Raw genomic sequence first — 112337 nt, forward strand, 5'->3', positions numbered from 1 at the left:
GCCGGGCATCGTGCTGCGTTCGTTACGCAACTTCGGCGATCAGCTCGATCTCGACGCACGCGCCGAGCGGGATCTGCGCGACGCCGAATGCCGAGCGCGCGTGCTTGCCGGCGTCGCCGAACACTTCAGCGATCAGTTCCGACGCGCCGTTCGTCACGACGTGCTGTTCGGTGAAGTCGAGCGTCGAGTTGACGAGGCTCATCAGCTTGACGATGCGCGTGACCTTGTTCAGGTCGCCGGTGTGCGCGTGCAGCGTCGCGAGCAGGTCGATCGCGATCGAGCGGGCGGCGGCCTTGCCGTCTTCCGTCTGCAGATCCGCGCCGAGCTTGCCGGCCCAGACCTTGCCGTCCTTCTTCGCGATGTGGCCCGACAGGAACACCGTGTTGCCGGTTTGCGCGCTCATCACGTAGGCGGCGGCCGGTGCGCCGGCGGTCGGGAGCTCGATGCCGAGCGACTTCAGCTTGTCGTAGACGTTAGCCATGGATGCGATTCCTCGTAGAGAGTCGTGACAGGAAAAAGGGGATCAGAGACGTTCGCGCAGCAGCTTGCCGAGGCGCGCGACGCCTTCCTCGATCTTCTCGGGCGGCACCGTCACGAACGACAGGCGCAGCGTGTTCTGCTGTGCGTTGTCCGCGAAGAACGGCGCGCCCGGCACGAACGCGACGTGGTTGTCGACGGCCGTGGCGAGCAGCTTCATGCTGTCGATCTGCGCGGGCAGGTTCACCCAGATGAACATCCCGCCTTCCGGGCGGTTCCACGTGACGCCTTCCGGCATGTGGCGCTCGAGCGCGCCGAGCATCGCGTCGCACTGCGCGCTGTACAGCTCGCGGATCGTCGGGATGTGCTCGTCGAGGAAACCGTCCTTGATCACTTCGTGCGCGATGCGCTGCGTGAGCGTCGGCGTGTGCAGGTCGGTGGCCTGCTTGGCCTGCACGAGCTTGAAGTGGAGTTCCTCGGGGGCAATGATGTAGCCGATCCGCAGGCCCGGTGCGAGCACCTTCGAGAACGTGCCGAGGTGCACGATGTGATCGGGCGCCATCGACAGCATCGTCGGCAGCGGCTCGCCGCGGTAGTTCAGCGCGCCGTACGGATCGTCTTCCAGCACCGGGAACGGGCTCGACTGCGCGAACGCGGCGAGCGCGCGGCGGCGCTCGACGGGCAGGCGGCGGCCGGTCGGGTTCTGGAAGTTCGGCTGCGCGTACAAGAGGCGCGCGCCTTGCGTGAGTTCGGACGTGAGGCCGTCCGGCAGCAGGCCCTGCTCGTCGGTCGGCACCTGCACGTAGCGCGGCTCGTACAGCGAGAACGACTGCAGCGCGCCGAGGTAGGTCGGGGTTTCGACGAGGATCGGGCTGCCCGGATCGACGAGCGCCTTGCCGAGCAGGTCGAGCGCCTGCTGCGAGCCGGTCGTGATCAGCACCTGCGACACGCGCACGCTGTAGCGCTCGGCGATCCATTCGCGCAGCGGCAGGTAGCCTTCGGTCGCGCTGTACTGGAGCGCGGCGGCCGGCGCGTCGCGCAGCACGCGGTCGGCGGCGGCGCGCATGCGCTCGGCCGGGAACGTGGCAGGGGCGGGCAGGCCGCCGGCGAACGAGATGACCTCGGGGCGTTCCGTGACCTTCAGGATTTCGCGGATGGCAGAGCTCGTCAGCTTGCGTGCGCGTTCGGAAAGCTGCCAGTGCGGCGGATGCAGGTCGCTCGGATTCATAGTCTCCTCGTTCGGATATCGTGGTCAGTCAAGAAAGGTCGTTCGGGCAAATCGCGTCGACGCCGCCGGGTGGGCGGGCACGAGCGCGATAGAGCCTTCGCGGCCGGGTGGGCAAACCGATCAGGCAAAACGTCCATTATGGCGCAGCTGTTCAGCCGGCGCGAGCCGGTTGCGCGGCGGTGGCGACCGCCGAGCGGCGCCCGAGCACCACGGTGGCGATTACCGCGGCCGCGAACAGCCACGTCGACGGCGTCACCGTTTCGCCGAACAGCAGCGCGGAAAAAGCGATCGTGAAGAAAATCTGCAGCAGTTGCACCTGGCCGACGCGTGCGATGCCGCCCATCGCGAGCCCCGCGTACCACGCGAAAAAGCCGATGAATTGCGAAAAGAGGGTCACGTAGCCGAACGCGAGCCAGGTGCGCAGCGCGAGCGGGCCCGGATGCACGGCATGCTGCGTCCATGCGAGCCAGCCGACCGGCAGCACGAGGAACGGCGCGGACACGACGAGCGCCCAGCAGATCACCTGCCAGCCGCCGATCTGGCGCGCGAGCCGCGCGCCTTCCGCATAACCGAGCGCGCCGATGCCGACCGCGACGAGCATCAGCGCGTCGCCGGCCTGCACGGTGCCCCCGCCGTCGCGCAGCGCGAACGCGATCACGAGCGCGCTGCCGGCCACCGCGCTGGCCCAGAACGCCTTCGACGGCCGCTCGTGCGACAGCCAGGCCGCATACAGCGCGACGAACAGCGGCTGCAGCCCGTTGACCACCGCGCCGTGCGACGCCGGTACCGTTTTCATCGCCCATGCGGAGAACACCGGGTACGCGATGATCACGCCGAGCGACGTGATCGCGAGGCTTTTCAGCTGCGCGCGGGTCGGCAGCGGCTCGCGGCGCCACCACAGTAGCAGGCCGGCCGGCACCGCGGCGGCGAGCGCGCGGCCGAGCCCGTTGAGCAGCGGATGGAGTTCGGAGACGACGATCCGCGTCATCGGCAGCGTCAGGCTGAAGATCATCACGCCGATGAGGCCGAGCAGCATGCCCCGGGTTTCGCGCGAATTCATGAAATGGGTGTCTCCGTGTTGCCGGTATTAGATGTAGTCGGGGGCGGCGTGGCGCTCAGCGCAGCGTGCGTGCGCCCTGTGGCGTGTCGAATTCGGCGACCAGCGCGGGCGGGCCGTCGGCGGCTTCGAGGTCGAGCAGGTGGCCGGCGCCGAGCCAGTCGAGCTGCTCGCGGAGCGCGTCCGCGCGCGGGTGGGTGCCCTTGAGCGCCTTCAGCGCGACGCCGTCGCCCGGCAGCGATTCGGCCGGGTGGTGCGCGCTGTCCCACTGGATCAGCGACGGCAGGAGGCCGTCGCCCGCGCCTTGCCACGCGGGGAACGCGCCGTCGTCGGGCACCGTGAGGCCCCAGCTCAGGTCACCGCGCCGCATCGCGACGACCGGCGGGATGCGTGCCGGGTACTGGCTCTGCCACAGCGCGAGCTGGCGCGGACGATCGACCCGCGCGACCCAGTGCGCGAGAAACGGGCCTTGCGCAAGCCGCGCGTGCATGGCCGGATCGTCGAGGCCGAACAGCCGCGCGCGGGGCGGCTCGGCGCCGGCGTTCGGAGGAGGCGCATCGGGATCGATCGCGATCACTTCGAGGTAGAGCCCGCCCCACGCGCCGAACAGCGCATTGTGGGTCCGCATCAGCGGGTGGCGGCCGCCGCCGGCAGGTTCGATGCCGAGCGCGTCGGCGACGTGGCGGATGCCTTCGTCGAGCGTGCGCGCGGCGATCACGAGGTGGTCGAGTGTCAGGGAGCGGGCTGGCATGAACGTCGGTCGGGAAGCGAAAGTGTCATGGTGGGCAGGCGATGCGCCGGGCGGTGGCCGGACCGGCCGGCGTACCGGCCGCGAGACGGGCCGGTGGGCGCGGTGCCAGGTGCGGCGGAGCCGGAACGGTGGCCGCACGGCTGCCATTCCGGTCAACTGTAATCGTCGCTACCGGCACAGTAACGGTACAATCGGCGCGATAGCCTTCGGTACAGTTGGAGCTGCCGCCCATGTCCACCGTCCCACTCGCCCAGATTCCCGTGCCGCACGACACGGCCACGCTCACGCTCGTCGACCAGCTTGTCCAGTGGGCGCGACGGCGCATCGACGAGCGCGTGTTCCGGCCCGGCATGCGGATGCCGTCGATCCGCAAGCTCGCGCTCGACAAGAGCGTGTCGCGTTTCACCGTCGTCGAGGCGTACGAGCGCCTCGTCGCCCAGGGTTACCTCGACTCGCGGCGCGGCTCGGGCTTCTACGTGCGCGAGCGCACGGGCGCCGGCCCGCAGCCGGCCGACGGCGTCGCACGCGTGGCCGAGGCCGCGCCGGTGCACAACACGATCGACGTCGTCTGGTTGCTGCGCAACATGCTGCATACCGTCAGCCCGGAAAAGGGGCCGGGTCTCGGCTACCTGCCGGGCCGCTGGCTCGACGGCGAACTGATCACCGGTGCGCTGCGGGCGCTCGGGCGCCAGTCCGGCGCGCAGATGCTCGGCTTCGGCACCGCGCAGGGCTTCCTGCCGCTGCGCCAGCAACTGCAGACACGCCTCGCCGAAGTGGAGATCGGCGCGAAGCCCGAACAGATCGTGCTGGTGTCGGGGATCACGCAGGCAATCGACCTGATCGCGCGGATCTACGTGAAGCCCGGCGATGCGGTGATCGTCGGCGATCCGGCCTGGTTCCAGATGTTCGGGCGCTTCGCGGCGCAGGGCGCGCAGCTCGTCGGGATGCCGTACACGCCGGACGGCCCCGATCTCGACGCGCTCGAAACGCTCGTCCAGATGTGGCGCCCGAAGATGCTCGTGATCAATTCGGTGCTGCAGAACCCGACCGGCACGTCGCTGTCGGCCGCGCAGGCGTTCCGGATCCTGAAGCTCGCGGAGGCGTACGACTTCCTCGTCGTCGAGGACGACGTGTACGGCGACCTGTGCCCGCCGAGCTACCCGGCCACGCGCCTCGCGAGCCTCGACCAGTTGAAGCGCGTGATCTACCTCGGCAGCTATTCGAAGACGCTCGCGGCGAACCTGCGGGTCGGCTACGTCGCGTGCGCGCCGGAGATCGCGAAGGCGGTCACCGACCAGAAGATGCTGGTCGGGATGACGACGCCCGAGCTCAACGAGCGCGTGCTGTACAAGATCCTGACCGAAGGGCATTACCGGCGCCACGTCGAGCGGCTGCGCGCGCGGCTCGACGGCGTGCGCGACAAGACCGCGCGGATGCTCGAGCGCACGGGGCTCGGCCTGTTCACGATGCCGGCGGCCGGGATGTTCCTGTGGGCCGACACGGGCGTCGATTCGGACGCGCTCGCGGCAGTCGCGCACGAGGCCGGCTTTTTGCTGACACCGGGCAGCCTGTTCTCGCCGCAGCAATCGCCGTCCACGTGGATGCGCTTCAACGTCGCGAACTGCGGCGATCCCGCGCTGCCGGCGCTGCTGTCGCGCTATATCGATTCCGCCGTGCGCCGCGCATCGTGAATAGGCGCGGCAGGCCGGCTCTTGAAATGCCGCGCGCCGTCCCCAGATACGCGCGCAAACCGCTGGCGCCAGGCGGTCGTCCTTGACGGGTCCGCCGGCATCGCGCGCCGGGCGCCGGCGTCACCCTTTTCCAGTTCAAGTAAGAGGAAACAGCATCCATGGCACACGAAACGATGAGCTTTCAGGCAGAGGTCAAGCAACTCCTCCACCTGATGATCCATTCGCTCTACAGCAACAAGGAAATCTTCCTGCGCGAACTGGTGTCGAATGCGTCCGACGCGGTCGACAAGCTGCGTTTCGAAGCGCTCGCGGACAACGCGCTGTACGAGAACGATCCGAACCTGCGCATCCGCATCGGCTACGACAAGGCCGCGCGCACGATCACGATCGACGACAACGGCATCGGCATGAGCCGCGACGAAGCGATCGCGAACCTCGGCACGATCGCGCGTTCGGGCACCAAGGAGTTCTTCACGAAGCTGTCCGGCGACCAGCAGAAGGATGCGGCGCTGATCGGCCAGTTCGGCGTCGGTTTCTACTCGGGCTTCATCGTCGCCGACAAGATCACCGTCGAGACGCGTCGCGCGGGCCTGCCGGCGAGCGAAGCCGTGCGCTGGGAAAGCGCGGGCGAGGGCGATTTCACGATCGACGCGATCGAGCGCGCGCAGCGCGGCACGACGATCACGCTGCACCTGCGCGAAGGCGAGGACGACCTGCTGTCGTCGCACCGCCTGAAGTCGATCATCCAGAAGTATTCCGACCACATCGCGCTGCCGATCCTGATGCAGAAGGAAGAATGGGATCAGGAAAAGGGCGAGATGGTCCTGAAGGACGAGGACGAGACCGTCAACCAGGCGAGCGCGCTGTGGACGCGGTCGAAGAGCGACGTCACCGACGAGCAGTACACGCAGTTCTACCAGCACATCGCGCACGACCACCAGGATCCGCTCACGTGGACGCATAACCGCGTCGAGGGCCGCAGCGAATACACGCAACTGCTGTTCGTGCCGTCGCACGCGCCGTTCGACCTGTGGAACCGCGACTATCGCGGCGGCCTGAAGCTGTACGTGAAGCGCGTGTTCATCATGGACGACGCCGAGCAGCTGCTGCCGCAATACCTGCGTTTCGTGAAGGGCGTCGTCGATTCGGCCGACCTGCCGCTGAACGTGTCGCGTGAAATCCTGCAGGAAAGCCGCGACGTGAAGGCGATCCGCGAAGGCGTGACGAAGCGTGCGCTGTCGATGCTCGAAGAGCTCGCGAATGCGGAAGAGGACGCCGGCAAGGAGAAGTACAAGACGTTCTGGGGCGCGTTCGGCCAGGTGCTGAAGGAAGGCCTCGGCGAGGATCACGCGAACCGCGAGCGCATCGCGAAGCTGCTGCGCTTCGCGTCGACGCACGGCGACACCGACGCGCAGGACGTGTCGCTCGCCGATTACGTGTCGCGCATGAAGCCCGAGCAGAGCAAGATCTACTACGTGACCGCCGATACGTGGCAGGCCGCGAAGAACAGCCCGCATCTGGAAGTGTTCCGCAAGAAGGGCGTCGAGGTGCTGCTGCTGACCGACCGCGTCGACGAATGGATGCTGTCGTTCCTGCACGAATTCGACGGCAAGCCGCTCGCGAGCGTGGCGCGTGGCGACCTCGATCTCGGCGAGCTGAACGACGAGGAGAAGAAGGCGCAGGAGCAGGCGAGTGAAGCGATCAAGCCGGTCGTCGAGAAGATGAAGGAAGCGCTCGGCGACAAGGTGAAGGAAGTGCGCGTCACGTTCCGCCTGACCGATTCGCCGTCGTGCCTCGTCGCGGACGACAACGACATGAGCGGCTACCTGCAGCGCATGCTGAAGGCGGCCGGCCAGAACGCGCCGGCGATGCAGCCGATCCTCGAGATCAACCCGGAGCATGCGCTCGTGAAGCAGTTGAACGCCGATAGCGCCGATTTCGGCGACTGGTGCCATCTGTTGTTCGACCAGGCGCTGCTGGCCGAAGGCGGCATGCTCGACGATCCGGCAAGCTTCGTGAAGCGGACCAACGCGCTGCTGCTGTCGCGCGCCGCGTGAACGCGCGGATGCGATTCGACGGCGGTCAGGCCGGCTGGCGCGAGACGCCGCGCCCTGGCTGCACGCTCGATCAGCGTGACTGGCTGACGCGCGGCGGATCGCTGACCGCGCACCTCGCGCGGCTCGGCCGCGTGGCCGTGCGCGTGACGCGCGAGGCCGTCGACTGCCCGTGGTTCGACGAGCCGGACGCGCTCGCCAGTGCGCCGCGCGCACCGATGTGGGTGCGCGAGGTGATCCTGTCGGTCGACGGCGAGCCGTTCGTCGCCGCGCACAGCATCGCGCCGCTCGCGGCCAGCAAGGGCGTGTGGCAGGCGATGCGACGGCTGCGCACGCGGCCGCTGGCGGAGCTGCTGTACAGCGATCCGCAGGTCGAGCGTTCGGCGCTCGTCAGCCGGCGCGTGATCGCCGGCCATCCGCTGTATGCGCTGGCGAGCCATGCGCTTGGCGGCGCGCGTGCGCCGCATTCGTTCGCCGCGCGGCGCTCGGTGTTCCAGCGTCACGGCAAGCCGTTGATGGTCACCGAGTGCATGCTGCCGGCGCTGTGGCGCCATCTCGGTGCGCACGGCGACGGGCCGCGCTCGGGCGGGCCGGGCGGAGGCGCGTGATGTTGCGGGGTTTTCCGCCGGTCGTCGCGGCGAATACGCACACGATGATCCTCGGCAGTTTTCCGGGCGAGGCGTCGCTCGATGCCGCGCAGTATTACGCGCATCCGCGCAACCACTTCTGGCGATTGTTGGGTGCGGTGCTCGGCGAGCCGGGGCTGCATGAACTCGCGTATGACGCACGGCTCGAGCGCGTGTTGAAGCACGGCATCGGCATCTGGGACGTGCTCGATGCGTGCCATCGGCAAGGCAGTCTCGATTCCGCGATCCGCAATGCGAAGCCGAACGACTTCGCGTCGTTGCGCGAGCATGCGCCGTTGCTGAAGAAAGTGTGTTTCAACGGGAAGACGGCGGGGCGGTTTGCCGAGGTGATCGGTCAGGCCGGATACGACACGCTCGTGCTGCCTTCGTCGAGCCCGGCGAATGCGATGCTGACGTTCGAGCAGAAGCTCGCGCAGTGGCGTGGAATCCTTTCCTGAAGGATCGGGCCCTTGCAGCATCTGCCATCGGCCTCCCGACGCGATCGGCCAGGCGCGGCCGTCACGCTGCGAAGACGACTTCGATGTGCCCTTCGACTTCCGATTGACGATCGGGCCCGACGACGATGTGCACGTCGCGTCCGAGCTTCGCCAGACATTCGAGCATCTTCGTTTCGCTGACGCCGCGAAACTGCCCTCGCAGCATGTTCGACAGCTTCGGCTGCGTGATGCCGAGCAACCGGGCCGCGTGCTGCTGTGTCCATTGGCGCGCCTTGATGATTTCCGCGATCTTCGCGGCGAGTTGGGCTTTCACCCGCATTTCGGCGGCATCGTGCATGCCGAGATCGGCGTAGACGTTGCCGCTGCCCTGTTCGATTTCGATCATCGCCTTACTCCTTGTGCGTGTGCTTCGGCCGCTTTCAGACGTTCGCGGACGAGATTGCTGTCCGGCCTCGGTGTTGCGATACCGATCGACGACTTCTTCTGGAAACAGTGCAGCACGTACACGCTGCTGCCGAGCTTCACCGTATAGACCGCGCGATACGTGCCGTTGTCTTCCGATTCAACGATCTCGAGCACGCCGGCCGAGCCGAATCCTTTCAACGGCTTGGCCTGATCGTGCTTGCGTCCCGTCTGCGCCAGATACAGCGCATAGCCGAACGTGTCCTGCACGGCTTGCGGCATCGCTTTCAAATCCTTGCGCGCTGAGCCGAGCCAGTACAGCGGTTTGATGTATGGATCCATCGACGAATTTATCCCTATTTGGGTATATTTTCAAGCGGTGCGCACGAACGCCGTGCGGCCGCTCAAATGCGGCATCGCGAGCGTGCAGGGCGGGGTGGTCGGGGCAGCAGTCGGCAGATCGAGCAGCACCGACGGGTGACGCCGGTTCAGTACCGGATGCGGGCGTGGCGAAGGCGAATGCGCATGTGACCTGCCGAGCAGGGCCGATTCGTCACATTCTTGCGTTGCGCGGGACCCGAGACAATTCAGCCGTTCGACAGAGCGCTGTCACGGCGTATCGATGATGGAAGGCGGACAGGTGTTTCTTCCCGGCCCGCCGTTGCAGCAGCGGGGCGAGCGAAGCTCAATCGTCCCTGCCCCATCGCCACCGCGGCTTCTCGCCCTTTACCCAGCACACCGCGGTGAGCAGCGTGACCAGCACGACGATGCAGGCGCCGTACGCGAACGGCGACTCGCGTGGTGGCACGAGCCATGCGCTCGCGACGATCCCGATCGCGAACAGCAGCAGCACGACCCACCCTTGCCAGGCCACCGGCAGGCCCCATCCCCAGCCGTAGCGTTTGGCCGGAAACCAGATCTTCCTTTCGTTCGACGTCATGTGTTCTCCAGTGATCCGCGAATGCAGCGTAGCGCCGACGCGATCCAACGTCACGCGAGGCCGCGCGTGGGTCTCCGTTCTCCTACCAATGCTATCCTCTCGTCCGCTAAAACCAGCTTCACCCAGCGAGATTCACACATGACCCGACTGATCAAGCGCGCATCCGCCGAGGCGCGCGCGTCCAAGCGCAGCAAGCCGTCCGCGTACAACGGCTCCGACAAACTCCAGCCGCCGCGCGTGAAGCGCCGCCCGGAGATCGACGAACACGACGACGTACCGGTACTCGAAGCCCCGCGCAAGCCGCGCTTCGCGCCCGTCACGTTCTCGGAAGAGGGCGGCGTGCGCTTCCTGCACTTCGGTACCGAATGGGTGCAGGGCGCGATGCGGATCTCGAAGCCGCTGCATATCGAGCTCGAATACGCACAGCAGATGATGGCGTGGCTACTGTTCCTCGAAACGCCCGAGCGGATCGTCCAGCTCGGGCTGGGCACCGGCGCGCTGACCAAGTTCTCGCACCGCTTCCTGCCGCACGCGAAGGTCGAGGCCGTCGAGCTGAACCCGGCCGTGATCGTCGCCGCGCGCACGATGTTCGCGCTGCCGCCCGACGATGCACGCCTCGCCGTGCATGAAGCCGACGCGTGGGATTTCGTCAACGACCCGGCCAACCGCGGCACGACGGGCGCGATCCAGATCGACCTGTACGACGCGACCGCGCGCGGCCCCGTGCTCGACAGCGTCGCGTTCTACCGCGCGGTGCGCGGCTGCCTCGCCGACGCGGGCATCGCGACGATCAACCTGTTCGGCGATCATCCGAGCTTCGTGCGCAACATGAAGCACCTGAACGCGGCGTTCGACCACCGCGTGATCGCGCTGCCGGAAGTGCATGACGGCAACCGGATCGCGATCGCGTTCTCGGGCCCCGCGCTCGACGTGTCGTTCGCGCAGCTCGACGAACGCGCGAAGCTGATCGAGGACACGCTGAAGCTGCCCGCGCGCAAGTGGGTGAAAGCCTTGAAAGAAACGACCGGCGCACGCGACAGCGCGTTCGCGATCTGACGCTTCATGCACCGGCGGCATGCCGGTGCAACCACGCGACAAGGGGCGGATCACCTCGGGTTCGCCCCTGCTTGACCGCGTGCGAGCGGCTCCTATACTGGCGCGAAGCCAGGGGAGCCGCAGCCTACCCGTTTTGCGCTCCTCTCGGCGCCGTACCCGCTCAACAAGATCGATAACCGGGAAAGATGAGGAGACGTCATGGCTCACGATGCCGACGCCAACCGGGCCGCCAAGCGCTGGCTCTGGCTGCTGGTACTGCCGCTGATTGCGATGGTCTGGGTACCGTCGTACAGCAAGATCGAACCGCAATGGTTGGGTTTTCCGTTTTTCTACTGGTACCAGCTGCTTTGGGTCTTCATTAGCGCGGTGATCACCGCGTTCGTGTACTTCAAGACCAAGAACGCGTGGAAGGCGAGCGGCCCGCAGGGAGGTGCGCGATGAATCTCGGCGCAACCTTCGTCTTCGTGCTGCTGTTCATCGGCGTCACGATCATCGGTTTCCTGGCCGCGAACTGGCGGCGCGGCGATCTCGCCCATCTCGACGAATGGGGCCTCGGCGGCCGCCGCTTCGGCACGATCGTCACGTGGTTCCTGCTCGGCGGCGACCTCTACACGGCCTACACGTTCGTCGCGGTGCCCGCACTCGTGTTCGGCGCCGGCGCGATGGGCTTCTTCGCGCTGCCGTACACGATCCTGATCTATCCGTTCGCGTTCGTGGTGTTTCCGAAGCTGTGGAGCATCGCGAAGCGGCACGGCTACGTGACGGCCGCCGACTTCGTCAACGCACGCTACGGCAGCCGGATGCTCGCGCTCGCGATCGCGGTGACGGGCATTGTCGCGACGATGCCGTACATCGCGCTGCAGCTCGTCGGCATCGAGGTGGTGATCGGCGCGCTCGGCTTCGACACGACCGGCTTCGTCGGCGACCTGCCGCTGATCATCGCGTTCGCGATCCTCGCCGCGTACACGTACACGTCGGGCCTGCGCGCGCCCGCAATGATCGCGATCGTCAAGGACATCCTGATCTACATCACGATCGCCGCGGCGGTCATCGTGATCCCGGCGAAGCTCGGCGGCTTCGGGCACATCTTCGCGAGCGTGCCGCCCGCGAAGCTGCTGCTGAAGGCGCCCGACGCGATGAGCCTGAACGGCTACAGCGCGTACGCGACGCTCGCGATCGGCTCGGCGCTCGCGCTGTTCCTGTATCCGCACTCGGTGACGGCGATCCTGTCGTCGTCGTCCGGCAACTCGATCCGCCGCAACATGGCGATGCTGCCGGCGTATTCGTTCGTGCTCGGCCTGCTCGCGCTGCTCGGCTACATGGCGCTTGCATCGGGCGTGAAGGACATGCCGCAGTACGCGCCGTACTTCAAGGCGTTCGGCCCGAACTTCGCGGTGCCCGCGCTGTTCCTCCAGTATTTCCCGTCGTGGTTCGTCGGCGTCGCGTTCGCGGCGATCGGCATCGGCGCGCTGGTGCCGGCGGCCATCATGTCGATCGCGGCCGCGAACCTGTACACGCGCAACATTCACCGCGAGTTCGTGAACCGCAACATGTCGCACGAGCAGGAAACGCACGTCGCGAAGCTGGTGTCGCTGATCGTGAAGGTCGGCGCCGTCGCGTTCATCCTCGGGCTGCCGCTGACCTACGCGATCCAGCTGCAGCTGCTCGGCGGGATCTGGATCATCCAGACGCTGCCGGCGATCGTGCTCGGCCTGTACACGCGCGTGCTCGACCATCGCGGCCTGCTGGCCGGCTGGGCGGCCGGCATCGTGTGCGGCACGTGGATGGCGATCTCGCTGAAGCTGGCCGGATCGATCTTCACGATCCACCTGTTCGGCCTCGCGATTCCCGGCTATGCGGCCGTGTGGTCGCTGATCGTGAACCTGGTGGTGGCGGTGGCGGTGAGCGTGCTGGTGCGCGTGATGGGCATGGCGCATGCGGAGGATCGCACGCGGCCGGAGGACTATCTCGACGTGGTGGAAGGCTGACGCCGCCTGCCCGGCCACGCAATGAAAAAGCCCGCCACCGGCAAGGTGGCGGGCTTTGTTTTTCGTGTTATCCCTGCGCGCGCTCCGCGAGGTTCTCGCGCTGCGAGAGATCCTCGACGTTGACCATCCAGTGCACGCCGAAACGATCCTTCGCCATCCCGAAGCCGAGCGCCCAGAAGGTCTTGCCGAACGGCATCGTCACTTCGCCGCCGTCGGCGAGCGCATTGAACAGCTTCTGGCCTTCCTCGACCGTCGCCGGGTTCAGCGACAGCGAATAGCCGGCGTGCATGCCGCCGCCGGGCTGGCTGCAGTCGCCGTCCGAGCACATGATCATCGACTCGCCGATCGTGAAGCTCGCGTGCATCACCTTGTCGGCCATCTCCGGCGTCATCGGGTAGTCGGGATTCGGCGGCGCGTCCTTGAAGTGCATCTTGAACATCGTCTTCGCCCCGAGTGCCTTTTCGTAGAACTGAAGGGCTTCGTCGGCGCGACCGTAGAACGTCAGGTACGGTTGGACTTGCATCGTTGTCTCCTGTATTGAGGGGGCCGGCCTGCGCATCCGCGCGGGTTCGGCGTCGAGCAAGACTGACTGGGAAAGGGCGCCTCGGGAAGCGGCCGGTGCACCCGTGACGTGGATTGTAGTGCGCGTGCTTGACGATGGAATGAAAATTAAAAACGGCCGCGAACATGACGTTCGCGGCCGTGTGCGGCGGGCGTGCTGACGGCTGTTGCCAGTGCTGCTGACAGCCGCTGACGCTTGTCGTGGCTCAGCGGCTCAGCAGCTCAGCGCAGCGAGTCGACCAGCTTCTCGAGCTTCACCGCATCGGCGGCGAATACGCGGATGCCTTCGGCGAGCTTCTCGGTTGCCATCGCGTCGTCGTTCAGCTGGAAGCGGAACGCGGCCTCGTCGATCGCGACACGCGCGGCGGGCTTGTCCTGCAGCGCTTCCGGCGACAGCTTGCGCGTGACCGTTTCGTTGCTGTCCTGCAGCTTCTGCAGCAAATCGGGACTGATCGTCAGCAGGTCGCAGCCGGCGAGCTCGGTGATCTGGCTGGTCGTGCGGAAGCTCGCGCCCATCACTTCGGTCGTGTAGCCGAACGTCTTGTAGTACGTGTAGATGCGGCGCACCGACTGCACGCCCGGATCGTTCGCACCACCGTCCTTCTCTTCATTCCACTCGGCGCCGGCCTGCTTCTTGTACCAGTCGTAGATGCGGCCGACGAACGGCGAGATCAGTTGCGCGCCGGCTTCCGCGCATGCAGCGGCCTGCACGAGCGAGAAAAGCAGGGTCATGTTGCACTTGATCCCTTCCTTCTGCAGCACTTCGGCCGCGCGGATGCCTTCCCACGTCGACGCGAGCTTGATCAGGATGCGCTCGCGACCGATGCCGGCTGCTTCGTACAGCTTGATGAGTTCGCGGCCCTTGTCGATCGAGCGCTGCGTATCGAACGACAGGCGTGCGTCGACCTCGGTCGACACGCGGCCCGGGATCAGCTTCAGGATCTCGGTGCCGAATGCGATCAGCAGGCGGTCGATGATGAAATCGGTGCTTTCGTTGCGATGATCGCGGACGGTTTTCTCGAGGATCGGCTTGTACGCATCCTTCTGGACGGCCTTCAGGATCAGCGACGGGTTCGTGGTCGCGTCCTGCGGCTGGTATTGCGCAAGCTGCTGGAAATCGCCCGTGTCGGCGACGACGGTCGTGTACTGCTTCAGCTGGTCGAGTGCGGTAGTCATGGCGATTCGGAAGAAGGGCGCAAGGCGCCGGGTTCTCACGGGCCGCGCGAACGCGGCGGCGAAGCGAGGCGGCGCCGGGCACCGCCTCCGATCCGCTATTCTAGGCCCGATTCGTGTCGGGCACGTTCTGGCGTGTCCGAAGGCCGCAGCGGCGGGCGCGGTGCCGCGTCACGCGGGGCGGCGCGCGTTCAGGATCACCTGCGTGACGATCCCCGCGACGAGCCCCCAGAATGCCGAGCCGATCGACAGCAGCGTGAGGCCCGACGCGGTCACCATGAACGTGACGAGCGCGGCTTCGCGCTGCTTCACGTCCTGCATCGCGTTCGCGAGGCCGCTCATGATCGAGCCGAACAGCGCGAGCGCGGCGACCGACACGACGAGCGCCTTCGGCAGCGCTGCGAACAGCGCGGCGATCGTCGCGCCGAAGATCCCTGCGACCAGGTAGAACGTGCCGCACCACACGGCGGCCGTGTAGCGTTTCGCGTGATCCTCGTGCGCTTCCGGGCCGGTGCAGATCGCGGCCGTGATCGCCGCGAGGTTGACGCCGTGCGAGCCGAACGGCGCGAGCAGCAGCGACGCGAGGCCGGTGGTCGCGATCAGCGGCGACGACGGGGTCCGATAGCCGTCCGCGCGCAGCACCGCGATGCCCGGCACGTTCTGCGACGCCATCGCGACGACGAACAGCGGAATGCCGATGCTGACGATCGACGCGATCGAGAACGCGGGCATCGTGAACACGGGCTTCGCGAACGCGATGTGAAAGCCGCTGAAGTCGAGCAGGCCGAGACCGCCGGCGACTGCCGTGCCGACGATCAGCGTCGTCACGATCGCGTAGCGCGGCGCGAGCCGCTTGATGATCAGGTAGGTGAAGAACATCGCGAGCACGAGCGCCGTCTGGAACTGCGCGGCGCGGAAGATCTCGATGCCGATCTCGAACAGGATGCCCGCGAGCAGCGCGGCTGCGATGCCGGCCGGAATCTTGCGCATCAGCGTGTCGAACAGCCCGCTCACGCCGACGGCCGTCAGCAGCACCGCGCAGACGACGAATGCGCCGATTGCCTCGGGGTAGGGCACGCCGGGCAGCGAGGCGATCAGCAGCGCGGCGCCGGGCGTCGACCACGCGACGACGACGGGCGCGCGAAAGCGCAGCGACAGGCCGATGGTCGTCAGCGCCATGCCGATCGACAGCGCCCAGATCCACGACGAGATCTGCGCATCGGTGAGGTGGGCGGCGCGGCCGGCCTGGAACATCAGCACGAGCGAACTCGTATAGCCCGTCATCATCGCGACGAAGCCGGCGACGAGGGCCGAGACGGAGGTATCGGCGAAAAAGCGGCGGCCGCCGGCGCGGCTGGCGCTCGCGGTGGGCGAGGGGTTCATGCTATCTCCGGGGGGAGGCCGCTCGGACGCGGCCTTCGTGTCTGGGTGGGGGCGTTACTTGCTGAGTGCGCGCATCGCGGTTTCGAGGCCCGCGAGCGTGAGCGGATACATGCGATGGCCGAGCAGGTCGCGGATCACCGCGACCGACTGCCGGTATTCCCATAGCCGCTCGGGCTCGGGATTCAGCCATGCATGATGGGGGAACTGGTCGGCGAGGCGGCGCAGCCATACGGCGCCGGCTTCCGGGTTGTTGTACTCGACCGAGCCGCCGGGCTGCAGCACTTCGTACGGGCTCATCGTTGCATCGCCGACGAAGATCAGCTTGTAGTCGGGCGTGAACTTGTGCAGCACGTCCCACGTCGCGGTGCGTTCCGAGTGGCGGCGGCGATTGTTCTTCCACAGGTGGTCGTACACGCAGTTGTGGAAGTAGAAGAATTCCAGGTGCTTGAATTCGGCCTTCGCGGCGGAGAACAGCTCCTCGGTGCGCTTGATGTGATCGTCCATCGAGCCGCCGACGTCGAGCAGCATCAGCACCTTCACGTTGTTGTGGCGCTCGGGCACCATCCGCAGGTCGAGCCAGCCCGCGTTCGCGGCGGTGCTGCGGATCGTGCCGGGCAGGTCGAGCTCCTCGGCGGCGCCTTCGCGCGCGAAGCGGCGCAGCCGCCGCAGCGCGACCTTGATGTTGCGCGTGCCGATCTCGACGGAATCGTCGTAGTCGCGATACGCGCGTGCTTCCCACACCTTCACCGCGGTGCGGTTGCCGTTCGACGGGCCGCCGATGCGCACGCCTTCCGGGTTGTAGCCGCCGTGCCCGAACGGCGACGTGCCGCCGGTGCCGATCCACTTGTTGCCGCCTTCGTGGCGCTCCTTCTGCTCGTCGAGCAGTGCCTTCAGGCGCTCCATCAGCTTGTCGAGCCCGCCCATCGCCTCGATCTGCGCCTTCTCTTCAGGCGACAGCTCGCGCTCGAGGCGCTTCTCGAGCCAGTCGAGCGGAATGTCGAACGCTTCGGACGGCAGCGCGGACACGCCGTGGAAATACGCGCCGAACGCCTGGTCGAACTTGTCGAAGTACTGCTCGTCCTTGACGAGCGTCATCCGCGCGAGGAAGTAGAACGCGTCGATCGACGGCGAGATCAGCCCGGCCTTCAGCGATTCGAGCAGCGTCAGGTATTCCTTCACCGAGACGGGCAGCTTGGCTGCGCGCAGCGCGTAGAAGAAATTGAGCAGCATGGCCGGGCCTTCGCGGGTGAGAGAGGATTACCGGTTGTGCCGGTTCATGTAGACGAGCCGTTCGAGCAGGCTCAGGTCCTGCTCGTTCTTCAGCAGCGCGCCCGCGAGCGGCGGCACGATCTGCTTCGCATCCACGCCGCGCAACTGGTCGGCCGGGATGTTCTCGGCGAGCAGCAGCTTCAGCCAGTCGAGCAACTCGGACGTCGACGGCTTCTTCTTCAGGCCCGACACGCCGCGCAATTCGAAGAAACTCTCGAGCGCCGCGCGCAGCAGCTCCTCGCGGATGTCCGGGAAATGGACCGCGACGATCTTCTGCATCGTCGCCGGGTCGGGAAACTGGATGTAGTGGAAGAAGCAGCGGCGCAGGAACGCGTCGGGCAGCTCCTTCTCGTTGTTCGACGTGATGATGACGAGCGGGCGGTGCTTCGCGCGGACCGTTTCCCGTGTTTCGTACACGTGGAACTCCATCCGGTCGAGCTCGCGCAGCAGGTCGTTCGGGAATTCGATGTCGGCCTTGTCGATCTCGTCGATCAGCAGCACGCTCGGGTGCTCGGCATCGAACGCCTGCCACAGCACGCCCTTGACGATGTAGTTCGAGATGTCCTTCACGCGCGCGTCGCCGAGCTGCGAATCGCGCAGCCGCGAGACGGCGTCGTATTCGTACAGGCCCTGCTGCGCCTTCGTGGTCGACTTGATGTGCCACTGCAGCAGCGGCATGTCGAGCGCGGCGGCCACTTCCTCGGCGAGCATGGTCTTGCCGGTGCCGGGCTCGCCCTTGATCAGCAGCGGGCGTTGCAGCGTCAGCGCGGCATTGACCGCGAGCTTCAGATCGTCGGTGGCGACGTAGTGCGAGGACCCTTCGAAACGCATGGCGGCGCTCTTCTCAATCGGGGAAAAAACCCAGTATAAGTCAGAAGGGCTGTCCGGTTGGGCCACGCCCGCGTATCGTTGCGGGGCTGTGGCGGGGCGAACCGGGGTGCCTTGTGGACGCGTTCCCCGCCGACGCGGTACAATCTGGCCGTTTTTTTTGGCCTGCGTGGCGACCTGATAAGCATAACGGCGCGGGCCGTTGCCGCTTCGGCGCCAGTTTCCCCTCAAGCTAGGTTACAAGAGCTATGAACAAATTCGTCGGCAAACACGTCGTTGTCGCAGCGCTCGTGGCGCTCGCGGGCAGCGCGCAGGCGGCCGGTGTGGTCGGCAACCCGAAGGACGGGGCGAGCAAGGCCGCCATGTGCATCGGTTGCCACGGCATCCAGGACTACCGCGCGGCGTACCCGGAGGTCTACCGGGTGCCTGTCCTCGGCGGCCAGAACCAGCAATACCTCGAGAACGCGCTGAAGGCCTATCGCAAGAAGGATCGTCACTTCCCGTCGATGAATGCGATCGCCGGTTCGCTGACGGACCAGGACATCGCGGATCTGGCGGCGTACTACGCCGTCCAGAAGGCCGACACGAAGGACAATCCCTACAAGTAAAGCGCGCGCCGCCGATCTGACCGGCGGGACAGGAGCATTCATGAACAACGCATTCAAGACGGCGGCGGTTGCACTGGCGGCCGGCCTCGCGATCGGTACCGCGCACGCAGCGGACACCACGAAGGGCAAGGAACTGGTCGAATCGCACAACTGCGCCGCCTGCCACGGCGCGCAGATGAACAAGCCGATCAACGCCGAATATCCGCGCCTCGCGGGGCAGCACGCCGACTACCTCGTGTGGGCGATGCGCCAGTACCAGATGGGCCTGACGAATCCGCTGCTCGGTCGCAACAACGCGATCATGCAGGCGCAGGTGCAGAGCCTGTCGGTCAGCGACATGAAGGACATCGCGGCCTACATCGAGTCGCTGAAAGAAACCGATCTCGTGTTCAAGAAGTAAGCGCGACGGGCCCGACGGGCTCGCGCAGCAAAAATACCCCGCCATGGCGGGGTATTTTTTTGTCCGCGCGCCGGCGCCGCGGCGCTCAGTCGCGCGACGCGCGACGCAGGATGCGCTGCAGGTACGCGTCGGTATCGGGCGGCGTGCTCGTGCGCTGGGCTTCCCAGATCGTCTCGCCGAGGCATTCCATGATCACGTGCTGCGCGTCGTGGGTCGAGTCGAGCTTGGCCGCGAGCTTGTCGTGCGCGGCGCGGATGCCGGGCGGCTGGTCGATCGACAGCTGCTCGCTGATCGCGAGATGCATCGACAGGTGCAGGAACGGGTTCGTGCGGCCTTCCTCCGGCGTGTACTCGCGTGCGGTCGCGCCGTCGGCGTCGGCGAGTTCGTCGTGGTATTCGGGATGCTCGACGATCCAGTCGGCTGCCATTGCTTCCAGCGGCGTCAGGATCTCGCCGGCGCGCTGCTTGCGCCAGGTCTCGGTGAAAAAGCGACGCACTTCGTCGCGGCTTGGATTGAACATGGTGGGGAAACGTCGTGATTCGGACGGCGTGATGCCGCGTCGCGCATTGTACGCCGGGTCGGCGCACGGCGCTGGCGGCGGGCGCGGAGCGGGGTTTGCAGTGGCAATGGCGGCAGTGGTGTCAGTGGCGGTCGCCCATGGGTCGCGCCGGCGCGCGGCGCGGGCCGGTCGTCGGCGCCCGCCACCGGCGCCGGGGAACGGGTAAGCGCGGGCTAGGCTCGCCGCCGCCGCGCCGTTACACTCCGACGATTTCCGTCGCCACGCCGCTCGCGCCCGTTTCGTCATGACCGCCACCGCCCGCCCGTCGTCCGCCGCCCTGCAGGGCACGCTCTATGTTGCGCTGTCCGCCGCCGCATTCGGCGCGATGGCGATCTTCGGCCGCTACGCGTATGCGGCCGGTGTCGACGTGCTCGGGCTGCTGATTGTGCGCTTTGCGATCGGCGGCGCGGTGCTCGCCGCGATCGCCCGGCATCGCCGTGTCGCGTGGCCGCGCGGGCGTGCGCTCGCGCCGCTCGTGGCGATGGGCGCGCTCGGCTACGTCGGGCAGTCGTTCTGCTATTTCAGTGCGCTGCAGCACGCGCAGGCGAGCCTCGTCGCGCTGCTGCTGTACCTGTATCCGGCGTTCGTCACGCTGCTGGCAGCGTGGTGGCTCGGCGAGCGCCTCACGCGCGCGAAGGCCGTCGCGCTCGTGCTGTGCGTCGCGGGTTCGGCGCTGATGGTCGGCGGCGGGCATGGCGAGCCGCTCGGGATCGCGCTCGCGCTGGCCGCCGCGGTGATCTATTCGCTGTACATCGTCGGCGGCACGAAGGCGACGCGCGGCGTCGATCCGCTCGCGACCACCGCGATCATCTGCCTGTCGGCAACCGCGACGCTCGTGGCGATCGCCGTCGTGCGGACGGCCGCGTTCGGCGCGCCGCCGCGCTGGCCCGCGACGGCCGGCGGCTGGGCGTCGATGCTCGCGATCGCGCTCGTGTCGACGGTGGCGGCGATGCTCGCGTTCTTTGCCGGGCTCGAACGGCTCGGGGCCGCGCGCACGTCGATGCTGTCGACGCTCGAACCGGTCGTCACGGTCGCGCTTGCGGCGCTGCTGTTCGGCGAAGCGCTGTCGCCGCTGCAGTGGGCGGGCGGCGTCGCGATTCTGGCTGCCGTGCTGGCGCTGGTGCGCGCGGGCGGCGCGGCGGCAGACGACGCGACGGCGACGTCCAACGCATAGCCTGGACGGGGAAAGCGGGGGCGATGGTGCGAGTGGCGACGCGCTATCGTGGTTGCGGTTGCGGCTGCAGTATGCCGGCCGGTCAACGGCCGACGCGGCGCGCATCGTGCGCCCGGCCGCCGGGCGGCCTGCGACCTGTCAGCCGCGGTGGCGCATCACTCGTTCGGCGGCGGCGTCTTCGGCCGGAATTCGCACAGTGGTTCGATCGCGCAGTGCCAGCACTCGGGCTTGCGGGCCTTGCACACGTAGCGCCCGTGCAGGATCAGCCAGTGATGCGCGTCCTGCAGGAATTCCTTCGGCGTGAACTTCTCGAGCGCGGCCTCGACGGCGCGCACGTCCTTGCCCGGCGCGAGACCGGTGCGGTTCGCGACGCGGAAGATATGCGTGTCGACCGCGATCGTCGGCTGGCCGAACGCGGTGTTCAGCACGACGTTCGCGGTCTTGCGGCCGACGCCCGGCAGCCCTTCGAGCGCTTCGCGATCGGCCGGCACCTCGCCTTCGTAGCGGTCCAGCAGGATCCGGCACGTCGCGACCACGTTCTTCGCCTTGGTCCGGTACAGGCCGATCGTCTTGATGTATTCGGTGACGCCTTCTTCTCCGAGTGCGACGATTTGTCGCGGGGTATTCGCGACGGGAAACATCTTCCGCATCGCCTTGTTGACCGATACGTCGGTCGCCTGCGCGGACAGCATCACGGCGATCAGCAACTCGAACGGCGTCGAGTATTCGAGCTCGGTGGTCGGATGCGGATTGAGGCTCTGCAGCGTTTCGTAGATCGCGCGTCGTTTGCTGGCGTTCATGGAGCGTTCGGGTCGGGCGGGGCGGACGGGCCATCCGGGCCGTCGTTGCCTGCGTCGTTCTTTTCGTCGTTGCCGCTTGCGGCGGCCGCTTCGGCGTCGCGCCGGGCCTGCTGTTCGGCGAGCCGCTTGCGGCGCGCCTCGGCCGCGTCGATCTGCGCCTGGACGGCCGCGCTCACGCCTTCGGTGTTTTTCGGCACGGCGCCTTGCCCGGACAGCTCTTCCTTCTTCTTGCGCGCCCGTTCGAGCGCGGCGGCGATGATCGCGCGCTTCTTCGCTTCGGCGTCGTCCGCGGGGGCGGCGGCCGGCGCGGCGGATGGCGTTTCCGCTTGTGCCGCAGCCGGTTTCGCGGCACTCGCCGCGCGGCGTGCGGCCGCGCGCGCTTCGGCGGCCTCGCGTTCGCGGCGCTGGCGCGCGAGCCGCAGGTCGTGGTGTTTGCGTGCGGCATCGGCCTGCTCCTGGGACCACGCGTCCCAGCCGGTGCGTTCGCCGGTCACCGGCAGCATCGCGATACAGTCGACCGGGCAGGGCGGCACGCACAGGTCGCAACCGGTGCACTGCGACGCGATGATCGTGTGCATCTGCTTCGGCGCGCCGACGATCGCGTCGACCGGGCACGCCTGCATGCACAGCGTGCAGCCGATGCACAGGCTCTCGTCGATGAAGGCGACCGCGCGCGGATGCTCGCTGCCGTTGACGGGGTTCAGCGGAATCACCGGTTTGCCGAGCAGGCTCGCCAGGCGCGCGATGCCTTCGGCGCCGCCGGGCGGGCACTGGTTGTAGTTCGCATCGCCGGCGGCGATCGCCTCGGCGTACGGGCGGCAGCCGTTATAGCCGCACTTCGTGCATTGCGTCTGGGGAAGCAGATCTTCGATGCGATCTGCGAGTGTTTTGGAATCGGTCACGGTGACAACGGGCGCAGCGGCGCCGAATGGCTCTCGGCCGCGTCGGGCGCGGCCGGAAAGGTTTGCCAAAGCTCGATTATCGCCGATTTCCCGCATTGCGCTGGACGCCGTCTGTGCGCATAATCGAACCGCTTTTTTGCAGGGGCTCAGCAGGAGGGCGGCCGCCCGCGGCGCGCCCGTTCCAGGGCGGCCGGCGCCAAGGCGGTGGGGGTGCCGGTTCGGATCAAGCGGCTCACATAGCAAAACGCCACCATGAATCAGCCAAAAATCAAAAGAGATCCTGAAGGTACGCGCCGCCGCATCCTGATGGCGGCAGCCGAAGAGTTCGCGAGTGGAGGGCTGTTCGGCGCGCGCGTCGATCAGATCGCGCGCCGGGCCGAAACCAACGAGCGCATGCTCTATTACTACTTCGGCAGCAAGGAACAGCTGTTCACGGCGGTGCTCGAACACGCGTTCTCCGCGCTCACCGAGGCCGAGCGCGAGCTCGATCTCGATGGTGTCGCGCCGGTCGAAGCCGTCACGCGGCTCGCGCATTTCGTTTGGGACTACTACCGCGACCACCCGGAACTGCTCAGGCTCATCAACAACGAGAACCTGCACGAAGCGCGCTACCTGCACAAGTCGACGCGGATCCGCGAGATGATGTCGCCGATCGTCGCGAAGCTCGGCAACGTGCTGACGCGCGGCCAGAAAGCCGGGCTGTTCCGCACCGACGTCGATCCGCTGCGCTTCTACGTGACGCTGTCGGGGCTCGGCTACTACATCGTGTCGAACCGCTTCACGCTCGCCGCGACGCTCGGCCGCGACTTCACCGACGCCGACGAGCGCGCCGAGATGGTACGGATGAACACCGAAGTGCTGCTCGCGTATCTGCTGCGGCGCTGATGCGCTGACCGCGCTGAAGCGGCCGCACGATGTAAAAACGCCGCCGTGCGCAGGCAACGGCGGCGTTTTTTCGTCGGAACGCGGTGCGTCAGGCGGCCTTGCGCGTGCGCACGGCTTTTGCGCGCGGGCTGCCGGCGGCCGCGCGTTTCGCGGCCGGTGCGGCCTTGGCGGGGGCGGCGGCCTTCGCCGGTGCCTTCGCGCGCTTCGCTGCCGTGGCGCGCGTCGTTTCGGCCGGTGCGTCGCCGGCCGGCACGGCGGAGAGCGTCTTGGCGGCCGGCGTTTTCGGCACATCCTTCGTCGCACCGTGCTTCGGCTCCGGTGCATGCTCGCGGATGAAATCGCGCAGTTGTGGATAGATGATCGTGCGCCAGCGGCGGCCCGAGAAAATCCCGTAGTGCCCGCACTTCTCGGCGGTCAGGCTGCGGCGCTGGTCCTGCGGGATGCCCGTGCACAGCTCGTGCGCGACGTGCGTCTGGCCGCTGCCCGAGATGTCGTCGAGTTCGCCCTCGATCGTCATCAGCGCGGTGTGCCGGATGTCCTGCGGACGCACGCGCTCGCCTTCGACGTCCCACGTGCCTTCGGCCAGGCGGAATTCCTGGAACACGACGCGGATCGTCTCGAGGTAATACTCGGCGGCCATGTCGAGCACCGCGTTGTATTCGTCATAGAAGCGGCGGTGCGCTTCGGCGTCGTCCTCGTCGCCGCGCAGCAGGCTCTGGTAGAAATCCCAATGCGATTGCGCATGCCGCTCCGGGTTCATCGCGACGAAGCCCGTGTGCTGCAGGAAGCCCGGATACACCTGGCGGCCTTCGCCCGGATAGTTCGCCGGCACCGTGTGGATCACGTTGTTCTCGAACCATGCGGTGGAGTGCTGCGTGGCGAGCGAGTTCACCGACGTCGGGCTGCGGCGCGCATCGATCGGGCCGCCCATCATCGTCATCGTGAGCGGCGTGTCCTCGCCGCGGCTCGCCATCAGCGAGATCGCCGCGAGCACCGGTACCGTCGGCTGGCACACCGAGATCACGTGCAGGTTGCGCGCGCCGATGTGACGGATGAACTCCTGGATGTACGCGATGTAGTCGTGCAGGTGGAACGGGCCGGTCTCGACCGGCACCATCCGCGCGTCGATCCAGTCGGTGACGTAGACCTTGTGATCCTGCAGCAGCGTGCGCACGGTGTCGCGCAGCAGCGTCGAGTGGTGGCCCGACAGCGGTGCGCAGACCAGCACGACCGGTTCGTCCTTCAGTTGCGTGACGGCGTCGGCGTCGTCCGAATAGCGCTTGAAGCGCAGCAGCCGGCAGAACGGCTTCTCGACGATCGTCTGCTCGACGATCGGGATGTTGTGGCCGTCCTTGACGATCTGATGAATGTTGAATTCGGGCTTCTCGTAATCCTTGCCGAGCCGGTACATCAGCTCGTACGCGGCGGCCATCCGCGGCGCGCCGGGCATCAGCGAGAACGGGCTGGACGGATTGGCGAACGATTTGGACGCGGCCTGGGCCCAGGCCGTCAGCGGGCTCAGCATGGCGCGCTGGAATTCGTGCAGTTGGTAAAGCATGCAGACTACTCCCGCGTGGGGGACGGTGCGCAAGGGCGGCGTGGGGCGTCGCGGCGTGCCGTGTGGGTCAGCGACCGGCCATGTTGCATTGCAGCCGGACAATCGCGTCGATCATATCGGACAACGATGGGTGGTGCAATGCAACATTTCCCCGATTTTTCATCAAAGTTTTGCGATTTGACGTTATCTGACCAAGCCGCTCGCGCCCCCGTTCAGCGCCCCGTCGCCACGGCCGGCGCAGGCTGGCCGGCCGCGCGCGCCATTGCGTCCTCGTGGTGCATCAGGTTCATCGCGGTATGCACGAGCGCTACGTGCGAGAACGCCTGCGGGAAGTTGCCGACGAGCCGCCCGGCCACCGGGTCGTACTCCTCGGCGAGCAGCCCGAGATCGTTCGACAGCGCGAGCAGCCGGCTGAACAGGCGGTGCGCGTCGTCGATCCGGCCCAGCAGCGCGTAGTTGTCGACCAGCCAGAAGCTGCACGCGAGAAACGTGCCTTCGCCGGGCGGCAGGCCGTCGTCGTATTCGGTCGTGCGGTAGCGCATCACGAGCCCGTCGTGCAGCAATTCCCGCTCGATCGCCTCGACCGTCCCGACGATGCGCGGATCTTCCGGCGGCAGGAAGCCGAGCAGCGGCATCAGCAGCACGCTGGCGTCGAGCTCGTCGCTGCCGTAGCTCTGTGCAAACGCCTGTTTGCTTTCATGCCACGCGTTGGCGCACACGTCGGCATGGATCTGGTCGCGCAGCGCGCGCCAGCGGTCGAGCGAGCCGGGCAGCCGGAACATCTCCGCCGACTTGATCGCGCGGTCGAACGCGACCCACGCCATTACCTTCGAGAACGTGAAATGGCGGCGCCCGCCGCGCGTTTCCCAGATGCCTTCGTCGGGCTCCTGCCAGATCTTCTCGAGATGGTCGAGCAGCGCGCACTGCACGGACCAGACCGTGTCGTCGGCCTGCAGGCCGCCCACCCGCGCGAGGTGCAGCGCGGCCATCACCTCGCCGAACACGTCGAGCTGGAGCTGGTTCGCGGCGCCGTTGCCGATGCGCACCGGCTTCGAGTCCTGGTAGCCGGGCAGCCAGTCGAGCTCCATTTCCGGCAACCGGCGTTCGCCGGCGATCCCGTACATGATCTGGATCTGCTCGGGCGAGCCGGCCATCACGCGGCCGAGCCACGTGCGCCATGCGCGAGCCTCGTCGTAGTAGCCGCCGCGCATCAGCGCGAGCAGCGTGATCGTCGCGTCGCGCAGCCAGCAGTAGCGGTAGTCCCAGTTGCGGTTGCCGCCGATCTTCTCGGGCAGCGACGTGGTCGGCGCCGCGACGATGCCGCCGGTCGGCTCGTACGCGAGCGCCTTCAGCGTGATCAGCGAGCGGCGCACGGCGGCCGCGTAGCGGCCCTGCACCTGGCAGCGGCCCGACCATTCGAGCCAGTAGTTCTCGGTACGCGCGAGCATCGACAGCGGGTCGCGGGCGGGCGGCAGCCGCAGGTGGGATGCCGCGTAGCTGAGCGAGAACGGCACGCGCTCGTCGGCGCTCACCGTGAATTCCGCGAGCGTGTGGAGATTCTTGCCGGTGAGCGGCACCGGCGTGCGCAGCACGACGGTGTCGGGGCCCGCGATCGCCTTCATGCCGTCCTCGCGGGTCAGCTGCGTGACCCACGGGATCGAGAAGCCGTAGTCGAAGCGCAACACCAGCTCCATGCGCATCTTCATCGTGCCGTGGCGGCCGACGACGATCCGCACCAGTTCGGACCAGCCGTTGCCGGGCGGCATGAAGTCGACCACGGTGACCGCGCCGTCGGCGCTTTCGTAGTCGGTTTCGAGAATCAGCGTGTCGCCGCGATAGCGGCGCGTCGTGTGCGTGATCGCGGCGTCGGCGGCCGGCGCGAGCAGCCAGCGGCCGTGCTCGGGGGTGCCGAGAAGCGCCGCGAAGCAGGCGCCCGAATCGAAGCGGGGCCAGCACAGCCAGTCGACGGAGCCGTCTTTTGCGATCAGCGCGGCGGTGTGGCCGTCGCCGACGAGGGCGTAGTCTTCGATCAGGGCAGGCATGGGCAGGCGATCCTTGGGTATTCGAGTTCACAATGCGGACGACGGCGGCCGAGGCTTCACGCGCTGGCACCGCGCCCCGTATACTCGGCCGGGCGGCGGAGCGCATGAACGGCCGGCGTTTCGTCCTATCTCAACACTTGAAGCGACTCGATGCAAGGAGGATTCAATGCCCAACCGTTTACGCGAGCGTGACGCACGCGCTTCGACACGAGGGTTCCCGCTTAGGCTCGCTCACTGGATGAAAGGTTTCGCGATCGTGCTTTCCCTTTCCGCGACCCACGCATTTGCGCAGCAAGCGCCCGCCCCGGCCGACGGCGTCTACAACCTGCTCGTCGGCACCTATACGGGCGGCGGCAGCGACGGCATCTATGTTTACCGCTTCGATACGAAAACCGGCAGCGTTGCGCCCGTGTCGTCGGCGAAGACCGTGAATCCGTCGTATCTGTTGCCGAGCCGCGACGGTCGCACCGTCTACGCGGTCAACGAATTGCCCGGCGACGACGGGCCGGCGACGACGCGCGGCGGCGTCAGCGCGTTCCGCTTCGACGCGAAGACGGGCGCGTTGAGCTTCATCGATCGCGTGTCGTCGGAAGGGAACGATCCTTGCTATCTCGCGCTGTCGCCCGACGGCAAGTACCTCGTGACCGCCAACTACTCGGTCGCGAAGGATCCGGGCGGCAGCTTCGCGGTGTTTCCGCTGCGCGACGACGGCGCGGTCGGGCAGGCCGCGCTGACCGTGCACCATGAAGGCACGGGGCCCGTGAAGGGCCGCCAGGACGGCGCGCACGTGCATTCGACGGTGTTTTCGCCGGACGGCCGTTACCTGTTCGTGCAGGATCTCGGCGCGGACAAGATCTACGGCTACCGCTATACGGTGGACGGCAGCCGCGGGCTGATCAGCCCGACGGACACGCGCTACACGCCGGTGAAGGCGGGCTCGGGCCCGCGTCACATGGTGTTCGGCGCCGACGGCCGGTATGCGTACGTGACGAGCGAGCTCAACGCGTCGGTCGAGGTGTTCGGCTACCACGACGGCAAGCTGACGCCGGTCGAGACCGTGTCGATGACCGCGCCGGGCTTCAAGGGCAAGGTCGGCGGCGGTGCGATCCACCTGTCGCCGGACGGCCGCTTCCTGTACGTGAGCAACCGCGGCGACGCGAACGACCTGGTGATCTACGCGGTGAACCAGGCCGACGGCCGGTTGAAGCCGGTCGGCCGCCAGTCGAGCCTCGGCAAGACGCCGCGCGAGTTCCTGATCGATCCGACCGGCAAGTGGCTGATCGTCGGCAACCAGGACAGCGATACGTTCTACGTGTTCAGCCGCAATGTCGAAACGGGGCAGCTCGGCCCGAATCCGCAGAAGGTGGCGGTCGGCAAGCCGGTCGACTTCAAGCTGGTGCCGGTCGCGCAGTAAATCGCGGCCGATTCCCGGTCGATGCAAGAAGGGCGCTGCCGATGCAGCGCCCTTCGTTTTTCGGGGCAGCCGGTTTCCCGGCGTGCCCGTATCGGTTGACGGCGGCCGCCCGGCTGCGGCGCTCAGTCGGCCGCGGCCGGCACGAGCACCTCGCGGCTGCCGTTGATGCCCATCGGCGACACGAGCCCGGCCGCCTCCATCTGCTCGACGAGGCGCGCGGCGCGGTTGTAGCCGATGCGCAACTGCCGCTGCACCGACGAGATCGACGCGCGCCGCGTGCGCACGACGAACGCGACGGCTTCGTCGTACAGCGGATCGGCTTCCGCGTCCGGCGCATCGCCGAACAGGTCCTGCGTCGCGCTGTCGGCGGCCGGGCCGTCGAGGATCCCTTCCTCGTACTGCGGCTCGCCGAACTGCTTCAGGTACTCGACGACCCGGTGCACTTCCTCGTCCGCGACGAACGCGCCGTGCACGCGCTGCGGATAACCGGTGCCCGGCGGCAGGAACAGCATGTCGCCCATCCCGAGCAGCGATTCGGCGCCCATCTGGTCGAGAATCGTGCGCGAGTCGATCTTCGACGACACCTGGAACGCGACGCGCGTCGGGATGTTCGCCTTGATCAGCCCCGTGATCACGTCGACGGACGGACGCTGCGTCGCGAGGATCAGGTGGATGCCGGCCGCACGCGCCTTCTGCGCGAGGCGGGCGATCAGTTCCTCGATCTTCTTCCCGGCGACCATCATCAGGTCGGCCAGCTCGTCGATCACGACGACGATCAGCGGCAGCGTCGACAGCGGCTCCGGATCCTCGGGCGTCAGCGAGAACGGGTTGCCGATCTTTTTTTCCTTCGCCTCGGCATCGCGGATCTTCTGGTTGAAGCCCGCGAGGTTGCGCACGCCGACGGCCGACATCAGCCGGTAGCGCTTTTCCATCTCGCCGACGCACCAGTTCAGTGCGTTCGCCGCGAGCTTCATGTCGGTGACGACCGGCGCAAGCAGGTGCGGGATCCCTTCGTAGACAGACAGCTCGAGCATCTTCGGATCGATCATGATCAGTCGCACGTCCTCGGGTGTCGCCTTGTACAGCAGCGACAGGATCATCGCGTTGATCGCGACCGACTTGCCCGAGCCCGTCGTGCCCGCGACGAGCATGTGCGGCGCCTTCGCGAGATCGGTGACGACCGGGTGGCCGGTGATGTCCTTGCCCATCGCGATCGTCAGCTGCGAGGCCGAGTGCTGGTACGGGCGCGACTCGAGAATTTCCGACAGGCGGATCATCTGGCGCTTCGCGTTCGGCAGCTCGAGGCCCATGCAGGTCTTGCCGGGAATCGTCTCGACGACGCGGATCGACGTGAGGCCGAGGCCGCGCGACAGGTCCTTCATCAGCCCGACGATCTGGCTGCCGCGCACGCCGAGCGCGGGTTCGATCTCGAAGCGCGTGATCACGGGGCCGGCCGACGCGCCGACCACCGTCACCGGCACCTTGAATTCCTGCAGCCGCTGTTCGATCACCTGTGCGGTTTGCGCGAGGTGTTCGTCGGTGATCGTTTCGATGTCGCCGGACGCGGACGCGGGCTCGAGCAGGTCGAGCGTCGGCAGTTCGACGCTGAACGACGCGGGTGCGTGGAATTCGAAGGCGTTCGGGCGCGGCTGGCGCGCGGGGGTGTCGGGGGCGGGCGAGCCGGCTGCGGCAGGTGCGGCCGATTCGGTTGCCGGGGTGGTTGCTTCGGCCGGCGGGGCAGTGAAGGTCGCCGGTGCGGACAGGCTCGCGCCGGGGATCGTTGCTGCGGGTTGCGGCGGCGCCACGGGCGAGGTGGCTGACGGTGCTGCGGAGACATTCGACACGGACCAGCTTGCCGGCGACGAGGTCGCGGCGGCCGGGGGGGCGAACGTCGTGGCTTCGACGGCTGCAGGTGCGGAAGCGAGCGACGGAGCCAGCGCCGCAGTGGTTGCGCCGAAGGACGTCAGCGAGCCGGCCGGAGCGACGGGCGAGTTGGCGATCGGTTGCGCGGGAGTCGCCGCGTCGGTGATGATCGGTGCGACCGCGCCGGAGGACGTTGCCGTCGTGGCGACAGGGGCGGGCGACACGGGCAGGCCTGCGACCGGCTGCGATGCGGCGCCGGTGGGGGCGAATGTGCCGAATGTCGTACCGGTCGACGAGGTCGACGGGGTCGACGGGATGGCCGGATGCGTCGGGGCAAGCGCGGCGGAGGGAGCCGCGACCGAGCCGGACACGACATTCACGGGCGTCGAGGGAGCGGCCGCCGGCGCGCTCGAACCGGATGCCGAGGCCGTCGGGCTGGCTGTCGACGGCGTCACGGCGGGCGATGCGGATGTTGATGCGCGGGGGAACGAACCGTAAGTCGTGTCCGCAACCGTTGATGCCGACGCGGCTGGCTGCGAGAGCGAGGTGGACGCAGTGCCGGTTACGTTGATCGGAGATGCCGACGTGACGGGGGCTGTGTTCGATGCAGAAGCGGCCGGCTGCGAAAGCGAAGCCGACGCAGCGCCGGTCATGCTGATCGGGGATGTCGGCGCGACGGGTGCCGTGTTCGATGCCGACGCGGCCGGTTTCGGAAGCGAGGCCGACGTGGCGCCGGTCACGCTGATCGGGGATGCCGGCGCGACGGATGCAGCGTTCGATGTCGAAGCGGCAGGCTGCGAAAGCGGAGCCGACGCGGCGCCGGTCACGCCGACGGGGGATGCTGGCGCGACGGGGGCAGCATTCGATGTCGAAGCGGCCGGTTGCGAAAGCGAGGTCGACGCAGCGCCGGTTACGCCGATCGCAGATGCCGACGGAACGGCTGCAACGGTCGACGCAGCCGGTTGTGCCGGCGAACCGGATGCCGTGTTGATCACACCATCCGACAAAGCGGTAAAGGCGACAGGCGCGATGCCCGAGGCGGATGCAGGCGCTTGCGCGGTCGAACCGTGCGCGGTGCCGACGAGCGGCGACGCAGCTGCCGAAACGGTTTGCGTGGCGGCAAACGGATGAGCGGCAACCGGCGACTTCGGCACTTCCTCGGTGACAGGCGTATTCGTCGTAGCCGGTTGCGCCGTCGAAGGCGTCCACGTCCGTGCTGTCGCCGGTGCGGTGCCTTGAGCGATTGCCGCCGGCGGCGCCGCAGGTTCCACCGTGTTCGACTTGGCAGCTTCCAGTGCGGCACTCGATGCGGCCGGTACCGCCGCCGCAAATGGCCTGGTTTCGGCACTTGCGCGCGGCGTCGTTTCGGCGATCGGCGAAGCGGGGAGGGCCGCGAACGGCGAGATTTTCCCAGCGGGCGGCACGTCGGCGTGCGCATCAGCGATGCCCTGCGGCACGCTGGTCGATGCGGTGCGATCGATTGCAGGAGCGGATTGCGCGGTGGACTTGTCGTCGGTATCGAACGATGCCGGCGGGTTGCTCGTGGTGAGGACTTGGGCCGCCTCGGGCGTTGCTTGCGCGAAGGCGGCATGGGCCGGTTCCGATCCCGTCACATCGGTCGATGATTCGGCGACCGGGTTCCAGGCGGACGCATCGAACGCGGAAACCGGTTGGCTGGCGAGGTCCTCCCACGGCGCGAGGTCGATGGGCGCGTCGAACGTCGGCGCGGGCGAGATTCCCCCCGATGCCGGTGCGGCAGCGGCATCGTCGGCGTGCCGGATCTCGTCATTGGCGTGATGCGGGCGCGCGGCATCGTCGCTACCCGTATTCGACAAGGCGTGCGGTGCGGCGGTGTCGAACGTCACGGCGCCTGCATCGGCGACTGGTGCACGGACAGCGGGGGCTGCCGGATTGAATGCGTCGAGCACGATCGGTGCGTTGTCGTCGTACGCCGGCGCCGGATCGTGGGCGAGCGGAGTACTGGCGTCACGGGCTGCGAGGCCGTGGGCCGCAGAGGCGGTCCCGCCCGGCACGGCCGCGGCTGCCATGCCGGCAGCAGCCGCGGCCACACCGGCCACGGTTGCCGCGGCCGCCGCCGCGTGCCCGGCATCGTCCTGCGCACCGCCCAGCGTCGCCCACTGCGCGGTGCTGGCCTCGATCGAGCGCAGCGTGTCGTGCACGCTCGGCGCCGGCGTGATCGGCGCGGCGGGTTTTTCCGTCCAGGCATAGAGCGGTGCACGCGCCGGCGTGGGCTGCGCCGGGCGACGTCGTGCCGCATCCGGCGTCAGGCCGGCCGAACCGGCTCCCGCGGCGGGGCGTACCGGCGGGCGCTGCGGCTGCGCGATGGCCGGCCGCGGCGTGACCGTGGTACGCGGCGGGGTCGGCTTCAACGCGACGGTGGCCGGCCGCGCGGCGGTCGGCCGCGGGCGGACCGGTTCGAATCCGGCAGGAAGCGGGGCCGGATCGGGGCGCGGGACTTGCGCGTTCGCGGCTGCGCGCGCGAGGCTGGCGGTGCTGCCGGTCGTCGGCGGCGGCATCGCGCTGGCCGGCGTGATCGGCGCGGGCGGTGTCGGCATGCTGCGCTGGGGCGCCGCGGGCTTCAACCAGCCCGACGGCGCAACAGGTTCCACGTGCGGACGCGCAGGCGTGCTGCTGCGCGGCTTCGGCCGCGCCTGCGGGTCGGGTTTCCACAGCGTCGGGCGCGAATACCGGCCGTTCTGGCGGGGCGCCATCGAATTGACGGTATGCGCGGTGGTCGGCTGGACGATGTCGTCGTCGCGATGCAACGCGCTGCGCGGCAGGTCGGCGATGCCGCGCGCTTCGTCGTCACCGCCGTCGCGCGCCAGCTTGACGCCGAACGACGTATCGACCCACGCGGCGAACTGCCGCCAGCCGATGCCGGTCAGCCAGGGCAGCCCGGCGAAGAACAGCACGACCATCGCGACCGGCGTGCCGATCGGGCCGAGCACGTGGGCGAAGCCTGCCGAGAACGCATGGCCGAGCGCGTTCGTGTCGGGGCCCGACAGCGGGCTCGTCAGCGTGCAGCTCGCCACGAACACCGCGGCGAAGCCGAGCCACAGACGGATCGAGCCGCGGCCGGCAAGCCCGACACCGCCAGGCAGCATCGCCTGCACGAGACGCCAGAAGAGAAGGAGGAACCAGACGGCGGAGATGCCGAACCAGCCGAAGACAACCGTGTGCATGCTTTGAAACAGGAGTGGGGCGGGGCGCGCGGGGCGCGACCCGCCGAGTTTAACCGGCCGGCGAACAAGACTCTAACGCGGCGTGCATCCGATACACGCCGTGCGACGCGTGTGCGCGGCACACGCGCGTGGCGCGCCACGCGAAGGCGGTCGGTCGGCCTTCGCGCGCGCCGTGCATCAGGGGCTCCGGTGCGTGAAGGTGAGCGTTGCGCCGGACGTGGTCACGATCTGCAATTGCTGCGGCTCGCGCATCTGCACGCCGGTCTTGTCGACGTGGGCGAGCGCGTCGAGGTACGCGGTTTCGAGCTGGCCGCCGAGCGTATTCGGGCACGCCATCCGCGTGCCGGCGAGCGGCCCGAAGCTCAGCAGGCCGTTCTTGATCGCATAGGTGCCCATGTAGCGGTTGCAGCCCGAGAACCCGCTGGCGCGCCGGATGCCCGAGTCGGTCGACAGCGCGAGCTTGATCGGCTCGCCGTTGTCGCCGTGCGGGATCGCGCGCTGCGTGCCGTCGGCATTCAGCCAGCTGGTGAGTTCCCAGCTCGTGTCGTCGAGCAGCTGGACGGCGGCCGGGTTGTACGGGTCGGGGGCGGGGGCGGCGGAATCGGGGTGGGTCGGCATCGCGCAGGCGGCGAGAAGCGTGGCAAGCGTCAACGCACAGAGCGGCGCGCGCAGCGGGCGAAGCAGGCCGGTGCGTGCGCGTGCGGCGGCGGACAGGTGGGACATGAGCCTCGTTCCTCATCGGATTCTGATCAAGGCGTAAGAGTAACGCACCCGTGCCGCGGCAGGCGAGCCGACACTTCCCGCATGAAAACGTTCGCAGCCTGCTCGCGAGCGGCCCGCGGCCGGTTGCCGGCGCGGCGAAACGCGCAAAACCGGCGCCGTGGCGCGTGTTAACATCGGAGCCGTTTTCGTCCTCCACCAGAAGCGGGTAATCACATGCAGATCGGTCAGCGGCTCGGTACGCCGCTCTCACCCTCGGCCACGCGCGTCATGCTGCTCGGCGCCGGCGAGCTCGGCAAGGAAGTCATCATCGCGTTGCAGCGGCTCGGCGTCGAAGTCGTCGCGGTCGACCGCTATCCGGACGCACCGGGCCACCAGGTCGCGCATCGCGCGCACGTGATCGACATGACGGACGCCGCCGCGCTGCGCGCGCTCGTCGAAGCCGAACGCCCGCACCTGATCGTGCCGGAGATCGAGGCGATCGCGACCGACGCGCTCGCGGCGATCGAGGCGGCCGGCCTCGCCGAAGTGATCCCGACCGCGCGCGCGACGCAGCTCACGATGAATCGCGAAGGGATCCGCCGGCTCGCGGCCGAGGAGCTCGGCCTGCCGACCTCGCCGTATGCGTTCGCGGATTCGTTCGAGGCGTTCAGCGCGGCGGTCGCGAAGATCGGCATGCCGTGCGTCGTGAAGCCCGTGATGTCGTCGTCGGGCAAGGGGCAGTCGGTCGTGAAGACCGAGGCCGACGTGAAGCCGGCGTGGGACTACGCGATGGCGGGCGGGCGTGTGAACCACGGCCGTGTGATCGTCGAGGGCTTCGTCGATTTCGACTACGAGATCACGCAGCTCACCGTGCGCGCGATCGATCCGGCGACGAACGCCACGCGCACCTACTTCTGCGAGCCGGTCGGCCACGTGCAGGTCGCGGGCGACTACGTCGAATCGTGGCAGCCGCAGCCGATGAGCGCGGTGGCGCTCGAGAGGTCGCGCGAGATCGCGCACAAGGTCACCGAGGCACTCGGCGGGCGCGGGATGTTCGGCGTCGAGCTGTTCGTGCGCGGCGACGACGTGTGGTTCTCCGAGGTGAGCCCGCGGCCGCACGATACGGGCCTCGTCACGCTCGCGTCGCAGCGCCAGTCGGAATTCGAGCTGCACGCGCGTGCGATTCTCGGGCTGCCGGTCGATCCGGCGCTCGGTACGCCGGCCGCGTCGGCCGTGATCTACGGCGGGCTCGACGAGCGCGGGATCGCGTTCGAGGGCGTGCGCGACGCGCTTGCCGTGCCGGGCGCCGACCTGCGCCTGTTCGGCAAGCCGGAAAGTTTCGCGAAGCGGCGCATGGGCGTCGCGCTGGCGACCGGCGCAACCGTCGACGAAGCCCGCGAACGCGCGAAGCGTGCCGCCGCGGCCGTGCGGCCGGTGTCGGCCCGCTGACGTAATCGGGAGAGGACGATGACACCGAAGTGGCTGCGTATCGGAAAGCTGGCCGTCGCGCTGGCGCTTGCAGTGAACCTCGCGGGTTGCGGGCTCGCGGCCGCACCGTGCCGGGTGGCCTCGGCCGGGCTCAAGATCGTGCCGCTCGTCGGCCATGTCGCGGCCGCACCGACCGACGCGTGTGCCGACGTCATCGATCCCTGATCCCGCTACCCGACCCGCTCGCCAACAATAATCACGCGCCCCGCGAGGGCGCGTTTCCACCCGTCTCGTGAGAGGACCCGCATGATTCGCCAAACCCTCGCCGCGCTCGCGCTCGCCGGCACGGCCGTTTCCGTCGCGCATGCCGCGCAGTTGACCGTCGAAGAGATCGACGCCGATTCGCGCCAGTTCACCGTCTACCAGTGCGCGAACCAGAAGCAGCCGGTGCGCGTGTCGTACTGGCTCGCGGGCAACGGGCAGAGCTTCGCGCTCGTGCCGGTCAACGGGAAGCAGATGCTGTTCGTCGACACCGTGTCGGCGTCGGGCGCGCGCTATCAGGCCGGCCGCTATACGTGGTGGACGAAGGGCAAGGAAGCGACGCTGCGCGACGAGATCGCCGACCAGAGCGCGCCGCCGCTGCTGGGCGACTGCGTACAGGTCGAGAAGAAAAAGAAGAAGGGCTGAGCGCCGGCAGGAACGCGGATCGTGCTGCCGGTGCCGGCCGGCTCCCGGTGCCTGACGGCAGGGGGAAGCGGCCTGGCCGCCGGCGATCGGGCTTGGTGGTCACGGATCCGACCCCTGAAATCATCCGCTGGCCCATCGGGCTAGTCCGATCGGGTCATCCGCCTAGCGTGCGGGCCAGCCCTGGCCCGCCGCGCGAACCGCCATTGTGGCCGTTCGCCGCGTTGTCACGGACAGATGGCCGCGCAGTGCTACAATACGGCCCTTTCCGCCGGCATTCGCGCCGAACGGAGTCCGCACGGCCTGGCGTCCAGCGTTCACATTGAACCGGTCCCAAGCGCCAGAGCGGCGCCGCGCGGCGCGCCGCGGCTCCGTCTATTTCCGAATTGTGATGAGCGCAGGCCCGGCTGGCCTGACGCACGATGTCCCCGCCGCGCCTTTTGAGCGAAACGCCACCATGTCCGATTCTGTCGCCAAGCCCGTCGACGCAACCTTCGATCAATTCGGCCTTGCCGCCGATATCCTGAAAGCCATTGCGGAGCAGGGCTATACGACGCCGACGCCGATCCAGGCGCAGGCCATTCCGGTCGTGCTCGCCGGCCGCGACGTCATGGGCGCCGCGCAAACGGGCACCGGCAAGACCGCGAGTTTCTCGCTGCCGATCATCCAGCGCCTGCTGCCGCAGGCCAACACCAGCGCGTCTCCGGCGCGCCACCCGGTGCGTGCGCTGATCCTCACGCCGACCCGCGAACTCGCCGATCAGGTCGCCGCGAACGTGCACGCGTATGCGAAGCACACGCCGTTGCGCAGTGCGGTCGTGTTCGGCGGCGTCGACATGAACCCGCAGTCGGCAGAGTTGCGCCGCGGTGTCGAGATCCTGATCGCGACGCCGGGCCGCCTGCTCGACCACGTGCAGCAGAAGACGGCGAATCTCGGCCAGGTGCAGATCCTCGTGCTCGACGAAGCCGACCGGATGCTCGACATGGGCTTCCTGCCGGATCTGCAGCGCATCCTGAACCTGCTGCCGAAGGAGCGCCAGACGCTGCTGTTCTCGGCCACCTTCTCGGGCGAAATCAAGAAGCTCGCGTCGACTTACCTGCGCAACCCGCAGACGATCGAGGTCGCGCGCAGCAACTCGACGAACGCGAACGTCACGCAGATCGTCTACGACGTCGCCGAGGGCGACAAGCAGGCGGCCGTCGTGCAGTTGCTGCGCGATCGCGGCCTCAAGCAGGTGATCGTGTTCTGCAACAGCAAGATCGGCGCAAGCCGGCTTGCGCGCAATCTCGAGCGCGACGGCGTGGTCGCGTCGGCGATCCATGGCGACAAGACGCAGATCGAGCGGATGCAGGCGCTCGACGCGTTCAAGCGCGGCGAGATCGAGGCGCTGGTCGCGACCGACGTGGCCGCGCGCGGCCTCGACATCGCCGAACTGCCGGCCGTGATCAACTTCGACCTGCCGTTCAGCGCGGAAGACTACGTGCACCGGATCGGCCGTACCGGCCGGGCGGGTGCGACGGGCGACGCGCTGTCGCTGTGCAGCCCGAACGAGCGCAAGCAGCTCGCCGATATCGAGAAGCTGATCAAGCGTCCGCTCGAAGTGCAGACGCTCGCGCTCGACAAGCCGGCGCGCCATCGTCACGACGAGCGCGGCAACGACCGCGGCGGCGATCGCAACAGCGAGCGCGGTGGTGAACGAGGCGGTGAACGAGGCGGCCGTCGCGACCGCGACGAGCACCGCGGTGCATCGGGTCGCCGGACGGGCGGCTCGGAGCGCGGCCATCACCGTCGCCACGAAGCGCCGGTCGACGATTTCTTCCTGAAGCCGTACGAGCCGTCGACGCCGGCGAAGCAGCAAGACGACGCGCAGCCGGCGCAGCAGCCCGAGAAGAAGGGGCCGAAGCGTCAGGTCGCCGCACTGCTGGGCGGGTTCGGGATGCCGCGCAAGCCGTCGGCGTAAGCCGGGCGGACGTGACGGCGCAGCGCGTGAGCGCTGCTGGAGAAGCGGGTGCATGCGATGAGCATGTGCCCGTTTTTCATTGGGGCTGCGATTTGGCGGGGGAAGCGGGTGTGCGACGCTGGCGGGGGGATGCCGACTTCCAGCTTGGGCCCGGTCGTTGCGAAATCGGCGCGCCGCGTGCGTCAGCCGGCCTGCGGCCCGAAGCGCCTCGCCCATGCGGCCGTGGCGGCGGCATAGAACGTATCGAGGGTCGTGCCTGCGAGCGTGCCGTCGGGCGCGAGGCCCAGGTGTGCGGCCGCGGCCTGCAGCGCCGGCAGCGGATCGTTGCGTTCGAGCGCGGTCGCGCCCGTCTGCTTGCTGAGCTTTTCGCCGTTCGCATCGACGACGACGGGCACATGCAGGTATTGCGGCGTCGGCATGCCGAGGCAGTGCTGCAGGTAAATCTGGCGTGCGGTCGAGTCGAGCAGGTCGGCGCCGCGCACGACGTGCGTGATGTGCGCGTCGGCATCATCGACGACGACCGCGAGCTGGTAGGCCCATTGGCCGTCCGCGCGCTTCAGCACGAAATCGCCGACTTCGGTCGCGAGGTCCTGCGATTGCGTGTGCTGCCAGCGATCGTCGAACGTGACGAGCGCGTCGCCGCCGTCCGGCACGCGCAGCCGCCACGCGCGCGCGGGCTTGCCGTGCAGGCCGGTGCGGCAGGTGCCCGGATAGGCGAGCGTCGTGTGGCGCTCGTGCGCGGCGCGCAGCGAATCGGCGATTTCCTTGCGCGTGCAGCCGCACGGATACACGAGCCCGGCCGCGACGAGCCGTTCGAGCGCGGCCGTATACGCGGCGTCGCGCGTGCTTTGCCAGACGGGCGGCTCGTCGGGCGTCATGCCGAAATGCGCGAGCGTCGCGAGGATGTCGTCGGCGGCACCGGGCACCGTGCGCGGGCCGTCGAGATCCTCGATGCGCACGAGCCATGCGCCGCCGTGCGCGCGCGCGTCGAGCCAGCTCGCGAGTGCGCCGACCAGCGAGCCGAAATGCAGCGGGCCGGTGGGCGACGGCGCGAAGCGGCCGCGATAGCCGGTCATCGGGGCGCGGGGCAGTGCGCGCTTACGCGGCGCTGGCCGCCGGTGCGCAGGCCGGGCACGACTTGCCGGGCACGTAGCTCGGCGACTGTTGCGCTTCCGGCGTGACGACCGCGCGGCACGCGAAGCACGTGACGTTCTCGGTAGGCTGGAGCCGCGGATTCAGCGCGGTGCGGTAGTCGAACACGAAGCAGTCGCCGTGATAGTGCGCGCCGCCGACTTCCTCGAAGTACTTCAGGATCCCGCCTTCGAGCTGGTACACGTTCTCGATGCCGATTTCCTTCATGTGGATCGCGGCTTTCTCGCAGCGGATGCCGCCCGTGCAGAACGACACGACCGTCTTGCCTTCGAGGTCGGCGCGGTTCTGGTCGATCACTTCGGGGAATTCGCTGAACTTGTCGATCCGGTAGTCGAGCGCATCGTCGAACGTGCCGACGTCGACTTCGAAGGCGTTGCGCGTGTCGAGCATCACGACCGGGCGGCCCGTGTCGTCGTGGCCGCGATCGAGCCACGTCTTCAGCGTGCGCGCGTCGACGAACGGCGCGCGGCCGAGCTCCGGCTTGATCGCCGGCTTCTTCATCGTGATGATTTCGCGCTTCAGGCGCACGAGCATGCGGCGGAACGGCTGCGAGTCGGACAGGCTCTCCTTGAACTGCAGCGTCGCGAACTTGCCTTCGAACAGCGGATCGTGGCGGATGTAAGCGATGAACGCGTCGGCGGCTTCGCGCGTGCCGGCGATGAACAGGTTGATGCCTTCCGGCGCGAGCAGGATCGTGCCGCGCAGGCCGAGTTCGTTGCAGCGGGCGGTGACGAGCGGGCGCCATTGCTCGTTCGCGTCGAGCGACACGAAGTGGTAGGCGGCGAGGTTGACGATGGTCATGATGGTCCGACGGGAAAACGGCCGCACGGCGGCCCGCAAAAAAGGGTGCGAAGCCGGGGCGTGGATTCGAAAAACCGTATTATCCCGCAAACCGCGTCCGGGCCGGCACCCTGCCGTTTGGCCAGCCATGCGACGGGCGGTCGCGCGCATCGGCCGAACGGCCAGCGCGGGGATTTTTTGGGCAGCCTGCGCGGCGGGGCGGCTACAATAGCGCCCATGTCAGATCCTCGCTTCGTCCATCTTCGCGTTCACTCCGAGTTCTCGATCGCCGACGGCATCGTGCGCATTGACGACATCGTCAAGGCGGCGGCCGCGGACGGTCAGGGCGCGCTCGCGCTCACCGATCTCGGCAACGCATTCGGTCTCGTCCGTTTCTACCAGGAAGCCCGCGGCAAGGGCATTAAGCCGATCGCCGGCTGCGACGTCTGGATTGCCAATCCGGACGACCGCGACAAGCCTTCGCGGTTGCTGCTGCTCGTCAAGGACAAGGTCGGCTACCTGAATCTGTGCGAGCTGCTGTCGAAGGCGTGGCTCACGAACCAGTACCGCGGCCGTGCGGAACTCGACGCGAGCTGGCTCGACGGCGAGCGCTCTCAAGGGCTGCTCGCGCTGTCGGGCGCGCAACAGGGCGATATCGGGCTCGCGCTTGCCGCGGGCAACGAAGAAGCCGCGCGCCGGCACGCCGAGCGCTGGGCGAAAGTGTTCCCGGGCGGCTTCTACATCGAGCTGCAGCGTTACGGCCAGCCGGGCGCGGAGGCGTACATCCAGCAGGCCGCGACGCTCGCCGCGGCGCTGAAGCTGCCGGTCGTCGCGACGCACCCGACGCAGTTCATGACCGACGACGATTTCACCGCGCACGAGGCGCGCGTGTGTATCTCGGAAGGCGACATCCTCGCGAACCCGCGGCGCCAGAAGCGTTTCACGACCGACCAGTATTTCCGCACGCAGGACGACATGGTCGCGCTGTTCGCCGACCTGCCGTCGGCGATCGCGAACACCGTCGAAATCGCGAAGCGCTGCAACCTGAAGCTCGAGCTCGGCAAGCCGAAGCTGCCGCTGTTCCCGACGCCGGACGGCATGTCGCTCGACGACTACCTGGTCCAGCTGTCGAAGGAAGGGCTCGAGACCCGTCTCGCGCAGTTGTATCCGGTCGAAGCCGAGCGCGACGCGCAGCGCGACACGTACTACAAGCGCCTCGAATTCGAGTGCGGGACCATCACGAAGATGGGCTTCCCGGGCTACTTCCTGATCGTTGCGGACTTCATCAACTGGGCGAAGAACAACGGCGTGCCGGTCGGTCCGGGCCGCGGCTCGGGTGCCGGTTCGCTGGTCGCGTACGCGCTCGGCATTACCGACCTCGACCCGCTGCGCTACAACCTGCTGTTCGAGCGCTTCCTGAACCCGGAACGCGTGTCGATGCCCGACTTCGACATCGACTTCTGCCAGCACGGCCGCGACCGCGTGATCCAGTACGTGAAGGAGAAGTACGGTGCGGATGCCGTGTCGCAGATCGCCACGTTCGGCACGATGGCCGCGAAGGCGGCCGTGCGCGACATCGGCCGCGTGCTCGACCTCGGCTACATGTTCACCGACGGCATTGCGAAGCTGATCCCGTTCAAGCCGGGCAAGCACGTGACGATCGCCGACGCGATGAAGGAAGAGCCGCAGCTGCAGGAGCGCTACGACCACGAGGACGAAGTGCACCAGCTGCTCGATCTCGCGCAGCGCGTCGAGGGCCTCACGCGTAACGTCGGGATGCACGCGGGCGGCGTGCTGATCGCGCCCGGCAAGCTGACCGATTTCTGCCCGCTGTACACGCAGGGCGACGACGGCGGCGTGGTCAGCCAGTACGACAAGGACGACGTCGAAGCCGTCGGCCTCGTGAAGTTCGACTTTCTGGGCCTTACGACGCTGACGATCCTCGACTGGGCCGAGCGCTACATCCGCCGCCTCGATCCGTCGAAGGCCGACTGGTCGCTCGCGCAGGTGCCGCTCGACGATCCCGCGTCGTTCCAGATCCTCAAGAAGGCCAACACGGTCGCGGTGTTCCAGCTGGAAAGCCGCGGGATGCAGGGCATGCTGAAGGATGCGCAGCCCGACCGCTTCGAGGACATCATCGCGCTCGTGTCGTTGTATCGTCCGGGCCCGATGGACCTGATCCCGAGCTTCTGCGCACGGAAGCACGGCCGCGAGAAGGTCGAGTATCCGGATCCGCGCGTCGAACCCGTCCTGAAAGAGACCTACGGCATCATGGTCTATCAGGAGCAGGTGATGCAGATGGCGCAGATCATCGGCGGCTACTCGCTCGGCGGCGCGGACTTGCTGCGTCGCGCGATGGGCAAGAAGAAGCCCGAGGAGATGGCCAAGCACCGCGAGATCTTCGCCGAGGGTGCGGCGAAGAACGGCCTCACGCGCGAGAAGTCCGACGAGATCTTCGACTTGATGGAGAAGTTCGCGGGCTACGGCTTCAACAAGTCGCACGCGGCCGCCTATGCGCTGCTCGCGTACTACACCGCGTGGCTGAAGGCGCACCATCCGGCCGAATTCATGGCGGCCAACATGACGCTCGCGATGGACGACACCGACAAGGTGAAGATCCTGTTCGACGATTGCGTCGTGAACAACCTCGTCGTGCTGCCGCCGGACATCAACGCTTCGCATTACCGCTTCGAGCCGGTCGCCGAAGCCGACGGCAAGCGCTCGCGCACGATCCGCTACGGCCTCGGCGCGGTGAAGGGCAGCGGCCAGAACGCGATCGAGGAAATCCTGCGCGCCCGCGAGGATAAGGCGTTCACCGACCTGTTCGACTTCTGCGAGCGGATCGACCGGCGCATCGTCAACCGCCGCACGGTCGAGGCGCTGATCCGTGCCGGCGCGTTCGATTCGCTGAACACGAACCGTGCGCAGCTGATCGCGTCGGTGCCGCTGGCGATGGAAGCGGCCGATCAGGCCGAGGCGAACGCGATGCAGGCCGGCCTGTTCGACATGGGCGCCGAGTCGCCGCACGCGCATGCGCTCGTCGACGAGCCCGCGTGGGACGACAAGCGCCGCTTGCAGGAAGAAAAGGGCGCGCTCGGCTTCTACCTGTCCGGCCACCTGTTCGACGCGTATCGCGACGAAGTGCGCCGCTTCGTGCGGCAGAAGGTCGGCGACCTGAAGGAAGGGCGCGACAAGCTCGTGGCCGGCATCATCGCGTCGCTGCGCACGCAGATGACCCAGCGCGGCAAGATGCTGATCGCGCTGCTCGACGATGGCTCGGGCCAGTGCGAGATCACGATCTTCAACGAGCAGTTCGAGGCGAACAAGGCGCTGTTCAAGGAAGACGAGCTGCTGATCGTGCAGGGGCAGGCGCGCAACGATGCGTTCACGGGCGGCATCCGCTTCACGGCCGATACCGTGATGGATCTCGAGCGTGCGCGCAGCCGCTATGCGCAGGCCGTCCGGCTGACGATGAACGGCAACGCCGACGCGGCCGCATTGCGCCGCGTGCTCGAGCCGCACGTGTCGAAGGACGATCCGGCGGCGAACGTGGTCGAAGCACCGGCGCCGCGCGGCGGCGGGCGCGATGGCGGTCGTCGCCCGCAGGCGCCGCTGCCGAACGGGCTTGCGGTGCAGGTCCACTACAGCAACGCGCGGGCACAGGGTGAAATGCGCCTCGGCGACGCATGGCGCGTGAAGCCGAGCGACGTGCTGCTCGCGGAGCTGCGCGCGACGTTCGACGGCAGCGTCGTCGAAATCACGTACTGATCGCGCCTTCACCGAACGGCTGTCGCGCCATGCGGCCCGTCGCATCGCCATCGTGCGGTGCGGCGGGCCGTTTTTGCAGGTTCACGCAAGCGGGTCTTGGGCTGGCCATCCGGACGCTATACAATCCGGCGCTAGCCGCACGAACGCGGCGCTGACCGCCGCTTGTCCGGCGGATTGCGCCGGTATCGCGCACAAAAGCGGGGGCGGATCCGTGCGGCGAGCCGCGATAGGCGCCCAGGCCGTCCGGGAACCGGATGCCGTGAAACGGCTCGTCGCGACGACCAAAACTGACAGTCCCCACATGACCATGGCCAAGGCGAACCCGACGCAGCGGATCCTCGTGATCCGGATCGATTTTCTGGGCGACATGCTGTGCACAACGGCGTTTCTCCGCGCGCTGAAGGAGCGCTGGCCCGGCGCGGAACTCCATGTGGTCGCGAACCGCTACAACGCGGCCGCGCTGGACGGAAACCCGGACGTCGACGCGATCCACACCTACGTCTATAGCCGTCAATGCGAGCGCAACGACCGTCCCGGGCGGATGCGCGCGTTCTTCGACCGGCTGCGCCTGGTGCGTCGCCTGCGTCGCTTGCGGTTCGACCTCGTGGTCGTGCCGAACGGCGGCATGCATCGCAGCAGCATGCAGTTCGCGCGCGAGATCGGTGCGAAGGATTGCCGCTGGCACGATGCCGAGACGGAATTCGACGATCGCAAGCCCGAGCATGTCGCCGAGCGGCCGATGTGCCACGAGGCGTTGTCGGGTTTCCGGCTCGTACCCGAACTCGGCCGCGTCGACGTCGACCGCCTCGCGTTGTCGGTTCATCCCGACGGCGCGCTGCAGGACGCGTGGTACCGGCTGCTCGGCGCACGCACGAAGCCGCGCGTCGGGTTGTTCGTCACGAACAAGGCGGTCGAGCGCCGCTGGCCGGCCGATCGTTGGCGCGACCTCGCCGCGCGTCTCGCGCCGCATGCCGACGTGATCGTGTTCCGCGACCCGGCCGTCGGCCATGCACCCGAGGACGACTCGTGGCGCGACGTGTGCGCGCGCCATGTTGCGCCGTCGTCGGTCGCCGAGCTGGTAGCCGCGGCGAGCCTGCTCGATGTGATCGTCTCGGCCGACAGCGCCCCCGTGCATCTCGCGTCGGCGCTTGGCGTGCCCGTCGCCGCGCTGTTCGAGGACCGTCCCGAGAAATACCTGCGCTGGCATCCGCTCGGTGTGCCGCACGTGATCCTGCGCGCCGGTGCGACCGTCGACGCGATCGGCGTCGACGCGGTCGAGCGGGCAGTGAATCACCTGCTGCCGCAGGCCGCCCATCGCGACGAACCGTTGGCAGACGCCGTACCCGCGCAGCCGGTGGCTGCCGCTGCGACGCCGGTGGTCATGACCGTCGCTTCGTAGCGCCACGGGTATCGCAGGCACCGCGTACGCCACCGGCGCGCGGTGCGCCTGCCGCGCCGCACCGCGTGAGCGGGGCCGCATCAGGCTGACCGGACGGCCGATTCGCCATGTTGCGCCGGCTGCTGCAAAATCCTGTACATTGCCAGCCTTGTTCAGCCAGCCAGACACACTCGCCGTGGCCCTGTTTTCTTCTGCCCGCCCGCCCAGAACCATCCTCGTTGCCGCGCCGCGCCGTATCGGCGATGTGCTGCTGACGACGCCGCTCGTCCGTTCGCTGAAGGCCCGCTGGCCTGAAGCGCAGATCGACATGCTGGTGTTTCGCGGCACCGAAGGCGTGCTCGAGCACAATCCGGACGTGCGGCGCGTGATCGTCGTCGCGCAACGCGCGGGCTTCCGCGAGCGGCTGCGCGACGCGCTGTCGATGTGGCGCCGCTACGATCTCGCGTGCGCGGCGCTGAGTTCCGACCGGCCGCGCTTCTACAGCTGGTTCGCGGGCCGCAAGCGGGTGGGCCTCGTCGATCCGAACCGCGTGACGTGGCTCACGCGGATGATGCTGAACGGGATCGCGATCAATCACCACGAATCCGCGCATACGGTCGTCAGCACGCTGGCGCTTGCTCCCGTGATCGGCATCGAGCCGGTGTCCGAGGTCGTCGCGCCCGGCATCGGCGACGATCCGGCGCGGCGCGCGCGCTTCGACGCGTGGCTGGCCGAATCGCCGGCGATCCGCGCCGACAAGCCGCTCGTCGTGCTGCATCCGTATCCGATGTTCCGTTACAAGCAATGGCGGCTCGACGGCTGGGTCGAGATGATCGGCTGGCTGCGCGAGCAAGGCTTCGCGGTTGCGCTGTCGGGCGGCCCGGCCGACAGCGAACGCGAGTATGCGGCGCAGGTCGCGGCTGACGCGGGCGGCGACGTGCTGAACCTGGTCGGCCGCCTGACGTTCGGCGAAAGCGCCGAACTCGTGCGGCGCGCACGGCTTTTCATCGGGCCCGACACCGGCGCGACGCACGTCGCGGCCGCGACCGGCACCGACACGATCGCGCTGTTCGGCCCGTCCGACCCCGTGCGCTGGGGGCCGTGGCCGCAGCACTGGCCGGCGACCGAGAATCCGTGGCCGCTGCGTGGCTCGGGGCGGCACGGGAACGTGTGGCTGCTGCAGGGGGAGGGTGATTGCGTGCCGTGCCGGCACGAGGGCTGCGAGCGCAAGGTCGACAGCCATAGCGACTGCCTCGTCAATCTCGGTGCGCAGCGCGTGAAAGCCGCGGCGGCCGAGATGCTCGGGTTGAATCCGCCGGGCCCGGCCGAGACGGTCGTCGATACGTCGCGACTGCACCGCACCGGATCCGACTGACGCGCGGGCGACGCGCGTTTTCACGCGGTTGTCCGGTACCGGGCGGCTTGTTTGGCGACGAGCCAGCCGCCCGGCCCGTTTCCGTCGACGATCGATCGTGAAGAGCGCTGCGGTGGCCGAAGCGGGCCGCCAGCGCAGCGCAGGCCGCTGCGCGTTACGCGCTGCGCCGGATCGCCGACGTTTCGCGCGGCAGCGCCTCGGCGCGCTCGCCGCAGCCGAGCAGGATGCCGGCCAGCAGCACGATCAGGTGCCCTTCGGCGAAATCGAGCAGCAGCGAATTCGCGAGACTGCCGATCGCGAAGATCGCGAGCCAGCCGAGCAGCAGGTGCCGCGAGCGCGGATCGAGCGTGCGGCTGCCGCGCGCGATCTGCACGATCAGGTTGACGAACAGCACCAGTCCGAGCGTGCCGAGCTGCACGGCCATCAGCAGGTATTCGTTGTGCGGGTTCGACGTGAGCTGGCCTTCGGCCGCCGTCTTGCCGGCCGTGAGTCGCTCGAATTCGGATTCGAGGCCGCCCGCGCCGTAGCCGATCACCGGGCGCTGGCGATACAGTTCGAGCCCCTTCTTGTACCACTCGAGGCGCAGCCCGGTCGACGTGGCCGCGTCGCTCTGCCGGTATTGCTGCACTTCCGTCACGACCTTCGTCAGCCGGCCGTTGTGAACCGTGCACGCGGCGATCACGAGCGCGATGCCGGCCAGCACGAACACGCCGGCGGCGAGCCCCGCGCGCAGCGCCGATTGCCGGCGCAGCAACAGCACGAAACGCACGGCGACGACGAGGATCAGCAGCAGCGCGATGACCTGTCCGGTGCGACCCTGCAACATCACGAACACGTTGACGAGCGACCACGCGGCGACGCCCGCATACGCGGCGCGCGACAGCGCCGTGCGGGCTGCCAGCGCGAGATCGGCCGCCTGGTAGAACAGCAGCGCGCCGAACATGCCGGCGGCGATGTGATTCTTGAACACCCAGGCGCGTGACAGCGGCAGCTCGGTCGCGTGCGCGGGCCCGATCGCGGTCAGGCCGAGATAGTTGGTGGTCGACAGCAGCAGGACCACGCACAGCGTGCCGAACCAGCAGCGCCGCACGATCGGCGCCCAGTTCGAGTGGCGAAAGGCGAGCACGGCGAACGGCAGCAGCAGCAGCTTGTCGTACTTGGCGACCCAGTTCCACGCCTTGTTGTGCGGCGCGACCGTATAGGTGACGCTGGCGGCCAGCGCGGCCAGGATCAGCAGCGCGGCGAGCGAGGCCGGGTCGGTGACGAACGAGCGCAGGTCGCGCCAGAATTCGGGGGAAATCACGAGCGCGGCGGCGAACAGCCCGCAGAACACGTTGGTCAGCGCGGTCGAGACGGGCACCATGCAGAGCGCGGCGACGGCGAATGCGCGGGCGGCGGTCAGGCGCCGCGAGGCGGGAGCGGAAAACGAAAGCATCGGAACCTGTCGAATGGACGAATGCGGCTTGCGTACGTCGTGCTGCGCGCCGCGCGCCCCGGTGGGAGATCCGGGACGAACGGCGCAGAGTATACGCGAAGCAGCGCGCGTTTCCGTGTCGTTTTCGGGGCGCGATCAGCTGAACGCGCGCTTGATCCGCGAGCGCAGCAGCGCGCGCTTCAGACTGCCTTCCACGGCTGGCGTGTCGAGCGCGACGCGCGTGCCGGCCGGCTCGCCGCGATGCAGGTAGTGGCGGTCGAACGTCGCCTGGGTCATGCCCCATTTGTTCAGAAACTGGCGCCGACCATCGTTCTTGACGATCTTGCCCGTGCTCTTTTGCTGGAAGTGGTAGACGAGGCTGTCGCCGACCCCGATGAAGATCCGGCAGCCGGCATCCCAGAATTTCATCGAGAAGTCGTTGTCGCTGCTCATGCCGGGCGACAGCTCGCTGCTGTAGCCGCCGATCCGGTTCCACCAGTCGCGGTGCACGAGCGTCGGCGGCCAGGTCGAGCCCAGCCAGTCGGCGCGCACGAGCTTCGGCGCCGTCGCGACGAGGCCCGCCGCGTCGAAATGTTCGGCGTCGCGGCCGAAGTTGCTGACCACGACGCACGGGTTGCGCGTGTCGACCGGCTCGACCATCGTGCCCGACAGCATGAAGAGGTCGGTCGGCATCTGTTCGATGCGGCGCACGAGCGCCGTGTCCCAGCCGGGGCAGCAGAACATGTCGTCGTTCATGTAGACGACGTAGTCGCGCGTGGCGCGCGCGGCAGCCCAGTTCACCGCGTGGCAGATGCCGATGTTGGTCGGCGATGCGGTGTGCTCGATCCCTTCGCTGCGCACCCAGTCGAGCGTGCCGTCCGAGCCGTCGTTCACGTGCACGATGATCTGGTGGTCGTACGCCGAGTGGCGGCGCAGGCTGTCGACGACGAGCTTGAGGTACGGCAGGTTGTTCCAGGTCGGAATGATGATGGAGAACATGGCGGTCGGATTCGATAGTCGTCGTGGCGGGCGGCGCGTGGCGCCGCCGGTCGGGCGGGCACGCGCGGCGCGGGCAGCCCGGCATTGTAACGCCGGGCCAGCTCCCTGCCGGGCCGGCGCTCAGCGGGCCCGTTCGTGGCCGAGCTTCAGGAAGCGGTAGTACACGGTTTCCGCGTTGAACACGGCGATCATGAAGCCGGCGCGGCCGTCGAGGAAGCCGCGGCGCAGCACGTAGGTGCGCACGAACGCCCAGGCGCCGCGCGCGAGCGCCTTGCCGAAGCCGCCGCGCTGGCCGGCCGCGCGGCGCTGGCGCGCGCCGGCCGTCGAATAGGCGTCGAGCTTGCGCACGACGGTTTCGAAATCCTCGTACGAGTAGTGCATCAGCTTGCCGGACAGCCGCAGCGCGGCGCCGTCGAACACGAGGCGCTCGTGCACGAGATCGTCCGAGAAGCGCGCGGCGCCGCGCCGGAACAGCCGCGGGATCCAGTCCGGATACCAGCCGCTGTGATGGATCCACTGGCCGCAGAAGCTCGACAGGCGGTCGACCGCATAGACCTGCGCGGCCGGCGCGCGGATCGTGTCGCGGATCGACTGCGCGAGTTCCGGCGTGACGACTTCATCGGTATCGAGGGACAGGATCCAGTCGGTGTCGAGCGCGTCGAGCGCGCGGTTCTTCTGCGGGCCGAAGCCCGGCCAGTCGCGCTCGACGATCACGCGCGCGCCGTGCGCCTGCGCGATCGCGACGGTATCGTCGGTGCTGCCGCCGTCGATGACGACGACGTCGTCGGCGAACGACAGCGCGGCCAGGCACTGCGCAAGCCGCGCGGATGCGTTGAGGGCGATGAGGGCGACGCCGAGGGAGGGTTCAGCCATGAAAACGTCGGAAAAGGCGGAGAAAACGGTGAGCGGCAGTATACCCGCGGCCCGGCCGCCGGCCGCAGCGGCCATGACCGTGCCGGCCGGGGCGGTGCGGCTATAATGTTGAGCCCTTTTCGGCACCCGCCCGACAGGGCGACATCCCGGGCGGCCACGTCCGGGCGCCGCATCGCGGCTCAAGAAGGATTGCCTTGGAAACCCAGAACACTCTTCGCAAACCGATGGACGGCACGGGCACCTCGCCCGTGACGGTCCTCAAGCGCCTGTGGCCGTACATCCGGCCGCTGATCGGCATCGTGGTGCTCGCCGTGATGACGATGGGCGTCGTCGCGGCCACCGAGGCCGGGATCCCGGCGCTGCTCAAGCCGCTGCTCGACCACGGCTTCGGCTCGCACGGCAGCGACCGCGCGAAATGGTACGTGCCGATGGCCGTGATCGGGCTCGCGCTCGTGCGCGGCGTGTCGCAGTACACGTCGAATTACCTGCTCAACTACGTATCGAACCGCATCCTGCTGCAACTGCGGCTCGAGATGTTCCAGCGGATGCTGCACACGGGCGCGTCGTTCTTCCAGCGCGAGACGGCGAGCACGGTGATCAACGCGATCGTGTTCGAGGTCAACCAGATCCTGTCGGTGCTGACCGGCGTGATGGTCACGCTCGTGCGCGATTCGCTGACGGTGATCTTCCTGCTCGGCTACCTGTTCTGCCTGAACTGGCGGCTCACGCTGATCGTTGCGGTGATCCTGCCGGGCATCGGCTGGCTCGTCAGCAAGATCAACCGCCGCCTGCGCCGCCTGAACCGCGAGCACCAGACGCTGACCAACGAGCTGTCGTACATCGTCGAGGAGACGGTCGGCGGCTACAAGGTCGTCAAGGTCCACAACGGCGAAGCGTACGAGATGGACCGCTTCACGCAGATGAGCAAGCGCCTGCGCGGCTACGCGATGCGCATGACGATCTCCGGCGGCCTCGCGCAGCCGCTCACGCAGTTCCTCGCGTCGATCGCGCTCGCGGTCGTGATCACGATCGCGGTCGTGCAGTCGTCGAACGACCAGACGACGGTCGGCGGCTTCGTCGCGTTCGTCACGTCGATGCTGCTGGTGATCTCGCCGCTCAAGCATCTGATCGACGTCAACCAGCCGCTGCAGCGCGGGATGACGGCCGCCGAACTGATCTTCGGGCTGATCGACGAGCCGGCCGAGCCGCAGGGCGGCGGCCGGCCGCTCGCCCAGGCGCGCGGCGACATCGAGTTCCGCAACGTGACGTTCGACTACGGCGCGGCCGAGCGGCCGACGCTCGACCGCATCTCGTTCAAGGTCGCGCCCGGTGAAATGATCGCGCTCGCGGGCCCGTCGGGCAGCGGCAAGACGACGCTCGTGAACCTGCTGCCGCGCTTCTTCGACCCGACCGACGGGGCGATCCTGGTCGACGGCGTGCCGGTGGCCGACTACGACCTCCACGCGCTGCGCGGCCAGATGGCGATGGTCAGCCAGGACGTCGTGCTGTTCAACGACACGATCGCCGCGAACGTCGCGTACGGGCAGACGCCCGACCGCGCCCGCGTGCAGGCCGCGCTCGAGGCCGCGAACCTCGCCGATGCGGTCGCCGCGATGCCCGACGGGCTCGACACGCTCGTCGGCGGCAACGGGATGCGGCTGTCCGGCGGCCAGCGCCAGCGGCTCGCGATCGCGCGTGCGATCTACAAGGACGCGCCGATCCTGATCCTCGACGAAGCGACGTCGGCGCTCGACTCGGAATCGGAACGCCACGTGCAGGCCGCGCTCGAGCGGCTGATGGAAGGCCGCACGACGCTCGTGATCGCGCACCGGCTGTCGACGATCGAGCGGGCGGACCGCATCCTCGTGCTCGAGGCCGGCAAGATCGTCGAAGAGGGCAGCCACGACGAATTGCTGCGTCACGGCGGCCTCTACGCGCACCTGCACCGGATCCAGTACCAGCAGCAGGCGGCGTAACGCGCGGTCATATGCGCGGTCATGTGGCCCCACGATAGCGTGTGCTAGTCTTCATCGGGCAGTTCGAGTCGTTTCGTTCGACGTGACAACACGGAGGGAAGGCACGATGAAGAAGATGCACGGGATGATGCTGGCCGCGCTGATCGCGGCGGGTTTCGTCGCGCCGGCCGCGATGGCGCAGGACCACGACCACCACGACGACCAGGGCGGCCATGGCATGCAGCGCGGCCACGGCCCGAAACACATGCCGCCCGGCCAGATGCGCCATGAGGACGACGTGCCGCCGCGCTGGGCCGACCAGCCGCGCCGCGAATGGCACAAGGGCGACCGGCTTCCGCCCGAGTTCCGCGATCGCCAGTACGTGATCGACGACTGGCGCGGCTATCACCTGAGCCCGCCGCCGCGCGGCTATCAATGGGTCGGCGTCGGCGGGGATCACCTGCTGGTGCAGATCGGGTCCGGCATCGTGCTGCGGATCGGCGACTGACCTGGCCGATCGCCCGGCACGGATCGCGATGCCGCGATGCCGCGATACGCGCCGGGCAGCCGGATCAACGCGTCACTTAGCTGCCGCGTGGCGGAACCAGCGGCGCTCGATTTTCGACATCACCCAGCACACGCCCAGCGCACACACGGTGCCGAGCGTCACCTCGCCGAGCCGCATCAGCGGAATGTCCCACAGCGGGCCGTTGCCCGGAAACAGCAGCACGATCGTCGCGGTCACGCCGCCGAGCCGTGCGGCGCTGCCGACGTTCAGGCACCAGCAACAGACGATCACGACCGCGACGGTCATCGCGTACGCGACGAGGCGGTCGCCGCCGAGCGCCGCGCCGGCGAAGCCGAGCACGCCGCCGACCATCGCGCCGACGAACTGGTCGCGCGACAGCGACATCGTGTCCGAATAGTTGTGCTGCGTCACGGCGATCGCGGTGATCGCCGCCCACACGGCCTGCTCGGTGTGCAGCGCGCGGCCGATCACGTACGCGAGGCATGCGCCGCACACGGCCTGCAACGCCATCAGCCCGCCCTGGGCGAGCCGCTCGCTGAATGACAGCCCCTTGAACAGATCGAAGATCGACTGCTGGATCTGCTGGCGGGCTTCGTTGAGTGTCCTGATCGTATCCATCATGCGTTGGCCAAGAAGCGGGTAACGGCGGCGCGCCGGTGTCAGCGCGCCTGTTCGGGCGAGGCGGCGGCCGGTTCGTCGGCGGCCGCGTCACCGTTCGCGACGCGCGTTTCGGGCATCACGAGCCAGACCAGCAGTACCGCGAGCGCACCGGCGCCCGCGAGCCCGAAGAAGCTCACGGCGTTGCCGAAGTGATCGGCGACGTAGCCGGCCGCGGCCGTGCTCAGCGTCGCGCCGATCCCGGCCGCGAGCCCGAAGAGCCCGATGCACAGGTTGTAGCGGCCCTTGCCGCCCGCGACGTCGGCGGCGATCAGCGGCAGCATCACGCCGAACACGGCCGCGCTGATGCCGTCGAGCATCTGCACCGGCACCAGCAGGTACGGGCTGCTCACGCCGGCGAACAGCAGCGCGCGCACCGGCAGCGCCGAGAAGCCGAGCAGCAGGATCGGCCGGCGCCCCCAGCGTTGCGCGGAGCGGCCGACCCACGGCGACAGCATCGCGACGATGGCCTGCGGCACGATGATGCACGCGGCGATCACGAGCTGCACGTTCTCGCCCATCCCGGCCGTGACTTCGCCGGCCGCGAGGTTCAGCATCGCCGCGTTCGACAGGTGGAACAGCACGACGCACGCCGCGAAGATCAGCATCCGGCGGTCGCGCAGCAGTTCGAGCAGCGTTTCGCGTTCGCCGGCTTCGTCGCGATCGTCGGGCTTCGACGACTGCGGGATCACCTGGTGCGTCGGCTGGATCATCGCGAGCGCGAACAGCGCGGGCAGCGCGAGCACGGCGGTCAGCCAGAACACCGCGCGGGCGGAGAAATATTCGCCGGTGAGCCCCATCAGGCCCGCCGCGACCGCGCTGCCGATCGACGCCCAGCGCGCGTTGCGGCCGAGCCGGTCGCCGAGGTCGGCGCGGCCGACGAGCGAGAACGAGATCGCGGCCATGGCCGGCACGAGCATGCAGCTCGCGAAGCCGTGGAACACCTCGGCGGCGATCACCGGCACGATCGTCGGGCTCGACGCGAGCAGCACCGCGGACAGGATGATGGCCGCGATCGCCCACGCGGCCGCGCCTTTCTTGTTCTTCAGCGCATCGACGGCCGCGCCGCCCGGCACCTGGCTCACCATTGCGCTGATCGTGCCGATCGACAGCACCATGCCGATCTCGCCCTGCGTCCACTTGTGCGACGCGAGGTAGGACGCGATGAACGGACCGAACCCTGTTTGAACGTTTGCAACGAAGAAGTTGAGCCAGTCGAGGGACCGGAGACTGCGTGCGCTGACGGAATGCTTGATCGTCATCGGGTCGCGCTCGCAGACGAAGCCGGTGCCGGGGCAACGGGCGGGAAAACCGCGACGATCGGCTTGTCGGCCGCGTAGGGCGGCGACGCCTTGATCTGTGCGTCGTTCAGGTCGAGCTGCGGGCGCAGCGCCTTGTCGCGCATGACGAAGCGCAGCGCGCCCCAGCTCGCGGCGATCGAACGGCGGTCGGTATTGACGAGGCCGCCGAGGTCGAGCACGACCGCCTGCGGCTGCGATGCGCGGTCGATCAGCACGTCGACGATCCGGCCGATCTTCGTGCCGTTCGGGCGCTCGACGTCGCTGTCGAGCATCGGCAGCCGCGTCGCGGGCGAGGCGGCTGCCGAACCGGACAGCGGCACGGCCTTGGGCCGCGCGGCCGGCGGCAGGTCGCCCGACGGCACGTCGAGCACGATTGGCTCCTGTTTGCCGCCCGGCGTGAAGCGGAACACGTTCCACGGGAAGATGACCTTGCGGTCGCCCACGCCCATGAAGCCCTGCAGGTTCACGATCATCTCGCGCGGCTTGCCGCTCGCGTCGGTCACCATGTCGACTGCGCGGCCGATCACCTTGCCGTTGCGGCGCGCGACTTCGCTGTCGAGCAGCGCATGGATCTGGGTGCGGTCGAGCGGGCGCGTCGCGACGATCGGCGGCGGAGGCGGCGGGGGCGGTGTCGGCGATTCGGGGCGTTGCACGGGCTTCGGCCGCGTGACTTCGCGGTGCGGCTTCTTCGGCGCTTCCGGTTCCTCCGGGTGCGTCGGCGCGGGCACGGGCGGCATCGTCAGCGGTTCGCCGGCGGTTTCCTCGACGGGCTCGACGAGCGCCTCGCTGATCGGCGCGGGCGGATTCTGCACCGGCAGCAGCCCGCAGCCGGACAGCAGCGTGGCGGCGGCGAGGATCAGGAAAACCGTCGAGGACGGCAACGACTTGCTGCGGGATGCGGGAAACGGAAGTCCGCCGCTCATTGACACTCACTCCATGGGTCGGGGGCGGCCCGGAGGCACGCGGCTGGCGATGGAAGGCGGGTGCGGGCGGCGCACCACGCGAGGTGAGATTTTAACGTGTCTTGCTTTCAGGTCCGATTTCGATGGCTGGCTGGAGGCGGACTGTCGGGAAAAGGAAGGGATCGCGGGGTGGGGAAGGGGGGATGCCGCTAAGGCCAAGGCTAAGGCTAAGGCTAAGGCTAAGGCTAAGGCTAAGGCTAAGGCTAAGGCTAAGGCTAAGGCTAAGGCTAAGGCTAAGGCTAAGGCGCCCGATCGTCTGCGACGATGCGGGCGCCGTGCCGGCCTGCCGCTTACTTGACCAGCGCGCCGAGCGTCGTCGTCACGGGGGCGAGCACGCCGCCGCCCGTTTTCGAGAGCGCACCGGTGCCGCTGCCGCCCGTCAGCCCCGCGACGGGCGAGCCGCCGGCTGCGCCCGACACCGCTCCCGTCACGGTGCCGACCGCCGACGTGAGCGCACCTGCCGGGTTGCTGCCGCCCGTCGCGCCGCCGAGGGCGCCGGTCGACAAGAGCCCCGTGACCGGCGCGAGTGGGCTCGTCGTGGCGCCGCCACCGCCCAGCAGCGCCGTGCCGGCGGTGGCCACCGTGTTGCCGGTCGCGGTCACGACGTTGCCGACGCCGGTCGTCACCGGATTCCCGCCGGTTTTCGCGATCGTCGTGCCGGCGTTCGCGACGCCGTTGCCGACCGTCGTCACGAGGTTCGTGAGCGGTGCGCCGAGCGGCGTGCTCGACGCGACGGTCTGCGTGACCGACCCGGCCTGCGTCGTAATCGGCGTGATCGCCGAGCTGGCGGCGCCCGTGACCTGCGCGACGGGGCCGGTCGACAACTGCGTGCCGAGCGTCGCACCGCCGCCCGCGATCGTGTTGCCGAGCATCGTGACCGCGCCGCCGACCGGCGACGTGACGGGCGCGAGCGGCGCCAGCGCCGAACCGCTGGCACCGAGGCTCGACACGACGCCGCCGGCCGCCGCGACCGCGTTGCCGAGGTTCGTGACCACGCCGCCGGTGCTCGCGACCGTCGTGCCGACCGGGTTCGACGATGCGCCGAGCTGGCCGAGCCCCGAGCCGAGGCCGGTGCCGAGCGTCGTGACGGCCGCGCCGGCATCCTGCACGACCGTGCCGAGACCTTGCGTGGTCGACGCATTGGCGCCGGGCACCGACTGGCCCGCGATCGTCGTGCCGACGCTCGATACCGCTCCGCCCGCGGCCGTCACGATGTTGCTGGACGAGTCGATCGTCTGGCCGAGCGCATTGGCGGATGCGCCGCTGCCCGCCGAGCCGGTGCCCGAGCCGCTGCCGCTGCCCGTGCTGCCGACGGTCGAGCCGCTGCCGGAACCGCTGCCCGAGCCGTTGCTCGTGCCGCCGGTCGTGGCGGTCGTGTCGCCCGAACCCGATCCTGCGCCGCCGGTGCCCTGGCTCAGCGAGCCGGAGCCGCCGCACGCGGACAGCGACACCAGCGCTGCGACGCCCGCCGCGATCATGATCATTCGGAGTCCTGCCTGATAGGTGGTCGGCGTATCCATGTCGTCCTCGTATTCGTTGGAGAGTAGGGTCAGGCGGCCTTCGCGTGCGTCAATGTGTCGCTGCGATGGGGAAGCGGCGGGCGCATCGTCGGTCGTCTCCCTGATTGACCTGTCGCCGTGTCGCGTTTTCGCCCGTACCGGAATCCGGAGCATCTGTCGGGCGAGCGATTTGCATTCTTTCGTCTTGCTTGCCGATCGCACCGCAAAACATCGGATTCCTGGCGATCAGAGTAGGTCTGCCGGCGCGAGCCGTCCTTTAAGCAACGTTAAATTGAAGTAAGCGTCCGATTCACTGCCGAAATCGGGGTAATCACCGTCGACGCGGCGGAAATCGTGTGCGTCGGTGCCGGTGGCGCGGATGTCGCGCGCTGGCGGGAGAGGATGGGAGGCGAGGCGGGGGGAGCGGGGCGGCGCCGGCCTCACCCGCCGTGGCGGCGGGCAGGCGCGGGCGCTGCGCGAGGGGCGTGAAGCCGGAAACTCAGGCTTCCGGGTACCACGCGTCGCTGAATTCGCTGACCTTGACGTCGGTCAGTTCCGGCCGTGCGGCCAGCCAGCCGCGCACGAGTTCGCGGTCGGCGTCGGTCGTCGTGCCGCGCGGCGCGCCGGAAATCACGTAAGCGCCGATGCCTTCGTCCGCCGACGCGACGGTCAGCAGCCCGTTCGCTTCGACGAAGTCGATGAACGCGTCGATCAGTTCGCCGCGCTCGAGGTCGGTCATTTCGTTGCGGTAATGCGCGGTGGCGTTGAACGCGAGTTCCTGGAATTCGCCGATATGGAGTTTCTTGCGCTGGCGGCGGTTGTGGCCTTGGCTCATGGTGTGTGGTGAATGCGAAAAGGGTGGGGTGAAAGGGCGGCGGCGGGTGCCGGCGCGACATGCGCGGGCGGCCCGGGCGCCGCATCGAAGCGCCGCGCGGCGATGCCGGCGGCGGATGGACGGAACGTTACATCAGCACGATATCGTACTGCTCCTGGCTCAGGTTCGATTCGACCTGCAGCGACACCGGCTTGCCGATGAAGTCGATCAGCATCGCGAGATGCTGCGACTCCTCGTCGAGGAACAGGTCGATCACCTGCTGCGCGGCGATCACGCGGAATTCGCGCGGGTTGAACTGCCGCGACTCGCGCAGGATCTCGCGCAGGATGTCGTAGCACACGGTGCGCGACGTCTTCACCTGGCCCTTGCCCTGGCAGGTCGGGCACGGTTCGCACAGCACGTGCGCGAGCGATTCGCGCGTGCGCTTGCGCGTCATCTCGACGAGCCCGAGCTGCGAGAACCCGTTGACGGTCACGCGCGTGCGGTCGCGCGACAGCGCCTTCTTCAACTCGGACAGCACCGCGTCGCGATGCTCGGCGTTCTCCATGTCGATGAAGTCGATGATGATGATCCCGCCGAGGTTGCGCAGCCGCAGCTGCCGCGCGATCGTATGCGCGGCCTCGAGGTTGGTCTTGAAGATCGTGTCGTCGAAGTTGCGCGCGCCGACGTAGCCGCCCGTGTTCACGTCGATCGTCGTCATCGCCTCGGTCTGGTCGATCATCAGGTAACCGCCCGACTTCAGGTCGACGCGGCGCGACAGCGCGCGCTGGATCTCCGTCTCGATGTTGTACAGGTCGAACAGCGGACGCTCGCCGGTGTAGTGGTGCAGCTTCGGGCTCACGGCCGGCGTGAATTCGCCCGCGAATTCCGACAGGCGCTGGTACGTCTCGCGCGAATCGACCTGGATGCGCGTCGTGTCGTCGTTCGCGAAATCGCGCAGCACGCGCTGCGCGAGATCGAGATCCTGGTACAGCAGGCTCGTCGCCGGCAGCCGCTGTGCCTGGGCGACGATCGTCGCCCACGTCTTGCGCAGGTACGTGACGTCGCCGGCGAGTTCGTCGGAGGTGGCATCCTCGGCGATCGTGCGCACGATGTAGCCGCCTTTCTCGTCCGGCGGGATCACGGCAGTCAGGCGCGCGCGCACGGCCTCGCGTTCGGCCTCGCTCTCGATCTTCTGCGAGATGCCGATATGCGGCTCCTGCGGCAGGTAGACGAGCGTGCGGCCCGCAATGCTGACCTGCGTCGACAGCCGCGCGCCCTTCGTGCCGATCGGATCCTTGATCACCTGGACCATCAGCGTCTGGCCTTCGAACACGATCTTCTCGATCGGCTGGTGCGGCGTGCCCGACTGCGGCTCGCCCGCGAGGCGCGGATGCCAGATGTCGGCGACGTGCAGGAACGCCGCGCGTTCGAGGCCGATGTCGATGAACGCCGACTGCATGCCGGGCAGCACGCGCACGACCTTGCCGAGATAGATGTTGCCGACCCGCCCGCGCGACAGCGTGCGCTCGACGTGAAGCTCCTGCACCGCGCCTTGCTGGACGAGTGCGACCCGCGTTTCCTGCGGCGTGAGGTTGATCAGGATTTCTTCGTTCATGGTGGGTTCAGAAGGCGACGCGCGCGGCACGCAGCAGCGCGGCAGTCTCAAAAAGGGGCAGACCCATGATACCTGAATGGGACCCGTCGATTCGCTCGATGAACTCGGCGGCGCGCCCCTGGATCGCGTATGCGCCGGCCTTGCCGAACGGCTCGCCCGATGCGACGTAGCGCGCGTACGCGTCGCGCGACGCGGCCGCGAAGCGCACCGACGAGCGCGACAGCGCGGGCGGCAGCAGTTCGCCGTCGGCATCGATCACGGCGACGGCGGTCAGCACCAAGTGTTCGCGGCCGGCGAGGCGCGTCAGCATCGCGAGCGCGTCGTCGGCGTCGGCCGGCTTGCCGAGGATCGCGCCGTCGATCGTGACGGTCGTATCGGCGACCAGCACCGGCGAGGCCGGCTTGCCGCTCGCGACGAGGCGTGCACGCGCAGCCTCGGCTTTGGCGATGGTCACGCGCCGCACGTACGCATCGGCGGCTTCGCCGGGCAGTTCGGCCTCGAGCGCTTCGGCATCCTCGTCGGGGCGCGGCAGCAGCAGCTCGAAGCGTACGCCGATCTGTTGCAGGAGCTCCTGGCGGCGCGGGCTTTGCGAAGCGAGGTAAAGGGTCGGGAAATGCGCGGGGGGCGTGCTGGACGGCATGGTGTCGTTATCTCGGTGTGCGCGCGTGGCGCGCGTCTCGAGGACGACACGTCATGCGCGGTGGTAGGGGTGATTCTGCGTGATGCTCCACGCCCGGTAAAGCTGTTCGGCGAGCAGCACGCGCACCATCCCGTGCGGCAGCGTCATGCTCGAGATGCGCAGCAGCGTGTCGGCGCGTGCTTTCAGTTCGGGATCGAGCCCGTCGGCGCCGCCGATCACGAACGCGACGTCGCGGCCGTCCTGCTGCCAGCCGGGCAGCGCCTGCGCGAGCTGCATCGTGGTCCAGTCGCGGCCGCGCTCGTCGAGCGCGACGAGGCGAGCGCCCTTCGGCAGCGCGGCCTCGATCTTCTGCCGCTCGGCCGCCATCACGCTCTCGGCGCTGCGACCGCCCGAACGCAGTTCAGGCTTGATCTCGCGCAACTCGATGCGCAGCTCGGGCGGCATCCGCTTCGTGTATTCGTCGAAGCCGGATGCGATCCAGCCCGGCATCTTGTGGCCGACCGCAAGGATGAAAAGCTTCATCGGAAGACGCTTGACGACTCGGGGCTCAACGGCGGCGGGCGGCCGTCTTGCGCGCCGGGCGGGCGGGCGCGGCTTCCTCTTCTTCTTCGTCGTCGCCTTCGCTGGCCTGGGCGAAGCCGTTGCCCTTGCCGCCGCCGAGCTTCATCCGTACGGGCTTGTCGCCCCAGATTTCCTCGAGGTTGTAGTACTGGCGCAGGGCCGGTTGCAGGATGTGCACGATTGCGTCGCCGCAGTCGACGAGCACCCATTCGCCGGTGTCTTCGCCTTCCGAGCTGACGATGTCGCCGCCGGCTTCCTTGACCTTGTCACGCACGCTCGACGCGAGCGCCTTGGTCTGGCGGTTGGAGGTGCCCGAAGCGACGACCACGCGGTCGAACAGTTCGGTCAGGTGGCTGGTGTTGAACACCTTGATGTCTTGCGCCTTGACGTCTTCGAGGGCGTCGACGATCACGCGCTGCAGTTTGCGAATATCCATGGATTCAGGAATGGTAGAGGCGATGTTGAAGAATATAGGCCCATACGGCGGCCGGCACATGCTCGGCCGATGCGTCGGGCATTTGCGCATGGCGCGCGATGCATTCGCGCAGGTGGGCGCGGATGTCGGTCGCGGCAATGTCGAACGAAAGGGTCGTATCGATCAGCAGGTGGCCTGCCGGCGTGGCCTTGAGCACGTCGGCGCCGGCCTGCCGCGCGGCGATTTCCTGCGCGACGTCCGGCGGCGCCGCGCCGAGGTCGAAACCCGGGCGCGTCGCCACGCAGATGTGCGCGTAGTCGAACAGCGTGCGCCAGTCGCGCCACGTGTCGAGGCGCACGAGCTGGTCGGCGCCGATCAGCAGCGACAGCGATGCGCCCGGGCCGATCCGCTCGCGCCAGCGCGCGAGCGTCTCGACCGTGTAGGTCGGGCCGGCGTGCTCGATCTCGTCGGTGGCGACGGTCACGGTCACGCCCGGCACGGACAGCGATCCGGCGGCCGCGCGCGTCATCGCGAGCCGATGCTCGGCGGCCGACACGTCGCGCTTCTGGTACGGCTGCCCGGCGGGCAGCAGCACGAGTTCGGTCAGGCCGAGCAGCTCGGCGAACCGGCGCGCGAGCGCGAGATGGCCGTCGTGGATCGGGTCGAAAGTGCCGCCCAGCAAGCCGATACGACGCGGCAGCGGGGCGGGGCGGGCAGTGGTGTCCAGAAACGCGTCCTTTGCTTGAAACAGGGTCAGACCCAGTCGCGCGGCACGATGAAGTCGCTGTACAGGCGCGCTTCCGGCGAGCCCGGCTCGGGCTGCCAGTTGTAGCGCCAGTTCGCGACCGGCGGCATCGACATCAGGATCGACTCGGTCCGGCCGCCGCTTTGCAGGCCGAACAGCGTGCCGCGATCGAACACGAGGTTGAATTCGACGTAGCGGCCGCGGCGGTACGCCTGGAAGTCGCGCTCGCGCTCGCCGTACGGCAGCTCGGCGCGCCGCTCGACGATCGGCAGGTAGGCTTGCAGGAACGCGTCGCCGACGCTTTGCATCATGTCAAACGAGCGTTCGAAACCGGGCTCCGAGAAATCGTCGAAGAAGATCCCGCCGATGCCGCGCATCTCGTTGCGGTGCTTCAGGAAGAAATACTCGTCGCACCACTTCTTGAAGCGCGGGTAGAGCTCGACGCCGAACGGGTCGAGCGCATCCTTGCAGGTCTGGTGGAAATGCCGGGCGTCGTCCTCGAAACCGTAAACCGGTGTCAGATCCATGCCGCCGCCGAACCAGAACACGGGCTCCTCGCCCGGTTTCGTCGCGATCAGCATCCGCACGTTCATGTGTACGGTCGGGCAGTACGGATTGCGCGGGTGCAGCACCAGCGACACACCGAGCGCCTCGAAGCCGCGGCCCGCGAGCTGCGGGCGCGCCGCGCTCGCCGACGGCGGCAGCGCATCGCCCGCGACGTCGGAAAAGCCGATCCCCGCGCGTTCGAACACGCGGCCGCCTTCGAGAATCCGCGTGCAGCCGCCGCCGCGCAGGCGTTCGGCCGGCCCGCGTTGCCATGCGTCGGTCGCGAGCGGCGTACCGTCGAGCGCGCCGAGCGCGTCGGCGATGCGTGTCTGCAGGCCCTGGAGGTACGTGCGCACGCGCGCCACGTCGTAGGTCGAATCGGTCATGTCTGGACTGGGTGCCCCCGCCCGAAGCGGGGGCCGTAAAAAAGGCTTCTGCCGGGCATTCTAACGAACCCCGGCAGAGGGGCCGCCGCCGCGCGCGGGCGGGGCGGCAATTGCAACGTCACGCGCTCTTGCGGTTGAGTGCGCGGAAGCCGATGTCGCGGCGGTACTGCATGCCTTCGAAATTGATCTGGTTGATCGTCTCGTACGCATGCTGTTGCGCTTCGCGCACCGAATCGGCGAGGCCGACCACGCACAGCACGCGGCCGCCGGACGTCGTCAGCTTGTCGCCGTCGAGCGTCGTGCCTGCATGGAACGTGACGGCCTGTTCGGTCTCGGCCGGGATCCCGTTGATGCGGTCGCCCTTGCGCGGCGCGTCCGGATAACCGTGCGCGGCCAGCACGACGCCCAGCGCGGTGCGGCGGTCCCAGTCGAGCTCGACCGTGTCGAGCGTGCCCGCGATCGCCTGCTCGACGACCTTCGAGAAATCGCTCTTCAGGCGCGCCATGATCGGCTGCGTTTCCGGGTCGCCCATCCGGCAGTTGAACTCGAGCGTGCGCGGATTGCCTTCCTTGTCGATCATCAGGCCCGCATACAGGAAGCCCGTGAAGCGGATGCCGTCCTTCTCCATCCCGCGCACGGTCGGCATGATGATCTCGCGCATCACGCGTGCGTGCATCTGCGGCGTGACGATCGGCGCGGGCGAATACGCACCCATGCCGCCGGTGTTCGGGCCGCGGTCTTCATCCAGCAGGCGCTTGTGGTCCTGGCTGGACGCCAGCGCCAGCGCGTGCTTGCCGTCGACCATCACGATGAAGCTCGCTTCCTCGCCGTCGAGGAATTCCTCGATCACGACACGCGCGCCGGCGTCGCCGAGCTTGTTACCCGACAGCATCATGTCGACGGCTTCGTGCGCTTCTTCCAGCGTCATCGCGACGACGACGCCCTTGCCCGCCGCGAGGCCGTCGGCCTTCACGACGATCGGCGCACCTTTCGCGTCGATGTACGCGTGCGCGGCGGCGACGTCGGAGAACGTTTCGTACTCGGCGGTCGGGATGCCGTGGCGCTTCATGAACGCCTTCGCGAAATCCTTCGAGCTCTCGAGCTGCGCGGCTTCGCGGGTCGGGCCGAAGACCTTCAGCCCACGCGCGCGGAACAGGTTGACGATGCCGGCCGCGAGCGGCGCTTCCGGCCCGACGAGCGTGAACGCGACGCCTTCGCGCTCCGCGAAATCGGCGAGTTCGTCGAGCGCCGTGATGTCGACGTTCTTCAGGCGCTCGTCCTGCGCCGTGCCGCCATTGCCGGGCGCGACGTAGACCATCTGGACGCGCGGCGACTGCGCGAGCTTCCACGCCAGCGCATGTTCGCGGCCGCCGGAACCGACGACGAGTAGTTTCATGGGATTCCCCGCAGACTAGAAAACAGGGCGGCCGGCACGCTCAGGCGCGCCGGCCGCGGATTCGGTCGGGCCGCCGCCGCGACAGGAACACGGCGGCCGGCACCTCATTCCTCGACGATGACGGCGTTCGTATACACGTCCTGCACGTCGTCGAGGTTCTCGAGCGCGTCGAGGAGCTTCTGCATCTTCACCGCGTCGTCGCCGGTGAATTCGACTTCGTTCTGCGGCTTCATCGTCACTTCGGCGAGCTCGGCCTTGAAGCCGCCGGCTTCGAGCGCGTCCTTCACCGCCGAGAATGCCTGCCAGTCGCACAGCACTTCGATCGAACCGTCGTCGTTCGTGTTCACGTCGTTCGCGCCGGCTTCGAGCGCGGCTTCCATCAGCGCGTCTTCCGACGTGCCCGGTGCGAACAGGAACTGGCCGACGTGATCGAACATGAACGCGACCGAGCCGTCGGTGCCCATGTTGCCGCCGAACTTCGAGAACGCATGGCGGACTTCCGCGACCGTGCGGGTGCGGTTGTCGGTCAGCGTGTCGACGATGATCGCCGCGCCGCTGATGCCGTAGCCTTCGTAGCGGATTTCCTCGTAGTTCGCGCCATCCGCGCCGCCGACGCCGCGATCGATCGCGCGCTTGACGTTGTCCTTCGGCATGTTCGCGTCGGCCGCCTTGTCGACCGCCAGACGCAGGCGCGGGTTCGAGTTGACGTCACCGCCGCCGAGGCGCGCCGCGACCTGGATTTCCTTGATCAGGCGGGTCCAGATCTTGCCGCGCTTCGCGTCGGCCGCTGCCTTCTTATGCTTGATGTTGGCCCATTTCGAATGACCAGCCATACCTTTCTCCGTGCCCGGGCGCACAGCGCGGGCGATTGTTTCAGTGTGTCGTTGAATCGGCGGCCGTGTCGGCGGGCATGAAGCCGCGGGGCCGCGCGTGTCGAGTGGATCGAGATTTTATCACGCGGCGACCGCCGGATCGGGGCCGCCGCGCATGGCCGGACGGCCAGGAGGGCCGCCGCGGGCCGGGCCGCGCGCCGCGCGGCCGTACCGGGGCTCAGTTCTTGGTGCCGAACAGGCGGTCGCCCGCGTCGCCGAGGCCCGGCACGATGTACGCATGCTCGTTCAGGTGCGAATCGAGCGACGCGACGAACAGCTTCACGTCCGGGTGCGCGTCCTGGAACACCTGCACGCCTTCGGGCGCGGCGACCAGCGCGACGAACATGATGTTCGCGGCCGGCACGTTGCGGCGCTTCAGCACGTCGACCGCGTGCACGGCCGAGTAGCCGGTCGCGACCATCGGGTCGCACAGGATGAAGATGCGGTCTTCCAGATCCGGCAGGCGCACCAGGTATTCGACCGGGCGATGGTCGTCGGCGCGGTACACGCCGATGTGGCCGACGCGGGCGGACGGGACCAGGTCGAGCAGGCCGTCCGACATCCCGATGCCCGCGCGCAGCACCGGCACGATCGCCAGCTTCTTGCCCGCGATCACCGGCGCGTCCACCTCGACGAGCGGGGTTTCGACCCGCTTGGTCGTGATCGGCAGGTTGCGGGTGATCTCATAGCCCATCAGCAGCGTGATTTCGCGCAGCAGCTCGCGGAACGTGCGCGTGGACGTGTCCTTGTCGCGCATGTGCGTGAGCTTGTGCTGGATCAGCGGGTGATCGGTGATGAAGAGATTCGGGAAACGGCTGTCCTGTTTCATGACGGGGGCGCCTTGGCGGCAAAAGAGGATCGGGGGCGGTGGCGGACGCAAGCCGGCCGCGCGCTTATGCCCGCAATTTTACCAAGGCGCGCCGCATGATCCGGATAATATCGACGTCTCACGACAATCCGCGCGCCCGTGCCCGCCCGATTGCCCGCCTGACCCGTCCGGGGTCCGTGCGCCGGCGTGATCGGGCCGAGCCGGCGCGTGTCGCCACCAAGGAATCGACGATGGATCTCGGCATCGAAGGAAAGACCGCGCTGGTGTGCGCGGCAAGCAAGGGGCTCGGTCGCGGCTGCGCGGAAGCGCTGGCCGCCGAGGGCGTGAACCTCGTGATCGTCGCGCGCACGCGCGCCACGCTGGAGGAAACCGCGGAGGAGATCCGCGCCGGCGCGAACGTGTCGGTGACCGCGGTCGCCTGCGACATCACGACGCCGGACGGGCGCGCGGCCGCGCTCGCCGCGTGCCCGCAGCCGGACATTCTCGTGACGAATGCCGGCGGCCCGCCGCCCGGCGACTTCCGCGACTTCTCGCACGACGACTGGATCCGCGCGCTCGAAGCGAACATGCTGACGCCGATCGAGTTGATCCGCGCGACCGTCGACGGGATGATCGCGCGCGGCTTCGGCCGGATCGTCAACATCACGAGCTCGGCCGTGAAGGCGCCGATCGACGTGCTCGCGCTGTCGAACGGCGCGCGCTCGGGGCTGACCGGCTTCGTCGCGGGGCTGTCGCGCAAGGTCGCGGGGCAGGGCGTGACGATCAACAACCTGCTGCCGGGCCTGTTCGACACCGACCGGATCGCGACCACGCTCGCCGCGTCGGCGAAGGCGCAGGGTGTGAGCGTCGACGAGATGCGCGCGCGGCGCACGAAGGACATCCCGGCCGGCCGCCTCGGCACCCGTGCGGAATTCGGCGCGGCGTGTGCGTTCCTGTGCAGCGTGCACGCCGGCTACATCACCGGGCAGAACTGGCTGCTCGACGGCGGCTCGTATCCGGGCACGTTCTGACGCGCGCACCGCCTTTCACGACAACCACCTGACACGAAGGATCTGGAGATGAGCAAACCCCGCATCGCATTGATTGCGCACGACGCGAAGAAGGACGAGATCGTCGCGCTCGCGGGCGAATTCCGCACGACGCTCGCGCAATGCCGGCTGGTGGCGACCGGCACGACGGGCGGCCGCATCGCGGACGCGCACGGGCTCGAGGTCGAGCGCAAGCTGTCGGGGCCGCTCGGCGGCGACCTGCAGATCGGTGCGGAACTGGCCGACGGCCGCATCGACATCGTCGTGTTCCTGCGCGACCCGATGACCGCGCAGCCGCACGACCCCGACATCACCGCGCTCGTGCGTGCCTGCGACGTGCACGACGTACCGGTCGCGACCAACGTCGCCACCGCGCGGATGCTGCTCGACGATCTGGCGCGCAACATGCAGGACGTCTGCTGAGGGCGGCCCGCGCCCGATTGCCCCTGCTGACGGCAGGGCCATGCACGGATGGCCGCGGCGCGCGAGAATCGTGCGTCGCGACGCGCGCCTGCCGCCCGGTACCCGCATGAGGCCGGGCTCCGCGGATCGGCGACCCGGATTTTTCCCTGACCGAATCAGAAACGAGGAGCGAAACGATGCCGAAAGCAATCCGATACGACCAGCCGGGCGGCCCGGACGTGATGAAGTGGGTCGATGTCGAGGTCGGCGAACCGAAGGCAGGTGAAGTCCGCATCCGGCAGCACGCGGTCGGTCTCAACTACATCGACGTCTATTTCCGCACCGGCCTTTATCCGCAAGCGCTGCCCGGCGGTCTCGGGATGGAGGCGGCGGGCGAGGTGACGGCCGTCGGCGAAGGCGTGACGACGTTCAAGGCGGGCGACCGCGTCGCGTACGTCGGGCAGCCGCCGGGCGCCTACGCGCAGGAACGCGTGATGCCGGCCGAGCGGCTCGTGAAGCTGCCGGACGGCATCAGCTACGACGACGCGGCGTCGGTGATGCTGCAGGGCCTGACCGCGCACTACCTGCTGCGCCGCACGTATCCGGTGAAGGCCGGCGACACGATCCTGATCCACGCGGCGGCCGGCGGTGTCGGCCTCCTGGTGTGCCAGTGGGCGAAGGCGCTCGGCGCGACCGTGATCGGGACGGTCGGCTCCGACGAGAAGGCCGCACTCGCGAAGGCGCACGGCTGCGACCATCCGGTCGTCTACACGCGCGAGAACTTCACGCAGCGCGTGAAGGAGATCACGAACGGCGCAGGCGTGCCGGTCGTCTACGACTCGATCGGCAAGGACACTTACATCGGCTCGCTCGATAGCCTTGCGCCGCTCGGCTATTTCGTCAGCTTCGGCAACGCGTCGGGCCCGCTGCCGCCGATCGACTCGAAGGAATTCTCGTCGCGCGGCTCGCTGTTCTTTACGCGCCCCACGCTGTTCTCGTACATCGCGAAGCGCGCCGATCTCGAAGCCGCGGCCGCCGAGCTGTTCGACGTGATCCTGTCGGGCAAGGTGAAGACGAGCATCAACCAGCGCTACCCGCTCGCGGAAGTCGGCCGCGCGCATGAAGATCTCGAAGCGCGCAAGACCACCGGCTCGACGATCCTCGTTCCCTGACCTGTCTCCCCGTGCCGGCGCGATGCCGGCACGCGCTTGTCCGGGCGGCGCCACGGCGCCGTCCGCCCCGCCTCCCGCCATCCTCCACCCAAATTCCACGTTTACGCGTTTTTTATACGCGCCCCGATACCTTTGACCCGTCCTTTACGTGCGTTCCCATAAGGTTCTAGTCGTCTGATTTCGACGATGGAGAACAGAAAAATGGATGGGGTATTTATCGGCGCACTGGTGCTCTTCACCGCGCTGATCCTCGGTTTGATTGCCGGTTGCGACAAGCTCGTGCAATACGGTCGCGGGGGGCGAGCATGACCTGGATGCTTTGGCTGGCGGGCGCCTCGACGGCCCTGCTGTTCGCGTATCTCGTCTTTGCGCTGCTGCGCGCGGAGGACATCGAATGAACGCGAACAATCTCTTTCAGACGCTGCTCTTCATCGTCGTGCTGCTGGCGGCGGCCGTTCCGGTCGCGCGCTATCTGTCCGCGGTGATGGACGGCAGTTCGCGCGTTGTGCGCGTGTTCGGGCCGCTCGAGCGCGCGCTGTACCGCATCGCGGGCGTCGACGCCGGCAGCGAGATGAACTGGAAGCAGTACGCGGTCGCGACGATCGCGTTCAACGCGCTCGGCGCGCTGTTCCTCTACGGCCTGCTGCGCCTGCAGGGCTTCCTGCCCGGCAACCCGCAGCAGTTCGGTGCGATGACGGTCGACGGCGCGTTCAACACGGCCGTCAGCTTCGTCACCAACACGAACTGGCAGGACTACACGCCCGAGCAGACCGTCAGCTACCTGACGCAGATGCTCGGCCTGACCGTGCAGAACTTCCTGTCGGCGGCAACCGGCATCGTCGTCGTGATCGCGCTGATCCGCGGTTTCGCACGTCATACCGCGCAGACCATCGGGAACTTCTGGGTCGACCTCACGCGCGTGACGATGTACGTGCTCGTGCCGATGTCGATGATCCTCGCCGCGCTGCTGATGAGCCAGGGCGTGATCCAGAACATGAAGTCGTACCAGGACGTGCCGGTGCTGCAGGCGAGCACCTACGCCGCGCCGAAGCTCGACGCGCAGGGCAATCCGGTGAAGGACGACAAGGGCAACCCGGTGACGGTGCCGACCCCGCTCACGAAACAGACGCTCGCGATGGGCCCGGTGGCGTCGCAGGAAGCGATCAAGATGCTCGGCACCAACGGTGGCGGCTTCTTCAACGCGAACTCCGCGCACCCGTACGAAAACCCGACGCCGTTCGCGAACTTCCTGCAGATCTTCGCGATCCTGATCATCCCGGCCGCGCTGTGCCTCGTGTTCGGCCGCATGATCGGCGACCGCCGGCAGGGCATCGCCGTGCTCGCGGCGATGACGGTCGCGTTCGTGATCGCGATCGGCTTCGAGGTGAGCGCCGAGCAGGCCGGCAACCCGACGCTCGCCGCGCTGCACGTCGACCAGTCGACGAGCGCGCTGCAGCCGGGCGGCAACATGGAAGGCAAGGAAACGCGCTTCGGTATCGCGCAGACCGGCATCTTCACGGTCGCGACCACGGCCGCGTCGTGCGGCGCCGTCGACACGATGCACGATTCGCTGACGCCGCTCGGCGGCCTCGTGCCGATGCTGTTGATGCAGCTCGGTGAAGTGATCTACGGCGGGGTCGGCTCGGGTCTCTACGGGATGCTCGTGTTCGCGCTGCTCGCGGTGTTCGTCGCCGGCCTGATGATTGGCCGCACGCCGGAATACGTCGGCAAGAAGATCGAGTCGTACGAGATGAAGATGGTGTCGATCGTCGTGCTGCTCACGCCGCTGCTGGTGCTGGTCGGCACGTCGATCGCCGTGCTCGCCGACGCGGGCAAGGCCGGCATCGCGAATCCGGGGCCGCACGGCTTCTCGGAAATCCTGTACGCGTTCAGCTCGGCCGCCAACAACAACGGCAGCGCGTTCGCGGGCCTGACGGTCGGCACGCCGTTCTACAACTGGACGACCGCGATCGCGATGTGGTTCGGCCGCTTCGGCACGATCGTGCCGGTGCTGGCGATCGCCGGCTCGCTCGCCGCGAAGAAGCGCATCGCGGCGACGAGCGGCACGCTGCCGACGCACGGTCCGCTGTTCGTCGTGCTGCTGCTCGGCACCGTGCTGCTGGTGGGCGCGCTGACCTACGTGCCGGCGCTCGCGCTCGGCCCGGGCGTCGAGCACCTGATGATGTGGCTGGGCGCGTGATGCGCGCCCATATGGCGACACATTGAAAAGACTGAAGAGATTGAAGAGATCGCAATGACTCAACATTCCGCAACACGGTCCATGTTCGATCCGGCGCTGCTGCGCCCGGCGATCGTGGACTCGTTCAAGAAACTCACGCCGCGCACGCAGTTCCGCAACCCGGTGATGTTCTGCGTGTACGTCGGCAGCATCCTGACCACGATCCTGTGGATCGCGGCGCTCGCCGGCCAGGCCGAGGCGCCCGCGGGCTTCATCCTCGCGATCGCGCTGTGGCTGTGGTTCACCGTGCTGTTCGCGAACTTCGCCGAAGCGCTCGCCGAAGGGCGCTCGAAGGCGCAGGCCGCGTCGCTGCGCAGCGCGAAGAAAGACGTGATGGCGAAGAAGCTCAACGAGCCGCATCCGAAGTCGCCGATCCGCATCACGACCGCGACCGAGCTGCGTAAAGGCGACGTCGTGCTGGTCGAGGCCGGCGACGTGATCCCGGCCGACGGCGAGGTGGTCGATGGCGTCGCGTCGGTCGACGAGTCGGCGATCACCGGCGAATCCGCGCCGGTGATCCGCGAATCGGGCGGCGACTTCTCGTCGGTCACGGGCGGCACGCGCGTGCTGTCGGACTGGATCGTCGTCAAGGTCACCGCGAACCCGGGCGAGGCGTTCCTCGACCGGATGATCGCGATGGTCGAAGGCGCGAAGCGCAAGAAGACGCCGAACGAGATCGCGCTGACGATCCTGCTCGTCGCGCTGACGATCGTGATGCTGCTCGCCACCGCCACGCTGCTGCCGTTCTCGATGTTCTCGGTCGAAGCGATGAAGGCCGGCCACGTGGTGACGATCACCGCGCTCGTCGCGCTGCTCGTCTGCCTGATCCCGACGACGATCGGCGGCCTGCTGTCCGCGATCGGCGTGGCCGGGATGAGCCGGATGATGCAGGCCAACGTGATCGCGACGTCGGGCCGCGCGGTGGAAGCCGCCGGTGACGTGGACGTGCTGCTGCTCGACAAGACCGGCACGATCACGCTCGGCAACCGCCAGGCGTCGACGTTCGTGCCGGCGCCGGGCGTGACCGAGGAAGCGCTGGCCGATGCCGCGCAACTGTCGTCGCTCGCCGACGAAACGCCGGAAGGCCGCAGCATCGTCGTGCTCGCGAAGGAGCGCTTCAACATTCGCCAGCGCGACATGGGGCAACTGCACGCGACGTTCATCGGCTTCTCCGCGCAGACGCGGATGAGCGGCGTCGACCTGCCGTGCCGTGAAATCCGCAAGGGTGCGGCCGACGCGATCCGCAACTACGTCGAGACGCATGGCAGCCGCTTCCCGGAAGAAGTGCGCCGTGCGGTCGACGAAGTCGCGCGCCGCGGCAGCACGCCGCTCGTCGTGGCCGACCTGCATGAAGGGGCGGCCCGCGTGCTCGGCGTGATCGAGCTGAAGGACATCGTGAAGGGCGGCATCAAGGAGCGCTTCGCGGAACTGCGCAAGATGGGCATCAAGACCGTGATGGTGACGGGCGACAACCGGCTGACGGCCGCGGCGATCGCGGCGGAAGCTGGCGTCGACGACTTCCTCGCGGAAGCGACGCCGGAAACCAAGCTCGCGACGATCCGCGAGCACCAGGCGGCAGGGCGCCTCGTCGCGATGACGGGCGACGGCACCAACGACGCGCCGGCGCTCGCGCAGGCCGACGTCGCCGTGGCGATGAACACCGGCACGCAGGCGGCGAAGGAAGCCGGCAACATGGTCGACCTCGACTCGAACCCGACGAAGCTGATCGAGATCGTCGAGATCGGCAAGCAGATGCTGATGACGCGCGGTTCGTTGACGACGTTCTCGATCGCGAACGACATCGCGAAGTACTTCGCGATCATCCCGGCCGCGTTCGTGACGACCTACCCGCAGCTGCGCGTGCTCGACATCATGCACCTGACGTCGCCGGCGTCGGCGATCCTGTCGGCGGTGATCTTCAACGCGCTGATCATCGTCGCGCTGATTCCGCTGGCGCTGAAGGGCGTCACGTACCGGCCGCTCGGCGCGGCGTCGCTCCTGCGCCGCAACCTGCTGGTGTACGGCCTCGGCGGCGTGCTGCTGCCGTTCCCGTTCATCAAGCTGATCGACATGACGCTCGCTGCACTCGGCTGGGCCTGAGCCGGCCGTATTTGAAGGAAACATCATGAAAACGTTGATTCGTCCGCTCGTCGTGCTCTTTGTCGTCCTGACTGCCGTGACGGGGCTCGCCTACCCGGCCGTGATGACCGTGTTCGGCCAGGCCGTGTTCCCGTCGCAGGCGAACGGCAGCCTGATCGAGAAGGACGGCAAGGCGGTCGGCTCCTCGCTGATCGGCCAGCCGTTCGATGCGCCGAAGTACTTCTGGGGCCGCCTGTCGGCCACGACGCCGATGCCGTACAACGCGACCGGCTCCGGCGGCTCGAACCTCGGCCCGCTGAACCCGTCGCTTGCCGACCAGGTGAAGGGGCGCATCGCCGCGCTGCGCGACGCGGGCACCGACATGTCGAAGCCCGTGCCGGTCGACCTCGTGACGGCGTCGGCCAGCGGCCTCGATCCGGAAATCACGCCGGCCGCCGCCGCGTACCAGGTCGAGCGCGTCGCGAAGGCACGCAACCTGGCGCCCGACGCGGTCGCGCAGCTCGTCGCCGCGAACACGAAGGGCCGCCAGTTCGGCGTGTTCGGCGAACCGCGCGTGAACGTGTTGCAGCTGAACCTCGCGCTCGACGCGGCGCAGGCTGCGCACTGATCGCGCGTCCGGGTTTCCGGCGGCAACCGGCGTCCGGCGCGGTCCGATCCGCGCCGGACGCGTCTTTTCCCGACGGCGCATGCGCCGTCTTTGCCTTTTGCGGCGATTTGGAACAACAATGCTCGTACTCGCGCGCATCCGGGCGCTCCGCCTTTCTGACGCATGAATCGTCCCGATCCAGACCAACTCCTCGACAAGCTGCAGCGTGACGAAGAAAAACAGCGGCGCGGCCAGCTCAAGATCTTCTTCGGCGCATCGGCCGGTGTCGGCAAGACCTACGCGATGCTGCAGGCCGCGCGCCAGCGCCTGCAGGAAGGCGTCGACGTCGTCGTCGGCATCGTCGAGACCCACGGGCGCAGCGAGACCGCCGCGCTGCTCGACGGCCTCGACGTGCTGCCGCTCGCGCGCATCGAGTATCGCGGCCGCACGCTCGCCGAATTCGATCTCGACGGCGCGCTCGCGCGTGAGCCGCAACTGATCCTCGTCGACGAACTCGCCCACTCGAACGTGCAGGGCGCGCGGCACCTGAAGCGCTGGCAGGATGTGTACGAGCTGCTCGACGCGGGCATCGACGTCTACACGACCGTCAACGTCCAGCACCTCGAAAGCCTGAACGACGTGGTCGGCGCGATCACCGGCATCCGCGTGTGGGAGACGGTGCCCGACCGCGTGTTCGACGCGGCCGACGAAGTCACGCTCGTCGACCTGCCGGCCGAGGAGCTGCTCGAGCGGATGCGCGACGGCAAGGTCTATCTCGCGCAGCAGGCCGAGCGTGCGGTGCGCAATTTCTTCCGCAAGGGCAACCTGATCGCGCTGCGCGAACTGGCGCTGCGGCGTACGGCCGATCGCGTCGACGCGCAGATGCGCGAGTATCGCGCCGACCGCTCGATCCAGCGCATCTGGCAGGCCCGCGAGCGGCTGCTCGTGTGCGTTGGGCCGGGCCCCGAGGCGCCGACGCTCGTGCGGGCGGCCGCACGGCTCGCCGCGAGCCTGAAGGCCGACTGGATCGCCGTCTATGTCGAGACGCCGCGCCTGCAGCGGCTGCCCGATGCGCGACGGCAGCGCACGCTCGATGCGCTGAAGCTCGCGGCCGAGCTCGGCGCGGAGACGGCGACGCTCGCCGGCGCCGACGCGGTTGCCGCGCTGATCGGCTATGCGAAGGTGCGCAACGTGTCGAAGATCGTCGCGGGCGGCTCGCCGAAGGTCGGGCTCGTGCGCCGCTTCGTGCGGCCGTTCGGCGAGAAGCTTGCCGAGCGCGCGGGCGACGTCGACCTGATGCTGATCCGGGCGTCCGCGAGCGACGAGGCGCGCGCGGCACCGCTGGACGCAGGTGCGCGCGACTGGCGTGACGCGTTCGCGCAGTTCGGCACGCACCGTTCGCCGCCGCGGCACTACGTGTATGCGGCCGCGATCTGCGCGGCGATCACGGTCGTCGCGAGCCTCGTGTCCGAGCGGCTCGACCTCACGAACCTCGTGATGCTGTACCTGCTCGGCGTCGTGTTTTCGGCCGTGCGGCTCGGGCGCGGACCGGGCGTGCTGCAGTCGTTCCTGTCGGTGGCCGCGTTCGATTACTTCTTCGTGCCGCCGCGCATGTCGTTCTCGGTCAGCGACACGCAATACCTGCTGACCTTCTTCGGGATGCTGCTGACGTCGCTCGTGATCAGCCACCTGACGTCGACGCTGACGCGCCAGGCGAGCGTCGCGCAGCGCCGCGAGCGCCGCACCGGCGCGATCTACGCGATGGCGCGCGAGCTGGGCGCGGCGCTGACGACCGAGCAGATCGTCGAGATCGGCAGCCGTCACGTGGGCGAGGTGTTCCGCGCGCGCGTCGCGTTCCTGCTGCCCGACAGTGCGGACAAGGTGCGGCAGAAGATCGAGGAGCCCGATGCGGCCGTCACGCTGACGGGCGCCGATCTCGACAGCGACGTCGGCCAGTGGGTGTACGACCAGCAGAAGCCGGCCGGCCGCGGCACCGATACGTTGCCCGCGACGGCCGCGCTGTACCTGCCGCTGAAGGCGCCGATGCGTACGCGCGGCGTGCTCGCGGTCGCGTCGCGCGAGCCGCGCGAACTCGAGGTGCCGGAGCAGCAGCGGATGCTCGACGCGTTCGCCGCGCAGATCGCGCTCGCGCTCGAACGCGTGCACTACGTCGAGATCGCGCGCGACGCGCTCGTCAACATGGAGTCCGAGCGGCTGCGCAACTCGCTGTTGTCGGCGATCTCGCACGACCTGCGCACGCCGCTCACGACGATCGTCGGCTTCTCGTCGATGCTCGCGAACGGGCGCGCGGCCGCGCAGGGCGGCGACGCCGCGGCGGCCGAACGCTTTGCGCAGCGCGAGGGCGAACTCGTCGATGCGATCCACGACGAGGCGCTGCGGATGACGGGCATCGTCACGAACCTGCTCGACATGGCGCGGCTGCAGGCCGGCAGCCTGCAGTTGAAGCGCCAGTGGTCGCTGCTCGAGGAAACCGTCGGCGCCGCGCTCGCCGCCTGCAAGCGCGTGCTTGCGCGCCATCCGGCGCGCGTCGTGCTGCCGGCCGACCTGCCGCTCCTGCAGATGGACGCGGTGCTGATGGAGCGCCTGTTCACCAACCTGTTCGAGAACGCGGCGAAGTACACGCCGGCCGATACGCCGCTCGACATCGGCGCCGAGCGCGTGACCGACGACGGGCTGCCGTTCGTGCGCGTGCTCGTCGACGATTACGGTCCCGGCCTGCCGGCCGGGATGGAAACGCGGATTTTCGACAAGTTCACGCGCGGCGAGAAGGAATCGGCGACGCCGGGCATCGGCCTCGGCCTCGCGATCTGCCGCGCGATCGTCGAGGCGCACGGCGGTAAAATCGGCGCGTTCAACCGTACGGCACCCGACGGCCACGTGACGGGCGCGCGTTTCTGGTTCACGCTGCCGGTCGAGACACCGCCGGCCGCGCCTGCCGTACCCGACGACGAACCCGAAGTGCCGGGCGCGTCGTCCCCATCCGAATCATTGCCAGATCATGAGTGAACCCAGCCTGACCGTCGTCCTGATCGAGGACGAAAAGCAGATCCGCCGTTTCGTGCGCGCCGCGCTCGAGGAGGAGGACATCGCGGTGTTCGAGGCCGAGACGGGCAAGCAGGGGCTGATCGACGCGGCGACGCGCAAGCCCGATCTCGTGATCGTCGACCTCGGCCTGCCCGATACCGACGGCCTCGACGTGATCCGGGAGTTGCGCGGCTGGTCCGAGGTGCCGGTGATCGTGCTGTCCGCGCGCACGCAGGAAGAAGAGAAGGTCGCTGCGCTCGATGCGGGCGCCGACGATTACCTGACCAAGCCGTTCGGCGTGTCCGAACTGCGCGCGCGGATCCGTGCGCAACTGCGCCGGCGCAACCAGGGCGGCGCGAACGAGTCGCCGAAGGTGACCTTCGGCACCGTGACCGTCGATCTCGCGCTGCGCCAGGTGTGGCGCGACAACGAGATCGTGCATCTGACGCCGCTCGAATACCGGCTGCTCGCGACGCTCGTGCGGCACGCGGGACGCGTGCTCACGCACCGCCAGCTGCTGCGCGACGTGTGGGGGCCGTCGCACGTCGAAAGCCACCACTATCTGCGCATCTACATGGCGCACCTGCGCCAGAAGCTCGAGCGCGACCCGGCGCAGCCCGAGTACATCGTGACCGAGACGGGCGTCGGCTACCGGCTGGTCGGCGCCGCATGACGCACGGAGCCGGGGCGCAGCGGCGCCCGTGCGCGTGACGTCGCGTGCCGGCAGGGTTGCGCCGGCGCGACAGTCTCGCGGCCGGCGCGCGCGTTGCACACCCGGCGCTCATTCCCCGTTATCCTGACCGTTCCGCGAACGAAAACGAGGAGCGTGCAATGTCCGTCCGTCTGGTCGTCATCTGTGCGCTGGCGCTTGCCGCGTCTGGCGCGTTCGCCCAACCGCTGCCGCCCGGGCAGCAACCGTCGTCGCAGCAGCAGGCGATGGCCAATCCCGCGTCGGTCAATTGCGCCAAGCTCGGCGGCCGTCACACGACCCGCAACCTGTCGAGCGGGCAGGTCGGCATGTGCGTGTTCAAGGATGGCCGCGTGTGCGAGGAGTGGGCGCTGTACCGCGACGACCGCTGCGTCGCCGCCGTCACGCCGAAGCGCGTGTCGAACTGACCGGGCGCGGCGCGATCGCGCCCCTGATCGGCCGCGGCCGCGCGCCGTGTCCGTAAGCATCTTGTTATACTCGGCGCCGCCCGGGGACGACCCCGGGTCATTCGCTTCAACGGGGACGGCCCCATCCGATACGGAGTACGTCGAGATGGCGTGGGTATTGTTGTTCATTGCCGGTTTGCTGGAAGTGGCCTGGGCGGCCGGCATGAAATCGTCGGACGGCTTCACGAAGCTCGGCCCGTCGGTGTTTACGATCGTGACGGCGCTGGCCAGCTTCGGGCTGCTCGCGGTCGCGATGCGCCAGTTGCCGCTCGGCACCGCGTACGCGGTGTGGACGGGCATCGGTGCGGTTGGTGCGTTCGTGTTCGGCATCGTGATGATGGGCGAGGCGCTGAGCGTCGCGCGCGTCGCGAGCGCCGTGCTGATCGTCGCGGGGCTGATCGGCCTGAAGCTGTCGTCGGCTGCGTAACAATGGCACCCGGGCGCACATACCCGGTTGCCGCACCGCGGAATTGCGCCGGCCGTGCGCCTGGCCTGTCTATAATGGAACGCATTCGGGCCTGAATACCGTCGTGCTTCTCGCGGCACGCGGTGCCGGTCGCCACGCGCCGCGCGGCCGGTCTGTCCGACCCGATCCGATCAATCGGCAAAGCGCACGGAAAGTGCAAGGAGAGGGCCATGATCGAAGCCATTTCGCTCGGCGCGGGGCTCGCGTGGGCGAGCGGCCTGCGCCTGTACCTGACCGTGCTGATCGCCGGCGTGCTGGCGCGGTTCGGCTGGCTCCACCTGCCCGACACGCTGGCTGTCCTGATGTCGCCGTGGGTCATCGGCGCGGCGGCCGTGCTCACCGTCACCGAATTCCTTGCCGACAAGATCCCCGCGTTCGACTCGCTGTGGGATGCCGTGCACACCTTCATCCGCATTCCGGCCGGCGCCGTGCTCGCAGCCGGCGCGCTCGGCCATGCCGATCCGACCGTGCTCGCGGTCGCGGGGCTCGCCGGCGGCTCGCTCGCCGGTGCCGCGCACGTGGCGAAGGCCGGCACGCGCGCGATGATCAATCTGTCGCCGGAACCGATTTCGAACTGGATCGCGTCGTCGACCGAGGACGGCCTCGTGGTCGGTGGGCTCGCGCTCGCGTTCTTCGTTCCGCTCGCGTTCCTCGTGCTGCTTGCCGCCTTCATCGCGGCGTCCGCGTGGGCGCTCCCGCGCCTGTGGCGCGGTGTCTCGGGCGGCTTTCGCGGCATGGCGAACCACATGGTGTCGCGGCTCAACTCGATCGGGGGGAAGCGCGATTGAAGGGGCGGCAACACGCGGCGCAGCCGCCGGCCGGGCAACCCGGCCATGAGGTGAACGCGCATGCCGGCCGTTTCGGCCTGCGCGACCTGATCCACCAGGCCGCCCGCATGACCGCCCGCGACTGGCGCGCGGGCGAGCTGACGCTGCTCGTCCTTGCATTGGTGCTCGCGGTCGCGGCGCTGACGAGCGTCGGCTTCCTCGCCGACCGGTTGCGCCAGGGGCTCGAGCGCGACGCGCGCCAGATGCTCGGCGCCGATTTCGTCGTGCGGGCCGATCGTCCCGTCGATCCGTCGTTCGACCAGCAGGCCCGCGCGCTCGGCCTGCGTACCGCGACGACCGCCATCTTCCCGAGCATGATCGCGTCCGCCGTGGGCGGGCAGGCAACCGACGCGGCGCCGTCGCGCCTCGCGGCCGTGAAGGCCGTGTCGCCCGGGTATCCGTTGCGCGGCGCGGTCGAGATCCTGCCGGCCGGCGCGGCCACCGCGCAGAAGGCGGCTGCGATTCCCGCGCCCGGCACCGTATGGGCCGATCCGGCGCTGCTCGATGCGCTGCACCTGAAGGCGGGCGATACGGTGCGCGTCGGGCTGCGTACGTTCAAGGTCGCCGCGTCGATCTCCCGCGAGCTGGATCGCGGGTTTTCCTTCGTCAATTTCTCGCCGCGGCTGATGATGCGCGCGGACGAACTGGCCGCGACGGGTCTCACCGGCTATGGCAGCCGTGTCACGTACCGGCTGCTGGTTGCCGGCGACCAACAGGCCGTCGCGCGTTTCGAGGCGTATGCGCACGCACGTGTCGACGGCGGGAAGCTGCGCGGCGTCGGTCTCGAGTCGTTGCAGGAAGGCCAGCCGCAGGTGCGGCAGACGCTGGATCGCGCACGCCACTTCCTGACGCTCGTCGCGTTGCTCACCGCGCTGCTCGCGGCGGTCGCGATCGCGATGGCCGCGCAACGCTACATGCGGCGCCACCTCGACGGCTGCGCGACGATGCGCTGCCTCGGCGTGAGCCGCCGTACGCTCGGCGCGCTGTTCGCACTCGAATTCGTGGGCATCGGGATCGTGTCCGGCGCCGCAGGCGCGGTGCTCGGCTATGGTGGCCACTGGGCGTTGCTGGCCGCGCTCGGCGGCCTGATCGACGTGGTGCTGCCGCCCCCCACGCTGTGGCCGGCGCTGATCGGCATGGGCGCCGCGCTCGTGTTGCTGCTCGGTTTCGCGCTGCCGCCGCTCGTGCCGCTCACACGCGTGCCGCCGGTGCGCGTGCTGCGGCGCGAGTGGGGCGACGCGTCGCGCACGGCGTGGGCCGCGTATGCGGTCGGCGTCGTGCTGTTCGCGGGGCTGCTGATCGTGGCCGCCGGCAACCTGAAACTCGGGCTGATCGTCGCGGGCGGTTTCGCCGGCGCGCTGGTCGGTTTCGCGCTGATCGCGCGGCTCGTGCTGTTCGCCGCCGCGCGCGCGGTGCGCAACGCCCGCGTGGCCGCGGGCGTCGGCTGGCGTTACGCGCTCGCGTCGCTGCACCGGCGCGGCACGGCGAGCGCGCTGCAGATCACCGCGCTCGCGCTCGGCCTGATGTGCCTGCTGCTGATCGCGATCACGCGCAACGACCTCGTCGCGGGCTGGCAGCAGTCGACGCCACCCGATGCGCCGAACCAGTTCCTGATCGACATCCAGCCCGACCAGCGCGCCGACGTCGCGGCTTATCTGGCCGCGCACGGCGTGCGCGACGCGGTGCCCGAGCCGATGGTGCGCGGCCGCCTCGTCGCGATCAACGGCAAGCCGGTGAATCCGGACGCCTACCCGTCCGAGGAGGCGCGCCGGCTCGTCGACCGTGAGTTCAACCTGTCCTATACGACCCGGTTGCCGTCCGACAACCGGATCGTCGAAGGCGACTGGTTCGGCACCGCGGCGACGCCGCAGATCTCGATCGAGGCCGGCCTCGCGAAGACGCTGAACGTGAAGCCGGGCGACGTGCTGCGCTTCGACGTGACGGGGCTGACGGTCGATGCGCCGATCACGAGCGTGCGCAAGCTCGACTGGGGTTCGTTCCGCGTCAATTTCTTCGTGCTGATGCCGCCGCCGGTGTTGAAGGATTTCCCGGCCGTATACCTGACGAGCTTCCATTTGCCGGCGTCGAATGCCGCGCTGCTCGATCCGCTGATCGCGCGCTATCCGAACCTGACCGCCATCGACGTCGCGCCGATTCTCGCGCAGTTGCAGCGGATGATGCTGCAGGTGGTCGGCGCGGTGCAGTTCCTGTTCATGTTCACGCTCGCGGCCGGCGTGCTCGTGCTGTACACGGCGCTCGCCGGCACGCGCGACGAGCGGGTGCGCGAGGCGGCGCTGCTGCGCGCGCTCGGCGCGTCGCGCGCGCAGGTCAACGCGGTGCAGCGCGCGGAATTCGTCGTGGTCGGCGCACTGGCCGGTGCGCTGGCGTCGGCGGGCGCGATCGCGGTCGGCTGGGTGCTCGCGTCACGTGTGTTCGACTTCCAGCTCGCCGTCGATCCGTGGCTCGTGCCGGCCGGCATCGCGGCCGGCGTCGCGTGCGCCGGTGCGGCCGGCTGGCTGAGCCTGCATAATGTGCTGCGGCGCCCCGCGCTGCAGTCGCTGCGCGACGCATGAGCGTCGCCGGCGGCCCCGAAGATCCTGTTTTCCGACTATCCGTATGACCGATGTGAATGACGATGCGCCGTCGCAGCCGACGGCGTTCGAGCTCGTGGGCGGTGAAGCCCGCGTGCGCGAAATGGTGGACCGCTTTTACGACCTGATGGATCTCGAGCCCGAGTTCGCGCAGATTCGCGCGCTGCACCCGGATTCGCTCGACGGTTCGCGCGACAAGTTTTTCTGGTTCCTGTGCGGGTGGCTCGGCGGCCCCGACCACTACATCAGCCGGTTCGGCCATCCGCGGCTGCGCGCGCGGCACCTGCCGTTCCCGATCGCGTCGGTCGAGCGCGACCAGTGGCTGCGTTGCATGGCGTGGGCGATGGAGGACATCGGGCTGCCCGAGCCGCTGCGCGAGCGGCTCATGCATTCGTTCTACGACACGGCCGACTGGATGCGCAACCGGCCCGGTTGATCGACCGGTACGCCGCCGCCCGCGCGCGGGGCGATCTGCGTCTGGGCGCGTGCGCCGCGCGGCGCGACACTGGCCGCTTCCCCCCATCGATACGAGGCTCGCCCGATGACGACACAAGCGCTGTTTCGCGAAGACGCGTACCTCACGCAATGCGACGCGGTCGTCCTGGCCGTCGGCGACGACGGCATCCGGCTCGACCGCACCGTGTTCTATCCGCTCGGCGGCGGCCAGGCCGGCGACACCGGCACGCTGACGCTGCCCGACGGCAGCACGATCGCGATCGCCGATACGCGCAAGGCCCGGTTCAACGGCGCGACGCCCGACGACGCCGTGCATGTGCCCGCACCGGGGCAGGAGGCGAGCGTCGCGGCGCTCGAGCCCGGTATGCGCGTGGTCGCGGAGATCGACTGGCTGCGCCGCTATCGCCACATGCGGCTGCATACCGCGGCGCACCTGATGTGCGCGGTGCTGCCGTACGCGGTCGACGGTTGCAGCGTGACGGCCGACTACGTGCGGCTGGATTTCGCGACGTCCGACGCGATCGACCGCGACGACGTCGAGCGGCGCCTCGCCGGCCTGGTGGGCGGCGCGCACCCGGTTACGACCGAATGGATCACCGACGACGAGATGGCCGCACGGCCGGACCTCGTGCGCACGATGAGCGTGAAGCCGCCGACGGGCCTCGGCCGTGTGCGGCTGCTGCGCATCGAGCAGGTCGACCTGCAGCCGTGCGGCGGCACGCACGTGCGCAATACGTCCGAAATCGGCGAGCTGCGGGTCGCGAAACTGGAAAAGAAGAGCGCGCGCACCCGGCGCCTCGTACTGGAGTTTGCATGACGATGGACACCCCCCACGCGGGCGCGGCGGCGCTCGATCCGCAAGCGCGGGAGATTCTCGATTTCTGGTTCGGCGAGCCGGGCTCGGCCGAATTCGGGCAGAACCGCAAGGTCTGGTTCAACGGCGGCGCGGCGTTCGACGACGTGCTGCGCACGCGCTACGATGCGTTGCTCGACGCCGCGTGCGACGGCGCATGCGATCACTGGGCAAGCTCGCCGTCGGGGGCGCTGGCGTTGATCGTCGTGCTCGACCAGTTCTCCCGCAATATCCATCGCGGCACGCCACGCGCGTTTGCCGCCGATCCGAAGGCGCTCGCGCTCGCGCGCCGCGTCGTCGCGGCCGGCTGGGACGCCCAGTTGCCGAGCGGGCATCACCGCGCGTTTGCGTATCTGCCGTTCGAGCACGACGAGTCGGTCGAGAGCCAGCGTGAGGCCGTGCGCCTGTGCGCGGGCATTCGCGACGAAGCAGGGTGCGAGAGCTATCACCGCTTCGCGTTGCTGCACGCGGCCGTCGTCGAGCGCTTCGGCCGCTTTCCACACCGGAACGCGATTCTCGGTCGGGTATCGAGCGATGAAGAGACGGCGTTTCTTCGCGAGCCTGGTTCGTCGTTCTGACGATTCGGGAGCGGCGTGACGCGGGAAGAGGGGCGGCCCGTGGAGTCACGCGGGCACGGTGGCGGCAGGGCACGCCGGTCGGCGGCGCGCATTTCCCGATGGCCGATCGCTGCTCGGGCGGTGGCGCTCACCACTCCACGCCAGGTACGAGGGCAAGCATGGCGGCGCGGCCGCCGTGCCGCCCCGCATTACTCAACGTGCTGTTCAGGCGTGCGCACGTACACGCGCAGCAGTTCCTCGTTGTCGCCCGGGCGGGCGCCCGTCCAGAACAGTTTCCATTCGTCGCCGGGCGCCGGATCGACGGCCCGCACGCCCTGGACGATCATCCAGGTGCAGCGCGTCGTCTTCGCGTCGGCGATCGGCGTGTGCTGGATGCCGGAGAAGTAGTACAGCATCGGCGCTTCCGATTCGCCGAGCCCGTGCAGGCTCGCCATGCAGTCGCCGTCGTTCCATTCGAGCGCGAGATGCGCGTTCAGGTCGTCGAACACCGAGCGGTAGCTCTTCGCGACGTCGAGCCACGGCAGCAGCAGCGTGTAGATGAGCCCCCATGCAACGAGTGCGCCGGCGCCCCACGACAGCACGCCGCGCCAGACGCCCGTCGTACGCAGCTTCGGCAGCAGCGTCAGCCAGCCGACCGTCAGCGCGAGCGCACCGATCACGAGCGCGGGTTCGATCGGCATCGTCCAGTCGAGCGGCAGCCAGCGGCCGAGCAGCGTCAGATCCTTGCGCGACGCGGCCGGATCGGCCATCACCGCCCAGATGGCCCAGGCGAGCGCGGCGGCCGTGCCGAACAGGATGCGGCTGAGGTAGTCCCACGCGAGATGCAGCTGGCGCGGCAGGCGGTCGATCGCCTGTGCGGCGACCAGCGCGAGCGGCGCGAAGAACGGCAGGATGTAGAGCTGGCGCGACGTCGCGGACACTTGCAGCACGACGAGCCCGATGACCGTGAACATTACCGGCAGCGCGATGCGCGGCGTGCGCCAGTCGCGCCATGCACCCCGCGCGAGCGCGACGATCGCGAGCGGCGCGACCGGGAAGCCGACGAGCAGGAACGCACGCAGGATGAAGAACGGCTTGTCGTTTTCCGCGCCCAGTTCGGGGACGGAGAAACCGAAGAAGCGGCCGACGTTGTTATCCCAGAACCACGTCATGAACAGCGTCTCGGAGCGCAGGAACAGCGCGGTCGGCCAGACGAGCGCGAACGGCGCGAACACCAGTGCGGCGACGCCGAGCGAGCGCGCGAACGCGCGGGTGCGGCAGGCCGGATAGAGCACCATCGCGCCGACGAGCGTCGCGGCAAACACGAGCGGCACGAACAGCCCCTTCGTCATCAGCGCGATGCCGACGCCCGCGCCGAAGATCGGCGCGGCCCAGCGGCCCGACGGCCGGACCGGCAGCCCGTGCCGCATCTGCTGCGCGCGCGCGACGTGCTGCATCACGAGTTCGAGCAGCCCGCAGAACGCGATTGCCGTGCCGGCGAACAGCGCGACGTCGGTCATCATGTCGTGCACGTGCTTGATGACCACGAGTGTGCCGGCGCTCAGCACGACGGGACCGATCACGCGCAGGTCGAACCAGGAATCCGCGCGGCTGGCGACGCGCGCCGCGCGCGCGATGAAGCCGAATGCCAGTGCGGCGAACAGCGCGCTCGCGAGCCGGGCCGCGTCGTGCAGCGGCATCACGCGTTGCAGCAGCCAGGCGAGGCTGGTCGCGACCCACGCGTAGAGCGGCGGCTTTTCCATGAACGGCAGGCCGGCATTGGTCGGCACGACGAAGTCGCCGGTCTCGAGCATGTGCTGGATGATGCCGAACGTGTAGGTTTCGTCCTGCTTCCACGGATCGTGGCCGAGTACGCCCGGCAGCGTATATGCGCAGATCAGCGCGGCGACGAACAGCCACGCGCGCCAGCCGAGCAGGCGCGAGCGTTCGCGCGTCGTGCTGGTGGCGGCGCTCGAGGCGACGACGGGCGTGCCGGCGGCGTCGAGCGTTGCGGTGAGATCGGCGTCGGCGGTCGAATGGGTGTACTGGGCCGGAGCGGGCACAGACGTGCGTCGCCGGCTGGGCGCTGCGGTTCCAGGCATGGAAGGAATCTCGGGTCGAGTCGAGCGGATCCGGCGACGTGGGCAGGACCGATTGGGGCCATATCAAAGGCCAACGGACGGGTGTTTATGACACCTGTCTGAATGTCCGCTAGTAGACCACGGAATTGTTACGGTGGATTACCGTTCGTGTCACGAAATTGTGGAGATTTGTGGTGTCGTGACGACGGGTGGCTTCGGACGGCGGTTTTTGATGCGCCGCAGTGCGGAATTACCGGCCGCCGCCGACGTCGAGCAGGGCGCCCGTCGTGTAGGACGCCGCGTCGCCGAGCAGCCAGACGATCGCTTCGGCGATCTCCCGCGCTTCGCCCGCGCGGCCGAGCGGCGTCGTGGCGCCGAGGCGGGCCGCACGGCCGGGCTGGCCGCCGCTCGCGTGAATGTCGGTCTCGATCAGGCCGGGACGGACCGCGTTGACGCGCACGCCGTACGGGCCGAGTTCCTTCGCGAGACCGATCGTCAGCGAGTCGACCGCGCCTTTCGACCCCGCATAGTCGACGTACTCGTTCGGCGAGCCGAGCCGGGAGGCGATCGACGAGACGTTGACGATCGCGCCACCGCGGCCGCCGCGGTCGGTGGCGAGCCGGCGCGCGGCCTCGCGCGCACACAGATACGCGCCGAGCACGTTGGTGTCGAACATCCGCCGCAGCCGGTCGGCCGGCATGTCGGCGAGCGGCATCGACGGCGCGACGATGCCCGCGTTGTTGACGAGCGCGTCGAGGCGGCCGAATGCGGCCGTGACGGTGTCGAACATCGTGATGACGTCGGCTTCGTTCGCGACGTCGCCCGCGACCACGCACGCGCGGCCGCCCGCGTCGCGGACGGCCTGCGCGGTGAGTTCGGCCGCCGCCGCGTCGCGCGCGTAGTTGATGCCGACGTCCCAGCCGCGCTCGGCCGCGAGCACGGCGGTCGCGCGGCCGATGCCGCGGCTCGCGCCGGTGATGAGAACGGCCTTGCGATCGGACGATGCGGTCATCGCGTGCGGGTCCCGATGACGGTTACTTGGCCGCGTCGGGCGCCCACTTGTCGCGAGCGGGCGGCTGGTAGCGGCGCAGCCGCTCGATCAGCGCGACGGGTTCCGACTCGACGCACAGTGCGTCGAAATAGGCCGGCCGCATGAAGCCCTCGTCGACCGTATGACGCAGCAGCGCAATCAGCGGATCGTAGAACGAATCGATGTTGTAGACCGCGACGGGCTTGCGGTGATAGCCGAGCTGCGCCCACGTGTAGACCTCGAAGAGCTCCTCGAGCGTGCCGGCGCCGCCGGGCATCGCGACGAACGCGTCGGAGAGATCGGCCATCATTTTCTTGCGGTGGTGCATGTCGGGCACGACGTGCAGTTCCGACAGCCCCGTATGGCCGACTTCCTTGTCGACGAGCAGTTCAGGGATCACGCCGACCGCACGGCCGCCGGCCGCCATCACTTCGTCGGCGATCACGCCCATCAGGCCGACCCGGCCGCCGCCGTAGACGAGCGTGAGGCCCGCATCGACGAGCGCGCGGCCGAATGCGCGCGCGGCGTCGGCATAGACGGGCCGCACGCCGGACGACGAGCCGCAGTAAACACAAACAGCCTTCATTGCTTGGAGTCCTTGGCGGGTGCCTGCCCGGTGACGACGGGGCTGTCGGCGGGCCGCGGCGAACCGTCGCGCGGCGGCAGGTAGTCGGTGAACTGGCGCTTCGGCAGCTTGCCGGAGACCAGGTCGTCGAACAGCTGGCGCGAACGGCCGCGCAGGTACGGTGCCATCACGGAGATCACGTGCATGCTGACCTGGTGCAGTTCCTCGCGGATCGCGTCCTGGTCGTTGTATTTGCGCGGATGCATCACGTACTGATACGACAGCCAGTACGTCGAAATGACGGCCATGTTGGTGGCGATGACCTCGATCTCGGCGGGCGTCGCGACCATCTCGGCGTCGGACACGAGCAGCTCGCACATGTCGCGCGCGAAGCGCACCTTGTGGCTGATGATCTGCTTGAAGTGCGTCTCGAGCGTGCGGTTGCGGGCGAGCAGGTCGTTGAGGTCGCGATACAGGAACCGGTAGGTCCACATGAAATCGGCCATGTACTGCAGGTACGACCAGGTTTCGTCGATCGTCGGACGGTGATCTTCGGGAAAGCGCAGCCGCCGTTCGATCTGCTGCTCGAACTGCGCGAAGATGCTGTTGATGATGTCGTCCTTGTTGCGGAAATGGTAGTACAGGTTGCCTGGACTGATTTCCATTTCCTCGGCGATCGTCGTGGTCGTGACGTTCGGCTCGCCGATCTCGTTGAAGAGTTTCAACGACAACTCGAGAATCCGTTCGCGGGTGCGGCGGGGAGGTTTCGCTTCCATGTCGTCCGGCCCTGTGTGTGCCGGACTGGCGGGCGCTGCAATCGATGCTGCGTGATTCGTCCGGCGCGGGTTGCTGTTCTATGTCTAGCGGACGATTATAAACCGCGGTTTCGCCACATCGGGGCATTTCGTGATCGCCGCCCCGCGCGGCGCATGGTGCAGCGCCGCACGCGGGCGGTGTGCCAGGTATCCGCGGGGCAGCCGTCTAGAAGCCGAGCCAGCGTGCGACGACGGGGCCGAGCACGAAGCCCCACGTCGTCACGCACGCGAACAACGCGACGGTCACGGCTGCGCTGCCGAGATCCTTCGCGCGCTTCGAGAGTTCGTGACGCTCGAGCGAGATGCGGTCGATCGCGGCCTCGACGCTCGAGTTCAGCAGCTCGACGATCAGCACGAGCAGCACCGACGCGATCAGCAGCGCACGCGATGCCGCCGGCACCGGTGCGAACGCGCCGATCGGGAGCATCAGCGCAGCGAGCGTGAGCTCCTGGCGAAACGCGCTCTCCTCGCGGATCGCCACGCGAAAGCCGTTCAGCGAATGCTTGAGGGCGTACCAGGCGCGCGTGATGCCGCGATGGCGCTTGTACGGGTTCGGCGGCAGCGGCGCGAGCCGATCGTCGGGGCCGAGCGGCTCGTGCGCGTGCACGTCCGCGTCGGCAGGCGGCTCTTCCTCGTCGAACGGGCGATGCCGTTGCGGCGTTGCGTCGGGGGGCGGGATTTTGTCGTTCAGGTCTCGTTTCAAACGGCGGCACCTTCTGCTGGCGAGTACGCGGTCTTCGGCAGCGGCTTCAGATGGGACGCGAACTGCTCGGATGCCGCGCGCCACGAGAAGCGTTCGGCCCACGCGCGCGCAGTGGTGCGTTCGATCTTCAGCGCCTCGAGGCAGGCTTCCTGCAGGTCTTCGTGCATTGCGCCGGCGTCGCCTTCGCCGAGCACGTCGATCGGGCCCGTCACGGGATACGCGGCTACCGGCGTGCCGCAGGCGAGCGCCTCGAGCAGCACGAGGCCGAACGTGTCGGTGCGACTCGGGAACACGAACACGTCGGCCGCAGCATACACCTTGGCGAGCTCGGCCTGTGACAGCACGCCGAGATAGTTGGCTTCCGGATAGCGCGACTTCAGCTCCGCGAGCGCGGGGCCTTCGCCCGCGACCCACTTCGAGCCGGGCAGGTCGAGGCGCAGGAATGCCTCGACGTTCTTCTCGATCGCGACGCGGCCCACGTACAGGAAGATCGGCCGCGCGGTATTGAGCACCTTCGATTCCATCGGTCGGAACACGTCGAGATCGACGCCGCGCGTCCACAGCACGACGTTCGTGAAGCCGAATTTCTCCAGGTCCTGCTTGACGACCGGCGTCGGCGCCATCACCGCGAGCGACGGGCCGTGGAACCAGTGCAGGAAGCGGTAGGTCGCGGCGAGCGGGATGCCGAAGCGCGCCTGCACGTATTCCGGAAAGCGCGTGTGATATGCGGTTGTGTACGGCAGCTTGCGCGAACGCGCGTAGCGTCGCGCGGCGAGGCCGAGCGGGCCTTCGGTCGCGATGTGCAGCGCGTCGGGGGCGAACGCGTCGATTCGCGCGCGCAGCTTGCGGTACGGCAGGATCGACAGGCGGATCTCCGGGTAGGTCGGGCAGGGCACCGTACGGAATTCCAGCGGCGTCAGCAGTTCGACGCGGTGGCCGAGCGCGGTGAGTTCGCGCGACGTGCTCTTCAGCGTGCGCACGACGCCGTTGACCTGCGGTTCCCACGCGTCGGTGACGATCATGATCTTCATCGCGGCTTTGTCCTGTAAGTAGGGGTGTGTCAGGCAGTGGCCTTGGCCTTGCGCGACGTGGTCTCCGTCGGTGCGGTGCGCATCACCGTCCAGTAGACGATCTTCAGTTCGCCTTCCATCGTTTCGACGAGCGCGGACAGGCTTTCGACCCAGTCGCCGTCGTTGCAGTACAGCACGCCGTCGATGTCGCGGATCTCTGCCTTGTGGATGTGGCCGCACACGACGCCGTCGCAGCCGCGGCGGCGCGCCTCGTCGGTCATCACGGTCTCGAACTGGGAGATGAAGTTGACGGCGTTCTTGACCTGGTGCTTCAGGTACTGCGACAGCGACCAGTACTGGAAGCCGAGCCGGCTGCGGATCCGGTTGAACCAGCGGTTCAGCACGAGGATCAGCGTGTAGAGCGTGTCGCCGAGGTACGCGAGCCATTTCGCGTGCTGGATCACGCCGTCGAACAGGTCGCCGTGCACGATCCACAAACGTTTGCCCGCGAGCGTCGTGTGGAACGCCTCGCCGCGCACCTGGATGTCGCCGAACGCGAGATCGCAGAACTGCCGCGCGCCTTCGTCGTGGTTGCCGGGGATGTAGACGACCTGCGTCCCCTTGCGTGCCTTGCGCAGGATCTTCTGCACGACGTCGTTGTGCGCCTGCGGCCAGTACCAGCCCTTCTTCAACTGCCAGCCGTCGATGATGTCGCCGACGAGGTACAGGTACTCCGAATCGTTGTGGCGCAGGAAGTCGAGCAGGTACGGCGCCTGGCACCCGCTCGAGCCGAGGTGGATGTCGGACAGCCAGATGGTGCGGTAGCGGTGGGCCGACGAGTCGGGGTCGTCATGCTGCGTGGCGTGCCCGGCAGGCGGGTCTTGCGACACCAGCCCGTCGGTTGCGGCAGAACCGGACAGGAAAGCTGTGGCGGCGCGGGCGCCGATGGGGTGACGGAACAGGGAGGTCGCGGACGATTTCTGGCCCATGCATGACTCGCGCCGGTTGACATTACCGGCATTCCGCCATGCGGGCGTGACTGTGCCATGACAGTCACGAGACGTTCTTATTACGCCCCCTGTAGGGTGTTTAGCAGTGAATGGCGGGGCGTTGCGTAATGTGCCGTACGGAACGGCTGGCCATTGTCGGGCAAGGCTGCCGGGCCGGGCGGAAGTCGCGTCGGGGAGGTGTTTTCGTCAGGCGAATGCGGTGCGTCAGCGTGGTAGCGCGACGACGCGCGTGCGGGCGATCCGGTCGTGCGGAAACTGGCGCCCGGCATGCAGCCGCGCGGCGCCGGCCCAGACGGCGATCCATGCGGCGGTGAGCGCGAGCGTGACGGGGACCGACAGGCCGAGGAGCGGATGCAGCGCGAGCGGCGGCAGGAACCACAGCCAGCCGAGCGCATAGCGGACGAGCGCGTGGCCCGCGCTCAGCGGCCGGCCGCTCGACGATTCGAGCCGCAGCCGCCAGGTCTTCATCGGCAGCGTCTGGCCGCCATGGGTCCAGAACCAGACGAAGTACGCGCCGACCACGAGCGCGATCCACGCGGCGAGCAGGTTGTGATGGACGAGGCCGTTGCGTTGCTGCGTTGCGAGGCTGAACGCGAGCCCGGCGAAGAACACCACGCCGAACAGCAGCACGCCTTCGTAGAGCAGTGCGGCGAGACGCCGCCGCACGGACGGCGCGGCGGCCGGGGTTTCAGGTGCGGGGGCGTTCGTCACGGGCGCTCAGGAGCCCTTGAACAGCGAGGGCGCGTCGGCGGGCGACACCGGCGCGACGGCGGCCGGCGCGGATGCGGTGCCGGCCGTCGACGATGCGGGTACCGGCGGCGCGACGGCGGCCGAGACGGGCGCCGGTGCGGTGGCCGGGCCGCTTGCCGGGTGTTCGTGCGAATTGACGAGACGGCGCACGTCCCGGTCGGCGACGGTCGGCGGCGCACTGACGACGCTCGGCCGGCGGCGGCGCTCGGCGGCCGCAAGACGTTCCTTCTGCTCTTCCGGGAGTTGCTGGTATGCCTTCCACGCCCGCTCGCGCGCCTGCGCGGAAAGCTCCTTCGCACTCTGGTAGTTCTCGCGCGCGACGCGGCGCTGCTCGGGCGTCATCTTGGCCCATTCGGTCATCCGGTCCTGCAGGCGCTTTTGGTCATCGGGCGTCAACTTCGCGAAACGCGATGCGATCTTCAGCCATTTGCGCTTGCGGGCATCGCTGAAACCGTCCCACTGGTCGGCGAACGGCGCGAGCGCCGCGTGCTGCGCCGGCGTGAGGCGCGCCCACGACAACGGGCCGGTAGCGGCCGGCAGGGGCAGGGGCAGGGGCAGCGGTAGCGGGGGGAGTTCGGTGCTCAGCCCGGTCGCGGCCGATGCGGGCGCGGCAGGGCTGCTGACCGCGGCGGCGGTCGTCGCGGGGGCCGGGTGGAATCGTGGGTAAGTGGCGACGTAGGAAACGGCGATCGCGATTACGCATCCGAAAAATACGGCCAGGCCGCGCTTCTGACTCACCCGTGCGATCCCCTCGTTATTGTCTGTTAGTGAGCGCGCGACAGATACGCGTTGAACCCGTGGTCGAGATACGCGTTGAGCGGCAGGTCGTCGCTGAGCATCGCCGCGTCGATGTCGGCGAGCTCGGCGGTGCGCTGCATGTCTTCCCAGTAGGCGATGCCGACGAGCCCGGCGAGCAGCAGGGCCAGCGGCCACGCGCGCAGCAGGCGGCGCGCGAACGACGCCTGCGGGCGGCTCGCGGGCGCCGTGCCGTACGCACCGGCCGCGCCGGCGAAGGCCGGCACGAACACCGGCACGGTCGCGGCTTCGGGCTTCTTGCGCGCGAGCGCAGCCCGGCGGGCGACGGCCAGACGGTCGGTGGTCGCGGCAGGCAGGTCGGCCGCGCACTCGTCCAGCGCGCGGCGCACCTTCAACGCGAATTCGGGTTCTCGATTTGCGGGAGCGGAGCTCATAGCGTGATTCCTTTGGCCTTGAGCGCGTGCGCCAGCGTGTGGGTGGCCCGTGAGCAGTGCGTCTTCACGCTGCCCTCGGAGCACCCCATTGCGGCGGCAGTCTCGGCGACATCCATATCTTCCCAATAACGCATCAGGAACGCTTCCCGTTGACGCGCCGGAAGCTTCTGGATTTCTTCGTCGATCAGGGCCAGAACCTGCTCTCGTTCGAGGCGGTGCTCGCTGCTTTCGACGCCCGCGTTGTCGTCCGCGGATTCGAGTGTTTCGAGCGGGTCGAAATCGTCGTCGTCGCTGCTGTTCAGCGACGAGAAGAGCGTGACCCACGTGTTGCGGACTTTCTGTCGGCGGAACCAGTCGTGGATCGCGTTCTGCAGGATCCGCTGAAAAAGCAGCGGCAACTCGGCCGCCGGCCGGTCGCCGTACTTCTCCGCAAGCTTGATCATCGCGTCCTGCACGATGTCGAGCGACGCATCGTCGTCACGCACGGCGTACGCAGCCTGCTTGAACGCGCGCCTTTCGACGCCCGCCAGAAAGTCGGCGAGTTCCTTGTCTGATGCCATTCCGTGAAGGTATGCGCTGCGGGCCGCTGCGTGGTGTAAAAGGGCGAAAAATTTCGTAAAACCCGCGGATGCTATCAAATTTTCGCGCCGCTTGGCACCGGGTTGGGCGCCGCACGTTGCGCGCGAGCCGCGGCGGCGGGTGCCGGGCGGCGCCCATGATGCGCTGCGGGATATTTTGCTTGACGACCCCCTCGCGACCCGCTATCGTCAATGATTCGCAACATGAAGTGATGGTCTCATTTGAGGCTGGCCCAAGAAGCCTGCCCTTCAAACTGGACGCGCCGCTTGAACCCGAGCCACAAGCCCGGCAGAGAGCACCCGATCAATTTTTTGCCGAAAATTCGAAAGGTCAAAATGAACATGCCCAGCGCGGAATTCTCCACGTCGGAACCCCTTTCCCCTCCCGATAGCGACTCCATCGGCGGTACCGTGCTCATGAAGGCACTGGCCGATGAAAACGTCGAATTCATCTGGGGCTACCCCGGCGGCTCGGTACTCTACATCTACGACGAGCTTTACAAGCAGGACAAGATTCAGCACGTGCTGGTGCGCCACGAACAGGCGGCCGTGCACGCAGCCGATGCGTATGCGCGTTCCACCGGTAATGTCGGCGTCTGTCTCGTGACGTCGGGCCCCGGTGTCACCAACGCGGTGACCGGCATCGCCACGGCGTACATGGATTCGATCCCGATGGTCGTGATCAGCGGCCAGGTGCCCACGGCCGCGATCGGCCAGGATGCCTTCCAGGAGTGCGACACCGTCGGCATCACGCGTCCGTGCGTGAAGCACAACTTCCTCGTGAAGGACGTGCGCGACCTCGCGGAAACCGTCAAGAAGGCGTTCTATATCGCCCGCACCGGCCGTCCGGGCCCGGTGCTGATCGACATCCCGAAGGACATCTCGAAGACGCCGTGCGAATACGAGCCCGTCAAGAGCGTGTCGCTGCGTTCGTACAACCCGGTCACGAAGGGCCATTCGGGCCAGATCCGCAAGGCCGTGTCGCTGCTGCTGACGGCGAAGCGTCCGTACATCTACACGGGTGGCGGCATCATCCTCGCCGACGCGTCGCGCGAACTGAACCAGTTCGCGGACCTGCTCGGCTACCCGGTCACGAACACGCTGATGGGCCTCGGCGGCTATCGCGCGTCGGACAAGAAATTCCTCGGCATGCTTGGCATGCACGGCACCTACGAAGCGAACATGGCGATGCAGCACTGCGACGTGCTGATCGCGATCGGCGCCCGCTTCGACGACCGCGTGATCGGCGACCCGGCGCACTTCGCGTCGCGTCCGCGCAAGATCATCCACATCGACATCGACCCGTCGTCGATCTCGAAGCGTGTGAAGGTCGACATCCCGATCGTCGGCGACGTGAAGGAAGTGCTGAAGGAGCTGATCGAGCAGCTGCAGACGGCCGAGCATGGCCCCGACACCGAGGCGCTCGCGCAATGGTGGAAGGACATCGAGGGCTGGCGCTCGAAGGATTGCCTGAAGTACGACCGCGAGAGCGAGATCATCAAGCCGCAGTACGTGGTCGAGAAGGCCTGGGAGCTGACGGACGGCAATGCGTTCGTGTGCTCGGACGTCGGCCAGCACCAGATGTGGGCGGCGCAGTTCTACCGTTTCAACAAGCCGCGTCGCTGGATCAACTCCGGCGGCCTCGGCACGATGGGCTTCGGCCTGCCGGCAGCGATGGGCGTCAAGATGGCGCACCCGGACGACGACGTGCTGTGCATCACGGGCGAAGGCTCGATCCAGATGTGCATCCAGGAACTGTCGACCTGCCTGCAGTACGACACGCCCGTGAAGATCATTTCGCTGAACAACCGCTATCTCGGCATGGTTCGCCAGTGGCAGCAGATCGAATACAGCAAGCGCTATTCGCATTCGTACATGGATGCGCTGCCTGATTTCGTGAAGCTCGCCGAAGCGTACGGCCATGTCGGCATGCGGATCGAAAAGACCTCGGATGTGGAGCCGGCGCTGAAGGAAGCGTTGCGCCTGAAGGACCGCACCGTGTTTCTCGATTTCCAGACCGATCCGACCGAAAACGTCTGGCCGATGGTACAGGCCGGCAAGGGCATCACCGAGATGCTGCTCGGATCGGAAGATCTGTAACGGCGCGACGCGCGCCTGAGCCCGATGCGGCCGCCTTCACGAAGGGCGGCGCGGCACGCGGCAGCGCGCGGCGCGAGTGAATCGACACGGACACATTCTGGAAGAAGCGAACATGAGACACATCATTTCCGTCCTGCTGGAGAACGAACCGGGCGCGCTGTCGCGCGTGGTCGGTCTGTTTTCCGCACGCGGCTACAACATCGAAACCTTGACGGTGGCGCCGACCGAAGACCAATCGCTGTCGCGGCTCACCATCGTTTCCATTGGCTCCGACGACGTGATCGAACAGATCACGAAGCATCTGAACCGCCTGATCGAGGTGGTGAAAGTGGTGGACCTGACCGACGGTGCACACATCGAACGCGAGCTGATGCTGATCAAGGTACGTGCAGTGGGCAAGGAGCGCGAAGAAATGAAGCGGATGGCGGACATTTTCCGCGGCCGCATCATCGACGTGACCGAAAAGACCTACACGATCGAATTGACGGGCGCGAGCGACAAGCTCGACGCATTCATCCAGGGGCTGGACGCGGGCGCGATCCTAGAGACCGTGCGCACCGGCAGCTCCGGCATCGGACGCGGCGAGCGCATCCTGAAGGTGTGATGCCAGACAGGCACGCCGGGTGCGCCGTCATGTCCCGGCCCGCAGTACTCCATCCGAACGAATTGTTGAATTTTTGAATTAGCGAAGGAACCATCATGAACGTTTTCTACGACAAAGACGCTGACCTCTCCCTCATCAAGGGCAAGCAAGTCACGATCATCGGCTACGGCTCGCAAGGCCATGCACACGCGCTGAACCTGAAGGACAGCGGCGTGAACGTGACGGTCGGCCTGCGCAAGGGCGGCGCGTCGTGGAGCAAGGCCGAAAACGCAGGCCTGTCGGTCAAGGAAGTCGCGGAAGCGGTGAAGAGCGCCGACGTCGTGATGATGCTGCTGCCGGACGAGCAGATCGCCGACGTGTACGCGAAGGAAGTCCACGCGAACATCAAGCAGGGTGCGGCGCTGGCATTCGCGCACGGCTTCAACGTCCACTACGGCGCGGTGATCCCGCGCGCCGACCTCGACGTGATCATGATCGCGCCGAAGGCACCGGGCCACACGGTTCGCGGCACGTACTCGCAAGGTGGCGGCGTGCCGCACCTGATCGCGGTTGCGCAGAACAAGTCGGGCGCGGCACGCGACATCGCGCTGTCGTACGCGGCAGCGAACGGCGGCGGCCGTGCGGGCATCATCGAAACCAACTTCCGTGAAGAAACCGAAACCGACCTGTTCGGCGAGCAGGCCGTGCTGTGCGGCGGTACCGTCGAGCTGATCAAGGCCGGCTTCGAGACGCTGGTCGAAGCGGGCTACGCGCCGGAAATGGCGTACTTCGAGTGCCTGCACGAACTGAAGCTGATCGTCGACCTGATCTACGAAGGCGGCATCGCGAACATGAACTACTCGATCTCGAACAACGCCGAGTACGGCGAGTACGTGACGGGCCCGCGCATCGTCACGGAAGAGACGAAGAAGGCGATGAAGCAGTGCCTGACCGACATCCAGACGGGCGAGTACGCGAAGAGCTTCATTCTCGAGAACAAGGCAGGCGCACCGACGCTGCAGTCGCGCCGCCGCCTGACGGCCGAGCACCAGATCGAGCAAGTCGGCTCGAAACTGCGCGCGATGATGCCGTGGATCGCGAAGAACAAGCTCGTCGACCAGTCGAAGAACTAAGCACCGCGTGCTGATCCGGCCCCTCGAATAGAGGGCCGGTACCAAAAAGCCGCCCGAAGGCAGCAGTGCCCCGGGCGGCTTTTGCTATCCTACGGGCTTTGCAATTCACCGAACACAGAACGAATCCATGAACTATCCTCATCCGATCATCGCGCGCGAAGGCTGGCCGTTCATCGCGATTGCAGCCGTCGTCGCGCTGTTGATCCATGCTGTCGGGGGCTTCGGCTTCGCGTGGCCGTTCTGGCTGCTGCTCGTCTTCGTCGTCCAGTTCTTCCGCGACCCGCAGCGCCCGATCCCGGCGCAACCGAACGCGGTGCTGTGCCCGGCGGACGGCCGCATCGTCGCGGTCGAGACCACGCAGGATCCGTACGCGAACCGCGAAGCGCTGAAGATCAGCGTGTTCATGAATGTCTTCAACGTCCATTCGCAGCGTTCGCCGGTCGATGGTGCGATCTCCAAGGTCGAATACTTCCCGGGCGCGTTCCTGAACGCGGCGATCGACAAGGCGTCGACCGAGAACGAGCGTAATGCGGTCGTGATCCAGACGGCGAGCGGCAAGACCGTGACCGCCGTGCAGATCGCCGGCCTCGTCGCACGCCGGATCCTCTGCTACGTGCGCGCGGGCGAACCGCTGTCGCGCGGCCAGCGCTACGGTTTCATCCGCTTCGGTTCGCGCGTCGACGTGTACCTGCCGCTCGGCAGCCGCGCGAAGGTGTCGATCGGCGAGAAGGTCTACGCGTCGTCGACGATCCTCGCCGAACTCGAACAGTAAGCGGCGGGGCGCACCATGGCCGCATTCAAACCGCGTCGGCCGCGCAACGGCGCCGGCCAGACGCCACGTCCGTTCCGGCGCAACAAGGTGATGGCACAGGATCCGGTGCCCATCGAGAGCCGCCGTGCCGCGCGCCAGCGGTTCCTGAAGACGCGCGGTATCTACCTGCTACCGAACGCATTCACGACCGCCGCGCTGTTCTGCGGCTTCTTCGCGGTCGTGCAGGCGATGAACGTGCGCTTCGAGATCGCCGCGATCGCGATTTTCGTCGCGATGGTGCTCGACGGGATGGACGGGCGCGTGGCACGCATGACGCATACGCAGAGCGCGTTCGGCGAGCAGTTCGACAGCCTGTCGGACATGGTGTCGTTCGGCGTCGCGCCCGCGCTCGTGATGTACGAGTGGGTGCTGAAGGATCTCGGCCGCTGGGGCTGGCTCGCCGCGTTCGTGTACTGCTCGGGCGCCGCGCTGCGCCTCGCGCGCTTCAATACGAACATCGGCGTCGTCGACAAGCGCTTCTTCCAGGGGCTGCCGAGCCCGGCCGCGGCAGCGCTGATCGCGGGCTTCGTGTGGCTCGCCACCGACAACCGCGTGCCGATGAAGCTCGGCTGGTTGCCGTGGGTCGCGTTCGTGCTGACGATCTACGCGGGCGTGACGATGGTGTCGAACGCGCCGTTCTACAGCGGCAAGGCGCTCGACGTGCGGCACCGCGTGCCGTTCGCGGCGATCCTGCTGGTCGTCGTCGCGTTCGTGCTCGTGTCGTCCGATCCGCCGCTGATGCTGTTCTGCCTGTTCGTGCTGTACGGGTTGTCCGGCTACGTGTTCTGGGGCTACATGGCCATCCGCGGGCGCGCGAATCCGGCGCGCTCGTCGCAGCGCGATCACTGACGCATGCGCGTGCCTTGCCCGAAAACGGCGGCCTCAGGGTCGCCGTTTTCATATGTCCCTGGTTCGGCCCGTGCGGCCGGAAACCCCGGGTGGCGTCCGATTGCGCACCCAACGGAATGCCGCTATAGTCTTCGGCATGACTGCATTTTCCCGCCTCTCCCTCCTTCTAGCCGGTGCGCCGCTACGCGCGCTAGCTTCGGCGCGCCTGCCGCGCTGACCGTTCTCGCCCCCCGTCAAGCTTCGTCTGTTGTCGAGCGTCGCCAGCGGTGGCGCGATCTCGTTACGTTTGACTTCCGTATAAAGAGCCCCTGGAGCCCCCCATGACAGACAAGCTGATCATTTTCGATACGACGTTGCGCGACGGCGAACAATCGCCCGGTGCGTCGATGACGAAGGAAGAGAAAATCCGCATCGCGAAGCACCTCGAGCGGATGAAGGTCGACGTGATCGAGGCCGGCTTCGCGGCCAGCTCGAACGGCGATTTCGACGCGATCCACACGATCGCCGGTCTCGTGAAGGACAGCACGATCTGCTCGCTGGCGCGCGCCAACGACAAGGACATCCAGCGCGCCGCTGACGCGCTGAAGCCGGCCAACAGCGCGCGGATCCACACGTTCATCGCGACGTCGCCGCTGCACATGGAGAAGAAGCTGCGGATGACGCCCGACCAGGTGTTCGAGCAGGCGCGTCTCGCGGTGCGTTTCGCGCGCAAGTTCACCGACAACGTCGAATTCTCGCCGGAAGACGGCAGCCGCTCGGATCTCGACTTCCTGTGCCGTGTGCTGGAAGCCGTGATCGCGGAAGGCGCGACGACGATCAACATCGCCGACACGGTCGGCTACGGCGTGCCGGAGCTGTACGGCAACCTCGTGAAGACGCTGCGGGAGCGCATTCCGAACTCGGACAAGGCGATCTTCTCGGTGCATTGCCACAACGACCTCGGGATGGCGGTGGCGAACTCGCTCGCCGGCGTGAAGATCGGCGGTGCGCGCCAGATCGAGTGCACGATCAACGGCCTCGGCGAGCGCGCGGGCAACACGTCGCTCGAAGAAATCGTGATGGCCGTGAAGACCCGCAAGGACTACTTCGGCCTCGACGTCGGCATCGACACGACGCAGATCGTACCGACGTCGAAGCTCGTGTCGCAGATCACCGGTTTCGTCGTGCAGCCGAACAAGGCGGTGGTCGGCGCGAACGCGTTCGCGCATGCGTCGGGCATCCACCAGGACGGCGTGCTGAAGGCGCGCGACACCTACGAGATCATGCGCGCGGAAGACGTGGGCTGGACCGCGAACAAGATCGTGCTCGGCAAGCTGTCGGGTCGTAACGCGTTCAAGCAGCGCCTGCAGGAGCTCGGCGTGGCGCTCGACAGCGAGAGCGAACTCAATGCCGCGTTCATGCGCTTCAAGGATCTGGCCGACCGCAAGGCCGAGATCTTCGACGAAGACATCATCGCGATCGTGTCCGAGGAATCGGCGCTCGCGCACGAGCAGGAGCACTTCAAGTTCGTGTCGCTGTCGCAGCGTTCGGAGACGGGCGAGCAACCGCAGGCGAAAATCGTGTTCGCGGTCGAAGGCAAGGAAGTGACCGGTGAAGCGCGCGGCAACGGCCCGGTCGATGCGACGTTCAATGCGATCGAGGGCGAAGTCGGCAGCGGTTCCGAGCTGCTGCTGTACTCGGTGAACGCGATCACGACCGGCACGCAGGCGCAGGGCGAAGTGACCGTCCGGCTGTCGAAGAGCGGGCGGATCGTCAACGGCGTCGGCACCGATCCGGACATCGTCGCCGCATCCGCGAAGGCGTACATCTCCGCACTGAACAAGCTGCATTCGAAGGACGACAAGGTCAATCCGCAGCGCGCATAAGCGCAGCGCGCCGCGCGTCACCGACACGCCCCGTGCGGCCCTGTGCCGCCGGGGCGTTTTTCATTTACCCGCTCATCCACTGCTCATTCGGCGGCCGGCGCACGGAACAGCCAGCGGCGCGCGGCCGTACGCGGCGCCGGGCTGCGCCGCCGGAACTCGACCGCGATCCCGCGTCGCGGCGCATCGGCGACGAACGCATCGAGCAGTTCGAGCACGTCGTGATCGATATAGTCGGCGCGCGTCGCGTCGATGATCACCGCGGCCCGGTCGGGAATGTGCCGCAGGTGATGCTTGACCTGCACCTTGCCGAGAAACGACACGTCCTTGCGGAACGACAGCAGGAAGTGGTCGTCGTGCTGCGCGAGCGTGACGGGGCTCTTCAGGTTCGCGACGGCGACCGCCAGCACGCTGCACGCGAGGCCGAGCGCGATGCCGAACAGCAGGTCGACCGCGAGCACGCCGGCAATCGTCGCGGCGAACGGCACGAATGCGGCCGGACCCTGTTTCATCACCGAGCGGAACAGCGCCGGCTTCGCGAGCTTGAAGCCGGTGTGGATCAGGATCGCGGCCAGGCTCGCGAGCGGGATCAGGTTGATCAGGCCCGTGAGCGCGAACACGCTCGCGAGCAGCAGCACCCCGTGCACGATCGCCGACATCCGGCTTTGCGCGCCCGCATTGACGTTTACCGAGCTGCGCACGATCACCGACGTGATCGGCAGCCCGCCGACCGCGCCCGCGACGAGATTGCCGACGCCCTGGGCCTTGAGTTCACGATCGGGTTGGGTCGGCCGGCGCTTCGGATCGATCTGCTCGACGGCTTCGAGGCTCAGCAGCGTCTCGAGGCTCGCGACGACCGCGAGCGTGATCGCGACCCGCCACACGTCAGGATTGACGAGCTGCGCGAAGTTCGGGCCGAGCTCCGCATGCTTGAGCGACGCCGCGAAGGCCGCGAACGATCCGAGTTCGGGCAGCGTCACGCGATGGGCGGCGCCCGGCGCCACTGACGGCGCGACGACGCTCAGCACGAGCGTGGCGCCGATACCCAGCACGACCACCGCGAGCGGGGCCGGCACCAAACGCACCAGCGCGAAGCGGCGCAGCGCGGGCGTGTCCCACGCGACCAGCAGCGCGAGCGAGGCGAATGCGACGGCCGTCGCGGCCCACGCGACCGGCAGGCCCGGCCAATTCGCAAACGATTGCGCCGCCGAGCCGCCGATGCCGAAGGCGAACGGAATCTGCTTCACGATCAGCAGCAGGCCAATCGCGGCGAGCATGCCCTTGATGACGGACGACGGCACATAGGCGGCGAAGCGGCCGGCGCGCAGCATGCCGAACCCGAACTGCAGGACGCCGGACAGCAGCACCGCGAGCAGGAACGCGGAGAAGCTGCCGAGTTGCGCGATGCCTTCGACGACGATCACGACGAGGCCGGCGGCCGGCCCGCTGACGGACAGCGAGGAGCCGCTCAGCAGCGCGACGACGATGCCGCCGACGATCCCGGACACGAGCCCGGCGAACGGTTCGACGCCGGATGCATTGGCGATGCCGAGACACAGCGGCAGCGCGACGAGGAAAACGACGACGCCGGCGACGATGTCGCGCGGCAGGGTGGACAGGCGCTCGTTCAGTTTCATGGTTGGGGCGATTTCATTGGCTTGGGGGCGGGGTAGGTCAGCCGAGCGCGCCGGCCGTCGCGGCCTGCACGGGTTCGACGTCGGCGGGCGACGTGGTGTAGCCGGAATCGAGTTCCTGCAGTCGGCCGTCGACGAGCGAAAAGATCCAGCCGTGCACGAGCGGTGGCCGCTCGCGGCCCAGCACGATCGGGGACGCGCGCAGCAGCCTCACCTGTTCGAGCACGTTGAGTTCGGCGAGGCGGTCGGCGGCGGCCGCGTCGTCCAGCCCGTCCAGTGTGTCGCGATGGCGCCGCGCGAGCGCGCAGAGTGGCGCGATGCGGCGCGCGACGTGCGGCAGGTCGGACGGCGGCGGCAGCAGCGACGCGCGTACGCCGCCGCATCCGTAGTGCCCGCACACGATCACGTGGTCGACCTGCAGCACGCGCACCGCGTACTCGAGGACGCTGGCGGAATTGTCGTCGTCGGGATGGAACAGGTTCGCGATGTTGCGATGGACGAACAGCTCGCCGGGCGCGCAGTGCGTGATGGTCTCGGCCGGCACGCGGCTGTCGGCGCAGCCGATCCACAGCACGCGCGGATTCTGGCCGCGCGCGAGCGCGTCGAAGAAGCCGGGCGTGTATTCACGCGTTTCGCGGGCCCAGGCGATGTTGGCAACCAGCATGCTCTTGGGGCGATTCATGAGGACTCCTTTCTGATAAAGGCAAACGAATATCGGCAAAAATGTCGCAATGGCATTCTTTCTAAACTGAAAGGTTGGTTTTCGACTGATATTAGGGGTATGCCCTAGCACTTCGGGGGTGTTGAAACAATTTGTTTCAAATTGAGTTGGCGTAGTGCATTGCGTGCACCAATTCGCCGCATGACCTGCGCTGCGTAAGCCTGTTTTCGCGCAGAGGCCCGCATGACGGGGATGTCAGCGAGGTGCCATCGAAATGTCATCGATCGGAAAAGATTTCCGTCGCATTTTCGGAATTAATCAGGAGGCGGAAAAAAGGAAATGGCCATTCACGCAATGATTCGTGAATGGCCACGCTGAAAATTGCGCGTAAATGCGTAATCGGTCAGAACAGGTTGCGGCGGTCGGGGTCGTGCAGCGGGTCGGGCGTTTTCTGCGTGATGCGCAGGATGCCCTGAGGATCGAAGTAGAAGCTGTACATCATGTACCAGACGTTGTCCTCGAGATACCGGTAAGTCCACACCTCGCGCTTCATCAGCGGGAAGTAGGACGTCTCGACGGGGCGTCCGAAGTTCACGAGGACGTCGGTCTTCGTCCACTTGCCGATCTCTGCGCGATAGAACTCGTTCGGCTGCAGGACCTGGCGCACGTTGACGATCTTGTGGGCCGCGTCGACGTCGGCCGCGATGGTGATTTCGCCCATCGGCTGGGTCGGCCACATCAGGCGCTTGCCGCCGCCGGGCAGGTCGTAGATCTCGCGCGGCGGGCCCATGCGTGCGACGATCGCCGACTCGTCCTGGCCGGCCTGGTATTGCTGCCACGGTTGCGCGCAACCGGCCAGCAGCGCGGCGGCGCTGGCGACCAGCACCGGCAGGCGCGCGGAAATGCGAATGCGCATGGGGATTCTCCAGAACACGGAAACAAGTCCCGTTTTATCACGGACGGCGCGCGACCGCGCATCGTGCGGAAAAAATCGGTACGGATCGCCGCCGCGGTCACGCTTGCGGGCGGCGGGGGCGCCGGCCTATGATCCGCGCTTCTCGGGCAGATTGAAGGGCAGGTGGCCGATGCAGGGGTGGAAGCGGTGCGCGCTCGCGTTGAGCGCGGGGTGGATGCTGGTGTCGTCTGCGTTTGCCGGCGGCGAGCCGGTGCGGATCGCGCTGATCGAGGGGATGTCGGGCCCGTTCGCGAATGCGGGCGCGGCGGTCGAGCGCAACCTGCGCTTCGGCGTCGAGCAGGTCAACGCGGCGGGCGGCGTGAAGCTGCGCGACGGCGCGCATCCGCTCGAACTCGTCGTGCTCGACAGCAAGGGCAGCCCCGAGGAGGCGCTCGTGCAGTTGCGCGCGGCCGCGGACCGCCATATCGGGTTCGTCGCGCAGGGCAACAGTTCGGCCGTCGCCGCCGCGCTCGTCGCGGCGCTCGACAAGCTGAACGCGCGCGATCCGGACAGCCGGATGCTGTTCCTCAACTATTCGGCCGACGATCCGGCGCTGACCGGCGCGCGCTGCAGCTTCTGGCATTTCCGTTTCGATGCGCACGCGGGCATGCGGATGGCCGCGCTCGCGGACGTGATGGCGCGCGACCGCGCGCTCCACAAGGTCTACCTGCTCAACCAGGACTACAGCTTCGGCCGCGACGTCAGCACGCTCGCCCGGCAGGCGCTGGCTGCGCGGCGCCCGGACGTGACGATCGCCGGCGACGAATTCCACCCGATCGGCCGGATCAAGGATTTCTCGCCGTACATCGCGAAGATCCGTGCGAGCGGCGCCGACGCCGTCGTGACCGGCAACTGGGGCAACGACCTCACGCTGCTCGTGAAGGCGGCGCGCGAGCAGGGGCTGAATGCGAAGTTCTATACCTTCTACGGCAACAGCCTCGGCGCGCCGGCGGCGCTTGGCGATGCCGGTGTCGGGCGGGTCGTGGCCGTGGCGGACTGGCACCCGAACGCGGGCGGCGCGAAATCGGATGCGTTCTACCGCGCGTTCCGGAGCCGTTTTCCGGCCGCCCAGGACGACTATCCGGTGCGACGGATGAGCCTGATGATCGAGATGCTGGCCGCCGCGATGAACCGCGCGGGTTCCGCGGACCCCGTCGCGGTCGCACGGGCGCTCGAGGGCCTGTCGTTCGACGACGGCTTCCATGCGTCGCGGATGCGCGCGCAGGATCACCAGCTGATCCAGCCCCTTTACGTGATGGAGATGGACAAGGTCGGCACGCCGGGCGTGCGCTTCGACAACGAGGGCTCGGGCTACGGTTTCCGGACGGTGCTCGCGGTGGCGGCGCCGCGCACGGAGATGCCGTCCGCCTGCTCGATGACGCGCCCGTGACAGGAGGCGGTAAGAACGGCGCGGAGTTGTGCTACAATGCGCGCCGGTTGTAAGTCACGGCACGGCCATTCTTCCGTGTCCGCCTGTTCAGTTAGAAAGGAAATCACATGTCTGTTGCAGATATCAAGAAGTCGGAAGTTGTTGCTCAGTTCGCCCGCGGTACCAACGACACGGGAAGCCCCGAAGTCCAGGTCGCACTGCTGACCGCACGTATCGTCGAACTGACGGGTCACTTCAAGACCCACGCGAAGGATCACCACAGCCGCCGCGGCCTGCTGCGCATGGTGAGCCGCCGTCGCAAGCTGCTCGACTACCTCAAGGGCAAGGATGCCGACCGTTACCGCGCACTGATCGAGAAGCTGGGTCTGCGTAAGTAATCGAGGCGATTGCCGCCAGCAAGATGCCTGTGTCAGTCCGCTGATACAGGCATTTTGTTTTTGCGCGGTGCGTAGCGTCACACGCACCGCAGGCTGTCCGGCACGGTTGTGCCGGGCTGCCGCAACGACTGATACCGGGGCAGGATTTGTGTCATTCCAGCGCGTCGCTGCATGAGCGCCGCGCTGGAATGGCATAAAAAACACACCTTGCTCCGGGTGATTCGGTCGGGACGCCGCCGCGCGGGATGGCCGGCGCGGCGAATGAAATGCATGAATTCAAAGGAGCAACCATGTCCATGTTCAACAAGGTCGTGAAGGAATTCCAGTGGGGCCAGCACAAGGTGCGCCTCGAAACCGGTGAAGTCGCTCGCCAGGCAAGCGGCGCCGTGATCGTCGACGTCGAAGACACCGTCGTGCTGGCAACCGTCGTCGGCGCGAAGTCGGCGAAGCCGGGTCAGGATTTCTTCCCGCTGACCGTCGACTACCTCGAAAAGACCTACTCGGCCGGCAAGATCCCGGGCGGCTTTTTCCGTCGCGAAGGCCGTCCGTCGGAGCACGAGACGCTGACGTCGCGCCTGATCGACCGTCCGCTGCGCCCGCTGTTCCCGGAAGGCTTCTACAACGAAGTCCAGGTCGTGATCCACGTGCTGTCCGTGAACCCGGAAATCCCGGCTGACATCCCCGCGCTGATCGGCGCATCGGCTGCGCTCGCCGTGTCGGGCCTGCCGTTCAACGGCCCGGTCGGTGCCGCACGCGTGGCCTACATCGACAACGCGTACGTGCTGAACCCGACGCGTGACCAGATCAAGGCGTCGAGTCTCGACCTCGTCGTCGCAGGTACGGAACGTGCCGTGCTGATGGTCGAATCGGAAGCCGACCAGCTGTCGGAAGAAGTGATGCTGGGCGCCGTGGTGTTCGGCCACGAGCAAATGCAGGTCGCGATCGACGCGATCCACGAACTGGTCCGCGAAGGCGGCAAGCCCGAGTGGGACTGGCAGCCGGCGCCGAAGAACGAAGCGCTGATCGCGCGCGTGACCGAGCTGGCACAGAACGACCTGCTCGCTGCTTACCAGCTCCGCGACAAGCAGGCGCGCTCGACCAAGCTGAAGGAAGTCTACGCGGCAACCTCGGCGAAGCTCGAGGAAGATGCGCAGGCAGCCGGTACGGTCGCAGCCGACAAGGCAACGGTCGGCAACGTGCTGTTCGACATCGAAGCGAAGATCGTCCGTTCGCAGATCCTGAACGGCGAGCCGCGCATCGACGGCCGCGACACGCGCACCGTGCGCCCGATCGAAATCCGCACCGGCGTGCTGCCGCGTACCCACGGCTCCGCGCTGTTCACGCGCGGCGAGACGCAGGCGCTGGTCGTCGCGACGCTCGGCACGAAGGGTGACGAGCAGATCATCGACGCGCTCGAAGGCGAGTACCGCGAGCGCTTCATGCTCCACTACAACATGCCCCCGTTCGCGACCGGCGAAACGGGCCGCGTCGGCTCGCCGAAGCGCCGCGAAATCGGCCACGGCCGCCTCGCGAAGCGTGCACTGGTCAAGTGCCTGCCGAGCGCCGACGAATTCGGCTACTCGATCCGCGTCGTGTCGGAAATCACCGAATCGAACGGTTCGTCGTCGATGGCATCGGTGTGCGGCGGCTGCCTCGCGCTGATGGATGCCGGCGTGCCGATGAAGGCGCACGTCGCGGGTATCGCGATGGGCCTGATCCTCGAAGGCAACAAGTTCGCGGTGCTGACCGACATCCTCGGCGACGAAGATCACCTCGGCGACATGGACTTCAAGGTGGCCGGCACGGAGCAAGGCGTGACGGCGCTGCAGATGGACATCAAGATCCAGGGCATCACCAAGGAAATCATGCAGGTCGCGCTCGCGCAGGCGAAGGAAGGCCGCATGCACATCCTCGGCAAGATGACGTCGGCAGTTTCGGGTGCGAACACGCAACTGTCGGAATTCGCGCCGCGCATGATCACGATCAAGATCAACCCGGAAAAGATCCGCGACGTGATCGGCAAGGGCGGTTCGGTGATCCGCGCGCTGACGGAAGAAACCGGCACGACCATCGACATCTCCGACGACGGCGTCGTGACGATCGCGAGCACGAACAGCGACGGCATGGCCGAAGCGAAGAAGCGTATCGAGCAAATCACGGCCGAGATCGAAGTGGGCCAGGTGTACGAAGGCACGGTTCTGAAGCTGCTCGATTTCGGCGCGATCGTGAACCTGCTGCCGGGCAAGGATGGCCTGTTGCACATCTCGGAAATCGTCAACGAGCGTGTGAAGGACATCAACGACTACCTGAAGGAAGGCCAGCAAGTGAAGGTCAAGGTCATCCAGACGGACGAAAAGGGTCGTGTGCGTCTGTCGGCAAAGGCGCTGCTGAACGAAGCAGCGGCGGCGTCGCAATCGGACACGCCGCCGCAGCAGTAAGCGGATAGGCGGACCAACGGCCGGCAGTGCGAAAGCGTGCCGGCCGTTTTTTCTGTAGCATCGTTGTGCGGCGCAGCAGCGCCGGCAAGGCGCCCGTGCCGCGTGCGGGCGCACCATCCGATTCCGATCCTGATCCTGGAGCGACCCTCACCATGAAAGCCATCGAAATCACCGAGTTCGGCGCCCCCGACGTGCTGAAGCTTGCGGAGCGTCCGCGCCCCGAACCGAAGCGCGGCGAAGTGCTGATCAAGGTGGCGGCTTCCGGCGTGAACCGGCCCGACGTGTTCCAGCGCAAGGGCGCCTATGCGCCGCCGCCGGGTGCGTCGGATCTGCCGGGCCTCGAGGTCGCGGGCGAGATCGTCGGCGGCGACCTGTCCGACGCTGCTCAGAACCCGTTCGGCCTGAAGCTCGGCGATCGCGTGTGCGCGCTGCTCGCGGGTGGCGGCTATGCGGAATATGCGGTCGCGCCGCTGCCGCAATGCCTGCCGGTGCCCGGCGGGCTGACCGAGATCGAGGCCGCGTCGCTGCCCGAGACGTTTTTCACGGTGTGGAGCAACGTGTTCGACCGTGCGCAGCTCGGCGCGGGCGAGGGCGGCGAGCACGAAACGCTGCTCGTGCAGGGCGGCTCGAGCGGCATCGGCGTGACGGCGATCCAGATCGCGCATGCGCTCGGCTTTCGCGTGTTCGCGACGGCCGGCACCGCCGACAAGTGCCGCGCGTGCGAGGCGCTCGGCGCGGAGCGTGCGATCAACTACAAGACGGAAGACTTCGTCGAGGTCGTGAAGTCGCTGACGCACGATCGCGGCGTCGACGTGATCCTCGACATGGTGGCGGGCTCGTACGTGCCGCGCGAACTGTCCGCGCTCGCGGATGGCGGCCGTCTGGTGCTGATCGCGCTGCTCGGCGGCGCGAAGGCCGACGTCAACCTGAGCGAGATCCTGCGTCGCCGGCTGACCATCACGGGTTCGACGCTGCGCCCGCGTCCGGTCGAATTCAAGGCGCAGATCGCCGCGCAGTTGAAGGCGCGCGTGTGGCCGCTGCTTGCCGACGGCCGCATCAAGCCGGTGATCTATCGCGTATTGCCGGCGGCGGACGCCGCGCAGGCGCATGCGCTGATGGAAAGCAGCGAGCATACCGGCAAGATCGTGCTCGATTGGGGTACGAACGCCTGACGGCCCACGTGGCCGGGCTTGACATGCGCGGTTTGACCGGTTCAAGGCGCGCGCAGTAAAATCGCCGGTTTGCTTCGCCAGATCAAACCCGACGGCCGGTTTCCGGCGCGTTAATGACCAAGCGGTGACGAGACAGACACGATGTCGAAACAAAGAACTAAGCGTGTGATCGGCAACTGGAAGATGCACGGCCGGCTGGCCGGCAACCAGGCGTTGCTGAACGAAGTGGTGCAGGGCGCGGGCGCGGTGGCGGCCGAAACGTCGGTCGGCGTGTGCGTGCCGTTCCCGTATCTCGCGCAGGTTCAGGCGCAACTCGACGGCGGCCGTGTCGCCTGGGGTGCGCAGGACGTGTCGGCGCACGAGCAGGGCGCGTTCACCGGTGAAGTGGCGGCTGCGATGGTCGCGGAGTTCGGCGCACGCTATGCGATCGTCGGTCACTCGGAGCGCCGCGCGTATCACGGCGAACGCAACGAGACGGTCGCGGCGAAGACGCAGCGCGCGCTCGCGGCGGGGCTCACGCCTGTCGTGTGCGTCGGCGAGACGCTCGACGAGCGTGAGTCCGGCGCAACCGAGCAGGTGGTCGGTGCGCAGCTCGACGCAGTGCTGGCCGTGCTGACGGCCGACGAGGCCGCGCGCATCGTCGTCGCGTACGAGCCGGTCTGGGCGATCGGCACGGGCAAGAGCGCGACGTCGGCGCAGGCGCAGGACGTGCACGCGTTCCTGCGTGCGCGTCTCGCGGCAAAGGGTGCGGCGGACGTGTCCGTGCTGTACGGCGGCAGCGTGAAGCCGGACAACGCGGAAGAGCTGTTTGCGCAGCCGGACATCGACGGTGGCCTGATCGGCGGCGCGTCGCTGAAGGCGGAAGATTTCCTGGCGATCTGCCGGGCCGCGCGCTGAGCGGTCCGAGATCGAATTGAACCATGACGGCGGCCGGTTGGTCCGGTCGCCCGATCCATTCGGGTGGGTGTGATGCTGTTATTCAAGACGCTGATTATTGTGGTGCAGGTGCTGTCTGCACTGGGTGTGATTGGTCTCGTGCTGTTGCAGCACGGCAAGGGTGCCGACATGGGCGCTGCGTTCGGCAGCGGCGCGTCGGGCAGCCTGTTTGGTGCAACGGGCTCCGCGAACTTCCTGTCGCGTACGACGGGCATTCTCGCGACGATCTTCTTCGTCGCGACGCTCGCGCTGACGTACCTCGGTTCGTACAAGTCGACGCCGTCGGCGGGCGTGCTGGGTGGGGTCGCGACCGCACCGGCCTCGGCGCCTGCAGCATCGGCGCCGGCCGTCGCGGCATCCGCTGCCGCAGGCTCGGTCGCAAGCGCGCCGGGCCAGGACGTCCCGAAATAAAAAGTTAAATTTTTTGCGGTTGTGCGTTGAACAAATCTCGAAGTCGGGTTAGAATTTAATTCTTGAAGCGATTCGCGGGAAACAAGTAGTTACAACCCCGGTTGCATGCAGTGCCGACGTGGTGAAATTGGTAGACACGCTATCTTGAGGGGGTAGTGGCGAAAGCTGTGCGAGTTCGAGTCTCGCCGTCGGCACCAAAGTTACTCAATGCCAGCCGCTTCTAGTGGCTGGCATTTTTCATTTCTGGGGTGTGCTTGCGGTTGTCTTGCGATCGCCTGCACTCCGAAATGATTCCTTCCGCCGGAAGTGGTATTCTCCGGACGCTCAGAACCAACCGATAGAGGATTGCCTTGAACCTCGCAGCCTATTACCCCGTCTTGTTGTTCCTCCTCGTGGGCACTGGTTTAGGTATAGCGCTGGTCAGCATCGGCAAGCTCCTTGGTCCCAACAAGCCGGACGTCGAGAAGAACGCACCGTACGAGTGCGGCTTCGAAGCCTTTGAAGACGCCCGGATGAAATTCGACGTCCGGTACTACCTCGTCGCCATCCTGTTCATCATCTTCGATCTCGAAACCGCATTCCTGTTTCCGTGGGGCGTCGCGCTCCGGGATATCGGCTGGCCGGGTTTCATCGCAATGATGATTTTTCTGCTCGAATTCCTGCTGGGCTTTGCCTATATCTGGAAGAAAGGCGGCCTCGACTGGGAGTGATGGGTTAATCGCCGGTTTGCATGGGCGGCCACGCTCGGTCGCTCGTCTGGAGTGGAAAGCAAATGAGTATCGAAGGGGTCTTGAAGGAAGGGTTTGTCACCACGACGGCTGACAAGCTGATCAACTGGACGCGTACCGGCTCGCTGTGGCCGATGACGTTCGGGCTCGCGTGTTGCGCCGTCGAAATGATGCATGCGGGCGCGGCCCGTTACGACCTGGACCGGTTCGGCGTCGTGTTTCGCCCGAGCCCGCGCCAGTCGGACGTGATGATCGTCGCCGGCACGCTCTGCAACAAGATGGCGCCCGCGCTGCGCCGCGTGTACGACCAGATGGCCGAGCCGCGCTGGGTGATCTCGATGGGATCGTGCGCGAACGGCGGTGGCTACTACCACTACTCGTACTCGGTGGTCCGCGGCTGCGACCGGATCGTGCCGGTCGACGTCTACGTGCCGGGCTGTCCGCCCACGGCCGAGGCGCTGGTCTACGGCGTGATCCAGCTTCAGGCGAAGATCCGCCGCACCAATACCATCGCCCGTCAATAAAGCCCCGAGCGTCCCCTCAATATGGCAAGCAAAATCGAGACCCTCAAGGCAAACCTCGAAGCCGCGCTCGGCGCGCGCGTGGTGAGCCTCACCGAAGCGATCGGTGAACTGACGCTCGTCGTGAAGGCGAGCGATTACCTCGAAGTCGCAAAGACGCTGCGCGACGATCCGAAGCTCCGTTTCGAGCAACTGATCGACCTGTGCGGCGTCGACTACCAGACCTTCGGCGACGGCGCCTACGACGGCCCGCGTTTCGCGGCCGTGTCGCACCTGCTGTCGGTCACGAACAACTGGCGCCTGCGCCTGCGTGCATTCGCACCGGACGACGACCTGCCGATCGTGGCATCGCTGGTCGACATCTGGACCTCCGCGAACTGGTACGAGCGCGAAGCGTTCGACCTGTACGGCATCGTGTTCGAAGGCCACCCCGACCTGCGCCGCATCCTCACCGACTACGGCTTCATCGGCCACCCGTTCCGCAAGGACTTCCCGGTGTCGGGCTATGTCGAAATGCGTTACGACCCGGAAGAGAAGCGGGTCGTGTACCAGCCGGTGACGATCGAGCCGCGCGAAATCACGCCGCGCGTGATCCGCGAGGATCGCTATGGCGGTCTGAAACATTAAGGGGGCGTCATGGCAGAAATCAAGAACTACACGCTCAACTTCGGCCCGCAGCACCCGGCAGCACACGGCGTGCTGCGCCTCGTGCTCGAGCTCGACGGCGAAGTCATCCAGCGTGCCGATCCGCACATCGGCCTGCTGCACCGCGCGACGGAAAAGCTCGCGGAATCCAAAACGTTCATCCAGTCCGTGCCGTACATGGACCGTCTCGACTATGTGTCGATGATGGTCAACGAGCACGGCTACGTGCTCGCGATCGAAAAGCTGCTCGGCATCGACGTGCCGGAGCGCGCGCAGTACATCCGCGTGCTGTTCGACGAAATCACGCGCGTGCTCAACCACCTGATGTGGATCG

Annotated in this window: 107 protein-coding genes and 1 tRNA gene (2 of these 108 only partly in view); 55 read left to right on the top strand and 53 right to left on the bottom strand. The window is 67.9% G+C overall.

What is annotated here, in order from left to right; translation table 11 throughout:
* The 5 genes from CFB34_RS28420 to CFB34_RS28440 form a co-directional block, all read right to left on the bottom strand.
* Positions 1–9, bottom strand: the 5' portion of a protein-coding gene (locus CFB34_RS28420; RefSeq protein ID WP_089440732.1) for a PhzF family phenazine biosynthesis protein. The gene continues 873 nt to the left of window position 1, outside the view; the window shows 9 of its 882 coding nt (coding positions 1–9); its start codon is at positions 7–9; the stop codon falls past the left edge of the window.
* A 13-nt stretch (positions 10–22) separates the two neighbouring features.
* Complete coding sequence (locus tag CFB34_RS28425; RefSeq protein WP_011352811.1) at positions 23–481, bottom strand: RidA family protein; 459 nt, start codon at positions 479–481, stop codon at positions 23–25.
* A gap of 42 nt (positions 482–523) precedes the next feature.
* Positions 524–1705 carry a PLP-dependent aminotransferase family protein gene (locus CFB34_RS28430; RefSeq protein ID WP_089440731.1) on the bottom strand — a complete coding sequence of 394 codons (1182 nt, stop codon included), beginning with the start codon at positions 1703–1705 and terminating at the stop codon, positions 524–526.
* Positions 1706–1856: 151 nt separating this feature from the next.
* Positions 1857–2765, bottom strand: coding sequence for a DMT family transporter (locus CFB34_RS28435; RefSeq protein ID WP_089440730.1), 909 nt, complete (start codon positions 2763–2765; stop codon positions 1857–1859).
* Positions 2766–2820: 55 nt separating this feature from the next.
* Positions 2821–3513, bottom strand: a complete 693-nt coding sequence (locus CFB34_RS28440; protein ID WP_089440729.1) for a VOC family protein — start codon at positions 3511–3513, stop codon at positions 2821–2823.
* A 230-nt stretch (positions 3514–3743) separates the two neighbouring features.
* Between CFB34_RS28440 and CFB34_RS28445 the strand changes: the two genes are divergently transcribed.
* The 4 genes from CFB34_RS28445 to CFB34_RS28460 all read left to right on the top strand — a co-directional run bounded on the left by CFB34_RS28445 (position 3744) and on the right by CFB34_RS28460 (position 8342).
* Entirely contained in the window at positions 3744–5204 is a 1461-nt protein-coding gene (locus CFB34_RS28445; RefSeq protein WP_089440728.1) for a PLP-dependent aminotransferase family protein, read from the top strand.
* A gap of 158 nt (positions 5205–5362) precedes the next feature.
* The gene (gene htpG, locus CFB34_RS28450) at positions 5363–7261 is read left to right on the top strand and encodes a molecular chaperone HtpG (RefSeq protein ID WP_089440727.1); all 1899 of its coding nucleotides are present in this window, start codon (positions 5363–5365) and stop codon (positions 7259–7261) included.
* Positions 7262–7269: 8 nt separating this feature from the next.
* The gene (locus CFB34_RS28455; RefSeq protein ID WP_089441312.1) at positions 7270–7866 is read left to right on the top strand and encodes a chorismate lyase; all 597 of its coding nucleotides are present in this window, start codon (positions 7270–7272) and stop codon (positions 7864–7866) included.
* Entirely contained in the window at positions 7866–8342 is a 477-nt protein-coding gene (locus CFB34_RS28460) for a DNA-deoxyinosine glycosylase (protein WP_089440726.1), read from the top strand. The genes CFB34_RS28455 and CFB34_RS28460 overlap by 1 nt, the downstream gene beginning before the upstream one ends.
* A 61-nt stretch (positions 8343–8403) precedes the next feature.
* On the opposite strand, the gene CFB34_RS28465 is transcribed toward CFB34_RS28460, so the two are convergent.
* The 3 genes from CFB34_RS28465 to CFB34_RS28475 form a co-directional block, all read right to left on the bottom strand.
* Positions 8404–8727, bottom strand: coding sequence for a helix-turn-helix transcriptional regulator (locus CFB34_RS28465; protein WP_046544689.1), 324 nt, complete (start codon positions 8725–8727; stop codon positions 8404–8406).
* Positions 8724–9086 carry a type II toxin-antitoxin system RelE/ParE family toxin gene (locus CFB34_RS28470; RefSeq protein WP_089440725.1) on the bottom strand — a complete coding sequence of 121 codons (363 nt, stop codon included), beginning with the start codon at positions 9084–9086 and terminating at the stop codon, positions 8724–8726. The genes CFB34_RS28465 and CFB34_RS28470 overlap by 4 nt, the downstream gene beginning before the upstream one ends.
* Before the next feature lie 343 nt (positions 9087–9429).
* Positions 9430–9684, bottom strand: coding sequence for a hypothetical protein (locus CFB34_RS28475; protein ID WP_071334800.1), 255 nt, complete (start codon positions 9682–9684; stop codon positions 9430–9432).
* A 138-nt stretch (positions 9685–9822) separates the two neighbouring features.
* Here CFB34_RS28475 and CFB34_RS28480 point away from each other — a divergent pair, with 138 nt between their 5' ends.
* The 3 genes from CFB34_RS28480 (at position 9823) to CFB34_RS28490 (ending at position 12728) form a co-directional block, all read left to right on the top strand.
* The gene (locus CFB34_RS28480; protein WP_089440724.1) at positions 9823–10740 is read left to right on the top strand and encodes a spermidine synthase; all 918 of its coding nucleotides are present in this window, start codon (positions 9823–9825) and stop codon (positions 10738–10740) included.
* Between the two features lie 198 nt (positions 10741–10938).
* Positions 10939–11181 (top strand): DUF3311 domain-containing protein, encoded by a 243-nt coding sequence (locus CFB34_RS28485; protein WP_011352801.1) that lies wholly within the window; start codon positions 10939–10941, stop codon positions 11179–11181.
* Positions 11178–12728, top strand: a complete 1551-nt coding sequence (locus tag CFB34_RS28490) for a sodium:solute symporter family protein (RefSeq protein WP_089440723.1) — start codon at positions 11178–11180, stop codon at positions 12726–12728. The genes CFB34_RS28485 and CFB34_RS28490 overlap by 4 nt, the downstream gene beginning before the upstream one ends.
* A gap of 67 nt (positions 12729–12795) precedes the next feature.
* Here the strand turns inward: CFB34_RS28490 and CFB34_RS28495 are convergent, their stop codons facing one another.
* The 5 genes from CFB34_RS28495 to CFB34_RS28515 form a co-directional block, all read right to left on the bottom strand.
* Complete coding sequence (locus CFB34_RS28495) at positions 12796–13251, bottom strand: VOC family protein (RefSeq protein ID WP_089440722.1); 456 nt, start codon at positions 13249–13251, stop codon at positions 12796–12798.
* Positions 13252–13511: 260 nt separating this feature from the next.
* Complete coding sequence (tal, locus tag CFB34_RS28500) at positions 13512–14465, bottom strand: transaldolase (protein WP_089440721.1); 954 nt, start codon at positions 14463–14465, stop codon at positions 13512–13514.
* A 168-nt stretch (positions 14466–14633) separates the two neighbouring features.
* Complete coding sequence (locus tag CFB34_RS28505; protein WP_089440720.1) at positions 14634–15845, bottom strand: benzoate/H(+) symporter BenE family transporter; 1212 nt, start codon at positions 15843–15845, stop codon at positions 14634–14636.
* A gap of 54 nt (positions 15846–15899) precedes the next feature.
* Positions 15900–17075 carry a VWA domain-containing protein gene (locus CFB34_RS28510; protein WP_034190734.1) on the bottom strand — a complete coding sequence of 392 codons (1176 nt, stop codon included), beginning with the start codon at positions 17073–17075 and terminating at the stop codon, positions 15900–15902.
* A 27-nt stretch (positions 17076–17102) separates the two neighbouring features.
* Positions 17103–17945, bottom strand: a complete 843-nt coding sequence (locus CFB34_RS28515; RefSeq protein ID WP_089426034.1) for a MoxR family ATPase — start codon at positions 17943–17945, stop codon at positions 17103–17105.
* 245 nt (positions 17946–18190) lie between these two features.
* On the opposite strand from CFB34_RS28515, the gene CFB34_RS28520 reads away from it, so the two are divergent.
* Together CFB34_RS28520 and CFB34_RS28525 are read left to right on the top strand one after the other, a co-directional pair.
* The gene (locus CFB34_RS28520) at positions 18191–18550 is read left to right on the top strand and encodes a c-type cytochrome (RefSeq protein WP_011352793.1); all 360 of its coding nucleotides are present in this window, start codon (positions 18191–18193) and stop codon (positions 18548–18550) included.
* Positions 18551–18590: 40 nt separating this feature from the next.
* Positions 18591–18950: a cytochrome c gene (locus tag CFB34_RS28525; protein ID WP_011352792.1), complete on the top strand. Its 360-nt coding sequence runs from the start codon at positions 18591–18593 to the stop codon at positions 18948–18950.
* An 85-nt stretch (positions 18951–19035) separates the two neighbouring features.
* Here CFB34_RS28525 and CFB34_RS28530 read toward each other — a convergent pair whose 3' ends face one another.
* Entirely contained in the window at positions 19036–19470 is a 435-nt protein-coding gene (locus tag CFB34_RS28530) for a DUF1841 family protein (RefSeq protein WP_011352791.1), read from the bottom strand.
* 283 nt (positions 19471–19753) lie between these two features.
* On the opposite strand from CFB34_RS28530, the gene CFB34_RS28535 reads away from it, so the two are divergent.
* Positions 19754–20683, top strand: coding sequence for a DMT family transporter (locus CFB34_RS28535; protein WP_089440719.1), 930 nt, complete (start codon positions 19754–19756; stop codon positions 20681–20683).
* A gap of 155 nt (positions 20684–20838) precedes the next feature.
* Here CFB34_RS28535 and nth read toward each other — a convergent pair whose 3' ends face one another.
* Together nth and rsxB are read right to left on the bottom strand one after the other, a co-directional pair.
* Entirely contained in the window at positions 20839–21483 is a 645-nt protein-coding gene (gene nth / locus CFB34_RS28540) for an endonuclease III (protein WP_089440718.1), read from the bottom strand.
* On the bottom strand, positions 21480–22481 hold the full coding sequence (gene rsxB / locus CFB34_RS28545; protein WP_089440717.1) for an electron transport complex subunit RsxB: 1002 nt from the start codon (positions 22479–22481) through the stop codon (positions 21480–21482). The genes nth and rsxB overlap by 4 nt, the downstream gene beginning before the upstream one ends.
* Before the next feature lie 156 nt (positions 22482–22637).
* On the opposite strand from rsxB, the gene CFB34_RS28550 reads away from it, so the two are divergent.
* Positions 22638–23270: a TetR family transcriptional regulator gene (locus CFB34_RS28550; RefSeq protein ID WP_039370405.1), complete on the top strand. Its 633-nt coding sequence runs from the start codon at positions 22638–22640 to the stop codon at positions 23268–23270.
* A gap of 88 nt (positions 23271–23358) precedes the next feature.
* Here the strand turns inward: CFB34_RS28550 and phaZ are convergent, their stop codons facing one another.
* Positions 23359–24828: a polyhydroxyalkanoate depolymerase gene (gene phaZ, locus CFB34_RS28555; protein WP_089440716.1), complete on the bottom strand. Its 1470-nt coding sequence runs from the start codon at positions 24826–24828 to the stop codon at positions 23359–23361.
* Between the two features lie 212 nt (positions 24829–25040).
* Complete coding sequence (locus CFB34_RS28560; protein ID WP_089440715.1) at positions 25041–26870, bottom strand: glycoside hydrolase family 15 protein; 1830 nt, start codon at positions 26868–26870, stop codon at positions 25041–25043.
* Positions 26871–27036: 166 nt separating this feature from the next.
* On the opposite strand from CFB34_RS28560, the gene CFB34_RS28565 reads away from it, so the two are divergent.
* The gene (locus tag CFB34_RS28565) at positions 27037–28284 is read left to right on the top strand and encodes a lactonase family protein (RefSeq protein ID WP_089440714.1); all 1248 of its coding nucleotides are present in this window, start codon (positions 27037–27039) and stop codon (positions 28282–28284) included.
* Positions 28285–28406: 122 nt separating this feature from the next.
* On the opposite strand, the gene CFB34_RS28570 is transcribed toward CFB34_RS28565, so the two are convergent.
* On the bottom strand, positions 28407–33350 hold the full coding sequence (locus CFB34_RS28570; protein ID WP_089440713.1) for a DNA translocase FtsK: 4944 nt from the start codon (positions 33348–33350) through the stop codon (positions 28407–28409).
* 177 nt (positions 33351–33527) lie between these two features.
* The gene (locus CFB34_RS28575) at positions 33528–34073 is read right to left on the bottom strand and encodes an META domain-containing protein (protein ID WP_089440712.1); all 546 of its coding nucleotides are present in this window, start codon (positions 34071–34073) and stop codon (positions 33528–33530) included.
* Positions 34074–34286: 213 nt separating this feature from the next.
* Here CFB34_RS28575 and purT point away from each other — a divergent pair, with 213 nt between their 5' ends.
* The 4 genes from purT to CFB34_RS28595 all read left to right on the top strand — a co-directional run bounded on the left by purT (position 34287) and on the right by CFB34_RS28595 (position 38124).
* Positions 34287–35501, top strand: a complete 1215-nt coding sequence (gene purT, locus CFB34_RS28580; protein WP_089440711.1) for a formate-dependent phosphoribosylglycinamide formyltransferase — start codon at positions 34287–34289, stop codon at positions 35499–35501.
* A gap of 18 nt (positions 35502–35519) precedes the next feature.
* The gene (locus tag CFB34_RS28585) at positions 35520–35705 is read left to right on the top strand and encodes a DUF6726 family protein (RefSeq protein ID WP_089426022.1); all 186 of its coding nucleotides are present in this window, start codon (positions 35520–35522) and stop codon (positions 35703–35705) included.
* Positions 35706–35786: 81 nt separating this feature from the next.
* On the top strand, positions 35787–36167 hold the full coding sequence (locus tag CFB34_RS28590) for an MliC family protein (RefSeq protein ID WP_089440710.1): 381 nt from the start codon (positions 35787–35789) through the stop codon (positions 36165–36167).
* Between the two features lie 388 nt (positions 36168–36555).
* Positions 36556–38124 (top strand): DEAD/DEAH box helicase, encoded by a 1569-nt coding sequence (locus CFB34_RS28595; protein WP_089440709.1) that lies wholly within the window; start codon positions 36556–36558, stop codon positions 38122–38124.
* 182 nt (positions 38125–38306) lie between these two features.
* Here CFB34_RS28595 and gluQRS read toward each other — a convergent pair whose 3' ends face one another.
* A complete protein-coding gene (gene gluQRS, locus CFB34_RS28600) occupies positions 38307–39200 on the bottom strand; it encodes a tRNA glutamyl-Q(34) synthetase GluQRS (protein ID WP_089440708.1) in 894 nt (297 codons plus the stop codon).
* A gap of 22 nt (positions 39201–39222) precedes the next feature.
* Positions 39223–40077, bottom strand: a complete 855-nt coding sequence (locus tag CFB34_RS28605; RefSeq protein WP_089440707.1) for a sulfurtransferase — start codon at positions 40075–40077, stop codon at positions 39223–39225.
* A gap of 216 nt (positions 40078–40293) precedes the next feature.
* Between CFB34_RS28605 and dnaE the strand changes: the two genes are divergently transcribed.
* The 3 genes from dnaE (at position 40294) to CFB34_RS28620 (ending at position 46577) form a co-directional block, all read left to right on the top strand.
* Complete coding sequence (dnaE, locus tag CFB34_RS28610) at positions 40294–43824, top strand: DNA polymerase III subunit alpha (protein ID WP_089440706.1); 3531 nt, start codon at positions 40294–40296, stop codon at positions 43822–43824.
* A gap of 307 nt (positions 43825–44131) precedes the next feature.
* Positions 44132–45223: a glycosyltransferase family 9 protein gene (locus tag CFB34_RS28615; protein ID WP_089440705.1), complete on the top strand. Its 1092-nt coding sequence runs from the start codon at positions 44132–44134 to the stop codon at positions 45221–45223.
* A gap of 175 nt (positions 45224–45398) precedes the next feature.
* Positions 45399–46577 (top strand): glycosyltransferase family 9 protein, encoded by a 1179-nt coding sequence (locus CFB34_RS28620; RefSeq protein ID WP_089440704.1) that lies wholly within the window; start codon positions 45399–45401, stop codon positions 46575–46577.
* A 154-nt stretch (positions 46578–46731) separates the two neighbouring features.
* On the opposite strand, the gene CFB34_RS28625 is transcribed toward CFB34_RS28620, so the two are convergent.
* The 3 genes from CFB34_RS28625 to CFB34_RS28635 all read right to left on the bottom strand — a co-directional run bounded on the left by CFB34_RS28625 (position 46732) and on the right by CFB34_RS28635 (position 49863).
* Complete coding sequence (locus CFB34_RS28625) at positions 46732–48012, bottom strand: O-antigen ligase family protein (protein ID WP_089440703.1); 1281 nt, start codon at positions 48010–48012, stop codon at positions 46732–46734.
* Positions 48013–48147: 135 nt separating this feature from the next.
* A complete protein-coding gene (locus tag CFB34_RS28630; RefSeq protein ID WP_089440702.1) occupies positions 48148–48990 on the bottom strand; it encodes a glycosyltransferase in 843 nt (280 codons plus the stop codon).
* Between the two features lie 120 nt (positions 48991–49110).
* Positions 49111–49863 (bottom strand): glycosyltransferase family 2 protein, encoded by a 753-nt coding sequence (locus CFB34_RS28635; protein WP_089440701.1) that lies wholly within the window; start codon positions 49861–49863, stop codon positions 49111–49113.
* A 224-nt stretch (positions 49864–50087) separates the two neighbouring features.
* Here CFB34_RS28635 and msbA point away from each other — a divergent pair, with 224 nt between their 5' ends.
* The gene (gene msbA / locus CFB34_RS28640) at positions 50088–51839 is read left to right on the top strand and encodes a lipid A export permease/ATP-binding protein MsbA (RefSeq protein WP_242808737.1); all 1752 of its coding nucleotides are present in this window, start codon (positions 50088–50090) and stop codon (positions 51837–51839) included.
* A 106-nt stretch (positions 51840–51945) separates the two neighbouring features.
* The gene (locus CFB34_RS28645) at positions 51946–52326 is read left to right on the top strand and encodes an RcnB family protein (protein ID WP_089440699.1); all 381 of its coding nucleotides are present in this window, start codon (positions 51946–51948) and stop codon (positions 52324–52326) included.
* A 72-nt stretch (positions 52327–52398) separates the two neighbouring features.
* On the opposite strand, the gene CFB34_RS28650 is transcribed toward CFB34_RS28645, so the two are convergent.
* The 14 genes from CFB34_RS28650 to upp all read right to left on the bottom strand — a co-directional run bounded on the left by CFB34_RS28650 (position 52399) and on the right by upp (position 65588).
* Positions 52399–52965 carry an FUSC family protein gene (locus tag CFB34_RS28650; protein ID WP_089426010.1) on the bottom strand — a complete coding sequence of 189 codons (567 nt, stop codon included), beginning with the start codon at positions 52963–52965 and terminating at the stop codon, positions 52399–52401.
* 41 nt (positions 52966–53006) lie between these two features.
* A complete protein-coding gene (locus CFB34_RS28655; protein WP_089440698.1) occupies positions 53007–54266 on the bottom strand; it encodes an MFS transporter in 1260 nt (419 codons plus the stop codon).
* Complete coding sequence (locus tag CFB34_RS28660; RefSeq protein WP_089440697.1) at positions 54263–55228, bottom strand: PRC-barrel domain-containing protein; 966 nt, start codon at positions 55226–55228, stop codon at positions 54263–54265. The genes CFB34_RS28655 and CFB34_RS28660 overlap by 4 nt, the downstream gene beginning before the upstream one ends.
* A 329-nt stretch (positions 55229–55557) precedes the next feature.
* The gene (locus CFB34_RS28665; RefSeq protein ID WP_089440695.1) at positions 55558–56787 is read right to left on the bottom strand and encodes a collagen-like triple helix repeat-containing protein; all 1230 of its coding nucleotides are present in this window, start codon (positions 56785–56787) and stop codon (positions 55558–55560) included.
* Positions 56788–57265: 478 nt separating this feature from the next.
* Positions 57266–57601: a 50S ribosome-binding protein YggL gene (locus CFB34_RS28670; RefSeq protein ID WP_089440694.1), complete on the bottom strand. Its 336-nt coding sequence runs from the start codon at positions 57599–57601 to the stop codon at positions 57266–57268.
* A 127-nt stretch (positions 57602–57728) separates the two neighbouring features.
* The gene (gene rng / locus CFB34_RS28675) at positions 57729–59198 is read right to left on the bottom strand and encodes a ribonuclease G (RefSeq protein WP_069248507.1); all 1470 of its coding nucleotides are present in this window, start codon (positions 59196–59198) and stop codon (positions 57729–57731) included.
* Positions 59199–59205: 7 nt separating this feature from the next.
* Entirely contained in the window at positions 59206–59838 is a 633-nt protein-coding gene (locus CFB34_RS28680; RefSeq protein ID WP_089440693.1) for a Maf family protein, read from the bottom strand.
* A gap of 51 nt (positions 59839–59889) precedes the next feature.
* Entirely contained in the window at positions 59890–60360 is a 471-nt protein-coding gene (gene rlmH / locus CFB34_RS28685) for a 23S rRNA (pseudouridine(1915)-N(3))-methyltransferase RlmH (protein ID WP_011352746.1), read from the bottom strand.
* A 25-nt stretch (positions 60361–60385) separates the two neighbouring features.
* The gene (gene rsfS, locus CFB34_RS28690) at positions 60386–60835 is read right to left on the bottom strand and encodes a ribosome silencing factor (RefSeq protein WP_089440692.1); all 450 of its coding nucleotides are present in this window, start codon (positions 60833–60835) and stop codon (positions 60386–60388) included.
* Positions 60836–60839: 4 nt separating this feature from the next.
* A complete protein-coding gene (locus CFB34_RS28695) occupies positions 60840–61571 on the bottom strand; it encodes a nicotinate-nucleotide adenylyltransferase (protein WP_089440691.1) in 732 nt (243 codons plus the stop codon).
* Positions 61568–62491: an oxygen-dependent coproporphyrinogen oxidase gene (gene hemF, locus CFB34_RS28700; RefSeq protein WP_039370475.1), complete on the bottom strand. Its 924-nt coding sequence runs from the start codon at positions 62489–62491 to the stop codon at positions 61568–61570. The genes CFB34_RS28695 and hemF overlap by 4 nt, the downstream gene beginning before the upstream one ends.
* Positions 62492–62609: 118 nt before the next feature.
* Entirely contained in the window at positions 62610–63887 is a 1278-nt protein-coding gene (purD, locus tag CFB34_RS28705; protein WP_039370477.1) for a phosphoribosylamine--glycine ligase, read from the bottom strand.
* Between the two features lie 104 nt (positions 63888–63991).
* Positions 63992–64720 carry a YebC/PmpR family DNA-binding transcriptional regulator gene (locus CFB34_RS28710; protein ID WP_089440690.1) on the bottom strand — a complete coding sequence of 243 codons (729 nt, stop codon included), beginning with the start codon at positions 64718–64720 and terminating at the stop codon, positions 63992–63994.
* A gap of 217 nt (positions 64721–64937) precedes the next feature.
* Entirely contained in the window at positions 64938–65588 is a 651-nt protein-coding gene (gene upp / locus CFB34_RS28715; protein WP_011352740.1) for a uracil phosphoribosyltransferase, read from the bottom strand.
* A gap of 230 nt (positions 65589–65818) precedes the next feature.
* On the opposite strand from upp, the gene CFB34_RS28720 reads away from it, so the two are divergent.
* The 17 genes from CFB34_RS28720 to CFB34_RS28795 all read left to right on the top strand — a co-directional run bounded on the left by CFB34_RS28720 (position 65819) and on the right by CFB34_RS28795 (position 83086).
* On the top strand, positions 65819–66598 hold the full coding sequence (locus CFB34_RS28720) for an SDR family oxidoreductase (protein ID WP_089440689.1): 780 nt from the start codon (positions 65819–65821) through the stop codon (positions 66596–66598).
* Between the two features lie 48 nt (positions 66599–66646).
* Positions 66647–67039, top strand: a complete 393-nt coding sequence (locus tag CFB34_RS28725) for a methylglyoxal synthase (protein WP_043188929.1) — start codon at positions 66647–66649, stop codon at positions 67037–67039.
* 176 nt (positions 67040–67215) lie between these two features.
* Complete coding sequence (locus tag CFB34_RS28730) at positions 67216–68190, top strand: quinone oxidoreductase (protein ID WP_089440688.1); 975 nt, start codon at positions 67216–67218, stop codon at positions 68188–68190.
* Positions 68191–68376: 186 nt separating this feature from the next.
* Positions 68377–68499 (top strand): hypothetical protein, encoded by a 123-nt coding sequence (locus CFB34_RS39100; protein WP_256093628.1) that lies wholly within the window; start codon positions 68377–68379, stop codon positions 68497–68499.
* The gene (gene kdpF / locus CFB34_RS28735; RefSeq protein ID WP_006752209.1) at positions 68496–68588 is read left to right on the top strand and encodes a K(+)-transporting ATPase subunit F; all 93 of its coding nucleotides are present in this window, start codon (positions 68496–68498) and stop codon (positions 68586–68588) included. The genes CFB34_RS39100 and kdpF overlap by 4 nt, the downstream gene beginning before the upstream one ends.
* Entirely contained in the window at positions 68585–70390 is a 1806-nt protein-coding gene (gene kdpA / locus CFB34_RS28740; RefSeq protein ID WP_089440687.1) for a potassium-transporting ATPase subunit KdpA, read from the top strand. Before kdpF ends, kdpA begins: the two co-directional genes overlap by 4 nt.
* Before the next feature lie 54 nt (positions 70391–70444).
* Positions 70445–72529, top strand: a complete 2085-nt coding sequence (kdpB, locus tag CFB34_RS28745; protein WP_089440686.1) for a potassium-transporting ATPase subunit KdpB — start codon at positions 70445–70447, stop codon at positions 72527–72529.
* A gap of 25 nt (positions 72530–72554) precedes the next feature.
* On the top strand, positions 72555–73136 hold the full coding sequence (gene kdpC, locus CFB34_RS28750; protein ID WP_089440685.1) for a potassium-transporting ATPase subunit KdpC: 582 nt from the start codon (positions 72555–72557) through the stop codon (positions 73134–73136).
* A gap of 162 nt (positions 73137–73298) precedes the next feature.
* Positions 73299–76142: a DUF4118 domain-containing protein gene (locus CFB34_RS28755; protein ID WP_089440684.1), complete on the top strand. Its 2844-nt coding sequence runs from the start codon at positions 73299–73301 to the stop codon at positions 76140–76142.
* Positions 76135–76833, top strand: a complete 699-nt coding sequence (gene kdpE, locus CFB34_RS28760) for a two-component system response regulator KdpE (RefSeq protein ID WP_039370506.1) — start codon at positions 76135–76137, stop codon at positions 76831–76833. The genes CFB34_RS28755 and kdpE overlap by 8 nt, the downstream gene beginning before the upstream one ends.
* Before the next feature lie 158 nt (positions 76834–76991).
* Positions 76992–77276, top strand: coding sequence for a DUF333 domain-containing protein (locus CFB34_RS28765; protein ID WP_089440683.1), 285 nt, complete (start codon positions 76992–76994; stop codon positions 77274–77276).
* 145 nt (positions 77277–77421) lie between these two features.
* Entirely contained in the window at positions 77422–77742 is a 321-nt protein-coding gene (gene sugE, locus CFB34_RS28770) for a quaternary ammonium compound efflux SMR transporter SugE (protein WP_071334771.1), read from the top strand.
* A 209-nt stretch (positions 77743–77951) separates the two neighbouring features.
* Entirely contained in the window at positions 77952–78569 is a 618-nt protein-coding gene (locus CFB34_RS28775) for a DUF4126 domain-containing protein (protein WP_089440682.1), read from the top strand.
* Positions 78566–81181: an FtsX-like permease family protein gene (locus tag CFB34_RS28780; RefSeq protein ID WP_179243650.1), complete on the top strand. Its 2616-nt coding sequence runs from the start codon at positions 78566–78568 to the stop codon at positions 81179–81181. Before CFB34_RS28775 ends, CFB34_RS28780 begins: the two co-directional genes overlap by 4 nt.
* A gap of 43 nt (positions 81182–81224) precedes the next feature.
* A complete protein-coding gene (locus CFB34_RS28785; protein WP_069248490.1) occupies positions 81225–81635 on the top strand; it encodes a group II truncated hemoglobin in 411 nt (136 codons plus the stop codon).
* Positions 81636–81740: 105 nt separating this feature from the next.
* Positions 81741–82472: an alanyl-tRNA editing protein gene (locus tag CFB34_RS28790; protein WP_089440680.1), complete on the top strand. Its 732-nt coding sequence runs from the start codon at positions 81741–81743 to the stop codon at positions 82470–82472.
* Entirely contained in the window at positions 82469–83086 is a 618-nt protein-coding gene (locus CFB34_RS28795; RefSeq protein ID WP_089440679.1) for a DUF924 family protein, read from the top strand. The genes CFB34_RS28790 and CFB34_RS28795 overlap by 4 nt, the downstream gene beginning before the upstream one ends.
* A 188-nt stretch (positions 83087–83274) precedes the next feature.
* Here the strand turns inward: CFB34_RS28795 and CFB34_RS28800 are convergent, their stop codons facing one another.
* From CFB34_RS28800 to CFB34_RS28850, 11 genes are all read right to left on the bottom strand, one after another.
* On the bottom strand, positions 83275–85167 hold the full coding sequence (locus CFB34_RS28800) for a glycosyl transferase (protein ID WP_089440678.1): 1893 nt from the start codon (positions 85165–85167) through the stop codon (positions 83275–83277).
* Between the two features lie 229 nt (positions 85168–85396).
* A complete protein-coding gene (locus tag CFB34_RS28805) occupies positions 85397–86158 on the bottom strand; it encodes an SDR family oxidoreductase (RefSeq protein ID WP_089440677.1) in 762 nt (253 codons plus the stop codon).
* 22 nt (positions 86159–86180) lie between these two features.
* Positions 86181–86762 carry a TIGR00730 family Rossman fold protein gene (locus CFB34_RS28810; RefSeq protein ID WP_089440676.1) on the bottom strand — a complete coding sequence of 194 codons (582 nt, stop codon included), beginning with the start codon at positions 86760–86762 and terminating at the stop codon, positions 86181–86183.
* Positions 86759–87517 (bottom strand): TetR/AcrR family transcriptional regulator, encoded by a 759-nt coding sequence (locus CFB34_RS28815; protein WP_021161119.1) that lies wholly within the window; start codon positions 87515–87517, stop codon positions 86759–86761. The genes CFB34_RS28810 and CFB34_RS28815 overlap by 4 nt, the downstream gene beginning before the upstream one ends.
* Positions 87518–87722: 205 nt before the next feature.
* Positions 87723–88259 carry a diacylglycerol kinase gene (locus CFB34_RS28820; protein ID WP_089425988.1) on the bottom strand — a complete coding sequence of 179 codons (537 nt, stop codon included), beginning with the start codon at positions 88257–88259 and terminating at the stop codon, positions 87723–87725.
* Complete coding sequence (locus CFB34_RS28825) at positions 88256–89290, bottom strand: glycosyltransferase family 1 protein (protein ID WP_059531147.1); 1035 nt, start codon at positions 89288–89290, stop codon at positions 88256–88258. The genes CFB34_RS28820 and CFB34_RS28825 overlap by 4 nt, the downstream gene beginning before the upstream one ends.
* A gap of 29 nt (positions 89291–89319) precedes the next feature.
* A complete protein-coding gene (locus CFB34_RS28830) occupies positions 89320–90258 on the bottom strand; it encodes a UDP-2,3-diacylglucosamine diphosphatase (protein ID WP_089440675.1) in 939 nt (312 codons plus the stop codon).
* Positions 90259–90483: 225 nt separating this feature from the next.
* Positions 90484–90990, bottom strand: a complete 507-nt coding sequence (locus CFB34_RS28835) for an RDD family protein (protein WP_089440674.1) — start codon at positions 90988–90990, stop codon at positions 90484–90486.
* 6 nt (positions 90991–90996) lie between these two features.
* The gene (locus CFB34_RS28840) at positions 90997–91767 is read right to left on the bottom strand and encodes a DUF3106 domain-containing protein (RefSeq protein WP_089440673.1); all 771 of its coding nucleotides are present in this window, start codon (positions 91765–91767) and stop codon (positions 90997–90999) included.
* 26 nt (positions 91768–91793) lie between these two features.
* Positions 91794–92219, bottom strand: a complete 426-nt coding sequence (locus tag CFB34_RS28845) for a DUF3619 family protein (RefSeq protein ID WP_089440672.1) — start codon at positions 92217–92219, stop codon at positions 91794–91796.
* Complete coding sequence (locus CFB34_RS28850; protein ID WP_089425985.1) at positions 92216–92779, bottom strand: RNA polymerase sigma factor; 564 nt, start codon at positions 92777–92779, stop codon at positions 92216–92218. The genes CFB34_RS28845 and CFB34_RS28850 overlap by 4 nt, the downstream gene beginning before the upstream one ends.
* A gap of 354 nt (positions 92780–93133) precedes the next feature.
* Between CFB34_RS28850 and CFB34_RS28855 the strand changes: the two genes are divergently transcribed.
* From CFB34_RS28855 to CFB34_RS28880, 6 genes are all read left to right on the top strand, one after another.
* Positions 93134–94897 (top strand): acetolactate synthase 3 catalytic subunit, encoded by a 1764-nt coding sequence (locus CFB34_RS28855; protein ID WP_046544741.1) that lies wholly within the window; start codon positions 93134–93136, stop codon positions 94895–94897.
* Positions 94898–95009: 112 nt separating this feature from the next.
* Positions 95010–95501 carry an acetolactate synthase small subunit gene (ilvN, locus tag CFB34_RS28860; protein WP_011352712.1) on the top strand — a complete coding sequence of 164 codons (492 nt, stop codon included), beginning with the start codon at positions 95010–95012 and terminating at the stop codon, positions 95499–95501.
* A gap of 95 nt (positions 95502–95596) precedes the next feature.
* The gene (gene ilvC / locus CFB34_RS28865; RefSeq protein WP_039370562.1) at positions 95597–96613 is read left to right on the top strand and encodes a ketol-acid reductoisomerase; all 1017 of its coding nucleotides are present in this window, start codon (positions 95597–95599) and stop codon (positions 96611–96613) included.
* Positions 96614–96740: 127 nt separating this feature from the next.
* Positions 96741–97385 carry a phosphatidylserine decarboxylase gene (locus tag CFB34_RS28870; protein WP_089440671.1) on the top strand — a complete coding sequence of 215 codons (645 nt, stop codon included), beginning with the start codon at positions 96741–96743 and terminating at the stop codon, positions 97383–97385.
* Positions 97386–97400: 15 nt separating this feature from the next.
* A complete protein-coding gene (pssA, locus tag CFB34_RS28875; protein ID WP_069248477.1) occupies positions 97401–98273 on the top strand; it encodes a CDP-diacylglycerol--serine O-phosphatidyltransferase in 873 nt (290 codons plus the stop codon).
* A gap of 320 nt (positions 98274–98593) precedes the next feature.
* Positions 98594–100138: a 2-isopropylmalate synthase gene (locus CFB34_RS28880; protein WP_039370571.1), complete on the top strand. Its 1545-nt coding sequence runs from the start codon at positions 98594–98596 to the stop codon at positions 100136–100138.
* An 83-nt stretch (positions 100139–100221) separates the two neighbouring features.
* On the opposite strand, the gene CFB34_RS28885 is transcribed toward CFB34_RS28880, so the two are convergent.
* From CFB34_RS28885 to CFB34_RS28895, 3 genes are all read right to left on the bottom strand, one after another.
* The gene (locus CFB34_RS28885) at positions 100222–101772 is read right to left on the bottom strand and encodes a SulP family inorganic anion transporter (protein WP_089440670.1); all 1551 of its coding nucleotides are present in this window, start codon (positions 101770–101772) and stop codon (positions 100222–100224) included.
* 37 nt (positions 101773–101809) lie between these two features.
* Complete coding sequence (locus CFB34_RS28890; RefSeq protein WP_089440669.1) at positions 101810–102451, bottom strand: carbonic anhydrase; 642 nt, start codon at positions 102449–102451, stop codon at positions 101810–101812.
* A gap of 382 nt (positions 102452–102833) precedes the next feature.
* Positions 102834–103346, bottom strand: coding sequence for a hypothetical protein (locus CFB34_RS28895; protein WP_069248473.1), 513 nt, complete (start codon positions 103344–103346; stop codon positions 102834–102836).
* 169 nt (positions 103347–103515) lie between these two features.
* Here CFB34_RS28895 and CFB34_RS28900 point away from each other — a divergent pair, with 169 nt between their 5' ends.
* The 11 genes from CFB34_RS28900 to CFB34_RS28950 form a co-directional block, all read left to right on the top strand.
* Complete coding sequence (locus tag CFB34_RS28900; protein ID WP_089440668.1) at positions 103516–104775, top strand: branched-chain amino acid ABC transporter substrate-binding protein; 1260 nt, start codon at positions 103516–103518, stop codon at positions 104773–104775.
* A gap of 107 nt (positions 104776–104882) precedes the next feature.
* Positions 104883–105152, top strand: a complete 270-nt coding sequence (rpsO, locus tag CFB34_RS28905) for a 30S ribosomal protein S15 (RefSeq protein ID WP_006398792.1) — start codon at positions 104883–104885, stop codon at positions 105150–105152.
* 290 nt (positions 105153–105442) lie between these two features.
* On the top strand, positions 105443–107590 hold the full coding sequence (gene pnp, locus CFB34_RS28910) for a polyribonucleotide nucleotidyltransferase (RefSeq protein WP_089440667.1): 2148 nt from the start codon (positions 105443–105445) through the stop codon (positions 107588–107590).
* 152 nt (positions 107591–107742) lie between these two features.
* Positions 107743–108762 carry an NAD(P)H-quinone oxidoreductase gene (locus CFB34_RS28915; protein ID WP_089440666.1) on the top strand — a complete coding sequence of 340 codons (1020 nt, stop codon included), beginning with the start codon at positions 107743–107745 and terminating at the stop codon, positions 108760–108762.
* A gap of 141 nt (positions 108763–108903) precedes the next feature.
* A complete protein-coding gene (gene tpiA, locus CFB34_RS28920) occupies positions 108904–109659 on the top strand; it encodes a triose-phosphate isomerase (protein ID WP_034184885.1) in 756 nt (251 codons plus the stop codon).
* Positions 109660–109731: 72 nt separating this feature from the next.
* Complete coding sequence (gene secG, locus CFB34_RS28925; protein WP_089440665.1) at positions 109732–110109, top strand: preprotein translocase subunit SecG; 378 nt, start codon at positions 109732–109734, stop codon at positions 110107–110109.
* Positions 110110–110221: 112 nt separating this feature from the next.
* Positions 110222–110306: transfer RNA gene (locus tag CFB34_RS28930), tRNA-Leu, on the top strand.
* 153 nt (positions 110307–110459) lie between these two features.
* Complete coding sequence (locus CFB34_RS28935; RefSeq protein WP_006398798.1) at positions 110460–110819, top strand: NADH-quinone oxidoreductase subunit A; 360 nt, start codon at positions 110460–110462, stop codon at positions 110817–110819.
* 62 nt (positions 110820–110881) lie between these two features.
* Positions 110882–111361 carry an NADH-quinone oxidoreductase subunit B gene (locus tag CFB34_RS28940; RefSeq protein WP_006398799.1) on the top strand — a complete coding sequence of 160 codons (480 nt, stop codon included), beginning with the start codon at positions 110882–110884 and terminating at the stop codon, positions 111359–111361.
* Positions 111362–111382: 21 nt separating this feature from the next.
* Positions 111383–111985, top strand: coding sequence for an NADH-quinone oxidoreductase subunit C (locus CFB34_RS28945; protein ID WP_006478264.1), 603 nt, complete (start codon positions 111383–111385; stop codon positions 111983–111985).
* Positions 111986–111994: 9 nt separating this feature from the next.
* Positions 111995–112337 carry the 5' end (the start) of an NADH-quinone oxidoreductase subunit D gene (locus tag CFB34_RS28950; protein WP_009694120.1) on the top strand. The gene runs 911 nt beyond the window's last position, so only the first 343 of its 1254 coding nucleotides appear in the window; it begins with the start codon at positions 111995–111997; its stop codon lies off the right edge, out of view.

This window comes from Burkholderia sp. HI4860, assembly GCF_002223045.2.
Lineage (GTDB): Bacteria > Pseudomonadota > Gammaproteobacteria > Burkholderiales > Burkholderiaceae > Burkholderia.

Excerpts from the sequence above, each read along its gene's own strand:
- CFB34_RS28425 (WP_011352811.1), bottom strand. The coding sequence starts at position 481 with ATGGCTAACGTCTACGACAAGCTGAAGTCGCTCGGCATCGAGCTCCCG.
- CFB34_RS28430 (WP_089440731.1), bottom strand. The coding sequence starts at position 1,705 with ATGAATCCGAGCGACCTGCATCCGCCGCACTGGCAGCTTTCCGAACGC.
- CFB34_RS28435 (WP_089440730.1), bottom strand. The coding sequence starts at position 2,765 with ATGAATTCGCGCGAAACCCGGGGCATGCTGCTCGGCCTCATCGGCGTG.
- CFB34_RS28440 (WP_089440729.1), bottom strand. The coding sequence starts at position 3,513 with ATGCCAGCCCGCTCCCTGACACTCGACCACCTCGTGATCGCCGCGCGC.
- CFB34_RS28445 (WP_089440728.1), top strand. The coding sequence starts at position 3,744 with ATGTCCACCGTCCCACTCGCCCAGATTCCCGTGCCGCACGACACGGCC.
- htpG (WP_089440727.1), top strand. The coding sequence starts at position 5,363 with ATGGCACACGAAACGATGAGCTTTCAGGCAGAGGTCAAGCAACTCCTC.
- CFB34_RS28455 (WP_089441312.1), top strand. The coding sequence starts at position 7,270 with ATGCGATTCGACGGCGGTCAGGCCGGCTGGCGCGAGACGCCGCGCCCT.
- CFB34_RS28460 (WP_089440726.1), top strand. The coding sequence starts at position 7,866 with ATGTTGCGGGGTTTTCCGCCGGTCGTCGCGGCGAATACGCACACGATG.
- CFB34_RS28465 (WP_046544689.1), bottom strand. The coding sequence starts at position 8,727 with ATGATCGAAATCGAACAGGGCAGCGGCAACGTCTACGCCGATCTCGGC.
- CFB34_RS28470 (WP_089440725.1), bottom strand. The coding sequence starts at position 9,086 with ATGGATCCATACATCAAACCGCTGTACTGGCTCGGCTCAGCGCGCAAG.
- CFB34_RS28475 (WP_071334800.1), bottom strand. The coding sequence starts at position 9,684 with ATGACGTCGAACGAAAGGAAGATCTGGTTTCCGGCCAAACGCTACGGC.
- CFB34_RS28480 (WP_089440724.1), top strand. The coding sequence starts at position 9,823 with ATGACCCGACTGATCAAGCGCGCATCCGCCGAGGCGCGCGCGTCCAAG.
- CFB34_RS28485 (WP_011352801.1), top strand. The coding sequence starts at position 10,939 with ATGGCTCACGATGCCGACGCCAACCGGGCCGCCAAGCGCTGGCTCTGG.
- CFB34_RS28490 (WP_089440723.1), top strand. The coding sequence starts at position 11,178 with ATGAATCTCGGCGCAACCTTCGTCTTCGTGCTGCTGTTCATCGGCGTC.
- CFB34_RS28495 (WP_089440722.1), bottom strand. The coding sequence starts at position 13,251 with ATGCAAGTCCAACCGTACCTGACGTTCTACGGTCGCGCCGACGAAGCC.
- tal (WP_089440721.1), bottom strand. The coding sequence starts at position 14,465 with ATGACTACCGCACTCGACCAGCTGAAGCAGTACACGACCGTCGTCGCC.
- CFB34_RS28505 (WP_089440720.1), bottom strand. The coding sequence starts at position 15,845 with ATGAACCCCTCGCCCACCGCGAGCGCCAGCCGCGCCGGCGGCCGCCGC.
- CFB34_RS28510 (WP_034190734.1), bottom strand. The coding sequence starts at position 17,075 with ATGCTGCTCAATTTCTTCTACGCGCTGCGCGCAGCCAAGCTGCCCGTC.
- CFB34_RS28515 (WP_089426034.1), bottom strand. The coding sequence starts at position 17,945 with ATGCGTTTCGAAGGGTCCTCGCACTACGTCGCCACCGACGATCTGAAG.
- CFB34_RS28520 (WP_011352793.1), top strand. The coding sequence starts at position 18,191 with ATGAACAAATTCGTCGGCAAACACGTCGTTGTCGCAGCGCTCGTGGCG.
- CFB34_RS28525 (WP_011352792.1), top strand. The coding sequence starts at position 18,591 with ATGAACAACGCATTCAAGACGGCGGCGGTTGCACTGGCGGCCGGCCTC.
- CFB34_RS28530 (WP_011352791.1), bottom strand. The coding sequence starts at position 19,470 with ATGTTCAATCCAAGCCGCGACGAAGTGCGTCGCTTTTTCACCGAGACC.
- CFB34_RS28535 (WP_089440719.1), top strand. The coding sequence starts at position 19,754 with ATGACCGCCACCGCCCGCCCGTCGTCCGCCGCCCTGCAGGGCACGCTC.
- nth (WP_089440718.1), bottom strand. The coding sequence starts at position 21,483 with ATGAACGCCAGCAAACGACGCGCGATCTACGAAACGCTGCAGAGCCTC.
- rsxB (WP_089440717.1), bottom strand. The coding sequence starts at position 22,481 with ATGCGGGAAATCGGCGATAATCGAGCTTTGGCAAACCTTTCCGGCCGC.
- CFB34_RS28550 (WP_039370405.1), top strand. The coding sequence starts at position 22,638 with ATGAATCAGCCAAAAATCAAAAGAGATCCTGAAGGTACGCGCCGCCGC.
- phaZ (WP_089440716.1), bottom strand. The coding sequence starts at position 24,828 with ATGCTTTACCAACTGCACGAATTCCAGCGCGCCATGCTGAGCCCGCTG.
- CFB34_RS28560 (WP_089440715.1), bottom strand. The coding sequence starts at position 26,870 with ATGCCTGCCCTGATCGAAGACTACGCCCTCGTCGGCGACGGCCACACC.
- CFB34_RS28565 (WP_089440714.1), top strand. The coding sequence starts at position 27,037 with ATGCCCAACCGTTTACGCGAGCGTGACGCACGCGCTTCGACACGAGGG.
- CFB34_RS28570 (WP_089440713.1), bottom strand. The coding sequence starts at position 33,350 with ATGCACACGGTTGTCTTCGGCTGGTTCGGCATCTCCGCCGTCTGGTTC.
- CFB34_RS28575 (WP_089440712.1), bottom strand. The coding sequence starts at position 34,073 with ATGTCCCACCTGTCCGCCGCCGCACGCGCACGCACCGGCCTGCTTCGC.
- purT (WP_089440711.1), top strand. The coding sequence starts at position 34,287 with ATGCAGATCGGTCAGCGGCTCGGTACGCCGCTCTCACCCTCGGCCACG.
- CFB34_RS28585 (WP_089426022.1), top strand. The coding sequence starts at position 35,520 with ATGACACCGAAGTGGCTGCGTATCGGAAAGCTGGCCGTCGCGCTGGCG.
- CFB34_RS28590 (WP_089440710.1), top strand. The coding sequence starts at position 35,787 with ATGATTCGCCAAACCCTCGCCGCGCTCGCGCTCGCCGGCACGGCCGTT.
- CFB34_RS28595 (WP_089440709.1), top strand. The coding sequence starts at position 36,556 with ATGAGCGCAGGCCCGGCTGGCCTGACGCACGATGTCCCCGCCGCGCCT.
- gluQRS (WP_089440708.1), bottom strand. The coding sequence starts at position 39,200 with ATGACCGGCTATCGCGGCCGCTTCGCGCCGTCGCCCACCGGCCCGCTG.
- CFB34_RS28605 (WP_089440707.1), bottom strand. The coding sequence starts at position 40,077 with ATGACCATCGTCAACCTCGCCGCCTACCACTTCGTGTCGCTCGACGCG.
- dnaE (WP_089440706.1), top strand. The coding sequence starts at position 40,294 with ATGTCAGATCCTCGCTTCGTCCATCTTCGCGTTCACTCCGAGTTCTCG.
- CFB34_RS28615 (WP_089440705.1), top strand. The coding sequence starts at position 44,132 with ATGGCCAAGGCGAACCCGACGCAGCGGATCCTCGTGATCCGGATCGAT.
- CFB34_RS28625 (WP_089440703.1), bottom strand. The coding sequence starts at position 48,012 with ATGCTTTCGTTTTCCGCTCCCGCCTCGCGGCGCCTGACCGCCGCCCGC.
- CFB34_RS28630 (WP_089440702.1), bottom strand. The coding sequence starts at position 48,990 with ATGTTCTCCATCATCATTCCGACCTGGAACAACCTGCCGTACCTCAAG.
- CFB34_RS28635 (WP_089440701.1), bottom strand. The coding sequence starts at position 49,863 with ATGGCTGAACCCTCCCTCGGCGTCGCCCTCATCGCCCTCAACGCATCC.
- msbA (WP_242808737.1), top strand. The coding sequence starts at position 50,088 with ATGGACGGCACGGGCACCTCGCCCGTGACGGTCCTCAAGCGCCTGTGG.
- CFB34_RS28645 (WP_089440699.1), top strand. The coding sequence starts at position 51,946 with ATGAAGAAGATGCACGGGATGATGCTGGCCGCGCTGATCGCGGCGGGT.
- CFB34_RS28650 (WP_089426010.1), bottom strand. The coding sequence starts at position 52,965 with ATGGATACGATCAGGACACTCAACGAAGCCCGCCAGCAGATCCAGCAG.
- CFB34_RS28655 (WP_089440698.1), bottom strand. The coding sequence starts at position 54,266 with ATGACGATCAAGCATTCCGTCAGCGCACGCAGTCTCCGGTCCCTCGAC.
- CFB34_RS28660 (WP_089440697.1), bottom strand. The coding sequence starts at position 55,228 with ATGAGCGGCGGACTTCCGTTTCCCGCATCCCGCAGCAAGTCGTTGCCG.
- CFB34_RS28665 (WP_089440695.1), bottom strand. The coding sequence starts at position 56,787 with ATGGATACGCCGACCACCTATCAGGCAGGACTCCGAATGATCATGATC.
- CFB34_RS28670 (WP_089440694.1), bottom strand. The coding sequence starts at position 57,601 with ATGAGCCAAGGCCACAACCGCCGCCAGCGCAAGAAACTCCATATCGGC.
- rng (WP_069248507.1), bottom strand. The coding sequence starts at position 59,198 with ATGAACGAAGAAATCCTGATCAACCTCACGCCGCAGGAAACGCGGGTC.
- CFB34_RS28680 (WP_089440693.1), bottom strand. The coding sequence starts at position 59,838 with ATGCCGTCCAGCACGCCCCCCGCGCATTTCCCGACCCTTTACCTCGCT.
- rlmH (WP_011352746.1), bottom strand. The coding sequence starts at position 60,360 with ATGAAGCTTTTCATCCTTGCGGTCGGCCACAAGATGCCGGGCTGGATC.
- rsfS (WP_089440692.1), bottom strand. The coding sequence starts at position 60,835 with ATGGATATTCGCAAACTGCAGCGCGTGATCGTCGACGCCCTCGAAGAC.
- hemF (WP_039370475.1), bottom strand. The coding sequence starts at position 62,491 with ATGACCGATTCGACCTACGACGTGGCGCGCGTGCGCACGTACCTCCAG.
- purD (WP_039370477.1), bottom strand. The coding sequence starts at position 63,887 with ATGAAACTACTCGTCGTCGGTTCCGGCGGCCGCGAACATGCGCTGGCG.
- CFB34_RS28710 (WP_089440690.1), bottom strand. The coding sequence starts at position 64,720 with ATGGCTGGTCATTCGAAATGGGCCAACATCAAGCATAAGAAGGCAGCG.
- upp (WP_011352740.1), bottom strand. The coding sequence starts at position 65,588 with ATGAAACAGGACAGCCGTTTCCCGAATCTCTTCATCACCGATCACCCG.
- CFB34_RS28720 (WP_089440689.1), top strand. The coding sequence starts at position 65,819 with ATGGATCTCGGCATCGAAGGAAAGACCGCGCTGGTGTGCGCGGCAAGC.
- CFB34_RS28725 (WP_043188929.1), top strand. The coding sequence starts at position 66,647 with ATGAGCAAACCCCGCATCGCATTGATTGCGCACGACGCGAAGAAGGAC.
- CFB34_RS28730 (WP_089440688.1), top strand. The coding sequence starts at position 67,216 with ATGCCGAAAGCAATCCGATACGACCAGCCGGGCGGCCCGGACGTGATG.
- CFB34_RS39100 (WP_256093628.1), top strand. The coding sequence starts at position 68,377 with ATGGAGAACAGAAAAATGGATGGGGTATTTATCGGCGCACTGGTGCTC.
- kdpF (WP_006752209.1), top strand. The coding sequence starts at position 68,496 with ATGACCTGGATGCTTTGGCTGGCGGGCGCCTCGACGGCCCTGCTGTTC.
- kdpA (WP_089440687.1), top strand. The coding sequence starts at position 68,585 with ATGAACGCGAACAATCTCTTTCAGACGCTGCTCTTCATCGTCGTGCTG.
- kdpB (WP_089440686.1), top strand. The coding sequence starts at position 70,445 with ATGACTCAACATTCCGCAACACGGTCCATGTTCGATCCGGCGCTGCTG.
- kdpC (WP_089440685.1), top strand. The coding sequence starts at position 72,555 with ATGAAAACGTTGATTCGTCCGCTCGTCGTGCTCTTTGTCGTCCTGACT.
- CFB34_RS28755 (WP_089440684.1), top strand. The coding sequence starts at position 73,299 with ATGAATCGTCCCGATCCAGACCAACTCCTCGACAAGCTGCAGCGTGAC.
- kdpE (WP_039370506.1), top strand. The coding sequence starts at position 76,135 with ATGAGTGAACCCAGCCTGACCGTCGTCCTGATCGAGGACGAAAAGCAG.
- CFB34_RS28765 (WP_089440683.1), top strand. The coding sequence starts at position 76,992 with ATGTCCGTCCGTCTGGTCGTCATCTGTGCGCTGGCGCTTGCCGCGTCT.
- sugE (WP_071334771.1), top strand. The coding sequence starts at position 77,422 with ATGGCGTGGGTATTGTTGTTCATTGCCGGTTTGCTGGAAGTGGCCTGG.
- CFB34_RS28775 (WP_089440682.1), top strand. The coding sequence starts at position 77,952 with ATGATCGAAGCCATTTCGCTCGGCGCGGGGCTCGCGTGGGCGAGCGGC.
- CFB34_RS28785 (WP_069248490.1), top strand. The coding sequence starts at position 81,225 with ATGACCGATGTGAATGACGATGCGCCGTCGCAGCCGACGGCGTTCGAG.
- CFB34_RS28790 (WP_089440680.1), top strand. The coding sequence starts at position 81,741 with ATGACGACACAAGCGCTGTTTCGCGAAGACGCGTACCTCACGCAATGC.
- CFB34_RS28795 (WP_089440679.1), top strand. The coding sequence starts at position 82,469 with ATGACGATGGACACCCCCCACGCGGGCGCGGCGGCGCTCGATCCGCAA.
- CFB34_RS28800 (WP_089440678.1), bottom strand. The coding sequence starts at position 85,167 with ATGCCTGGAACCGCAGCGCCCAGCCGGCGACGCACGTCTGTGCCCGCT.
- CFB34_RS28805 (WP_089440677.1), bottom strand. The coding sequence starts at position 86,158 with ATGACCGCATCGTCCGATCGCAAGGCCGTTCTCATCACCGGCGCGAGC.
- CFB34_RS28810 (WP_089440676.1), bottom strand. The coding sequence starts at position 86,762 with ATGAAGGCTGTTTGTGTTTACTGCGGCTCGTCGTCCGGCGTGCGGCCC.
- CFB34_RS28815 (WP_021161119.1), bottom strand. The coding sequence starts at position 87,517 with ATGGAAGCGAAACCTCCCCGCCGCACCCGCGAACGGATTCTCGAGTTG.
- CFB34_RS28825 (WP_059531147.1), bottom strand. The coding sequence starts at position 89,290 with ATGAAGATCATGATCGTCACCGACGCGTGGGAACCGCAGGTCAACGGC.
- CFB34_RS28830 (WP_089440675.1), bottom strand. The coding sequence starts at position 90,258 with ATGGGCCAGAAATCGTCCGCGACCTCCCTGTTCCGTCACCCCATCGGC.
- CFB34_RS28845 (WP_089440672.1), bottom strand. The coding sequence starts at position 92,219 with ATGAGCTCCGCTCCCGCAAATCGAGAACCCGAATTCGCGTTGAAGGTG.
- CFB34_RS28850 (WP_089425985.1), bottom strand. The coding sequence starts at position 92,779 with ATGGCATCAGACAAGGAACTCGCCGACTTTCTGGCGGGCGTCGAAAGG.
- CFB34_RS28855 (WP_046544741.1), top strand. The coding sequence starts at position 93,134 with ATGAACATGCCCAGCGCGGAATTCTCCACGTCGGAACCCCTTTCCCCT.
- ilvN (WP_011352712.1), top strand. The coding sequence starts at position 95,010 with ATGAGACACATCATTTCCGTCCTGCTGGAGAACGAACCGGGCGCGCTG.
- ilvC (WP_039370562.1), top strand. The coding sequence starts at position 95,597 with ATGAACGTTTTCTACGACAAAGACGCTGACCTCTCCCTCATCAAGGGC.
- CFB34_RS28870 (WP_089440671.1), top strand. The coding sequence starts at position 96,741 with ATGAACTATCCTCATCCGATCATCGCGCGCGAAGGCTGGCCGTTCATC.
- pssA (WP_069248477.1), top strand. The coding sequence starts at position 97,401 with ATGGCCGCATTCAAACCGCGTCGGCCGCGCAACGGCGCCGGCCAGACG.
- CFB34_RS28880 (WP_039370571.1), top strand. The coding sequence starts at position 98,594 with ATGACAGACAAGCTGATCATTTTCGATACGACGTTGCGCGACGGCGAA.
- CFB34_RS28885 (WP_089440670.1), bottom strand. The coding sequence starts at position 101,772 with ATGAAACTGAACGAGCGCCTGTCCACCCTGCCGCGCGACATCGTCGCC.
- CFB34_RS28890 (WP_089440669.1), bottom strand. The coding sequence starts at position 102,451 with ATGAATCGCCCCAAGAGCATGCTGGTTGCCAACATCGCCTGGGCCCGC.
- CFB34_RS28895 (WP_069248473.1), bottom strand. The coding sequence starts at position 103,346 with ATGCGCATTCGCATTTCCGCGCGCCTGCCGGTGCTGGTCGCCAGCGCC.
- CFB34_RS28900 (WP_089440668.1), top strand. The coding sequence starts at position 103,516 with ATGCAGGGGTGGAAGCGGTGCGCGCTCGCGTTGAGCGCGGGGTGGATG.
- rpsO (WP_006398792.1), top strand. The coding sequence starts at position 104,883 with ATGTCTGTTGCAGATATCAAGAAGTCGGAAGTTGTTGCTCAGTTCGCC.
- pnp (WP_089440667.1), top strand. The coding sequence starts at position 105,443 with ATGTCCATGTTCAACAAGGTCGTGAAGGAATTCCAGTGGGGCCAGCAC.
- CFB34_RS28915 (WP_089440666.1), top strand. The coding sequence starts at position 107,743 with ATGAAAGCCATCGAAATCACCGAGTTCGGCGCCCCCGACGTGCTGAAG.
- tpiA (WP_034184885.1), top strand. The coding sequence starts at position 108,904 with ATGTCGAAACAAAGAACTAAGCGTGTGATCGGCAACTGGAAGATGCAC.
- secG (WP_089440665.1), top strand. The coding sequence starts at position 109,732 with ATGCTGTTATTCAAGACGCTGATTATTGTGGTGCAGGTGCTGTCTGCA.
- CFB34_RS28940 (WP_006398799.1), top strand. The coding sequence starts at position 110,882 with ATGAGTATCGAAGGGGTCTTGAAGGAAGGGTTTGTCACCACGACGGCT.
- CFB34_RS28945 (WP_006478264.1), top strand. The coding sequence starts at position 111,383 with ATGGCAAGCAAAATCGAGACCCTCAAGGCAAACCTCGAAGCCGCGCTC.